A 114739-nucleotide genomic window follows, 5' to 3' on the forward strand; every position below is an offset into this window, starting at 1 on the left:
CGCGGGGTGGAGCAGCCCGGTAGCTCGTCAGGCTCATAACCTGAAGGCCGCAGGTTCAAATCCTGCCCCCGCAACCACCGACACTTGCAAATTCGCCCACTCGGGGTATTTGCGACGAAGCTCCTCCGCATAAGCGTCGAGGAGCTTTTTGCGTTTCTGGACCTCGGAAATTACGATATTCTGTCAAACCGCAATGACCTTGCCCCCAAGTTTTATCCAGTTTTGAGTTCGCTCCAGCGGTTTTGGGTTGCTGTATTCGGGGCGGTAGCGGCGGGGTGCGGTGCGGAGCCATTTCGGCTGCGCAGCACCGCATCACGTCGCGGGTTGATTGTCTGAGCGAACTCGGCGGGTGTCAGCCAGCCGAGGCCAGAGTGTGGGCGGTGATCGTTGTAATCGTAGCGCCAGTTTGAAAGCGCTGATCGAGCATGAGCCAGCGACGAGAAGAGAGTCTCATTCAGGAACTCGTCTCGCAGCCGCCCATTGAAGCTTTCGATGAAGGCGTTCTGGATCGGCTTGCCCGGTGCGATGTAGTGCCATTCCACCTTGGTCCGATCCGTCCATTGCAAGATCGCGTTGCTGGTGAACTCGCTACCATTGTCGCTGACGATCATCTTCGGCTTGCCTCGTCCCTCGATGATCCGGTCCAGCTCACGGGCAACCCGCAGACCGGAAAGCGACGTATCGGCGACGAGAGCCAAGCACTCCCTGGTGCAATCGTCGACCACCGTAAGCACCCGGAACCTGCGACCATCGGTGAGCTGATCCGACACGAAGTCCAATGACCAGCGATCGTTGGCGGCAAGCGGGATCAGCATCGGTGCTCGTGTGCCTATCGCTCGTTTCCGACCGCCGCGCTTGCGCACCGTCAGTTTCTCTTCCCGATAGAGCCGGAAGAGCCGCTTGTGGTTCACAAGGTGACCCTCACGCCTGAGCAGCACATGAAGGCATCGACATCCAAAGCGGCGACGTTCATGCGCCAGCGCCTTCATCCGCTCGCGAAGATCATAGTCATCGCTGCGTCTGGTTTCGTAACGGATCGTCATCCGGCAAAAGCCGATGGCTTTACACGCCCGCCGTTCGCTCATCTGGTGGTGATCCATCAGATGCGCGACAGCTTTTCGCCTTGCTGCGGGCGTCACCACTTCTTTCCCAAAAGGTCTTTCAAAGCCGCATTGTCCAGCATCGCATCTGCCAGGAGCCGTTTCAGCTTCGTGTTCTCGTCTTCCAGCGTCTTCAATCGCTTGGCTTCGGATACGTCCATGCCGCCGAACTTGGCTTTCCACTTATAGATGCTGGCATCGCTGACGCCGTGCTTGCGGCAAAGCTCCGAGACCGGCGTGCCAGCCTCGTGCTCCTTCAGAATGCCGATGATCTGTTCGTCTGTAAAACGATTGCGCTTCATTCCCTGGTCCTCTCAATGGGCCAGAGCTTACTTCAAAATGGATTATTTCAACGGGGCAAGGTCATTCCATGACCAATTCCATCTTCGGGATTGCCATAGACCCCAAAACGGTGATGATGCGCCATCATTCCAGTTCGGATAAAAGCTGCCGTGACCGCTGATCCCTTGCACATCCTCAAGACCGTCTATGGCTACGATGTGTTTCGTGGGCGGCAGGCCGAAATCATCCAGCACGTGGTGGCGGGCAATAATGCTTTCGTTTTGATGCCGACAGGTGGTGGGAAGTCGCTTTGTTACCAGATTCCAGCGCTTGCACGCGACGGTATGGGGCTGATCGTCTCGCCGCTCATCGCGCTGATGGTCGATCAGGTCGCTGCCCTGCGTCAGGCGGGCGTGCGGGCAGAGGCTCTTAATTCCGATCTCTCTCCGGAAGAGCGGCGCGCGCTCTGGCGGGATATGCGGGCCGGTAAAGTCGACATTCTTTATGCCGCACCGGAAACCCTTCTCAAGCCGGATGTCCTGGACGCCCTCCAGCCCATTGCCCTGTCGCTGATCGCTATCGATGAAGCCCATTGCCTGTCTCAATGGGGGCATGATTTCCGGCCACCTTACCGCCAGCTTGATACGCTGATCGAGCGTTTTCCCGACACGCCACGCATGGCGCTGACAGCAACGGCCGATGGGCCTACGCGCACCGAAATTCTCGGTCACCTGGGAATCGAAGAGGATGACGCCTTCATCGCCGGCTTCGATAGGCCCAATATCCGCTATGCGATCATGGAAAAGGATAATCCACGCGCGCAGCTGAAGCGCTTTTTGAAGGACCGCGACAGTGAAAGCGGGATCGTCTATTGCCTTTCCAAACGGAAGGTGGACGAAACGGCCGCATGGCTGCGGGAGGAGGGGCGCGATGCACTGCCCTATCACGCTGGGATGGACAAGGCCGCCCGCGAGGAGAACCAGACCCGTTTCCAGCACGGCGAGGCGGTCATCATTGTCGCGACCGTCGCTTTTGGCATGGGCATAGACAAGCCCGATGTGCGCTTCGTCGTTCATATTGATCTGCCCGGCAGCATCGAAGCCTATTATCAGGAAACGGGCCGAGCCGGCCGCGATGGTCTGCCATCGGACGTACTCATGCTCTACGGTTACGAAGACATCGCCCTGCGCAACCGCTTTATCGAAGAGTCGGATGCTGCGGACCAGCGCAAATATATGGAGCGCCAGAAGCTTGACGCGCTGCTCGGCCTTGCGGAAACCGCGAGCTGCCGCAGGCAGGTTCTGCTGTCCTATTTCGGCGACCGGTGTGAGCCCTGCGGCAATTGCGATACCTGCGCCGAGCCGCCCGACCTGTTTGACGGGGCCATAGCCGCACAGAAGCTTCTGTCCTGCATTTATCGCACGGGTGAACGTTTTGGCCAGGCCTATGTCATCCGCGTGTTGCTGGGTGTCGAGGATGAACGGATTTCCCGCTTCGGACATGATCGCATCACGACATACGGTATAGGCAAGGAACATGACAATCGCACCTGGCGCGCCATTCTGCGTCAACTGGTTGCGTTACGCATGATTGAAGTGGATCTGTCCGGGCATGGTGGACTGTCCATTTCCGAGGACGGACGGCGTTTCCTGCGCGAAAAACCTGCGTTGATGCTGAGGATACCATCTGCTCCGCGTTCCGCCCGGCAACAGACGCCCCGCAACACGGTATCGACGATTTTGCCTGAAGCTGATCGCAGTCTTTTTGAGGCACTGCGTGCGAAGCGCATGGAAATTGCCCGTGCGCAGAACGTTCCGCCCTATGTGATTTTCCACGACAAGACCCTGATAGAAGTTGCCACGGCAAAACCGGTCTCCGCGAAGGAAATGGCTGGGATTCCCGGCGTCGGAGACACCAAGCTGGAGCGCTACGGGCCAGCCTTTCTGGCGGCGATCATGCAGCACGCCGCTGGCGAGTGACCGGCAGAAATCGAATGAAAAGCCGGGTAAGCAAAAATCGGTGGGCTCCGACAAAGGCTCAGCCGGTCGTGTCCTTGAACAGAACGTTCTGATCGATGAGGTAGCGCGAAAACAGCGGTAGGCTAGCACCGCCGATTGCCCGCGCCTGGCTACCCACCGCACCTTCGATGATGTCAGGCAGCGTGACACCCTGCAAATCGTGGTGTTTAAGGGCAAGGCGGGTGGCGGCTACGATCCTTGTTCTGACCCAATCGGGAAAACCGCCGTCGATGATAACGCTCGAAAAATCGATGATGGAGGCGGCGGCAATGACGGCCTGCGCCAGAGCCGCGGCAGTTTTTCGGATCCAGCTTTCCAGCGGCTCGCCGAAATCGATCCACTCGTCTGGAGAAAACCACAGGGGACGCGGATCGATGCCCCTATCCCGCAACATATTTTCCAGAACGAAGATCGACGCGATTTTCAGAAGCTGGACGGTATTGCCGTCCTGCCCCTGCACCGGCAGGGGGCCGATAGCGCCGGCCGTTCCGGTCTTTCCGGAAAACAGCGCCGAATTCAAAACGACGCCGCCACCGATGAAGGAGCCGATGAAGACGTAGAGAAAATCCGGATAATGCTGGCCTGTCCCGAAAACCAGTTCAGCGCCACAGGCACTGGTCGCGTCGTTTTGCAGAAAAACGGGATAGCTGACGCTTTCAGCAATTTCCGACCGGATATCGACGCCCCGCCATCGCTCCATTTCAATCTGCGGAGCGCCCACTTCCTGCGCCCAGTTCCACAATTCGAATGGCGCGGCGATGCCGACGCCGGCAATTTTCTCTCGCTCGGCCGGCGAAAGCTTCGATTCGAGCTCCGTTATGCCGTCGATTACGAATGGCAATATCCATTCCGGCAGGGGATAGGGATAGGTTCTGCGCAGCTTGAGCCTGATCCGGCCGACAAAATCCATCAGCACGAGATCGACGCTGCGCCGGCCGATCTTTACGCCAAAAGAAAAGACGGCGTCAGGATTAAGCCGCATCGGCGTCGAAGGTTGGCCGACTTTGCCGCGCAGTCTTTCACCACGAATGAGAAGCCCGTCCTTTTCAAGCGACCGCATGATGACGGAGACGGTCTGTGCCGAAAGGCCGCAAAGTCTTGATATTTCGGCTTTTGACAGTCCGCCGTGGCGACGAACGAGGGACAGCACGAGCCGCTCATTATAGGCGCGCACCCCGATCTGGTTGGCGCCGCTGCTTATATCCATGGTGGTGGGCGACGCCGGCGGCGTCGTCTCGACAGATTGTCTCATATGTCATCCTCCCGCCCGCAATATCCGTCGCGACCGATACAGCAGGCTTTATGGCAATCTTGCTATCGCAACGTTAAACGACGCGGCGATATTCCTCCCTGCCGCCTATTAGAATGCCATAGAGAATTAATAATTCAATCGGATTTATTTATTGACAGCCGTTTCCTTTGGTGGTTCCATCTGGGTCAACGATCATTGTTCTCGGAGGAGACGGGATCGTCGGGTAACCGTCACGGTGCTCAAATATCCATTGGGAGGATCTCATGAAGACCACTGTTTCCGCTCTTCTGGGCGCGCTTGCGCTTGGCGTTTCTTTCGCGTCCGTTGCGTCTGCGGCCGATACTTCGGTTTGCCTCATCACCAAAACCGATACCAATCCCTTCTTCGTCAAGATGAAAGAAGGCGCGACCGCCAAGGCCAAAGAGCTGGGCGTGACGCTGAAATCCTATGCCGGCAAGATCGACGGCGATTCCGAAAGCCAGGTTGCCGCCATCGAGACCTGCATTGCCGATGGCGCCAAGGGTATCCTGATCACCGCATCGGACACCAAGGGCATCGTTCCGGCCGTGCAGAAGGCGCGTGATGCCGGTCTTCTGGTCATCGCCCTTGATACGCCGCTCGAACCCGTTGATGCCGCCGATTCCACCTTCGCCACCGACAATCTTCTCGCCGGCGAACTGATCGGCAAATGGGCCGCCGGCAGCCTCGGCGACAAGGCCAAGGATGCGAAAATCGCCTTCCTCAACCTCACCCCCTCCCAGCCGACGGTTGATGTGCTGCGCAACCAGGGCTTCATGAAGGGCTTTGGCATCGACGTGAAGGACATCAACAAGATCGGCGACGAGAGCGATCCGCGTATCGTCGGTCACGATGTCACCAATGGTAACGAAGAAGGCGGCCGTGCAGCGATGGAAAATCTGCTGCAGAAGGACCCCACCATCAACGTCGTCCACACCATCAACGAGCCCGCAGCTGCCGGCGCTTATGAGGCGCTGAAGGCGGTCGGCCGCGAAAAGGATGTTCTGATCGTATCCGTCGACGGTGGTTGCCCGGGCGTCAAGAACGTAGCGGAAGGCGTGATCGGCGCGACCTCGCAGCAATATCCGCTGCTGATGGCGGCGCTCGGCGTCGAAGCCGTCAAGAAGTTTGCCGATACGGGCGAAAAGCCGAAGCCGACCGAAGGCAAGAACTTCGTCGATACCGGCGTGACGCTGGTAACCGACAAGCCGGTCAAGGGCCTCGACTCGATCGATACGAAGGAAGGTCTCAACAAGTGCTGGGGCTGATGCCTCACCTTTGAAACCCGCGGGGGCATTCGTGCCCCCGCCCTTGGACCAGAATGAATATCAGGCACGATCCGGGGGATCGGACAAAGGAATAAACGAGCGCGTTGCGCGCCCCTGCGGGGATGACACAGGCCGCTTCACAACACTTTGAAATCTACGCATCATTCTCTTTGGAGATAGACCCAGGTGTCAGGGCTGATGCGATAGAGCGATCGGGAGGAAAATCCAATGAGCGATCAGCCGGTGCGGGCTCAGCCGCATAATGAATTTGAAAAGGTGCTTTCGGGAAGTTCGACGCAGGTCGCCGCTTTCGATACGCACGACAAGAGTGCGCTGGAAAAATTCCAGCATTTTCTCCATTCCAGCCCGGCGGCCGTACCGCTTATCGTTCTGGTGCTGTCGCTGGTTATTTTCGGCCTGCTCCTAGGCGGCAAGTTTTTCTCCGCCTTCTCGCTGACCCTCATCCTGCAGCAGGTTGCGATCGTCGGCATCGTTGGCGCCGCGCAATCGCTTGTCATCCTGACGGCGGGCATCGACCTTTCGGTCGGCGCGATCATGGTTCTGTCCTCCGTCGTCATGGGGCAGTTTACCTTCCGTTACGGTCTTCCGGCGGAGCTTTCCATTCTCTGTGGTCTCGCCGTCGGCGCATTTTGCGGCTTCATCAACGGCGTGCTGGTTTCGCGCATGCGCCTGCCGCCCTTCATCGTCACGCTTGGCATGTGGCAGATCGTGCTTGCGACCAACTTCCTCTATTCCGCGAATGAGACGATCCGGGCCCAGGACATTGCCCAGCAGGCGCCGATCCTGCAGTTCTTCGGCGCCAATATCCGTTTCGGCAACGCGGTCTTCACCTATGGCGTCATCGCCATGGTTCTGCTGGTCGCCCTGCTCTGGTATGTGCTGAACCGCACCGCCTGGGGCCGCCATCTTTATGCCGTGGGTGACGATCCTGATGCTGCGGAACTCGCCGGTGTCAATGTCAAGCGTATGCTGACCACCGTTTATACCCTGTCCGGTCTCATCTGCGCCTTTGCCGGCTGGGCCCTCATTGGCCGTATCGGCTCGGTTTCGCCGACCGCCGGCCAGTTCGCCAACATCGAATCCATCACCGCGGTGGTTATCGGCGGCCTGTCACTGTTCGGCGGACGCGGCTCCATCATGGGCATGATTTTCGGTGCGCTGATCGTCGGCGTCTTTTCACTCGGTCTCCGGCTTATCGGCACAGACCCGCAATGGACCTATCTGTTGATCGGCGTCCTTATCATCTTGGCTGTCGCAATCGACCAGTGGATCAGAAAGGTAGCAGGCTGATGGCAAAAGAACCTATCCTCACAGCACGCAATCTCGTCAAACGCTACGGTCGTGTGACCGCCCTCGACAATGCCGATTTCGACCTTTATCCGGGCGAAATCCTTGCCGTCATCGGTGATAACGGCGCCGGCAAATCCTCTCTCATCAAGGCGATTTCCGGTGCGGTGACACCCGATGAAGGGGAGATCAGGCTGGAAGGCAAGCCGGTGCAGTTCCGCTCGCCGATCGAGGCGCGCAAGGCGGGCATCGAAACCGTCTATCAGAACCTTGCGCTGTCTCCCGCATTGTCCATAGCTGACAATATGTTTCTCGGCCGTGAAATCCGCAAGCCCGGCATTCAGGGCAGCCTGTTCCGGGCGCTCGACCGCCCGGCCATGGAAAAATTCGCCCGCGAAAAACTGTCGGAACTCGGCCTGATGACGATCCAGAACATCAATCAGGCGGTGGAAACCCTCTCCGGCGGTCAGCGCCAGGGCGTGGCGGTGGCGCGTGCGGCAGCCTTTGGCTCCAAGGTCGTCATCCTCGACGAGCCGACGGCGGCACTCGGCGTCAAGGAAAGCCGTCGCGTTCTCGAGCTTATTCTGGATGTGCGCTCCCGCGGTCTGCCGATTGTCCTGATCTCGCATAACATGCCACATGTTTTCGAGGTTGCGGATCGCATCCATATCCACCGGCTCGGTAAGCGCCTGTGCGTCATCAATCCGAAGGACTATTCCATGTCCGACGCCGTCGCCTTCATGACCGGCGCCAAGGAAGCGCCGAAGGAAACGCTTGCCGCATGACGCTGAAGCTTGAGACGATCGTCGAAGACGTTCTTCGGCGGGCAGAGGGTCAATCCCGTTTCATCATAGCCATTGCCGGTCCCCCTGGGGCCGGCAAATCCACGCTGGCGGATGCTCTTTGCGAGGCCTTGTGCGCGCGAGGCGAAACGGCTGCCGTCCTGCCCATGGATGGCTTCCATATGGACAATGGCATTCTTGAGGAACGGGGCCTGCTGCCGCGAAAAGGCGCACCTGAAACTTTCGATGTGCGCGGCTTCCTTGATATCGTGTCCGCTGTCCGCAAGGGCGGGCAGGAGGTGCTTGTTCCGGTTTTCGACCGCTCCCGGGAGATTGCCATTGCGTCCGCCCGGGCGATCGCGCCGGAAACACGCCTTATCCTTGCCGAAGGCAACTATCTGCTGCTGAGTGAAGCGCCCTGGACAAACCTTTCCGAGAGCTTTGACCTCACCATCTTCGTGGGCCCGTCCGTCGCAGTGCTGGAAGAGAGGCTGCGGAACAGATGGCAGGGTTATGGTCTCGATGCCGCTCAGATCCATGCCAAGCTTTTCGAAAACGATCTTCCCAACGGAAAAAGGGTGATCGAAAACGCCCGTCCAGCCGATATTCATATCGATATCTGGGAATAGATTAACGCTTTCCAGTTCTTTACCGGCAAAGCGCGTTTGCCGTTAAGCCTTTGTTGACCATGTGTTGAATCTTTTTGATCCACAGGGTGGGGCTTTTGTGTGTCTATTCATTGACGTAAAAATTTCCTCATATACTATATGTGGTGTTCAAGGTTCTTCCGATTCGCAAGGGTTGGGAGCTAAGACGGGAATTCGGTGCGTAACGCCATCATGGCGGAACAAGGCCGAAACTGCCCCCGCAACTGTAAGCGGCGAGCATCGTTCCGATTTGGGTCACTGGAGCCAAAAGCTCCGGGAAGGCCGGAATAGATGTTGTGACCCGCAAGTCAGGAGACCTGCCTTGAGCGCAAACGTCCACGGGCGGGGTGTCCGGAGGAAGGTGTTGACGCAAATGATTTGCGTGCGCCCTTTTCTGCCCCCTCCAGAACAAGCTTCGGGGTGAAGTCATGCCAGTGCATTTCTTTAAGTTGCTGCGCTCGTCGGCGTAGAGAGTGATTTTGTGCGGCTTGCAACATTTTGGGAAAACCGGAGCCCGGTTTCCATCCGAAAATGCGAAGAGTTGCCTGGGCTACGCGCCTCACCTGAATGACAGATCCACCGCCACCCGATTGCGATTGTAATCGGCAATGTTGAGCCGTGTCCGAAATCGGCTTCGAGAGAGGAAATCATGACCGTCACCGTTTACAGCAAACCCGCCTGCGTCCAGTGCACCGCCACCTATCGTGCGCTCGACCGCATCGGTGTTCCCTATGAGATCATCGATATCTCCGAAGATGCGGATGCACTCGATCACGTGCGGGGTCTCGGTTACATGCAGGTTCCCGTGGTCGTCGCCGGCGAACGCCATTGGGCGGGTTTCCGGCCGGATATGATCGGCTCGATCAGCTGAGGCGGTAAGGCGATGGGCCTGATCGTCTATTATTCCAGCCGCTCTGAAAACACCCATCGTTTCCTTCTGAAACTGGGGCGGCGTTTGTTTCGCCTGCCGCTCGGCGCTGAGGACGACGTGCCTCATGTGTCGGAACCCTATGTGCTGGTCACCCCCACCTATGGGGGCGGCGGCACCAAAGGGGCCGTGCCTAAGCCGGTCATCCGGTTTTTGAACGAGCCCTCCAACCGAAATCTCATTCGCGGCGTCATCGCGGCGGGAAACACGAATTTTGGCGCCGCTTTCGCATCCGCCGGAGATATCGTCTCGCGCAAATGCGCGGTGCCGTTTCTCTATCGCTTCGAGCTTCTCGGCACGGAAGAAGACGTCGCCAACGTCAAACATGGATTGGAACGATTTTGGACACGCTGACCTCGAGCGCGCTGCGCAAGGACGCCAAACAGCCGGCAGCCGCAAGCCAGAAACCGCTTGATGCGGGGCTGGACTATCACGCGCTGAACGCGATGCTGAACCTTTACGACGAGAACGGGAAGATCCAGCTCGACAAGGATCGGCTGGCCGCCCGGCAATATTTCCTCCAGCACGTCAACCAGAACACGGTATTTTTCCATAACCTCAGGGAAAAGCTCGATTATCTGGTGACGGAGGGATATTACGAGCAGGAGGTGCTGGACCAGTATTCCTTCAATTTTGTTCGTGACCTCTATGACGAGGCCTATGCCCGGAAATTCCGCTTCCCGACCTTTCTCGGCGCCTTCAAATATTACACCTCCTATACGCTGAAGACCTTCGACGGAAAACGTTATCTGGAGCGTTATGAGGATCGCGTCTGCATGGTGGCGCTGGCCCTTGCGCGTGGTGATGAGCAGCTTGCCCGCAATCTGGTCGATGAAATCATTTCAGGCCGCTTCCAGCCGGCAACCCCGACATTCCTCAATGCCGGCAAAAAGAGCCGCGGCGAGCTGGTCTCGTGTTTTCTGCTGCGGGTGGAAGACAATATGGAAAGCATCGGCCGCTCCATCAATTCGGCCTTGCAGCTTTCCAAGCGCGGCGGCGGCGTGGCGCTGTCCTTGACCAATATTCGCGAATTCGGAGCGCCGATCAAACAGATCGAAAACCAGTCTTCCGGCGTTATTCCCGTGATGAAGCTGCTGGAAGATTCTTTTTCCTATGCCAACCAGCTTGGCGCACGCCAGGGTGCTGGCGCGGTCTATCTGCATGCCCATCACCCTGACATCATGCGCTTCCTTGATACCAAGCGCGAAAACGCCGACGAAAAAATTCGCATCAAGACGCTGTCGCTCGGCGTGGTGATCCCCGACATCACCTTCGAACTCGCCCGCAACAACGAGGACATGTATCTGTTTTCGCCCTATGATGTGGAGCGGGTCTATGGCGTGCCGTTGACCGAGATTTCGGTCAGCGAAAAATATCACGAAATGGTCGCCGACAGCCGCATCCGCAAGAAGAAGATCAAGGCGCGCGAATTCTTTCAGGTGATCGCCGAAATCCAGTTCGAGAGCGGTTACCCCTACATCATGTTCGAGGACACGGTGAACCGCGCCAATCAGATCGCCGGCCGCATCAGCATGAGCAATCTCTGCTCGGAAATCCTGCAGGTCAGCGAAGCGAGCGAATTCAATGCCGATCTGTCCTACAGCCATATGGGCAAGGATATTTCCTGCAATCTCGGTTCGCTCAACATTGCCGCTGCAATGGATTCGGACGATTTCGGCAAGACCATCGAGACCTCCATCCGGGCGCTGACAGCAGTGTCTGATATGAGCCACATTTCCTCCGTCCCCTCGGTGGAAAAGGGCAATGATGCGAGCCACGCCATCGGGCTCGGCCAGATGAACCTGCACGGCTATCTGGCGCGCGAACGCATCTTCTACGGTTCCGAAGAGGGCGTCGATTTCACCAATATCTATTTCTACACCGTGACCTATCATGCCATCCGCGCTAGCAACCGGCTGGCGGTGGAAAGAGGCCAGAGCTTCAAGGGCTTTGAAAATTCGAAATATGCCTCGGGCGACTATTTCGACAAATATACCGACCGGGAATGGTTGCCCGCGACCGAAAAGGTGAAGGAACTGTTCGAAAAGGCCGGCATTGCCATTCCGACGCAGGAGGACTGGAAGGCGCTGAGGCAGGACGTCATGGCATCAGGTCTTTATAACCAGAACCTACAAGCTGTGCCGCCGACAGGTTCGATCTCCTATATCAACCACTCGACGTCTTCCATTCATCCAATCGTCTCGAAGATCGAAATCCGCAAGGAAGGCAAGATCGGCCGCGTTTATTACCCGGCTTCCTATCTCTCGAACGACAATCTCGAATATTATCAGGATGCCTATGAGATCGGTCCTGAGAAGATCATCGACACCTATGCGGCGGCCACCCAGCATGTCGATCAGGGCCTGTCTCTGACGCTGTTCTTCCGCGATACGGCAACGACGCGCGATATCAACCGGGCGCAGATCTACGCCTGGAAGAAGGGCATCAAGACGATCTACTACATCCGTTTGCGCCAGATGGCGCTGGAAGGCACGCAGGTTCAGGGCTGCGTTTCCTGCACGCTCTGAATTGAGGGACAAGACAATGAACATCGCCGTAAAACCCGCGTCCCGCATTCGCGCGGTCAACTGGAACCGCATCGAGGACGACAAGGATCTCGAAGTCTGGAACCGCCTGACCTCGAATTTCTGGCTTCCGGAAAAAGTGCCGCTCTCCAACGACATTCCCTCCTGGGGAACGCTGAAGCCGGAAGAACAGAAACTGACCATCCGTGTCTTCACCGGGCTGACATTGCTCGACACCATCCAGAACGGCGTCGGCGCCGTGCGGCTGATGGCGGATTCGGCCACGCCGCATGAGGAGGCCGTGCTCTCCAACATTTCCTTCATGGAGGCCGTGCACGCCCGCTCCTATTCCTCGATCTTCTCGACGCTATGCTCCACGCCTGATGTCGACGATGCCTATCGCTGGTCTGAGGAAAACGAGTTCCTGCAACGCAAATCCGCGCTGATCATGCGCGAATATGACAGCGGCGATCCGCTGAAAAAGAAGATCGCCAGCGTTTTCCTGGAAAGCTTTCTGTTCTATTCCGGCTTCTACCTGCCGATGTTCTGGTCAAGCCGCGCCAAGCTTACCAATACGGCGGATTTGATCCGCCTCATCATCCGCGACGAGGCCGTGCATGGCTATTATATCGGCTACAAGTTCCAGCGGGCGGTGGAGCGCCTCGGCGAAAAGGAGAGACAGGAGATCAAGGACTTCGCCTTCGATCTCCTGCTCGAACTTTACGATAACGAGGCGAAATATACCGAAGACCTCTATGACGGCGTTGGCCTGACCGAGGATGTCAAGCAGTTCCTGCACTACAACGCCAACAAGGCCCTTATGAATCTGGGTTACGAGGCGCTGTTTCCCGCCGAGGCCTGCCGGGTCAATCCAGCGATCCTGTCGGCACTCTCACCCAATGCCGACGAGAACCACGACTTTTTCTCCGGTTCCGGCTCGTCCTATGTCATCGGCAAGGCGGTCGCGACTGAAGATGAAGACTGGGATTTCTGAAACCCTGATGTCAGCAGGAACCCGCAAAGCCTATTGCGGGTTCACCACCTGGCTCGCAAGGCGGAAGGGGCTGGAGACCGTTGCGCCGATCGCATCGAATACGAAGGCTCCTGCACTATTGATATCACCGCCGCGCCTGCTTGCCTCCAGTTGCGGAACCATGGAGGCCAGCGCGGCATAACGGTCGTGATTGAGTGGGTCCGACGCCTCCAGATTGGAGATATCGACGAATTGCACGCCCTCTTTCAGGGCCGCTTCCTGAACCTGCGGATCGGTGACGTCAAGCGCACCGATGCGGGTGACATCGGCACCCAGTATGGAGGATGCTTTTAAGGCCCGGTCGTCCTTGGACACCAGCACGGTGAGTGGCGGATTGAGCCGGCCGACGACCTCGATCTGCTTGCGGAAGACATCGGCGTCGATATCGGGCGCAGCCAGCACCACCTGCAGCTTGGCGATGACATCGTTCCTGCCTTCGAAGCGCAATTGCCGCAACGCTTCCATCACCAGCCAGCCGCCCATGCTGTGACCGAATACGACGACGCTTTTTCGTGGTGTCTGCCGGGTGAGGTCGGTCAATAGGGCGGCCAGCGCATCACGCGAATAGGTCGCCGATTCCTTGTCGGCGACGTAGCCGGTGACATTGGCCTGCGAAGGCCAGGCAAAGACTAATGGCACGCCATTCATATTGGCATCGGCAGCCATTTGCGCCGCGCGGAAAAGGGCTTCCTGATAGCTGTAATTATAGCCATGCACAAAAAGTGCGATCTGCTTGCCAGAGCGGGCAATATCGCCGAGATCGGCGTTGAAGGCCGTCTTCGTCAACATATCGGCCTTGGTAACAACGAAGTCCTTCTTCGGGTCCGGCTTGCCGCTGGACCACTCGATTTTTCCGCTTTTATGGGTAGGAGGAATGGAAATATCGAAGCGCGCATAATTCGGCTCGGCCGCCCGTTCCGTCCCGAAGCCCTTTTTTGCGTCCTTGTTTCTCTCGCGTGTACTCGCCACATAGGCGGTTACGATTTTGGTGCCTTTGGCCCTGGTGTCCACAGCCTGCAGCACATCCGCCCCCGGTCTGCCCGCGCAGGATGAAAGAACGCTGAGGGTGAGAAGGAGCGAAAAAATCAGGCGCATGAATGGGCTACCGATGACAAGGAACGGCTGATAAATAACCGGCCGTCAAAAAAGTTGCTACTGGAGAATGAATTGCGCTGCTGCGGTGGTCTTCGATGTGGAGAGGCATTCCCCACCTTGCTATCCGGACATGTTCGTTTTAGGCCGTAAAGATGACGAACAAGGTGTCGCTTTTACGGCTGAAACTCACGGACTTCCGCAATTATGCGGCGGCTGCGCTCACGCTCGATGACCGCCATGTGGTGCTGACGGGCGACAATGGTTCCGGCAAGACCAATCTGCTTGAGGCTGTCTCCTTTCTCTCACCCGGAAGAGGCCTGCGCCGGGCCACTTTATCCGACGTAACACGGGTGGGGGCGGAGGCTGCCGGTTTCTCGATTTTTGCCGATGTCGAAGGCATGGATGGCGAAGTCGCCATCGGCACCGGGATCGAAGGTGACGGAGAGGTGGTGTCGCGTCGCCTGAGACTAAATGGCACGCCCGTCAAATCCGTCGACGAATTGACCGACCATCTGCGGGTGCTGTGGCTGACGCCCGCCATGGATGGCCTCTTTACCGGCTCATCATCGGATCGCCGGCGTTTCCTCGACCGGCTGGTGCTGTCGCTCGATCCAGCTCATGGACGGCGGGCAAGCGATTTTGAAAAGGCCATGCGCGGCCGCAACCGCCTGCTTTCGGAAGGCCGCTTTGATCCGGTCTGGCTGGACGGTATCGAAAAGCAGATGGCCGAACTCGGCATATCCATGGCCGTTGCCCGTTATGAGATGCTCGGCCTTCTGAAGAGCCTGATCGAAGGGCGGGCGGGCAATGCCGCTTTCCCGTCGGCAGCGCTCTCGCTCTCCGGTTTCATGGACGATGGGCTCAACCGCCCTGCCGTCGATCTGGAGGATGAATACAGGCTTATGTTGCGCGATGGCCGGTATCGCGACGCCGCTGCCGGCCGTACGCTGGATGGGCCGCACCGCGTCGATCTCTTCGTGCGTCATGCGGAAAAGGACATGGAGGCCGAACGCTGTTCAACCGGGGAACAGAAGGCGCTGCTGGTGGGGCTGGTGCTTGCCCATGCGCAGCTCACCGCCAATATGACCGGCCATGCGCCGGTCCTGCTGCTGGACGAGATCGCCGCCCATCTGGATGAGGGCAGGCGGGCGGCGCTGTTCGATCTCATCCACGCGCTTGGCGGCCAGAGCTTCATGACGGGAACGGATGCGGCCATGTTCTCGGCCCTTGGTGAAAGGGCGCAGTTCTTCAACGTATCCCACGGGAGCATCACGGCATGACGGCAAAGAGATGGAGTGCGACATGGACCCGCTGAGCCCGGGAGAAATCGAACGCTACAAGCGTCATATCCTGCTGCCGGAAATCGGCGGCGCCGGACAGCAGCGGCTGAAGGCGGCGCGCGTACTGGTGATCGGAGCGGGCGGTCTTGGTGCGCCCGTGCTTCATTATCTTGCCGCCGCCGGTGTCGGCACGCTCGGCATGATCGATGACGATGTGGTTTCCCTCTCCAACCTCCAGCGACAGGTGATCCACGATACTGGCACGATTGGGGAGCTGAAAACGGAAAGCGCCCGCAAGGCCATCGCCCGTCTCAACCCGTATGTCCGTACTCTTGTTTATGAGGAACGCTTTTCGCAGGTCTGGGCGCATGACCATCTGCAACCCTTCGATCTCCTTATCGACGGCTCGGACAATTTCGATACGCGTTATACCGCCGCCGATGCGGCGGAGGCTGCCAGGAGACCGCTGGTAACGGGTGCTGTCGGCCGTTTTGACGGCTCGGTGACGGTGTTGAAACCCTACGAGACAAATGCCGAGGGCATTCTGCTGCCCGGCTATCGTGACCTGTTTCCGGAGCCGCCTCCGCAGGGGCTTATTCCCAATTGCGCGGAAACAGGTATCGTCGGCGCGCTGACCGGGGTTATCGGCACGCTTATGGCCATGGAGGCGATCAAGGTGATCACCGGTGCCGGCGAACCGCTGATTGGCCGCCTGCTCCTTTATGATGCCCTGTCGGCCCGTTTCGAAACCGTGCGATACAGGCGACGGGCAACGGGAGGGAAATCATGACCGAGATTATCGAGATCGGAGAGGACTTCGATCGCTGGCAGGAATTGCTGGCGCTCATCATGTCGTCCTTCGCCTATATGGACGGCGTCATCGATCCACCGTCCTCGGCCCATCGCCTGACGCTGGATAATCTCTCCGAAAAGGCGAGGGCGGAAATTGCTTTCGTTGCGGTGGACGAAGGCGAACTGTTGGGCTGCCTGTTCTGCCGGCCGGAGCCACCCGCCTGTCTTTACGTCGGAAAGCTGTGCGTCTCACCCCAGGCGCAGGGAAAGGGCATAGGCAAGATGCTGCTGCAGAGGTCCGAAGCGTTGGCGCGCGAATTGGCGCTGCCGGCGCTGCGGCTGGAAACCCGCATCGAGCTGATCACCAATCACGCCAGATTCGCCGCCTGGGGTTTCGTCAAGACTGCTGAAAACGCCCATGCCGGTTACGATCGCACGACCTCGATCGAGATGACCAAGGTCCTCGGTTGAAATCGTCTTCAGCCGACCCGGCTGCGTAAAGTCCGGAATTTATCTTCCCTGGCCGATTACAGAGCCTATTGCAAAAGGCCGGATTGCACCATCTGGGAGAGAAATACCGAGGAGACGCGGTCAATGCCGGTCTGCGACTGGTTTTCTGCCGATCCGACCCGCCACACAGCTTTCCCCTGCCCGCTGAAGAGCTGGATTTCCGTGCTGACCTTGTGGGTGAGAGGAGCCGCCTTTGTCGCTTCCACCATCTGATTCATCAGTCTTGCGGACGGCATGCGCGTTCTGTCGCCGATCTCGTCCGCATTTGCACCAGCCTTCAGCCGCTGGAAGGCCGGCGCGACATCCGGCAGAGAGCAGTTCATCTTGATCCGCGCCACAACAACACCCGTGGGCGTTTTTGCACCGATACGTGCGGGTTCCGCCTTGCAACGCACCCGCTCCGTGCTCGCCACCCAGAGCTTTGCGAATTGCTCCGATTGTTCTTTCGTTGTCCCCTTGGGTGAATGCATGCCTCTGTTTTTGCGTTGCCAGGCGACCGGGTCTGCAACCAGTTCCATATCCGTGTAGCGCGGGCTGCTACCCGAGGATCCCCATTCCTTGTTCAAACGAGACATGCTGGCGCGATCAAAATTCAGCCAGGCGCGATAATAGAGTTCCGCAGTCTCTTCAGGGGAGCGCGAAGCGGCCTGGGCCGAACCGCCGACCAGCATGAGCAGGATGGAGATCAACGTTAAGAACTTCGTCTGGATACCCATTGAACTTTCCCTCCCTATGATCGAACGACGGTGGCCTGTGCCGGCTCAGTTCCGCCCCGGCAGCACCCGGTTCGGGGGACGGTGGCCGTCGAACAGCGTGCGGATGTTGATGATGACCTTGTCGCCCATTTCGATGCGGCCTTCGATCGTCGCGGAACCCATATGCGGAAGCAGCACGACCTTGCCTTCCCTGGCGAGCTTGATGAGCTTGGGGTTCACCGCAGGCTCGTTCTCATAGACGTCAAGACCGGCGCCGGCGATCTTGCCTTCGCGCAGGCACTGGATCATCGCCGCCTCATCGATGATATCGCCGCGCGCAGTATTGACGATGTAGCTGGTCGGCTGCATCAGCGCGAGCCGCCGCGCCGAAATCAGATGATAAGTAGCAGGCGTCGAGGGGCAATTGACGGAGACGATGTCCACCCGCGCCAGCATCTGGTCAAGGCTATCCCAATAGGTCGCCTCAAGCTCCGCCTCGGTGGCCGGATTGACGCGCTTGCGGTTATGATAATGAATGGAAAGCCCGAAGGCCTTGGCGCGGCGTGCAACCGCCGTTCCGATGCGGCCCATGCCAACAATACCGATGCGCTTGCCGGAAATACGCCGCCCCAGCATCCAAGTCGGTGACCAGCCAAGCCATTCATCTGCGCCATTGGCGAGCACGCGTGTGCCTTCGATCATGCGGCGCGGCACGGCCAGCACCAGCGCCATGGTGATATCGGCGCTGTCCTCGGTCAGCACATTGGGTGTGTTGGTGACGGTAATCCCCTTGCGGGCCGCGGCATCCACATCCACATGGTCGATACCGTTGGAAAAGCTGGCGATCAGCTTCAGCTGCGGCCCCGCCTGATCGATCATCGCGGCGGTGATGCGGTCAGTGACGGTCGGCACCAGCACATCCACTCGCTGCATGGCGGCGACAAGCTCCGCTTCGCTGCGCGGCGTATCGTCGATATTCAGCTCGGCATCGAAGAGTTCGCGCATTCTGGTTTCGACGACGTCTGGCAATTTGCGGGTGATATAGACTGTCGGTCTCTTCTTGTGGGTCATCGTTTGCCGCTGCCTTGTTCAGAAGTCATTAACCAGAAAGAGCGATAATTTCTTTCAATCAGGGCGTTTCTACCAGACCCACCGGCGAAGACAAATAAAACTCGCTGAAGCTTGAGGCATGTGGAAACAAGCCTCCTTAAATATCATCCGGTTTGCAGAAGGCAGGAAACGGAAATGGGCATACGCAGTGTGGTTTCTATCGTTTGCATTGCATTGTCTCTGGGCCTTCTCGGTGCGGCCGGCGAAGCCATGGCGCAGGGTGCCGCAAAAGGCGCAAGCGGTCTGCCGCTGCCGCGTTTTGTCAGCCTGAAATCAAAGCGCGTCAATATGCGCATCGGCCCGAGCACGGATTATGCCGTGTCATGGATGTATTTGAAATCGGGAATGCCCGTCGAAATCATCCAGGAATATGAAAACTGGCGGCGTATCCGCGATGCCGACGGCACGGAAGGCTGGGTCAATCAGGCCCTGCTGTCAGGTGAGCGCACGGCCGTTGCGGCTCCGTGGATGCGTGGCAAGGGCAAGGAAGTCTTTGTGAACATGCGCCGCGAAGCGCAGTCGGGCGCTTCCGTTGTTGCACGGCTTGAGCCGGGCGTCGTCTTCAGGATCGGCGAATGCAATGGCGACTGGTGCCGCGCCGAGGCCGGTCAGGCCTCGGGCTGGGTTTCGCAGGGCGAAATCTGGGGTGCTTACCCGGGCGAAGCCTTTAAATAAGACCGTGTTTTTCGCCAAGCGCCTTCAACGATGACATGGGGCGCGGGCCGATCTGCTGAATGACGGCGGCAGCCGCAAGGCAGCCGAGCTTGCCGCAATCTTCGAGCGACCGGTCCTGCGTATAACCAAACAGGAATCCGGCAGCGAAAAGATCGCCGGCACCCGTCGTGTCGACCACGTCATGCACCGGATAGGCTTCTACCTTCACACGCTCCGTGCCGCGCAGGATGACGGCGCCTTCTTCACTCATCGTCACCGCCGCGATCTTGCAGTCGGCTGCGATTTTGGTCAGCGCCAGTTCGAAATCGTCGGTTTCGTAGAGCGACAGTGCTTCCTGCTTGTTGGCGAAAACGATGTCCACCGTGCCGGAGCGCATCAGGTCGAGAAACTCTTCGCGGTAGCGGCCGACGCAGAAGCTGTCGGAAAGCGTCATGGAGACTTCGCGGCCGTTTTCATGGGCAATGCGGGCGCATTCGCGGATGGCGTCCTTGGCGCGCGGCGGGTCCCACAGGTAACCCTCGAAGTAGGTGACTTTCGTATCTGCCACCACATCATCTTCGACATCTTCCGGACCGAGATCGACGCAGGCGCCGAGATAGGTGTTCATCGAGCGCTCGCCGTCTTCGGTCACGAAGATCATGGAGCGGGCGGTCGGCGGAAAGGTGCCTTCCGGTTTCGTTTCGAAATAGACACCCTGGGCGCGGATATCGTGCTGGAAGATTTCTCCGAGCTGGTCTTCCGCCACCTTGCCGAAATAGGCGGCCTTACCGCCGAAATTCGCCACGCCTGCCGCCGTGTTGCCAGCGCTGCCGCCGGAGGCTTCAAGAGCCGGCCCCATAAGCGAATAAAGCAGCTCGGCGCGTTCCGCGTCGATGAGGTTCATCGCACCTTTGGTAATGGCATTGTCGTTGAGAAAGCGATCATCGCAGCGGGAGATAATGTCGACGATGGCATTGCCGACAGTCAGTACGTCGAATTTCGTCATAGGCCCTATCCGTTTCGCACGGGGTGTGCATATTTTTCGAAAGGTCTTAAACATTTCTCGCGGCAAGAAAAGCCCAAAGAGAAAATATGCGGTTCTCGGGACGGGGCGAAAACGCGTCATCTGCCTGTAATGTGGTTAGGCTATTCCTTCTACCAGAGCAAAAGGTGTGTGAACGCGTACCGGAATGGAAGACATGATGGTCTTCTGGCTCAACCGTTATCTCCGCCACGGATGTACTGGCGGTATATAACGGACATAAAAGGCGGGGGTGACCCCGCTTTTTCTTTTTGGAGAACGCCGGCCCATGGTACCACGTGGCCACTAAGGGCGTTTCCGCCCAAGCGCCTCACCACGTTCTTCCCCTTCACGGCATACCTCATCGGACGAAAACGCGGAGCGAAAGCGTATTCGTGATTCCATTCCCGCTGAAAAGGCTCTAAAGCGGAGTATCTCCCCGCAAAAGCCGCGAAAGCTTTCCCTCCATGTCTGCCGTTGCCGCGAATGTCGCCCCGATTTTCATTCTCATCCTGATCGGTTGGCTCACCGTCAAGGCCGGTCTGTTCAGGGCCGATGCCGGCGATATCCTCAGCGACTTTGTGTTCAAGATTGCTGTGCCGACCTTGATCTTCCGCACGCTTGCCGAAGCGAATTTTCACGGTGCTTCGCCTTTCCGACTGTGGATCACCTATTTCGCCGGCGTAGCCGTCACCTGGACGGTTGGGCATATCGTCACCCGTTATGTCTTCAAGCAGGATGTCCGCATCGCCGTCATTGCCGGCATTTCCTCGGCCTTTGCGAACAATATCTTCATCGGCCTGCCGCTGGTCGGGCGGTCCGTGGGGGATGAGGGGCTGGTCGCTCTCTCCATCCTGCTCGCCATCCATCTGCCTGTGATGATGATCGCCGGCACGATCCTGATGGAAAATGCCACCCATAAGGCGGTCGGCGGTGAAAAGCGCAGCATGGCTGCGGTGTTCAAGCAGGTAGGCCGCAATCTCATTACCAATCCGCTGGTGATCGGGCTTGTCATCGGGCTTTCGACCAATGTTTCCGGCGTAGCTCTGACGCCCATTTTAAAAACCGTGGTTGATCAGATCGCGTCGATGGCGGGGCCGGCGGCGCTTATTTCGCTCGGCATGGCGCTGACCAAATACACCATCCGCGGCAATATGGGCATTGCCGTCACCATGACGGTGTTCAAACTGCTGCTTCTGCCCGCCTGTGTGTGGGCAATGGGTCATGCGCTCGGTCTCAGCCGGGAATGGACTGCGGCGCTCGTGCTCACCTCCTCGGTGCCCACGGGGGTGAATGCCTGGCTTATCGCCAACCGCTTCGGCATCGGCCACAGCGTTGCCGCCTCCACCATCAGCATTTCCACAGCGACCGGCGTTCTCTCCGTGTCGCTGTGGGCATGGCTGTTGAGCTGATTATTCTGCTGCGTTGATTACTTCTGGGCGCTCAGAATCTTGAAGCGGGCGTTGCGGCATACTTCAGTGCTGGTGCGGAATTCAGCCGCGAGCACCGGCTCATAGGGCATGCCGCGATTGGCGACCATCAGCAGCTTGCCGCCGCTGCGCAGTGCGCCGGCGGCGGCCTTGATGAAGGCCTGACCGAGGGCAGGTTCTGCTGCCTGTCCCGCCGCATGGAAAGGCGGGTTCATGATGATGAGGTCGTATTTTTCCTTCGGCGGCTCGTTTGCCAGATCCTGCCAGAAGAAGCGCGCCGTCAGTCGCGGATTGTTTTCGAGAAGATTGGTCTTTGCAAATTCCAGCGCGTTCCAGTCTGCTTCAAACAGATCGATACGGGCCGTGCGCGGCGATTTCTCGGCCAGCATGACGGAGAGATAACCCCAGCCCGCGCCGAAATCGGCGGCGTTGCCGTCAAAATCGTTCGGTAGGCGCGATGCGAGCAGTTCTGAGCCATCATCCACGCGGTCATGCGAGAACATGCCGGGCAGGGCGGTGAAACGGCCTTCAACCGTCGCCGGTTTCTGGGCGAGTTTCGACACTGCGGATGCGATATCGTCCGGACGTTTGAACCAGAGGGCGACGCCGTGATATTTCGGTGTCGATTCCGCCTCGATGCCAAGCTTCGCCAGCGTCTTGCGCAGCGTCACGATACCGTCTTCCTTCGATCCTGCCGCGACGATCAGGCCGCCGGCCTTCACGCGCGAAAGTGCTTCGGCGACGCGGTTTTCGTTTTCGCCACGGTGCTTGCCGCACAGCAAAAGCGCCGCATCGTAGTCCTCGCCCGAAACATCCGGGGTGACTTCTGCGCCCTGAGCCTGCAAGGCCCGGTAGAGCGGCCGGAGATGTTGAACCGCGACGATCTCGGCGTCGAAACCATCAAGGCGCGGACCGGCCTCAGCTCCCAGAAACAGAACGCGCTCGCCCTCTTTCGGCATAGGAAGCATTTCCGAGGCAAAGGGGTGGAAAAGGGTTTTCACAGCGTCACGGCTCATGGGAGCATCCTCAAGGTAGAATAGAAAAAAGGCGCGGGCAAAACCCGCGCCTCGATAGGGTCTGGCGGCGCTGCCTTATTCGGCAGCGGCTTCGCCGTCTTCTTTCTTCTTGTCGGCAGCGATTTCCTGGCCGGTGGCCTGATCGACAACCTTCATGGACAGGCGAACCTTGCCACGCTCGTCGAAGCCCATCAGCTTGACCCAGACCTTGTCGCCTTCCTTGACGACGTCGGAGGTCTTGGCGACACGCTCTGAAGCGAGCTGCGAGATGTGAACGAGGCCGTCACGGGCGCCGAAGAAGTTGACGAAAGCGCCGAAGTCAGCGGTCTTGACAACAGTACCTTCGTAGATCTGGCCGACTTCCGGTTCCGCAACGATCGAGTGGATCCACTTGCGGGCCGCTTCGATTTCCTTGCCGGACGAGGAGGCGATCTTGACGGTGCCGTCGTCTTCGATGTTGATCTTCGCGCCGGTCTTTTCGACGATTTCGCGAATGACCTTGCCGCCGGAACCGATGACTTCACGGATCTTGTCGACCGGAATGTTCATCACTTCGATGCGCGGTGCGAATTCGCCGAGCTGGCCGCGGCTTTCGGTGATGGCGTTCGCCATTTCGCCGAGGATGTGCTTGCGGCCACCCTGTGCCTGCTCCAGAGCGATCTTCATGATCTCTTCGGTGATACCGGCGATCTTGATGTCCATCTGCAGCGAGGTGATGCCGTCGGCGGTGCCGGCGACCTTGAAGTCCATGTCGCCGAGGTGATCTTCGTCACCCAGGATGTCGGAGAGGACCGCAAAGCGCTCGCCCTCGAGGATCAGGCCCATGGCGATACCGGCAACCGGCTTTGCCAGCGGAACGCCGGCGTCCATCAGTGCAAGCGAGGTGCCGCAGACCGTTGCCATCGACGAGGAGCCGTTGGACTCGGTGATTTCGGAAACGACGCGCAGCGTATAGGGGAACTGTTCCGCAGTCGGCAGCATCGGACGGATAGCGCGCCATGCGAGCTTGCCGTGACCGATTTCGCGACGGCCCGGGGAACCCATGCGACCTGTTTCACCGACCGAGTAGGGCGGGAAGTTGTAATGCAGCAGGAAGCGTTCCTTGTACATGCCGGTGAGGCTATCGACATACTGTTCGTCTTCGCCGGTGCCGAGCGTCGCAACGACGATCGCCTGGGTTTCACCGCGGGTGAACAGCGCCGAACCGTGGGTACGCGGCAGCAGGCCGACTTCCGAAACGATCGGACGAACGGTCGACAGGTCGCGGCCGTCGATGCGGCTCTTGGTGTCGAGAACGTTCCAGCGAACGATCTTCGCCTGAAGGTGCTTGAAGACAGCGCCGATTTCTTCCGGCGTGTACTTGGCTTCGCCTTCTTCCGGCAGGAAGTGCGCCTTGACCTTCGCCTTCACGGCGTCGACGGCGGCGTAACGCGCAGCCTTTTCAGTGATCTTGTAGGCGTCGCGCAGTTCGGCTTCGGCGAGCGCCAGCATTTCGTTTTCGAGCGCGGAGAAGTCTTCCGGTTCGAATTCGCGTGGTTCCTTGGCGGCAACTTCGGCGAGCTTGATGATCGCGTCGATAACCGGCTGGAAGCCGCGATGACCGAACATGACGGCGCCGAGCATGATTTCTTCGTTGAGTTCCTTGGCCTCGGACTCAACCATCAAAACAGCGTCCTGCGTACCGGCAACGACGAGGTCGAGAACAGACTCGTCCATTTCGTCCAGATGCGGGTTAAGAACATACTCACCGTTGATGTAGCCAACGCGCGCGCCGCCAACCGGGCCCATGAAGGGAACGCCAGAGAGCGTAAGCGCTGCGGAAGCCGCAACCATCGACAGAACGTCCGGGTTGTTTTCCAGATCATGCTGGATAACCGTGACGACGACCTGCGTGTCGTTCTTGTAGCCTTCCGGGAAGAGCGGGCGGATCGGACGGTCGATCAGGCGGGAAACGAGAGTTTCGTTTTCGCTCGGACGGCCTTCGCGCTTGAAGTAGCCGCCGGGGATCTTGCCGGCCGCGTAGGTCTTTTCCTGGTAGTTGACGGTCAGCGGAAAGAAGTCCTGGCCGGGCTTCGGAGACTTTGCGGAAACCACTGTCGCGAGAACCATCGTCTCGCCGTAGGTTGCGATGACGGCGCCGTCAGCCTGACGGGCAACCTTGCCGGTCTCGAGCTTCAGCGGGCGGCCTGCCCATTCGATTTCCACGGAGTGTTGATTGAACATATCTTGTCCTTGGTTGTGGTTGCCGCTCCAGCATCGTGCCGGCGGTGGCAACGCGGTGACTCAATCACGGGCAAGACAGCGGGAGGCTTTCGACAAGCAAGCATCCGGCAATCCTGCCCCATGACAGGTCTGCGGTTGAAAAGGCGACACCGGCCCATCCGGGTCTACCTTATCGTCCGGGGGCCACATCTGCGGCAAACGCCCGGAAATTCATATAGCCTTTGAAAGGCCGGATATAAAAACCGGCGGGCATCGTTGCGAAACCCGCCGGAGAAGTTATTAGCGGCGAATGCCGAGAGCACCGATCAGCTTGCTGTAACGGGCTTCGTCCTTCTTCTTCAGATAGTCGAGAAGCGAACGACGGCTCGAAACCAGCGTCAGAAGGCCACGACGGGAGTGGTTGTCCTTCTTGTGGTCCTTGAAGTGACCGGTCAGGTTGTTGATCCGCTCGGTCAGGATAGCGACCTGAACTTCCGGAGAACCGGTGTCGCCTTCCTTCGTGGCATATTCCTTGATGAGGGCGGCTTTGCGCTCTGCAGTAATCGACATCGGACGATCCTTTCTGTTTTAAGGAAAAATGGGACGCCTTGAGCCGGGATGTCGTCCAGCTCAGGCCATTCAGCAGCATAGGCAAAGCCCAAGCTGGCGCTGCCTATAAACTATTCCGGGTGCAATGGAAAGAGGCGATTGATTCCCGCCCGCGCTGCCCGGCTCAGCCGAAAACCCGCTTCGGCCGAAACTCGCCTTCACCGATCTCGCCGATAGCGACAAGCTTGCCATGTGCGGTGGCATAGGCTTCCGGATGGTTGGCCGGTGCATCACGCCCGCGAAGCAGGATGGGGTTGCCCATCTTCAGCCGGTGCGCCTGGTCGTCGTTGATGATGAGGCGGGGAAGGGCGGAAAGCGCCTCGGCCGTATCGATCAGGAAGGCGTCCAGCGCCTCCAGCCGTTCGTCGCGGTCCTCCACGGCCTCCAGTGCCGTCAGGGTTTCGAGCGGCACCATCATGTCTTCGCCGAAGGGAGCGACCATGGTGCGGCGCAGTTCCGAAATATGGCCGAAACAGCCGAGATCACGACCCATATCGCGTGCCAGCGCGCGCACAAAGGTGCCCTTGCCGCATTCCACTTCGAAATGAGCCGTATCGGCGTCCGGGCAGGCAAGCAGCGTCAGGCGATGGATTTCGACCTCGCGTGCGGGAATTTCCACCGTCTCGCCTTCGCGCGCCAGATCATAGGCGCGCTCGCCGGCGATCTTGATGGCGGAAAACTGCGGCGGCGTCTGCATGATCACGCCAGTGTAGTTGGGCAGAATATCGCGGATTGCCTGTTCGTCCGGACGCTCTTCGGAGGAATCGACCACCTCACCTTCCAGATCGTCGGTCGTGCGCTGCTCACCCCAGGTCACAGTAAATTCGTAGATTTTCCGGCCGTCCATGACGTAAGGCACGGTTTTGGTAGCGTCGCCAAGCGCGATCGGCAGCATGCCGGAAGCGAGCGGATCGAGCGTGCCGGCATGGCCCGCCTTCTGGGCATTGAACAGCCACTTGATCTTGGAAACGGCCTCGGTGGAGCCGAAATCGAGCGGTTTGTCGAGGATGAGCCAACCGGAAATCGGGCGGCCCTTGGGTTTGCGGTTCTGCTGTTTGCGTGGTTTGGACATGCTTCAGTTCTGTTCGTCGTCTTTTTCGTTTGAAGGTCCAAGATCGCGCTGCACTTCGGGCGAGCGCAGAAGGGCGTCGATCTTCTGGTAATTGTCGAAACTCGTATCGTCGCGGAAACGCAGTTCCGGGATGTATTTCATCTGCCGCAGCTGCGGGCCGAGGCGGCCGCGCATGAACTTGGCATGGCGGTTGAGCGCCGTGATGATGTCGGTGTGATCGGCAACGCCAAGCGGCGTCACATAGGCGGTCGCGATCTTCAGATCGGGAGACATGCGCACTTCCGAAATGGAAATGACGGTGCCTTCGATCAGATCGTCGCGGACTTCACCGCGCTGGAGAATCTGGGTCAGGGCGGCGCGCACCTGTTCGCCAACACGCAGCATGCGTTGCGAAGGGGCCGATGATGTAGCTTTTGCCATTGGTTATGCCTCAAACGGAGCGAGCGCCGGTAAGCCGGCGCCCGACAGTAAATTCCTGTTTTGCGGCGAGAACGCTTAGAGCGTTCTCGTGATGTGTTCGACGCGGAAGCACTCGATGGTGTCGCCGGCGCGGATGTCTTCGTAGTTTTCGAATGCCATACCGCACTCCTGACCAACAGGCACTTCGTTGACTTCGTCCTTGAAGCGCTTGAGGGTCTTGAGCTTGCCTTCGTGGATAACGACGTTGTCGCGTACCAGACGCACACCCGCACCACGTTCCACCTTGCCCTCGACGACGCGGCAACCCGCGACCTTGCCGACCTTGGTGATGTTGAACACCTCGAGAATTTCGGCATTGCCGAGGAAGGTCTCGCGACGTTCCGGCGAAAGCAGACCCGACATCGCCGCCTTCACGTCATCCACCAGATCGTAGATGATGTTGTAGTAGCGGATTTCTATACCGGCGCGTTCGGACGCCGTACGTGCCTGTGCGTTGGCGCGAACGTTGAAGCCGATGATCGCGGCGTTCGATGCCTCGGCAAGCGAGATATCCGATTCCGTGATGGCACCAGCACCAGAGTGAACGACACGAGCGCGGACTTCGTCTGTGCCGAGCTTGTCGAGCGAAGCGATAATGGCTTCGACCGAACCCTGCACGTCCGCCTTGATGACCAGCGGGAATTCCTTCAATCCCGAAGTCTGCAACTGGCTCATCATCTGTTCCAGCGAACCGCGCTGGCCGGTCTGACGGGCGACAGCCTTGTCGCGGGCCAGACGCTGGCGGTACTCGGAAATCTCGCGGGCGCGGCTTTCGTTTTCGACGACCGCAAAACGGTCACCGGCCGAAGGCGTGCCGGAAAGGCCGAGAATCTCGACCGGCATTGCCGGACCGGCTTCCTTGACGTGTTCGCCCTTGTCGTTGACGAGTGCGCGCACGCGGCCCCACTGGTCGCCGGCAACGATGATCTGGCCGGGCTTCAACGTACCCTTCTGCACGAGAACCGTGGCGACGGCGCCGCGTCCACGGTCCAGCTCGGCTTCGATGACCGTGCCTTCTGCGGTGCGGTTCGGATCCGCCTTCAGATCGAGGATTTCGGCCTGAAGCAGGATCGCCTCGAGCAGCTTGTCGAGGTTGAGCTTGTTCTTGGCCGAAACTTCGACATCAAGAACTTCACCACCCATCGATTCCACGAAAACTTCGTGTTGCAACAGCTGCTGGCGCACCTTTTCCGGGTTTGCCTCGTGCTTGTCGATCTTGTTGATCGCAACGACGATCGGAACACCGGCAGCCTTGGCATGGTTGATGGACTCGATCGTCTGCGGCATCACACTGTCATCAGCGGCGACAACCAGCACTGCAATGTCGGTTGCCTGCGCGCCACGGGCACGCATGGCCGTAAAGGCGGCGTGGCCGGGAGTGTCGATGAAGGTGATCTTCTGACCGTTCTTTTCGACCTGGTAGGCGCCGATATGCTGGGTGATGCCACCGGCTTCGCCAGCAACCACGTTTGCCTGACGAATGGCGTCGAGCAGCGAGGTCTTGCCGTGGTCGACGTGACCCATGATCGTCACGACCGGCGGACGGGAAACCATCTCGCCTGCGTCGTCGGCCTGGTTGAAGATACCTTCCTCAACGTCGGATTCGGAAACGCGCTTGACGGTATGGCCGAATTCGACCGCGATCAGTTCCGCCAGATCGGCGTCGATCACGTCGCCCGGCTTCATCATCTGGCCTTCCTTCATCAGGAACTTGATGACGTCGACGGCGCGTTCGGACATGCGCTGCGACAGTTCCTGAATGGTAATGGTTTCCGGCAGGATCACTTCGCGCATGACCTTTTCACGGGTTTCCTGCATCTGGCTGCGGCGGAATTTTTCCTGGCGGCGGCGCATGGACGCCATGGAGCGGCCACGCGGCGTTCCGTCTTCATCCAGATTGGACGAGGTAACGGTCAGCTTGCCGCGACGGCGTTCTTCTTCCGTCTTCAGGCGGGCAGCGGGCTTGGCCGGAACCGGAGCCACGACCTTGCCGCGAGCCGGAAGGCTGCTACCGCGGCGCGCACTACGATCGTCCTCGTCGTCACCACCGGTACGACGTCCGCGCGGAGCGACGGCGTCAGGCGTGGCAGGAGCAGAACGGGGAGCGGCGGCTGCAGGCTGAGGACGGGCGTCGGCTCGTGGCGCAGGTGCTGCGGCCGCAGCCGGCGTTTCATCGGCCGGTTCGGATTTTGCTTCAGTGGCAGGCTGGCTTGCAGCCACCTTTGCAGCCGCTGCCTCTTCGACGGCGCGGCGTGCCGCCTCTTCCTTTTCGGCTGCGATGCGCTGTTCTTCCTCGACCTTGCGGCGTGCTTCATCTTCCGCGCGCTGCTTGGCTTCCACCACGTCACGAGCCTGCGCTTCCATCAGCGCGCGGCGACGGGCTTCCATCTCGCCTGCTGAAAGGTCGTGCAGAACATTGCCGCGCGGTCGGTCAGGCTGGCGCTGCTGGGGTGCGGACGAGCCTGGACGCTGCTGCGACTGGGAAGAGCCCGGACGCTGCTGCTGGCCGCTTGGCTGGTGAATACGCTGCTGGGGAGCCTGCGGACGCGGTGCCGAAGGCGCAGGGGCTGCTACCACCGGCCTTGGTGCTGCCGCAACAGGCTGAACCGGCTTCTCGTCTTCGGGACGCAGGGGGCGGCGCTTGCGTGTTTCCACGACAACCGCGTTTGTGCGACCTCGACCCATGTCCTGCCGCACGGTGCCCTGATTCATCCCGCCCGGTTTCAGGGTAAGAGTCTTCTTGGCCGGCGCATTGAGTGTCTTGTCGTCGTTGTTGTCGGTCATTCCGTTCCCGTTCCTTCGGACGAGAACCGGATGACGTTCATCAGGTCTCGTCGTTCAATTGCTGCATCGGAACGCGGCGACCGTTCATGTCGGGCAACCGCGTCATTGTTCTGTCCGGGCAGCGTCGCGTTCCGCCTGAGATCGACCGCCAAGGCGGTACTGCTCAAGCATCGTTGCGCGCTTCACTACACCTTCACCCGCCTGCCCTGCAAGCGCGCAGGCATGGATAAAAGCATTCTGGCCCATCAACTCGTCCATTTCGGCTTCGCTAAAGAGCCGGAAGGACGGAATTTCATTGCCGGCATCGCTGCCGAGCGCCCAGGCCTTGCGGGCCTGGTCCAGTTTTCTCACGCCATCGGCCGCAGCATCGGTCGCGTGGAATACGGCGATCGCGTTCCCGGACCGGACGGCGGCATCGACCTTCGTCGCGCCACTGATGAACTGGCCCGCCTTGCGCGCCATGTTCATCATACCAGCCACATGCTGCGCCATCAGCCGGTCGAGAATAGCAAGAAGCTCGGGTCCGGCCTTGACGTCACGTTTGAGCGCCCGCGCGAAGAGCTTCTTCGCGATGGCCTTCTCGATCAGGGCGCGCTCGGGTGTTACCCAGCAACCGCGCCCCGGCAATTGGCGTTTCAGATCCGGCACGACGCTGCCGTCCGGGCCTGCGACGAAGCGGATCAGCTCATCCGGCGATCCGCTTTGCCGTGTCACAATGCACATACGTCCATTGACGTCGCCTTTGAGCCGCCCGTCGTCATCCGTTTCGGGCAGCTCGTCCGGCTCATGCGCCTGCGATGTCATTCCTGTTCGGCGGTATCCGCCTCCTCGGCAGCTTCCGCATCGGCTTCCTCTTCAGAAGCGAGCTCTTCGGCGGTGATCCAGCCTGCCAGAAGGCGGGCCTGCACCACCATGTTCTCGGCTTCGACGCGCGAAACGTCGAGCTTGGAGAAGATGCCTTCGAACTTCTTCGTCTCGCCGTCCTTGCGCTCGCTCCAGCCGACCAGGTCGTCTGCGGCACAGCCGGCAAAGTCCTCGATGTTCTTGATGCCTTCTTCACCGAGGGCGACCATCATCTGCGAGGTCAGGCCGTCGATCTGGCGCAGTTCGTCGGAAACGCCGAGTTCCTTGCGCTTGGCGTCCATTTCGGCTTCCAGGCGCTCCAGATATTCGCGGGCGCGGGTCTGGATTTCATCGGCGGTGTCTTCGTCGAAGCCGTCGATCGACGAAATTTCGTCGAGATCGACATAGGCCAGTTCTTCAACCTGCGCGAAGCCTTCCGAAGCCAGAACCTGACCGACCATTTCGTCGACATCGAGGGCTTCCATGAAGAGGGCCGTACGCTCGTTGAATTCCTTCTGACGGCGCTCGGATTCTTCCTGCTCGGTCATGATGTCGATATCCCAGCCGGTCAGCTGCGATGCCAGACGCACGTTCTGGCCACGGCGGCCGATGGCGAGCGACAGCTGCTCATCCGGAACAACCACTTCGATGCGCTCGGACTCTTCATCCAGAACGACCTTGGCGACTTCTGCCGGCTGCAGGGCGTTGACGATGAAGGATGCCGGCTCCTGGCTCCACGGAATGATGTCGATCTTTTCGCCCTGGAGTTCGCCGACGACGGCCTGAACGCGCGAACCGCGCATACCGACGCAGGCGCCGACGGGATCGATCGACGAGTCGTTCGAAATGACGGCGATCTTGGCGCGCGAACCGGGGTCACGGGCAACCGACTTGATCTGGATGATGCCGTCGTAGATCTCAGGAACTTCCATGGTGAACAGCTTCACCATGAACTGCGGATGGGTACGCGACAGGAAAATCTGCGGGCCGCGCTGTTCGCGGCGAACGTCGTAAACGTAAGCGCGCACGCGATCGCCGTAACGCATGTTTTCACGCGGGATCATCTCGTCACGACGGATGATGCCTTCGCCACGGCCGAGATCGACGATGACATTGCCATATTCGACGCGCTTGACGGTGCCGTTGACGATTTCGCCGATACGGTCCTTGAATTCGTCATACTGGCGGTCACGCTCGGCTTCGCGCACCTTCTGCACAATCACCTGCTTGGCGGACTGGGCGGCGATACGGCCAAAATCCATCGGCGGCAGCGGGTCGGCGATGAAGTCGCCGAGCTTGGCGTCCGGATTGCGGTCGCGGGCCAACTCAAGCGGGATCTGGGTCGAATAGTCCTCGGCCGCTTCGACAACTTCGAGAAGACGCTGCAGGCGAATTTCGCCGGTCTTGGAGTTGATGTCGGCGCGGATGTTGGTTTCCGAACCATAGCGCGAGCGGGCGGCTTTCTGGATAGCGTCGGCCATTGCGGCAAGCACGATTTCGCGGTCGATGACCTTTTCGCGCGCCACAGCATCGGCGATCTGCAGAAGCTCAAGCCGGTTAGCACTCACTGCCATTTTTCTATCTCCGTAAGTCGCATAATTGCGTTGATCGCCCGTTTTTTCGGGCTTTACGTTGGAATTAGTCTTCGTCTGCTTCGTTTTCGTCGTTCTGGTTTGCGGCGGCGGCCTTGGCGGCCTTGTCTGCCCGCAGCGCATCACGAATAAGGTCGTCCGTCAGAATGAGCTTCGCATCGGAAAGCGCGCTGAACGGAATGATGACTGTCGGCTCTTCGCCGTAGGCGATCTGGTCGCGTTCCAGCTTGAAGCCGTCAGCATTAACCTCAACGATCTTGCCGCGAAACCGCTTGCGGTTCTCGACCAGAATGGAGGTCTCGACCTTCACCAGATGGCCCTGCCAGCGGGTGAAATCCGATTTGCGAACCATCGGCCGGTCGATGCCGGGCGAGGAAACTTCGAGATGATACGCTTTATCGACCGGATCTTCCACATCAAGAACCGGTGAAATCGCCATCGAAATGGCTTCGCAGTCCTGAACGGTCATGGTTCCGTCTTCGCGCTCGGCCATCACCTGCAGCGTCATGCCGTTCTGGTTGGAGAGCCGCACGCGCACCAGAAGATAGCCCATGCCCGTCAGAACAGGTTCGATGATCTCGGCAATGCGCTGGTCGATGCCTGTTTCGGTAATCAGTCGCGGTTCTTGTGCGGTCTCTGCCATCTGGCCTTCCGGTCTTTGATTTTCACCGGGCTTTCTGCCCGTGGTTTCCGGTTCGCCTAACGAAAAAGAGCGGAGCCTTGCGGCCCCACTCTTCATCAAGCGATCAAGAATTTCAGGGGTCATATAGACCCATCGGGGCAGGATTGCAAGGTTTTAGCGGGCTCCTCCGCTTCGGTCGCCGCCTTCGCCACATTTTCACCCTTACCTTGTCGGAAAGGCTGGCATGATTACCGGCACTGTCTATAGTTGCCGTTTGACAAATCGCAGTTGCATCAAGTGGACAGAGCGTGCCTGACCGTAAATCGCCACTCGCGCCTTTAAGGCATTTGACTTACAGACGAATCTGGGTCGCGAGCCTTGCCTCGAATTTCGGCGGACTGATCCAGGCGGTGGGCGCCGCATGGATGATGACGTCGCTCTCAAGTTCGGAAAACATGATCGCTCTGGTGCAGGCCTCCACCTCTTTGCCGATCATGCTGTTCTCACTGATTTCAGGCGCGTTGGCCGATAGTTTCGACCGCCGTCGCATCATGATTTCGGCGCAGCTGCTGATGCTGACGGCCTCCGTGCTGCTCACGGTTTTTGCCTGGTCCGGCTGGCTCACGCCCTGGCTTCTGCTCTTCTTCACCTTCATGATCGGCTGCGGCACGGCGCTCAACAATCCGTCCTGGCAGGCATCGGTCGGCGAAATGGTGCCGCGCGAGGACTTGCCCGCCGCCGTGACGCTGAACAGCGTCGGCTTCAACATCACCCGCAGCGTCGGCCCGGCCATCGGTGGTATCATCGTCGCCGCCGCCGGTGCTGCCGCGGCGTTTTTCGTGAATGCGCTGAGCTATTTCACCCTGATCTACGCCCTGTTTCGCTGGCAGCCGCCCAAATATGCCTCGACATTGCCGCGCGAGCAGCTTCTGGCCGCCATTTCGGCCGGCATGCGTTATGTGGCGATGTCGCCCAATATCGGCAAGGTGTTGGTGCGCGGTTTCCTTTTCGGCCTTTCCGCCAGCGCCATCCTGGCGCTGATGCCCATCGTCGCCCGCGATCTCGTCGAGGGCGGTCCGCTGACCTACGGCGTCATGCTCGGCGCATTTGGCGTCGGCGCGATAGCCGGCGCGCTGGTCAGTGCGAGACTGCGTGAGGTCCTGTCCAGCGAATGGATCGTGCGCGTCGCCTTTTTAGGCTTCGCTTTCAGCTCCGGCGTGACGGCGGTGAGCACGAGTGCGATCATCACCTCGCTTGTCCTGACGGTTGCCGGCGCCTGCTGGGTTCTGGCGCTGTCGCTCTTCAACACCATCGTCCAGCTTTCCACGCCGCGCTGGGTGGTGGGTCGGGCACTGTCGCTTTACCAGACGCTGACCTTCGGCGGCATTGCGGTCGGCAGCTGGCTGTGGGGCGAGCTGGCGGAAGATTACGGCATTTCCTATTCGCTGCTCTGTTCATGTGCGCTGATGCTGCTCGGCGTCGTCGTCGGCCTCAAGCTCGCAATGCCGGCCTTCGCCTCGCTCAATCTCGATCCGCTCAACCGTTTCGTGGAACCGCCGCTGAGACTGGACATCAAGCCGCGCAGCGGCCCCATCGCCATTCTCATCGATTATGAAATCCATGACGAGGACCTTGGCGAATTCCTGCCGCTGATGGCCGAGCGTCGCCGCATCCGCCTGCGCGACGGCGCGCGCAACTGGAACCTGATGCGCGATCTCGAAAACCCCGACATCTGGACGGAAAGCTACCATGTGCCGACATGGGTGGAATATGTCCGCCACAACCACCGCCGCACCCAGGCGGATGCGGAAGCCTGGGACCGGCTGCTTGAGCTTCACCGGGGCAAGACGCGGCCGCGGGTACACCGGATGATCGAGCGGCAGACCATCCCGCCGACCGACGATATCTTTCACAAGCCGCATACCGATCAGCATTGAGAGGCTGGGAGATGCAGAAACGGGCCCGGTAAAAGGCTATTGGGTCCTTGCCAGAACCCTCGACGTCATCCTCGGGCTTGTCCCGAGGATCCAACCACGTATCGTTAAATCAATCGGTTGCAGATGCTCGGGACAAGCCCGAGCATGACGACGGAGAGGTTTTCCGACGTCGCCCGTAACGTGCTATTTCAGCTTAGCCTTCAGGCTTGCATCTGGAAAACACGTCGGTGAGAGCCCGTTCTTGGCCTGCCAGTCGCCGAGCGAACGGCGCGTCTTGAAACCGGCCAGCCCATCTGCCTTGCCGACATCATAACCCTTGGCCACCAGCGCCTTCTGCATGGTGAGAACATCGGAGCGCAACATCGATCCGACATTGCCCCATTCACCCTTGAACGGGCCTGCCCCATGGGCGATGCGGTCGGCGAGATTGCCGATGAACAGCGCGTAGAGATCGGAATTGTTATATTCCTTGATGACGTAAAAATTCGGCGTCACCACGAATTCCGGCCCGTGCCGTCCGGCCGGCACCAGCATCATGCCGTCGGCGGATAGGTCATTGGCCGGAAAGGCTTTTCCGGAAATGCGGGTAATGCCCATCTTCGCCCAGTCGGCCACCGGGCGGGCAAGATCAGGTCCTTCCTGCGCGCAGGAGACATTGGCAGGGATCGAGACTTCAAAACCCCAGTCGCGATTGCGCTGCCAGCCGCGCTGGGAAAGATAGTTCGCTATGGATGCCAGCGCGTCCGGCGCGGAATTCCAGATATCGCGATGGCCGTCGCCATCGAAATCCACGGCATATTTGAGATAGCTCGACGGCATGAATTGCGGCTGGCCGAGCGCGCCGGCCCAGGAACCCATCATGCGCGAGGCTGCGATATCGCCGCTTTCGACTATCTTCAGCGCATCGATCAGCTCGGTGCGGAACATCTCCTTGCGGGTGGACATATAGGCTTTCGTGGCCAGCACATCGACCACCGAATGCGGCAGTTTTGCCCGGCCGAAACCGGATTCGCGGCCCCAGATCGCAACGACGATATCACCCGGCACACCGTATTTCGCCTCGATCCTGCGCAGCGTCGCCGCATGGGTGGCTGCTAGCGAACGGCCGGTGCTGGCGAGCCCCTGCAGCCGCTTTTCGGAGAAATAGGCGCCGGGTGAGGAAAATTCCGCTTGGCTCTGGCTCTGCTCCTTTGGCGGCTTCTGGCCGGGAATGACGAGATCGGGCAGGTTCCAGCTGATGGGGAGACCATTGAGTGTGGCTTCAAGCGTCTTTTGCGAAATGCCGGCCTTGCGGGCCTCCGGCCAGATTTCCTTTTTCAGCCAGGCATTAAATTCAGCGTCATATCGGGCTGCCGCTGCTCCTGTCGGTGCCGACTGCGCTAGAGCTGTCGTTGCTGAAAAAACGGAAAGAAGTGCAGCCAGTGCCTTCGGGGCAAAATGGATTCGCATTGGGTCTCCTCTTTGAATGACGGGGAGGGAGGGGGACTTCAGATCGTCGTGCGCGCCCGAAGCGCCGCCGTCAATGTGCCCTCGTCGAGATAATCGAGCTCACCGCCCACCGGCACGCCATGCGCAAGCCGGGTGATCTTGATGTCGAGACCGGAGAGGCGGTCGGTGATGTAATGGGCGGTTGCCTGTCCCTCCACCGTCGCATTGACGGCGATGATAAGCTCGCGAATGCCGCCCGCGCTGACACGGTCGATCAGGCCCTTGATATTCAGGTCCTCCGGCCCGACGCCATCGAGTGGCGAAAGCGTGCCGCCGAGAACGTGGTAGGCGGTGTTCATCGCGCCCGTCCGCTCCAGCGCCCAGAGATCCGATACGTCTTCCACCACGATGATGACCGACTGGTCACGCCGGTCGTCAGCGCAGACGGTGCAGGGATCGATGGTATCGACATTGCCGCAGCAGGAGCAGATCTTCACCTTGTCATAGGCCTCGCCCATGGCATGGCCCAGCGGTCCGAGAAGTTGCTCCTTCTTCTTGATGAGATGCAACGCTGCCCGCCGCGCCGAGCGGGGCCCAAGCCCCGGCACTTTTGCCAGAAGCTGGATGAGTTTTTCAATTTCGGGACCGGTGACTCGTTTTGCCATGAGCGCTTTCTACTGCATAAATCGGGAAACGGGAATCATGAAGCACGAAGGGCAGGCCATGAAAATACAGGCGGTATGCCGGGGCGAGGCAAAAAGCCTGCCGGGAAAGACGACGAAGACGGGCATCTTCAAGCATCCCGTGAAGGGGCCGGTCATGGTGGATGCCGAAGGTATTGTCAGCGATGCCGTCTGCAATCGCAAACATCACGGCGGACCGGATCAGGCAATTTACGTGATGGGCTCCGTTGATCTCGATTTCTGGTCCCGCGCTCTGGGTTTCGTGGTCGAACCCGGATTTTTCGGCGAGAACCTCGTGCTTGATGGTGTCGACAGCGCGAAACTCCATGTGGGTGACAGGTTCTCGGCAAGCGAAGTCTTGCTGGAGGTGACCGCTGCCCGCATTCCCTGCGCCACGCTGTCGGCCCGGATCGGCGATCCCGATTTCGCACCGCGCTTCCGGCAGGCGGGCCATCCGGGTTTTTATTGCCGGGTGTTGAAGGGCGGAATGCTCGCTGCCGGGGAGGATATCGCCTTTGCAGCCTATCAGGGAACGAAGCTGCCGATACCGACTATTCTGCAGCGCTTCCGCCCCATGCAGCTCGACGCAGCCGAACGCAGGACCTATCTCGAAACACCGCTTGCAAGCCGGTTCCGTGCGATGCTGGAAGCCTGAATCTCGCCTCGAGACAGGGACGGCGACCACGCCATGCGTGTCGCCATCCTCTTCGGGTTGATTATATCAGAACGGGAATTTCATGCCGGGCGGCAGCGGCAGACCCGCGGTCAGGCCGGCCATCTTTTCCTGTGCCTGCGCTTCGCCTTTTTCCTTGGCGTCCTTATGGGCAGCCACGATCAGGTCCTCGAGGATTTCCACCTCGTCTTCCTTGAACAGCGAAGGATCGATTTTCAGGCCGCGCATTTCGCCCTTGCCGTTGAGAATGACGGTCACCAGACCGCCGCCGGCCCTGCCTTCGACTTCGAGGGCGGCGATTTCTTCCTGCACCTTCTCCATCTTGGACTGCATTTCCTTGACCTTGCCCATCATGCCCATGATGTCACGCATGTGCCAATCTCCTGTTCTTTTTGTTTAAAACTCGATGTCGTCGCCGGGAAGGATGTCACCTTCGCTCGATTCGGCAACCGATGGCGGCGCGATATCCTCCGCCTCATCCTGTGCGGCGGCACGGATGCGCACGTCGGTGATTTTTGCGCCGGGAAACTGCGCCAGAATGGCGGCAACGTCAGGATCCTGACGCGCATCGACAAGGCGGGCATCCCGGGCATTGCCTTCAGCTTCGACGAGGGTAGGTTCCCCCTGTTCCTTGCTGAGGCTTATGATCCAGTGGATACCGGTCCATTCCTTGAGCTTGACGCCAAGCTCGCCGGGCAGAGAGCCGGGCGCGCCTTCGCCGAGGCGCATATCAAGCCGGCCGGGCTCCAGCCGCACCAGCCGCACAAAGTTTCGCACCTTCGCCCGCATGACGGGATCGCGGTTCTTCTGGCAGAGATCGGCAATATCCTGCACCGAATTGACGGGAACCTTCGGCTCCGGCCGCTCCTCGGTTTTGGGTGCTACGACCTGCATCTCCTGCGGGCGGCTGTCTGGAACGGCGCGCAGCATGGCGGAGGTCTGCGGCGTCGTCTGGCGCTGGGCGGGAAGATCGACAGGTCTTCCCGCGGCCACGGTCTGTCCTGACGAATAGGCGCGCGCACCGCCGCCATTGCCGCCGCCCGAAGGTCCGCCATTGGCGTAACCGCCGCCGTCGCCGCTCGAAAGCTCGAGCAGGCGCCGCGCGGCATCTTCAGGTGCGGGCAGATTGGCGGCGTGCGAAAGCCGGATCAGAACCATTTCGGCAGCACCGGCAGGCCGCGAGGCGTTTTCCGTTTCTGGAATGCCCTTCAGCAGCATCTGCCAAATGCGCGACAGTGCGGTTACCGCAATCGTCTCGGCAAATTCCGCACCACGCACGCGTTCTATTTCCGAAAGCGAGGGGTCTTCCGCCGCATCAGGCACATATTTCATGCGGGTGACGAGATGGGTGAAATCGGCAAGGTCGTTCAATACGACGACAGGGTTCGCGCCCGCCTCATATTGCCCGTTGAATTCCGAAAGGGCGGCCGCGACGTCGCCTTTGACGACGTGCTGGAAGAGATCGACGATGCGCGCACGGTCGGCAAGGCCGAGCATGCCGCGCACCGCTTCGGCCTCCACCCGGCCGCCGCCATGGGCGATCGCCTGGTCGAGCAGGGAAAGGCCGTCACGGGCGGAACCCTCTGCCGCGCGGGCGATCATCGACAGCGCCTGCGGATCGGCCTCGAAACCTTCCTTGCCCGCAATGGCGGTGAACAGGCCGACGAGATCAGCGGCGCTGATGCGGCGCAGGTCGAAGCGTTGGCAGCGCGACAGAACGGTAATTGGAACCTTGCGGATTTCGGTGGTCGCGAAGATGAATTTCACATGTTCCGGCGGCTCTTCCAGCGTCTTCAGAAGACCGTTAAACGCCTGCGTCGACAGCATGTGCACTTCGTCGATGATATAGACCTTGTAGCGCGCCGAGACCGGGCGATAGCGCACCTGTTCGATGATCTCGCGAATATCGTCGATGCCGGTATGGGAGGCGGCGTCCATCTCGATCACGTCGACATGCCGGCCTTCCATGATCGCCTGGCAATGTTCGCCGGGGATCCGAAGGTCGATGGTCGGCTTGTCGATGGTGTCGGTCTTGTAATTCAGCGCGCGGGCGAGAATGCGTGCCGTGGTCGTTTTGCCCACGCCGCGAACGCCGGTCAGCATATAGGCCTGGGCAATGCGGCCGGTCTCAAACGCGTTGGTCAGCGTGCGGACCATCGGCTCCTGGCCGACCATCAGATCGGAAAAATCTTTCGGGCGATATTTGCGTGCCAGTACCCGGTAGCCGGTCCCGACCTGGGATTCGCTTGTTGTGGTGGGTACGGTATCGCTCATTGCCTCGCCAGTTTGTTTTGCCAGTTTGTCTTGGGGCGCTGAACTGGCCCGGCGAAAGCTGAGCACGTCTTCTAAAAAGGTGGGAGGCTGGCACGGCGACCCGTGCCGGGCTCGTTAGGGCTGCTTCCTTCCGGACCTGACCCGGTTGGCGAGTGGCTCGTCCACCACCAACCTCCCGGGGCCACATATCGGCAATATCGACAGCAAATGCAAGCCAAGCCTTCAAAAAACTGCTATCACGATGAAAACAAACATGGAGGACACCTTGGAGACATTCCGGCTGGACGACAGGCTGGCGCGCGACAGTGTGCTTGTGACGCGTTTGGGGCTATGTGAACTGCGTTTGCAAAACGACAGTCGCTGGCCTTGGCTTGTGCTGGTGCCGCAGCGAGACGGCGTCAGCGAATTGTTCGATCTCACCCCGCTTGATCAGGCCGTGCTGACATTCGAGACCAATCTCGTCGCGTCCGCCTTGAAGGAGATCACGGGGGCCACCAAGATAAATGTCGGTGCTTTGGGCAATATCGTCCGGCAATTGCATGTCCATATTATCGCCCGCAATGAAGGCGACACCTGCTGGCCCGGCCCCATCTGGGGTTACGGAACGGCGGTGCCCTATGCTGCGGGCGAAAAGGAAACTTTGATGAAAAAAATCTCCGGCGCGCTCTGATGATTTCCATGAAAATTTTTGAAACCACTGCCCCCCATCCTGAAGCAAGCCTGCTGACGGCCTTTTCCAAAAATGCCCTCGACCGTTTCGCCGAAAAGCGGACGGAGGAGTGTGTTGCCGATGCACTGAAAGTCGATGGCACCCATATTTTTGCCTTCTCGGGCAACCGGCTGGTCCTGAAACATGATGAGCAGGTCATCGATCCTCTGTTTTCCGCCTATGAGCTGGCCGAATTGCAGCCGGATTTCGACAATGCCGTGCTGCTCGGATACCGCGAAACCAGCGAGCCGAGAATTGCGGTGCCGGTCGCCGTGGCCGAGGATCAGCTGGCGAGCCATTACAAGCTGGCCGATGCCCGCACGCTTTATCGCGATCATCTTCTCGACGAGGAACTGCTGAGCGAGGTTGCGCAGGCAGTCAGCCTGACGCACTGGAATGGTGACAATCGCTTTTGCGGTAAGTGCGGCGGAACCATGGAGCTGCGAATCGGCGGCTACAAGCGCATCTGCGGCGCCTGCAGCCACACTATTTTTCCGCGCACCGATCCCGTTGTCATCATGATGACCATCGATATCGAGCGTGATCTCTGCCTGCTTGGCCGCGGTGCGCATTTTGCGCCGGGCATGTATTCCTGCCTTGCCGGCTTCGTGGAGCCGGGCGAAACCATCGAACAGGCCGTCCGCCGCGAAACGCATGAGGAATCCGGCGTTGAAATCGGTCGTGTGCGGTATCACGCCTCCCAGCCCTGGCCGATGCCGCATACGCTGATGATAGGCTGTTATGCCGAGGCGCTCTCTTTTGAGATCGCGCGTGACGAGATCGAGCTTGAGGATTGCCGCTGGTTCACGCGGGAAGAGGTAGCAAAGATGCTGGAGGCCCCGACGGGTGAAGGTTTTTCCGCGCCGCCAATGGGAGCCATCGCGCATCGGCTGATGCGCGACTGGGTGGAATGGCTAAAATAATGGGCTGCGGCAGGCTCAGCTCTGGTTGAGCTTGCCGCGCATCGCGTGACCGTTGTAGACGCCGAGAATGCGGACTTTTTCCGAGAAGAAACGCAACTCGTCCAGCGCATGCCGCACCGGCTCGTCATCGGGGTGGCCTTCAATATCGGCATAAAACTGCGTCGCCACGAATTTGCCGCCGAGCTGGTAGCTTTCGAGCTTCGTCATGTTGATGCCGTTCGTCGCAAAGCCGCCCATGGCCTTGTAAAGTGCTGCCGGAATATTGCGAACGTTGAAAACGAAGGTGGTGACGACGATTTCATCGCTCGACTGGCGCTTGGCCCAGTTTTCATCGCGGGAAAGCACCACGAAGCGCGTGACGTTGTTTTCCGAATCCTCGACATTTTCAGCGAGAATATCGAGACCGTAGAGGCTGGCGGCAAGACGTGGCGCAAGGGCCGCCATGCTGCGGTCGCCCTGTTCGGACACGAGCCTTGCGGAGCCTGCCGTATCGCCGGCGATGACGGGCTTCCAGCCGTTGGAACGAATGATCTTGCGGCATTGGCCAAGCGCGTGAATGTGGCTGTGGACGGTGCGGATCTCGTCCTTCTTCACGCCTGGCATCACCATCAGCTGGAAGCGGATCGGCATGAAATATTCACCGATGATGTGCAGACGCGATTCCGGCAGCAGGTGATGAATATCCGCAACGCGGCCGGCCAGTGTATTTTCAATCGGGATCATACCGAGATCAGCTTCGCCATTTTCAATGGCGTTGAAGGCATCCTCGAAGGTCGGGCAGGGCAAAGGCTCCATATCCGGGAACATGTCGCGGCAGGCCATGTCGGAATTCGCGCCGAATTCGCCCTGGAAGGCAATACGATTTGTGCTCAAGGTCATGGGACTGTCCGTTAGAGGGTTCTGCTTGCGAGAATTTTGCGGGCTTTTTCCAGATCGTGCGGCGTGTCGACGCCGAGCGGCACGGAACGGACGATTTCAGCGTCGATGCGCATCCCCGCTTCCAGTGCGCGCAGCTGTTCCAGCCGTTCGCGTTTTTCAAGCGGCGAGGGCGGCAGGCTCACGAATGTCTCGAGCGCAGAGCGGCGATAGGTATAAAGCCCGATGTGATGATAAAGCGGGCCATCGCCATAGGGTGCGGTGGTGCGGGTAAAATAAAGCGCGCGCAATCGCGTCTCGGAAAGCGGGCTGCCCACCACTTTCACCACGTTCGGATTGGTTTTTTCTTCCTCGTCGGTGATTTCGACCGTCAGTGTCGCAATATCGACCTCTGTATTTTCCAGTGGGCGCAGCGAAGCGCGGATCGTTTCCGCCTCAATGGTCGGCAGGTCGCCCTGAACATTGATGACATATTCCGCCTTTCCATAGGGGTCGGCCTTTTGCAGCGCTTCGAAAATGCGGTCCGAGCCGGACTGGTGGTCGTCGCGGGTCATCATCACGTCGAAACCGGCATTTTGCACGGCCGAAAACACCTGTTCGTCATCAACGGCAACAACGATTCGTTCCGCACCGGCCTCGCGTGCCCGCAGCGCAACCTGCACGATCATCGGCTTGCCGCCTATGTCGGCGAGCGGCTTGCCTGGCAGGCGTGTGGATGCCATCCGCGCCGGTATGAGGACGACAGCTTTCTCGAATTCCCGATTCTTCATCCGACACCCTTCAAATCCCGCCCGAAAAGTGTCAAAACGTCACGGTGTGGGGAGCATTATTCAAGTTGCGCAGGCTGTGCAAAAGCCATAGCTTTCGAGCAATTTCAAGATGCCCGTTATATCAAGCGGATGCGAGGGAGCGCATATAGATGAATTCTTATGTAAATATGGGCGTTGGGGCGTTGCTTGGCACGGTTTTCGTCCTGATGTCGGTGTCGATTGCGTCTGAGGGCATTTTCCATGCGCCTGCGCCCGAAAAGGAAGGTTTCGCCATTGCTGCGGCAGAGAGCGGCGGCGAAGCGGGTGGCGGTGAAGCCGCTGCCGCGGCGACGCCGATCGCGCAATTGCTTGCCAGCGCCGATGCCGCCAAGGGCGAAACAGTCTTCAAGAAGTGTACGAGCTGTCATACCGGAGAGAGTGGTGGTGCAAACAAGGTCGGCCCCAATCTCTTCGATATCGTCAACCGGCCGATCGCCAGCCATGAAGGTTTCAGCTATTCCGCAGGGATGAAGGATTTCTCCAAGGGTGGTTCCGTGCATTGGGATTACGATCATCTCAGCTACTTCCTCGAATCCCCCAAAAAACACGTTCCCGGCACGGCCATGGGCTTTGCGGGTGTGAAGAAGGAAACGGAACGCGCCGATCTCATCGCTTATCTGCGCACGCTTTCGGCAAACCCGGCACCGCTTCCGGATCCGGCAGCGGCTCCCGCGCCGACAAACTGATCGTCATGATGATTTCATGATAAAAGCCCGGCATCGCTGCCGGGCTTTTGTTTTTATAACGGATGGACTGCAGCTGCGGGAATGGCGTCTGAAAAATCAGAAACCCTTGCCGCCGCGCAATTCGGAAATCACCGTTCCGACCATGATCCTGATATCAAGCCAGATCGAAAAATTGTCGACGTAATAAAGATCGGAGACGATTCGGGCGCGCGCCTTGTCGCTGCGATCCGTCGGGCCGCGTAATCCCCGCATCTGTGCGAGGCCGGTAATGCCCGGCCGCACCCGGTGCCGCATATGGTAGTGCGGCACCAGTTCCTCATAAAGACGGCCAGCCGCCAGCATGCCGATGGCATGGCAGCGGGGCCCGACCAGCGACATATCGCCTTTCAGCACATTCAGAAGCTGCGGCAGTTCGTCGATATTCGTGCGGCGAAGAATCGCGCCGATCCGGGTTATTCTGGGATCGTTCTTCACCGTTTGCGCCACACCGGTGGCATCGCAAAGGTCGGTTCTCATGGAGCGGAATTTATAGACACGGATTTTCCGCCCGTTCATACCCCAGCGGACCTGCGAAAACAGGACCGGCCCTTTGCTATCGAGTTTGACCAGAGCCGCGACGGTGAGCAACACCGGCGCGAGCGCGACAAGGGCGATGGACGCCCCTGCAATATCCATCGTTCTTTTGAGCGCGAACTGGCCGCGCAAAAATGCGGAGACGGTTTTTTCCGAAGAGGAAGGTTGCGTTTCCGGCGATTCGAAAGTTGTGGCTGCGGAATAGGAGGCACCGTAAAAAACGGCATGCGATGAGCCTTTAGTACCCAGCATAATATAAAGCCCTGAAAAGTTATTTTGATAGAAGAAAATTAATTTATATGAACGATTAATAATTCATTTACCGTAAAAAGTCATCCGAAATGTAACCGCTCTGGAGCAAATGGCAATCTACGGTTAATGCGACTGCACGCGGATGTTGCAGGGCGAGCATCCTCTCCGCTCGTAGCTGCCGAGACGACCAGTCTCCATGGAGCCAAATCCTGCTAAATCGGGAATTTAGCGCGACAATGACGTCATCGTCACCGCCCGTGAGATCAGCGCCTGCCGGCCACGCTATGCCGTCAGTTTCCCATCAGAATATCGAGCAGGGTCGTCTGCTTTGGTCCGGATGGCGCCTGACCGCCGATATCGGCGGGTGGTACAGGCCCGTTGCCGGCTGAATAGCCGGGCTCGATATCGCGGGAAGGGATATTTGCCGGCGGCATCGGCACATCCGGCTGATTCGGGTTCGGCGCAATGGGGGCTTGGGGATAGGCGCGCGTATCCGGCGTCCCGCCCCCGAGCGCATTGGAAATGATATCGCCGATGGAGGAGGGCGGGTTTTCCGGTGCCGGCTGCTGCATTTCCCCAAGCGGCGGCACGCCGCCTGCGCCAAGCCCGAAGAGCGGCGAGGGTGAAAGCCCCGAATGGGCGGCGGTCATGAAATCTTTCCACGCCTTTGCCGGAAGCCCGCCGCCGGTGACCTTTTTCATTGATGTGCCGTCGTCATTGCCGAACCATACGCCGGTGGTCAGGTTGCTTGTGTAGCCGACAAAAAGTGCATCGCGGAAGGATTGCGTCGTGCCGGATTTTCCAGCCGCCTGCCAGCCCTGCAGCCTTGCCGCCTTGCCGGTGCCTTCGGTGATAACGCGCGACAGCATGCTGTTCATGGTCGCGGCGATCTCTTCGCTCAGAACGCGAGGCGGATTGTCATATTTGTTTTCGTAAAGCACTTTGCCGTCGGCGTCGGTGATGCGTTTGACGATATGCGGCGTCGCCTTGTAGCCGCCATTCATGAAGGGGGCGTAGGAGGCCGTCAGCTCCATCAGCGACACTTCCGAGGTGCCGAGCGCGATGGAGGCATTGTTCTGCAGCTCGGATTCGATGCCCATGCGATGTGCCACCTGGGTCACACGATCAGGACCCACTTCCATCACCAGCTGCGCGGCAATGGTGTTCAGCGAATTGGCGAGCGCGGTGGCGAGTGTCACTTCGCCTCGATATTTCTTCTCGTAATTTTCCGGGGTCCAGTTGCCGATACGAACAGGCGCGTCATTACGGATGGTATAGGGGGTAAGCCCGGATTCGAGCGCGGCGACGTAAACGAAGGGCTTGAATGCGGAGCCGGGTTGCCGTTTTGCCTTGGCGGCGCGGTTGAACTGGCTTTCGGCATAATCAGCCCCGCCTACCACGGCCCGGATTGCACCCGTGCCATCAATGGAAACAAGGGCCGCTTGCGAGGCGCCCTGTTTCTTGCCGTCGCCCTGCAGCACGTGGGTCAGCGCCTTTTCGGCATCGCGCTCGAGATTGGGATCGATCGTCGTGTCGACGACGATATCCTGCTTCACCTCGCCAACCAGGTTGCGCACCTCCTCCAGCACCATGTCGGCGGCGTAATGTTCGGCGCCGGACCAGAAACGTTTCGCCTTGGTTGGCGGCTGCGACATGGCGGTCTTGATTTCGTCGTCCGTGATGAAGCCGACATCGCGCATGGATTGCAGCACGACCTGCGCCCGCTCTTCCGCCGCCTGCGGATCGCGCGCCGGCGAAAGGCGCGAGGGCGCTTTAAGAAGCCCGGCCAGCATTGCCGCTTCGCCCAGATTGACGTCGCGCGCGGATTTGTTGAAGTAGCGCCGCGAGGCCGCCTCGACGCCATAGGCATTGGAGCCGAAATAGACGCGATTGAGATACATCGCGAGAATCTGGTCCTTGGTGAATTCATGCTCCAGCCAGAAAGACAGCAGCACTTCCTGAACCTTGCGCTCCAGCGTGCGATCCGGCGAGAGGAACAGGTTTTTTGCCAGCTGCTGTGTCAGCGTCGAGCCGCCCTGCACCGTTCGCCCCGTCAGGACATTCGTTACGATAGCGCGTCCAAGACCCAGCGGATCGACGCCGAAATGCGAATAGAACCGCCGGTCCTCGATCGCCATCACGGCCTGCGGAATATAGGGTGACATGTCCTCCAGCGCGAGCGCCTCGCCGCCGGTGGTGCCGCGATTGGCAAGCACGCTGCCATTCACCGAAACGATCTTCACATTCGGCGGGCGTTCGGGAATGGACCAGCTGCTGGCGCTCGGCATGCGCGCGCCATAATAAAGGACAAGACCGGCAACGCCGATGCCGCCCCAGATGCCGAGTACGATACACCAATAAACGAGGGAGCGGAGGAAGCCCGTCGCGCCACGGCCGGAACTGCGGGTGCGCTTTTCTTTTTTGCTGGATTTGGTGCGGCCGGATGCCGGCTTCGGTTTCCTGGCCTGCTGCTTTGTGGTTCCGCTGATGCGCTCGCTGGCGTCAAGGCGCAGGTCGTCACCGGACTCATGGAAATCCCCGAAGGAAGGTTCTACCCGTTCGCGTGATTTACCCTTGCCTGCCATCCAGCCGAAGTCGCTCCTATTCGCGAAACCGCGCGCATCCCATTCGGGTTTCAGGCTTCTATGCCTGCGCGATCCTTAATCCAGGATGAAGAGTTTAAATGCGGCAATTTAAGGCGGGGTTAAGTCCCGGCCGCATCAAATCAGCGTCATTGGCAGACGTCGACCCACTCCGCGTCCGTCAGTTCGGCCATCACATCGGGTGAAATCTTCACTGCCGCATTGGTGGCGCCGGCCGCGGGAACCACCTCATGATAGTTTTTCAGCGATATGTCGCAAAACACCGGGAGGGCAGAGGGCAGGCCGAAAGGGCACACCCCGCCGATGGGATGGCTGGTCACCGCAACCACCTCATCCGGTCCAAGCATGCGCGGCTTTGCTCCGAAATGATCGCGGAATTTCCGGTTGTCGAGGCGTTTCGTGCCGGCGACGACGACGAGAAGAATGGTGTCGCCCGCCTTCAGGCAGATCGTTTTCGCAATCTGGTCGGGGTCGACGCCGTGTGCTTCGGCGGCCAGCGCCACCGTCGCTGAACTCGCTTCCGTTTCAATCACGGTCACTTCGGGCGACTTTTCGGTGAAGAAGGCTCTGACGGATTCGATAGACATGCGTATTTATTAGGCGTTACGCGGAGAAGCTTCAAGTCACCCTGAAGTAGCTATGCATTATGCGCAATGCTGCGCTGCGATGAAACGTCTGTTTTTTAAGCTGATATCCTGTATCTTCAAACCATCGAAGCGACGCACTCCTCCTCCCAGCGTCGCCCGATTGGACTGACAATACTCCTCCTCCCAATTGTCAGTCAGTTTCAAGAACCCGGCGCACCTCCTCCCGCGCCGGGTTTTTGCTGTTTAGGGCCCTGTTTCCAACGGATTTGGGTGGCCGGCGGCTCACAAAGATCGCCGCGTTTTTCAAAGAAACTTGACTTTTCGCCCCTGCCAACCTAGGTGTTCGGCCATCGATATTTGTTTGACGACCAGAGCTTCGGCGCCTTTTTGGGTGCACACGACGATCTTTCCTTCAAATTCGACCTAAGTCCGCACTGCTCGCAGTGCAAATACAATTGCCAACGGAAGGAAATCGTTATGGCGACTGGTACAGTAAAGTGGTTCAACGCAACCAAGGGCTACGGCTTCATTCAGCCTGACGACGGTTCGCAGGACGTATTCGTTCACATCTCCGCTGTTGAGCGCGCTGGTCTGACCGCCCTCAACGACGGCCAGAAGCTCTCCTACGAGCTGATGCAGGATCGTCGCTCGGGCAAGATGTCCGCAGGCAACCTCGTTGCTGCCTGATAAGCGCTTTGGCCCGAAAGGGTCATTCGCATGAATGGAAAGGCCGGATTTTTCCGGCCTTTTTCTTTTGCAGGAAGGGACTGGGCCGGCCACTCTTGAAAAAGCCGGACGACATACCAATATAGGGTTCAACAGTGCTCCGGATCGGAACTGCCGGGAATGGCGCTTTTAAAAGTGCCGCTGCTGTTGCGTTAACCAAAGATTAACCAAAGCAGCCGATCCTGAGCCGGAAAGCAGCGTCGATATCTTTGGCGCGCTCTGGAGCATCAGACCGTTTGAACGCTTTGACCACGGATGTACTGGCATTGACGAAAAACGGATGGAAAGGTCGGGCTTGCCCGGCCTTTTTGTTTATGTACCGAGGAGGTGCCGAATATTCGGCGCCTCCTCTTTTTCCGGATTATTTTGCCGCGAGTGCGTCGAGAATGCGGACCCAGGAGCGGATGCCCTTGTGGAACGACTGCAGGTCGTATTTTTCATTCGGCGAATGAATGCGGTCATCGGTAAGTCCGAAGCCCACAAGCAGCGAATCCATTCCCAGCATCTTCTGGAAATCGCCGACGATCGGGATCGAGCCTCCCATGCCGATGACGACGGCGGGCTTTGGCCACTCTTCCGAAAGCGCATTTTTGGCTTTGGTCAGTACGGGCGAGTCGTAGGACAGCTGGATGGCGGGTGAACCGCCATGTTCGTGGAACTCCACGGAGCAGTCGGCGGGTATTTTCGAGCGCACATAGCCCCGGAAGCTTTCGCGAATGGCCGCAGGGTCCTGCTCACCGACGAGACGGAAAGACACCTTGGCGGAGGCTTTCGCGGCGATCACGGTCTTGAAACCATCGCCGGTATAGCCGCCGATAATGCCGTTGACTTCCGCCGTCGGCCGCGCCCAGGTCTGCTCAAGCACGGAGCGACCCTTTTCGCCCGAGGGAACCGAAAGGCCTACTTCGCCGAGAAAGGCTTCGGCCGTGCGGCCCAGCGTCTCCCAGGAGGCCTTGATGTTGGCTGGCGTTTCTTCCACGCCGTCATAAAAGCCTGAAAGAGTTACCCGGCCGGTCTCGTCATGCAGGCCGGCGAGAATATCGGTGAGGATGTGAATGGGGTTTGCGGCAGCACCACCGAACAGACCGGAATGCAGATCGCGGTCGGCTGCTGTGATGACGACTTCTTCGCCGACCAGGCCGCGAAGGGCCGCAGCAATGGCTGGCGTATCCCGGTCCCACATGCCGGTATCGCAGACCAGCGCATAATCGGCCTTCAGTTCTTCCGCATTGGCTTCGAGGAAAGGCTTCAGCGACGGCGAGCCGGATTCCTCTTCGCCTTCAAAAAGAATGGTGACGCGCACCGGCAGGCCGCCATTCACTGCCTTATAGGCGCGGCAGGCTTCGACGAAGGTCATCAGCTGGCCCTTGTCGTCTGCCGTACCACGTCCCGTGATCACCTGGCGGCCGGCGCCGATATCCTTGACGGCGGGTTCGAACGGATCGTTTTCCCAGAGCTCGAGCGGATCAACCGGCTGCACGTCATAATGGCCGTAAAAAAGCACATGCGGCGCGTCCTTGGTGGCCGCATCATGATGCGCCACCACCATGGGGTGACCGGCCGTATCGCGCACGGAGGCCGTAAAGCCGAGCGCTGAAAGCGTCCTGACCAGCCACTCCGCCGCCTTGCGGCATTCCGCCTTGTAGGCGGGGTCCGTCGAAATCGACGGAATGCGTACGAGCTCGAACAGTCGCTCAAGGCTGGAGGTGAGATTGTCGTCGGCGGTGGAAAGAATGGGGGAAACGTCTGTCATCGCTGATCCTGTCATGTCTGTCGTGACCCGGCGATAAGACGAAACATCCGGGCATCGCGCATCGCGGGAAACAAGGGGGCCGGCGCGTCGTGAATCGGCAAACGTGCGGCCGCCGGAACGATAGAGCAGTTCAGGGAAAGTGCGAAGTGGTTTCGGGCTGTAAATGCTATTTCGCTTTTTTGGCGCTTTCGATCGTCCGGCGCATATATTCCAGCAAAAGCTGTCTCTCGAAACGCCGGAAATCCTTGAGCAGTGCATCTTCGGTGGCTTCGGAAGCTGCAATGGCATTGGCTTCCAGATCCCTGCCGCGCTGTGTCAGCTCGATGATCTGGGCACGGCGGTCGCTTGGATGGGATTTGCGGATGATCAGCCCGTCGCGTTCCATGCGTGAGAGCGTATTGGCGAGCGTCGCCTGTTCGACATCGATTCTATCAAGCAATTGTCGCTGCGTCAGGCCGTCCTCATGCCAGAGTTCGATGAGGATGGGGAATTGTCCGGGCGAGAAACCCAGGGCGGCGGCTCTTTTCTGCAGCGCCATGGTGAATTCCCGCGCCATTTTCGAGGCGAGATAGATCGCCGATTCGTCCCGGGAAAAACCCATTTTTCCGCCCATAAAACATCACGGCCGGCTCAGCCCGGCAATTCAATAGCGCGATATATATCGCATGATATGTTTAGGCCAGCCCGCAACGGCGCATAAAATAAAACCGCCATGGCCGGGAGGGGTCGGCCATGGCGGTCATATTGGAGGACAAAGGCCCGGAGAGGGGGAAAGGCCTTTGTCCGGTCTGACGCGGCGGGGGACGAGCCAGCTATCAGACTACGGCGTGATCAGGCGCCGTCCCTTATGAAATGTGTCTGCAAATGCGGCTTTTCAAGGGAAGGGCGGATTACAAATCGGTAACGTTCAGGTGAATTTTGCAGGTCTGTGCTGGAGCCCCATTCCCCGCGCTTTACGGTGCGTTGTGCGAAGTTTCGGTAGACGTCAAAACGGCCCCGCGCTATCCATGCTACCCATGAAAAAAGGCGATCATCTCTTCCTCGTTGACGGTTCCGGTTTCATTTTCCGGGCCTTCCATGCAATCCCGCCGCTGAACCGCAAGTCGGACGGGCTGCCGGTCAACGCCGTTTCCGGCTTCTGCAACATGTTGTGGAAGCTCTTGAGGGATGCGCGCAATACCGATGTCGGCGTGACGCCTACTCATTTCGCGGTGATTTTCGACTATTCATCGAAGACCTTCCGCAACGAGCTTTATGATCTCTACAAGGCCAACCGCACCGCACCGCCGGAAGATCTGGTGCCGCAATTCGGCCTGATCCGCGAAGCGACGCGGGCCTTCAACCTTCCCTGCATCGAGACGGAAGGCTTCGAGGCTGATGATATCATCGCCACCTATGCCCGGCAGGCCGAAGCGATCGGCGCCGATGTCACCATCATCTCCTCCGACAAGGATCTGATGCAGCTCGTCACGGCCAATGTACACATGTACGACGCCATGAAGGACAAGCAGATCGGCATTCCTGATGTCATCGAGAAGTGGGGCGTAGGCCCTGAAAAGATGATCGACCTGCAGGCGATGACCGGCGATTCCACCGACAATGTGCCCGGCATTCCCGGCATCGGCCCGAAGACGGCGGCGCAGTTGCTGGAGGAATATGGCGATCTCGATACCCTCCTGACCCGTGCTGGCGAAATCAAGCAGCAGAAGCGGCGGGAGAATATCATCGCCAATGCGGAACTTGCCCGCCTTTCCAGACAGCTTGTGGCGCTCAGGACTGATGTGCCGCTGGAGCAGTCGCTTGAAGCTCTGGTGCTCGAACCGCAGAACGGGCCGAAACTGATCGCCTTCCTGAAGGCGATGGAGTTCACGACGCTGACACGCCGGGTGGCCGAGGCGACCGAAACCGACGCTTCTGCCATCGACCCTGCCAATGTGCCAGTGCAATGGGGTGCCGATGCCCATGGTCCCGATCTTGATGCGCCAGCCCCTGCCGTTCAGGCTGGTGAAGTGGCCACTAACACCGCTGGCGCCGCGGCTTCGCCCGCCGCTCCGGCAAGAAAAGTAACGGGGGAGGGCAGCGCGCCCGCCGATCTGGCCGCAGCGCGACAGGCGCTTTTTTCCGCCGCCAAGATCGATACGACAGCCTATCTAACGATCAGGGATCTTCCGACGCTCGACCGCTGGATTGCGGCGGCCCGGGAGACGGGCGTTGTCGCCTTCGATACGGAAACGACCTCGCTCGATCCGATGCAGGCCGAACTTGTCGGTTTTTCGCTGGCCATTGCCGATAATGGCAAGGATGCCACGGGCACCGATATCCGGGCCGCTTATGTTCCTTTGACGCACAAGACCGGCTCCGGCGGCGATCTCTTCAGCGATGGCATCAGAATGGCGGAGGGGCAGGTGCCCTTTGCCGAGGCGCTGGCGCGCCTGAAGGACCTGCTCGAAGATGAAGCTGTCCTGAAAGTCGCCCAGAACCTCAAATATGATTATCTGCTGATGAAACGCCACGGCGTCGTCATGCAGAGCTTCGACGACACGATGCTGATTTCCTATGTTCTCGAGGCCGGCAAGGCCACGCACGGCATGGATTCGCTGTCCGAACGCTGGCTTGGCCACACGCCGATCGCCTATAAGGACGTGGCGGGATCGGGCAAGTCGAGCGTCACCTTCGATTTTGTCGATATCGACAAGGCGACAGCCTACGCGGCGGAAGACGCGGATGTCACCTTAAGGCTATGGATGGCGCTGAAGCCGAGGCTTGTGTCGGAACGGCTGACCAAGGTCTATGAGCGGCTGGAGCGCCCCCTCGTGCCGGTTCTGGCGCATATGGAAGAGCGCGGCATCACCATCGACCGGCAGATTCTCTCGCGCCTTTCCGGCGAACTCGCGCAGAAGGCTGCGTCCTTCGAAGAGGAAATCTACGAGCTGGCAGGCGAGCGTTTCAATATCGGATCGCCAAAGCAGCTCGGCGATATCCTTTTTGGCAAGATGGGTCTGCCGGGTGGTTCCAAGACCAAGACCGGTCAATGGTCGACATCGGCACAGGTTCTGGAAGATCTCGCGGCGGAAGGTATCGAACTGCCGCGCAAGATCGTCGACTGGCGGCAGCTGACGAAGCTGAAATCGACCTATACGGATGCACTTCCGGGATATATCCATCCCGAGACAAAGCGGGTGCATACGTCCTATGCGCTCGCCTCCACCACCACGGGACGCCTGTCCTCCTCGGAACCGAACCTTCAGAACATTCCGGTCCGCACGGCGGAAGGGCGCAAGATCCGCACGGCTTTCATCTCCACGCCGGGTCACAAGCTCCTGTCGGCCGACTACAGCCAGATCGAACTGCGCGTGCTGGCGCATGTCGCCGACATTCCGCAGCTTCGCAACGCTTTCGAAAACGGCATCGACATTCATGCGATGACGGCATCGGAAATGTTCGGCGTGCCTGTCGAAGGCATGCCGTCGGAAGTGCGCCGCCGCGCCAAGGCCATCAACTTCGGCATCATCTACGGCATTTCCGCTTTTGGCCTTGCCAATCAGCTCAGCATCGCCCGCTCCGAAGCAGGCGACTATATCAAGAAATATTTCGAGCGTTTTCCCGGTATTCGCGACTACATGGAGGCGACCAAGGCCTTCGCCCGCGAAAACGGTTATGTCGAAACGATTTTCGGCCGCCGCGCGCATTATCCGGAAATTCGCTCTTCCAATCCTTCGGTAAAAGCATTCAACGAGCGCGCGGCCATCAACGCGCCGATCCAGGGCTCGGCTGCCGATATCATCCGCCGTGCCATGGTCCGCATCGAGCCCGCGTTGGAGGCGGAAAAACTTTCCGCCCGCATGCTGTTGCAGGTGCATGACGAACTCATCTTCGAAGTCGAGGAAGCGGAGATCGAAAAGACCTTGCCCGTCGTCGTCTCTGTCATGGAAAACGCGGCCATGCCGGCGATTTCGATGAAGGTGCCACTGAAAGTGGATGCTCGCGCGGCCGACAATTGGGATGAGGCGCACTGATCGGCGAACCGGCTTTCTGTGAATTCCGGGACATGAACCACTTCAAGGAGCGCGTCATTTTCGATAAGACGTGAGCCATGATTTGCGATGCCTGACGATCGCTTGTTGCGCTTATTCCGCTGAATCGGAAAAAATGCGCGTCAGGGCTGGTCAAAGCCCGTTTGGGCATGTATAAGCGCGCCAAATTTCCGATATCGAGACATCCGACATTCGGCCTTTGGTTCTGGCCGGTTCCGTTGTTTCGCCGCTTAAGTGGAGTAACAAAAATGGCTGTACCAAAAAGAAAAACAAGCCCGTCCAAGCGTGGCATGCGCCGCTCGGCTGACGGTCTCAAGTCTGCGACCTACGTTGAAGACAAGAACTCCGGCGAACTGCGCCGTCCGCACCATATCGATCTGAAGACCGGTATGTATCGCGGTCGTCAGGTTCTGACGCCGAAGGAAAGCGCATAAGCTTTTCTGAAATCATCTTTGCAAAAAACCGGTCCTCGTGGCCGGTTTTTTGTTTTTTGGACTGTCTGGCTGCCTTTTCCGCTCACTTGGAAAATTCGGCCGCTCCACCTACACTCTTTTAGGGAGAGCAGGTTTGATGCCTGCAACAGGAGGGGAGCTTCGGTGAAATATCGCTGGATTTTGTTGATGCTTCTCAGCTTCGGTCTCGGTTATGGCGCCGTGACGAGAGGCGGCGGCATCATTGCGGAAAGCTATTTCGGCGAAATGTCCGAGCAGGGCCGCACGACCCTCCGGTTGGCTGTCTCCGCTCTCGGCGGGCTTTTGAACCGTTACGAACCGCTGCCCGCCTTGATCGCCGATCACGACGACATTGAGGAACTGGTCGCACATCCCAAGGATGCCGAACTGCGCCAGCGCGCCAATGTCTACCTCAAATCTATTAACACCCTGCTGGAATCCTCCGATATCTACATCATCACGCTCGACGGGGAGACCATCGCCGCCAGCAACTATGATGGTCCGACGAGTTTCGTTGGTGAGAATTTCAGCTACCGCCCTTATTTTCAGGATGCCGCGAAGGGCTTGCAGTCGCGGTTCTTCGCGCTTGGCACCACCTCCCATAAGCGCGGCTATTATTTTTCCGCGCCCATCCTCTTCAATGAGGAAATCAAGGGCGTCATCGTCTTCAAGGTCGATATTGAAGGCATCGAGGCCTCATTCGGCGATGGTGAGAACCGAATTCTGGTCTCGGACCCTGAGGGCATCATCTTCATGACTGGAACGCCGCAATGGCTTTATTCCGGTCTGATGCCGCTGACGCCCGAACGGCTGGCACGAACGGAGGCTTCCCGCCGGTATGCCAATGCCACCCTCAAGGAACTGCCGTTGAAAAACGGCAATTTCGGTTCGCATCAGCTGATGACGATCGTCCAGGACGACGGCGAGAGGGAATATATGCTCCTGTCACAGCCCATGCCCGATGCCGGTTGGACGGTCAGCGTGCTGATGGATACAGGTTCGCTCAGGACGCAGGTCAAGACCGCGATGATCGCGATAATCCTGTGCCTGTGTCTGGCCGCCGCCGTGATTGCGGCCATGCTGCAAAGACGGCGGCGTCTGCGCGAACGGCTGATCCATCAGGCAGAGGCGCAGGCGGAACTGGAACGCCGGGTGGAGGAGCGCACTGCCGATCTGGCGCGGGTGAACCAGGAGATCGAACACGAAATCGCCGAACGCCGCCAGACGGAAAAACAGCTGCGCAAGATGCAGAACGATCTGGTGCAGGCCGGTAAGCTTGCAGCCCTCGGGCAGATGTCGGCGGCGCTGTCGCATGAGTTCAATCAGCCGCTTGCCGCGGCCAAGAACTATGCCGAAAATGCTTCGCTTCTCGTGGAGCGCGGGCGGCTGGAAGAGGTGACGGAAAACCTCAGGCGTATTTCAGGCCTTATCGACCGCATGGCGTCGATCAGCAAGCATCTCAGGAATTTCGCCCGCAAGCCCAACGAAAAAATGGCAGCGGTGGGTCTGGAGGCGGTGCTTCGGGATACGCTCGAAATTGTCGGTGCGCGGTTGAAGGCCGCCGATGCGGTGCTGGATGTTGATCTCGGGCCGGTGCAGCTTGCGGTGAAAGCCGGCCCGGTGAGATTGCAGCAGGTGCTCGTCAACATCATCTCCAACGCGGCCGATGCTGTGGAAGGGCGCGAGGATCGCCATATTGCGCTGCAAGCCGTCCAGCATGGCCAGATGGTATCGATTTTTATCCGCGATCGTGGTCCCGGCGTGCCGGCGGCGATTTCGGAGCGCATTTTTGATCCCTTCTTCACCACCAAGGGTGTGGGACGCGGCCTCGGTCTGGGCCTGTCCATCTCCTACAACATCATCAAGGATTTTGGCGGTCAGCTGCGGGTGAGAAACCATGAAGAGGGCGGGGCGGAGTTCGAGATCGAATTGCCAGCCGCCGCCTGGCGCGTGGAGGCGGCTGCGGAATGACCATGTCGCGGGTTCTGTTGATTGATGACGAGGAGGAGCTGCGCTTTTCCACCGCGCAGGCGCTGGAGCTTTCCGGCTTTGCCGTCACCATGCTCGCGAGTGCCGAGCATGCGCTCGAACTCATCGGTTACAGCTTTGATGGCGTCGTGGTCAGCGATATCAGGATGCCTGGCATGGATGGCATGACGTTGCTGCAGAAGGTGCGCGAGCTCGATCCGGAAATACCTGTCATCCTGATGACGGGCCATGGTGATGTGCAGCTTGCGGTCAACGCCATGCGCAACGGCGCCTATGATTTCATCGAAAAGCCGTTCACGCCGCAATATCTCGCCGGCATCATCAAAAGGGCGAATGACCGGCGGGCGCTGGTGCTGGAAAACCGCCGCCTCAAGGCGGTGGCGGGCAAGCACGACGATCTCGAAACACGTCTGCCCGGCAGAACCCAGATCATGGTCGATCTGCGATACCGCATCCGCGCGATTGGCGCGACGGACGCCGATACGCTGATCGTTGGCGATACCGGCGCGGGCAAGGAGGTCGTGGCGCGCGCGCTTCACGATATCAGTGCCAGAAGCAACCGGCCCTTCGTTGCGATCAATTGCGCCGCCCTCCCGCAGACGTTGATCGAAAGCGAATTGTTCGGTCATGAGGCGGGTGCGTTTCCGGGCGCGCTGCGCCCGCGCTACGGCAAGTTCGAACATGCCCGCGGCGGCACGATCCTGCTGGACGAGATCGGCTCCATGCCCTTCGAATTGCAGGGCCGGTTTCTGCGTGTCCTGCAGGAACGGGTGATTACCCGTCTGGGCTCGAATGAAACGGTCGAACTCGATGTTCGCTTCATCGCCACAAGCAAGGTGGATCTGGAACAGGAAGTCGCGGCTGGCCGGTTCCGTGCCGATCTTCTTTATCGGCTCAACGTGGCGACACTTCTCGTGCCATCTCTCTCGCAGCGCAGTGCCGACATACCGCTCCTCTTCCTGCATCTCGTGCGGGAAGCTGCTGCGCGCTACGGGCGGGAAGACATGGAGGTGCCGCAAAATCTGCTCTCGGCCATCTCCCTTCGTGAGTGGCCGGGCAACGTGCGTGAATTGCGCAATGCCGCGGACCGTTTCGTTCTCGGCCTGGAAAGCGACGTTTCCGAAGGGTCGTTGCCGTTTCAGGCTGACGGAAAAGCGGCTCTTGCTGCAAGGGTCGCGGCTTATGAAAAGAGCCTGATCGCACATGCAATTGCCGCCCACGGCGGAAATCTGAAATCCGTCTATGAGGCGCTCGGCATTTCGCGCAAAACGCTCTATGAAAAAATGCAGAAATACGGGCTGCACCGGCACATGACCGAGGTGTAGTGGGTGGATTTCCACCCATGAATAGGTGCTTATGGGTCGAAATCCACCCATTGCCTCTCGCGATAGCGATAAAAGCGCATCCCACTGCAAGACCGCCATTGCTGAACGGCAATCCCGGATCGCAAATATGTCACCCCGGTCGCCATGGAGGAGCATGCGCGGCTGAAGTGGCGAACATTTTCATCCGGGAGGAATCGATGAAAATACTGAAGACAGTCACCGGCCTTGCTGCCGCCGCTGCCGTTTCCCTTTTTGCGCTGTCCGCATCCGCTCAGAACTATCCAGAGCGCAACATCACCATGGTCGTGCCCTTTGCAGCCGGCGGCCCAACGGATACGGTCGCGCGTCTTGTTGCTGAATCCATGTCCAAGGATCTCGGTCAGCAGATCATCGTCGAAAATGTCGGCGGCGCAGGCGGCACGCTGGGTGCTGGTCGTGTGGCATCGTCCGATCCGGACGGTTACACCGTCCTTCTCCACCATATCGGCATGGCCACCAGCGCCACGCTCTACCGCAAGCTCGCCTATGACACGCTGAACGCCTTCGAATATGTTGGTCTCGTCACCGAAGTGCCGATGACGATCCTGTCGCGCAAGACCCTTGAGACGAAGGATCTGAAGGGTCTGATCGAATACGCCAAGGCGAACAAGGACAAGGTCACGGTTGCCAATGCCGGCATTGGCGCTGCCTCGCATCTCTGCGGCATGCTGTTCATGAGCGCCATCGAGACGCCACTGGTCACCGTTCCCTATAAGGGGACTGGGCCGGCCATGACCGATCTGCTCGGCGGCCAGGTCGACATCATGTGCGACCAGACCACCAACACCACCAAGCAGATTCAGGGCGGAACCGTGAAAGCCTATGCCGTAACCACGGCCAAGCGGCTGGACGTGCTGCCTGACGTGCCGACGGTCGTCGAGGCGGGCCTGCCGAAGCTTGAGGTTGGCATCTGGCACGGCATCTATACGCCCAAGGGCACGCCGGCTGAAATCAACGAAAAGCTCTCCAAGTCGCTGCAGGTCGCGCTGAAGGACAAGAATGTCGCGGCTCGTTTTGCAGAACTGGGCACCACGCCCTCTTCGGAAAGCGATGCGACGCCGGCGGCACTCAAGGCCAAGCTCGAAAGCGAAATCGCCCGCTGGAAGCCGGTGATCGAAGCTGCCGGCCAATATGCCGACTGATGAACGCGGAAGGACCGGCGGCATCGCCGCCGGTCGACCGTGATCATTTTAACAGGCGGACCGGTGTGATGCCGGCCGCGGTGGAGGGGCATCTTTCATGAAGTCATTATTTAATGACCCTGCCGAGGCAGTCTGCGGGGCAATTTTTATGGGACTTGGCGTCTTTTTCGCCTTGCAGTCCTATGGGCTGGAGATCGGAACCGCCTTTCGTATGGGGCCGGGCTATTTCCCGCTCGTTCTGGCAATTATCCTCATTCTGCTCGGTGGCATCATATTCCTCCGCTCAGCCCGCCCGGCCGGGGAAGGGATCGGAGCGATCGCATGGCGTGGCATATTCTTCATCCTGCCCGCGCCGATCTTCTTCGGTTTTACTGTCCGGGGTCTTGGTTTCGTGCCGGCGCTGTTTTTTAGCGCGCTCATCGCCTCGTTTGCCTCGCACAAGATGAGTCCGATCATGGCGATTATTCTTTCCGCAGCCATCACGGCCTTCTCCGTCGCTGTTTTCAATTACGGTCTCGGCCTGCCGTTCCAGCGCTTCGGCCCCTGGCTTAAATTTTGAGGTGCTGCGATGGATTTGCTTGATAATCTTGCTCTCGGTTTCGTCACCGCCTCATCGCTGGCAAACCTGTTCTTCTGCCTGATCGGCGTGTTGCTCGGCACCCTGATCGGCGTGTTGCCCGGCATCGGCGCGACGGCGACCATTGCCATGCTGCTGCCCATCACCTTTCAGCTCGAGCCCGTCTCGTCGCTGATCATGCTCGCCGGCATTTATTATGGCGCGCAATATGGCGGTTCCACCACGGCCATCCTGATCAACATGCCCGGCGAATCCTCCTCTGCCGTCACCGCCATCGATGGTTATCAGATGGCGCGCAAGGGCAAGGCAGGGGCTGCTCTCGCCATTGCCGCCATCGGTTCGTTCTTTGCCGGCACGGTTTCCACCTTCCTCGTCGCGATCTTTGCGCCGCCTCTGACCGCAATTGCGCTGGAGTTTGGTGCGGCGGAATATTTCTCACTGATGGTCGTCGGCCTCGTTTCGTCCATCGCCCTTGCCCATGGCTCCATCGTCAAGGCGCTGGCCATGGTCGTGCTTGGTCTGCTGCTCGGTCTGGTCGGCACGGATATCTACAGCGGTACGCCGCGCTTCACCCTTGGCATCCGCGAATATGCCGATGGTCTGAACTTCGTCGCCGTGGCTGTGGGTGTCTTCGGTATCGCCGAAATCCTGCGCAACCTCGAAAACGAGCGCACCCGTTCGGTGCTGATCGCCAAGGTCAGCGGGCTGATGCCCACGCGGGAGGATTTCCGGAAAATGGTCGGCCCGGTGCTACGCGGCACGGCCATCGGTTCCGCGCTCGGCATCCTGCCGGGCGGCGGCGCCATCCTCGCGGCCTTTGCGTCCTACACGGTGGAAAAACGCGTCTCCAAGAACCCGGAGGAATTCGGGCATGGCGCGGTGGCCGGTGTGGCCGGTCCGGAATCGGCCAATAATGCCGGCGCCCAGACCTCCTTCATCCCGCTGCTCACGCTCGGCATCCCCGCCAATCCGGTGATGGCGCTGATGATTGGGGCGATGATCATTCAGGGGATCGTGCCGGGTCCAAACGTTGCAATCGAGCAGCCGGCGCTGTTCTGGGGCATCATTGCCTCCATGTGGATCGGTAACCTGATGCTCGTTGTCCTGAACCTGCCCCTGATCGGGCTGTGGGTTAAGCTATTGACGGTGCCCTATTACGTGCTGTTCCCCATCATCATGGCTTTCTGCGCCATCGGGGTTTATAGCGTCAATTCCAACGTCTTTGATCTCTATGCCGTCGCCTTCTTCGGCTTCATCGGCTACGTGCTGGTGAAATTGCGCTGCGAGCCGGCGCCGCTGCTCCTCGGTTTCGTGCTTGGCCCGCTCCTGGAGGAAAACCTGCGTCGCGCGATGATCCTGTCCCGCGGTGATCCAACCACCTTCGTCACCCGGCCGATCAGCGCCACACTGCTTTTCATCGCTTTGGCCGTGCTGATCGTCGTCTTCCTGCCAAGCGTGAAGAAGAAACGAGAAGAGGTTTTCGTAGAAGAAGACTAAGCAATATCAAACTTCCCGACGCCGGCGATGGAAACATCGCCGGCTTTTTCCGTTTCCGGATCACCATGACGAATTCGCTTCACGAAAGCGACATATGGTTGACTCGCAAGCTTTTAGGCCCAAGGAAGGGCTGGAAAGAGAGGTCGATATGACGTCGGAAACCGAAAAACGGATCATCGCGCTCGAGGAGACGGTCGCGCATCAGGTGAAGGTGATAGAGGAACTGTCCGACCAGCTGGCGGAACAGTGGAAGGTGGTGGAGCAGACCCGCGCCAAGCTCGACCGCTTGACGGAGAGGTTCCTGAGCCTTGAGGAGCAATCGCTGGACGCGCCTGCGATCACCCGGCCACCGCATTATTGACAGGGAAGAGCAGATGAAAAACGACACAGCCGCGCTTGCCGCCGATATCGTCGATTTCTGGAAGAAGGCCGGGCCAGACAAGTGGTTCGACAAGGATGCCGCCTTCGACAGTCATTTCCACGACCGTTTCCGCGATACCCATTTCGCGGCAGCACGGCGCGAACTGGATGACTGGCTGGAGGGTGCGGAAAGCAGCCTTGCGCTGATGCTTCTGCTGGATCAGTTTCCGCGCAATTGTTTTCGTGGCACCGCCCACATGTATGCCACAGACCCCCTGGCGCGGCTTTTCGCCGACGAGGCCATTCGCCGTGGCCATGATCAGGCCGTGAGCGAGGATTTGCGCGTCTTCTTCTACCTGCCCTTTTCCCATGCGGAGGATATCGCCGCCCAGCGGCGTGCCTGCGACCTGAACCAGCCGCTCGGCGGGCTTTATCTTCATCATGCCGAAGAGCATCGCGATATCGTTGAACGTTTCGGCCGTTTTCCGCATCGCAACGACATATTGCTGCGGGAAACGACATCAGAAGAACGGCAATATCTGGAAGAAGGCGGCTTTTCCGGCTGAGCCCAAAACGAAAACGCCGCCAGTCTCAAGGGATGGCGGCGTCCTAAAAGCTTGGGACCGGCGGAAATCAGCCGTCGAAGAATTCCTTCATCCGGGCAAAGAAGCCCGTCGATTCCGGATTGTTCTCCTTCGAGGAGAGCTGCTCGAACTCCTGCAACAGCTCGCGCTGACGCTTGCTGAGTTTCTGCGGCGTCTCGATCTGAATCTGGATATAGAGATCGCCCGTCTGCGCCGAACGCAGCACCGGCATGCCCTTGCCCTTCAGACGGAATTGCTTGCCCGGCTGGGTGCCCTCGGGAACCGTGACGCGTGACTTGGTGCCGTCGAGTGTCGTGACATCGAAGGTGCCGCCAAGCGCTGCCGTCGTCATGGAGATCGGTACGGTGCAATAAAGATCGGCACCGTCGCGCTGGAAGAACTCATGCGGACGCACGGACAGGAAGATATAGAGATCGCCCGCCGGACCGCCGCGCATGCCGGCCTCGCCTTCGCCCTGCAGGCGAATGCGGGTGCCGTCTTCGATACCCGAGGGAATGTTGACCGAGAGCGAGCGCTCTTCCGTTACACGGCCCTGACCATGGCACTTGCCGCACGGATCGGAGATCGTCTGCCCGCGGCCATGGCAGGTGGGGCAGGTGCGTTCCACCGAGAAGAAGCCCTGTGCTGCGCGCACGCGGCCGGAACCCTGACAGGTAGCGCAGGTCTTCGGCTGTGTACCTGGTTTGGCGCCAGAGCCCGAACAGACATCACAGGTGATCGAGGTAGGAACCCTGATCTGCGCCGTCTTGCCGGTGAAGGCTTCTTCCAGCGTGATTTCCATGTTGTAGCGAAGATCGGCGCCGCGTTCGCGCCCGCCGGAAGAGCGGCGCGCACGGCCACCACCCATCATCTCGCCGAAGATGTCCTCGAAGATGTCGGAGAAGCCGCCATTGGCGAAACCGCCGCCGCCAAAGCCGCCACCGCCGCCCATGCCGCCATTTTCAAATGCGGCGTGGCCGAAACGGTCATAGGCCGCGCGCTTCTGCGGGTCCTTCAGCGTTTCGTAGGCTTCGTTGATTTCTTTGAATTTCCGTTCGGAATCGGCATCATCAGGATTCTTGTCCGGATGGTACTTCATCGCGAGTTTGCGGAAGGCGCTTTTCAGCTCTTTTTCGTCCGCGGTCTTGCTGACGCCGAGTGTTTCGTAAAAGTCTGCTTTCGCCATTAAGTTAACAAGCCCCGCAAATGGATTTCCGGCTGCACTCGGCAGCCGGATGTCTTGCATATGTTGTCAGGAGACGGGAAGTCACGCGATTATGCGGACTTCTTGTCGTCCTTGATTTCTTCATAGTCGGCGTCGACGACGTCGTCCTTGCCGCCTTCAGAAGCATCACCGGCCTCCGCCTGCTGCGCTTCGTAAATGGCCTGACCAAGCTTCATGGAAACTTCCATGAGGGTCTGGGTCTTCGCCTGAATGTCGTCTGCGTCAGGCTCGGCGGCTTCGACAGCGGTCTTCAGGGCGGCTATGGCGTCTTCGATTGCCTTGCGGTCGGTCTCGGAAACCTTGTCACCATATTCCTTCACCGACTTTTCGGTGGAGTGAATGAGGCTTTCGGCCTGGTTTTTGGCTTCCACACCGGCGCGACGCTTCTTGTCGGCTTCGGCATTGGCTTCGGCGTCCTTGACCATCTTTTCGATGTCGGCGTCGGAAAGACCGCCGGAGGCCTGGATGCGGATCTGCTGTTCCTTGCCGGTGCCCTTGTCTTTCGCCGAAACCTGCACGATGCCGTTGGCGTCGATATCGAAGGTGACTTCGATCTGCGGAACGCCGCGCGGCGACGGTGGCAGGCCGACGAGGTCGAACTGGCCGAGCAGCTTGTTGTCCTGGGCCATTTCACGCTCGCCCTGCGAAACGCGGATGGTCACGGCCGACTGGTTGTCTTCGGCGGTCGAGAAGGTCTGGCTCTTCTTCGTCGGGATCGTCGTGTTGCGATCGATCAGACGGGTGAAGACGCCACCCAGCGTTTCGATGCCGAGCGACAGCGGGGTCACGTCGAGAAGCAGAACGTCCTTGACGTCGCCCTGCAGAACGCCGGCCTGAATGGCGGCGCCCATGGCAACCACTTCATCAGGGTTCACGCCCTTGTGCGGCTCCTTGCCGAACAGCTGCTTGACGACTTCCTGTACCTTCGGCATGCGGCTCATGCCACCAACGAGAACGACTTCATCGATCTCGGCAGCGGTAACGCCGGCATCCTTGAGGGCAGCCTTGCAAGGGGCGACGGTGCGCTGCACCAGATCGTCCACCAGGCTTTCGAACTTGGCGCGGGTCAGCTTCAGCGTCAGGTGCTTCGGACCGGAAGCATCAGCCGTGATGAACGGCAGGTTGATTTCGGTCTGCTGCGAGGACGACAGTTCGATCTTCGCCTTTTCGGCAGCTTCCTTGAGGCGCTGCAGGGCAAGCTTGTCGTTCTTCAGGTCGATGCCCTGATCCTTCTTGAACTCGCCGGCCAGATATTCGACCAGACGCATGTCGAAGTCTTCACCGCCAAGGAAGGTATCACCATTGGTGGACTTCACTTCGAAAACGCCGTCGCCGATTTCCAGAACGGAAATATCGAAGGTGCCGCCGCCAAGGTCGTAAACGGCGATGGTCTTGCCGTCCTTCTTGTCGAGGCCGTAAGCAAGCGCTGCCGCGGTCGGCTCGTTGATGATGCGCAGAACATCCAGACCGGCAATGCGGCCGGCATCCTTGGTTGCCTGACGCTGGGCGTCGTTAAAATAGGCCGGAACGGTGATGACGGCCTTTTCGACCTTTTCACCGAGATAGGATTCAGCCGTTTCCTTCATCTTCTGAAGGATCATCGCGGAAATCTGCGACGGGGAATAATTTTTGTCCTGAGCCTTCACCCATGCGTCGCCATTGTCGCCCTTGACGATTTCAAAGGGGACAAGAGCCTTGTCCTTTTCGACGGTCGGGTCTTCGTAACGGCGGCCGATAAGGCGTTTCACCGCAAACAGGGTATTGGTCGGGTTGGTGACCGCCTGGCGCTTGGCCGGCTGGCCGACAAGGCGTTCGCCATCGTCGGAAAATGCCACCATGGACGGCGTGGTGCGCGCGCCTTCCGCATTTTCAATTACTTTCGTGTCCTTGCCGTCCATCACTGCGACGCAGGAATTGGTCGTGCCAAGGTCGATACCGATTACTTTTGCCATGCTCTTCTCTCCTTGAAGCGAGCCGTCGGAACCCCGTGAGGCATTCCATTGACAACTCCTTGACTTGGATTTGCAGTATTCGCTGCAGTTATGCGGCGTATATAAGGAGCGATTTTTCCTGCTGCAAGGCGCAAGAGAGGGGTAAGAGCAGCAAAAAGCGGATGAATCCCTTGTCTGTGCAGAAGCATAGCCATCAACGCATGCGGAAGCGGAAAAACGCGACTTTGACGCTACGTCCTTGCAACACGGTCGGCAACACCAAGGTTCATATGTAAGTCGGTGAAGATGAGGTGAAATGGCGGACAGGGTGGGATTCGAACCCACGGTACGCTTTCACGCACACACGCGTTCCAGGCGTGCGCCTTAAACCACTCGGCCACCTGTCCTTTTTCAAGTCTGCATGTCATGAAGAATGCAAATCACTGGAACGGCGCGATATATACCGATGAATTCGCAGGGATCAACACGAATCTGACAGTTTTTTGAAATGTCGGCAATTTCCTGTGTTCCGACGCGATTGCAAACCGGTTTTCCCACCTTTATCGATGCATTATAGGTTTCAAAAAGTGGCTGTCTGACCGGCAGATCGTGAGCGAGGTATACCAATGAAAGCTTTTTTGCGGTTTTTGAGCTTTCTTTTCCTCGTTGCGGCGGTTTTTCTGGGCGTGCTCGATTCGATCCGCTCGGTTTCCACATCCTCGGTCGACATCACCGGCATCCTGTCCGTCTGGAACTATCTTCTTCCTGCTTCCCGCACCATGGTGGAAGCGGCCTTGGCTCACTATATTCACCCTGAAGCGTGGCGCTTCATTGAAAATGCCCTGACGGCGGTGCCCGCATTTGCCGTTTCCCTGGCGCTTTCCCTGCTCTGCTGGATGGCGGGGTACAGGAAACACAGGCCGATGAGGCGTTTGTCAGCCTGACTTGTGTCAGCCGAATTGCGCGCGCCCGCAGATGTGAACCATGAAAAGCGGCGGAGCTGGCCGCATGGAGGACCGAATGTTCCTGTTCGATACGCTTTCAAAAAAGACGACGATGCCGACGCAAGAAACCGCCTTGCCTGGCCGTGAAGCGGCGCTTGCGGTTCCGGAGGCCCATTTCGTCAATGGCCGGCCTTTGAAGGGGCCTTATCCCGACGGCCTTGAAACCATCTATCTCGGCATGGGCTGCTTCTGGGGCGCGGAACGGCTGTTCTGGAAAACGCCTGGTGTGTGGGTGACGGCGGTGGGGTATGCCGGCGGTTTCACCCGCAATCCCACCTATCAGGAGACGACGACAGGCCAGACGGGCCACGCCGAAGTGGTCAAGGTTGTCTATGATCCGGCGGTGATCTCGCTCTCGGGCCTCTTGAAGATATTTTTTGAGGAGCACGATCCCACTCAGGGGATGCGTCAGGGCAATGATGTCGGCACGACCTATCGTTCCGCCATCTACGCGACGACGGAAGGCCAGTTGCAGCAGGCGCAGAAGGCCCGCGATGCTTTTCAACAGGCTTTGGAGGAGGCTGGCCATGGCAGTACCATCACCACCGAGATCGGGCCGCTTGAAAAGTTTTATTACGCTGAAGACTATCATCAGCAATATCTTGCCAAGAACCCGGGTGGCTACTGCGGCCTCAGGGGAACGGGCGTAAGCTGCAATATCGACTAGATTTTTTGCAGGTCGCGCGGTGGAAAGACCAAAAAAGCGCCAGAATAAAGTTTTTCCACCGGGTCAAAAAAACCGGATGAATTTTTCATTGAGCCATGCAAGGATATGAGCCAAGCACAGCCGGGATAACGGCTGGCGGTTCCGCAGACATTCCCGGTCAACGGGTTTGCGGGAGGACCCTTAAAATATCAATTGCAACAACAGGGCTGCACAATGAAAAAATCCCTTCTGACGCTTTTTGCGCTTGCCGCCATGTCGGCTTCCGCGCTTGCTGCCGATATCAAGCCGGCATTGGTTTATGGTACGGGCGGCAAGTTCGACAAGTCGTTCAACGAAGCCGCCGCGGCTGGCGCTGAAAAGTTCAAGGCGGAAACGGGCATCGAGTTCCGCGATTTTGAACCGACCAGCGATACGCAGGGTGAGCAGGCTATCCGCAACTTCGCCAGCAAGGGCTTTAACCCGGTTGTTGCCGTGTCCTTCGCCTGGACGTCGGCCATGGAAAAGGTTGCAGCCGAATTCCCCGATACCAAGTTCGTCATCGTTGATTCCGTCGTCGAGCTGCCGAATGTACGCTCCGTTGTCTACAAGGAGCACGAAGGCTCCTATCTCGTTGGTCTGCTGGCTGGCATGGCCTCCAAGACCGGTAAGGTCGGCTTCATCGGCGGCATGGATATTCCGCTGATCCGCAAGTTTGCCTGTGGTTATGCGCAGGGCGCCAAGGCCGCGAACGACAAGATCGAAGTCTTCCAGAACATGACCGGCACCACGGGTGCTGCCTGGAACGATCCGGTGCGCGGTGGTGAACTCACCAAGAACCAGATCGACCAGGGTGCTGACGTGATCTACGCGGCAGCTGGTGCGACCGGTATCGGCGTGTTGCAGACCGCCGCCGACAACAAGAAGTTCTCGATCGGCGTCGATTCCAACCAGAACCATCTGCATCCCGGTTCGGTTCTGACCTCGATGGTCAAGCGCGTCGATCTGGCTGTCTACAATGCCTACAAGGATGCCAAGGACGACAAGTTCACCCCCGGCATCGTTGCGCTGGGCGTCAAGGAAGACGGCGTCGCTTACGCTGTTGACGACAACAACAAGGCCCTGATCACACCGGAAATGACCGCCGCCGTGGACAAGGCAAAGGCCGACATCATTGCCGGCAACGTCAAGGTTCATGACTATATGGCGGACAATTCCTGCCCGAAATGATATGATATGTGACTGGGGCGCATGATGATTTTTCATCTTGCGCCCTTTTCATATCCAGCCTTCGGAGAGGTTTCGGTTTGAGTATGGACCCAGCAATCGAACTCGTGGGCATCGATAAGAAATTCGGTGCCGTTCACGCCAACAAGAATATCAATCTGACCGTTGCCAAGGGAACGATCCACGGCATCATCGGGGAAAACGGCGCCGGAAAATCGACCCTGATGTCGATCCTCTACGGTTTTTACCAGGCCGACGCCGGTGAAATCCGGGTGAATGGCGCGCCGGTCTCGATCCGCGACAGTCAGGCCGCGATCAATTCAGGCATCGGCATGGTGCATCAGCACTTCATGCTGGTGGAAAATTTCACCGTGCTGGAAAACGTCATGCTGGGCGCAGAAGGCGGCGCATCGCTCGCCAAGGGTCGGGCGGCGGCGCGCAAGGAGTTGCAGCGCCTCGAGGACGATTACGGGCTGGAAGTCGATCCCGATGCGGTGATCGAGGAATTGCCCGTTGGCCTGCAGCAGCGCGTCGAAATCCTCAAAGCCATGTATCGTGGCGCCGAAATCCTGATCCTCGACGAGCCGACCGGCGTTCTCACACCGGCTGAGGCCGATCACCTTTTCAAGATTTTGGGTGTCTTGCGAGAGCAGGGCAAGACCGTCATCCTGATAACCCACAAGCTGCGCGAGATCATGGCGATCACGGATTCCGTCTCCGTCATGCGCCGTGGCGAAATGGTGGCGACCCGCAAGACTTCCGAAACCAGCGTCGAGGAACTGGCCGAGCTGATGGTCGGCCGCCGGGTGCTGCTCAGGGTGGAAAAGGGCGAGACGACGCCGGGCGAAGTTCTCCTCTCCATCCGCAATCTCACCGTCAAGGACAGCCGTGGCGTCACCATGGTGGATGATGTCTCTCTCGATGTCCGCGCCGGTGAAATCGTCGGTATCGCCGGTGTGGCCGGCAATGGCCAGTCCGAACTCCTTGAGGCGATCGCCGGCATCCGCAAGCCTTACTCGGGTGAGATATGGGTGGCCGGGCAGAAGGTCGACCGTCCTGATCCGGCCATTTTGCGCGAGCTCGGTCTCGCGCATATTCCGGAAGACCGACACCATATGGGGCTGGTGCTGAAATTCGAGGAATATGAAAACTCCATCCTCGGCTATCACCACGATGAGCGTTACGGCAAGGGACCGTTCCTCAACCCCGAAGCCATCCGCAAGGATGCGGTCGAAAAAATCGAGAAATACGATATCCGTCCGCCGAACCCGCAGCTGAAGACCGCCAATTTTTCCGGCGGCAACCAGCAGAAGATCGTTGTCGCCCGCGAAATCGAACGTGACCCCAAGATGCTGATCATCGGCCAGCCGACCCGCGGCGTGGATATCGGCGCCATCGAATTCATCCATCGCCGCATCATTGAAATGCGCGATGCCGGCAAGGCTATCCTGCTTGTTTCGGTCGAACTCGATGAAATCCGTTCCCTTTCGGACCGGATCATGGTCATGTTCGCCGGGCGTGTCGTTGGAGAAAAAACGGCGGAAGCCGAAGAACAGACGCTGGGCCTGATGATGGCCGGCATCGCCGCATGAGGCATGAATGAGCACCGCTTCCACCCCCCTGCCAAACTGGATCAGCTACGGCCTGCTGCCGCTGCTGAACGTCGTCACCGCCTTTCTGATTTCCGGCCTCGTCGTCTGGTCCATCGGTGAAAATCCGCTGGCGGCACTTCGCCTGCTCGTCGAAGGCGCCCTCGGTCGTGGCGACGCCATCGGCTTCACGCTGTTTTACACGACGAGCTTCATCTTCACCGGCCTCTCCGTTGCGGTCGCTTTCCATGCCGGCCTGTTCAATATCGGCTCCGAAGGTCAGGCCTATATTGGCGGGCTGGGTGCCGCACTGGTGGCGCTTGCGCTCGACCGTTATGTGCCCTGGTATGTGACGATGCCCTTCGCCGTCATCGGTGCTGCACTTTTCGGCGCGGCCTGGGCTTTCATTCCGGCATGGCTGCAGGCAAAACGCGGCAGCCACGTCGTCATCACCACCATCATGTTCAACTTCATCGCCGCGGCCTTGATGGTCTATCTGCTGGTGAATGTGCTGATCGTGCCAGGCAAGATGGCCCCGGAAACGCGCACCTTCTTGGCCGGTGGCCAATTGCCGAAGCTGGACTGGCTGATGGCGCTGTTCGGCCTCAAGCTCGGGCCGGCGCCGTTCAACGTCTCCTTCATCATCGCGCTGGTCATGTGTTTCCTCGTCTGGGTGCTGATCTGGCGCACCAAGCTCGGGTACGAGATGCGCACGCTCGGCGTCAGCCCTTCAGCGGCCGTTTATGCCGGCATTCCCTATGCGCGCACCGTCATCATCGCCATGCTCATTTCTGGTGGTCTGGCGGGAATGATGGCGCTGAACCCTGTCATGGGCGCTTCCGCCCGCCTGCAGGTGGAATTCGTCGGTGGCGCAGGTTTCGTCGGCATCGCCGTGTCGCTGATGGGGCGAAGCCACCCGCTCGGCATCATCTTCGCGGCATTGCTGTTCGGCATTCTCTATCAGGGCGGCGCGGATCTTTCCTTCGAAATGCCTAACATTACCCGCGAAATGATCGTGGTCATTCAGGGTCTGGTGATCCTCTTCGCTGGCGCGCTGGAATATATGTACCGGCCGGCGATCGTCCACATCTACCAGCGCTTGGCAAAGGGGTGAGCTGATATGGATTTCTTCGATATGATGGTCAGCATCCTCGGCTCGACCGTCCGTCTCACCATCCCGCTGCTCTTCACCGCGCTTGCCGGGCTTTTTTCCGAACGCGCCGGCGTGTTCGATATCGGCCTTGAAGGCAAGATGCTGGCGGCGGCCTTCGCGTCCGCCTGTGTTGCCTATATCACCGCAAATCCCTGGGCCGGTCTGCTGGCCGGCATTGCCGTCTCCATCCTGTTCTCGCTGATCCATGGTTTCGCTGTCATCACCAATCGCGGCAACCAGATCGTATCGGGCGTGGCGTTGAACTTCATTGCTGCCGGTCTGACCGTGGTTCTGGGGCAGGCCTGGTTCGGGCAGGGCGGCCGCACGCCGCAATTGCCGGGTGAGGGCCGTTTTGCCCCGATCATCTTGCCCGGTGCGGATACGATGCGGGAGGTGCCTTTCATCGGCCCGCTCTACGCTAACGTAATCTCCGGCAATAACATCCTCACCTATCTCGCCTTTCTGGCGGTGCCGCTGTCCTGGTGGGTGCTTTATCGCACCCGTTTCGGCCTGCGTCTGCGCGCTGTCGGTGAAAATCCGGGTGCCGTCGATACGGCAGGCATTTCGGTGACGTGGATGCGCTACCGCGCCGTTATCGTTGCCGGTTTCCTTTGTGGTTTTTCGGGCGCCTATCTCGCCGTTGCGCAATCGGCGGCCTTCATTGCCAACATGTCGGCGGGCAAGGGCTATATCGCGCTGGCGGCGCTGATCTTTGCAAAATGGAAGCCGGTGCCGGTCATGTTCGCCTGCCTGCTGTTCGGTTTTCTGGATGCCTTTGCCAACTTCATGCAGGGCAAATCCGTGCCCGGCATCGGCGAGGTGCCGGTGCAGATATTCCAGGCCATGCCCTATATTCTGACCTGCATCCTGCTTGCCGGTTTCATCGGCGTCGCCAAGCCACCAAAGGCCGGTGGCGTTGCCTATGCGAAGGAGCGTTAAGCTTATGTCCTCCGATACCCAATCCCATGCCCTGTTCGAGGCAGCGGTGGAGGCAATGGCCTTTGCCCACGCGCCCTATTCGAAATTCCCGGTTGGTGCAGCAATCCGCGCCGAAGACGGCAAGATCTACAAGGGCGCCAATATCGAGAACCTTTCCTTCCCGCAGGGCTGGTGCGCCGAACCTTCCGCCATCAGCGCCATGATCATGGGTGGGGCAAAAAAGATCAGCGAAATCGCCGTCATCGCCGAAAAGCTTGCTCTCTGCCCTCCCTGCGGCGGATGCCGGCAGAAGATCGCCGAATTCGCCACGCCGGAGACGAAAGTCTATCTGTGCGACGAAACCGGCGTCCAGAAGGTCATGACCATGGAAGAGCTTTTGCCCTTCAGCTTCAAGACAGAGCTGCCCTGATGCCGGATATGCTGATCGATATTCTGGTGGAGCGCTTGAACGGCCTGATGCCGCGCGTGGCCATCGTCCTCGGCTCGGGTCTGGGTTCTCTGGTGGAAGAGGTCAGCGATCCGATCCGGGTGCCCTATGCCGAACTCCCTGGTTTTCCCGCAAGTGGCGTCTCTGGCCATGCGGGCGAGCTGGTGGCCGGTTATCTCGGTGGTGAACCGGTCATGATGCTCTCCGGCCGGGTGCATTATTACGAAAAGGGCGATCCCTCCGCCATGCGTGCGATCATCGGGGCGCTGGCTGGTCTCGGCGTGCAGTCACTCATCCTCACCAATTCGGCGGGTTCGGTAAGGCAGGATATGCCGCCCGGCTCGGTCATGCAGATCACCGATCACATCAACTATTCCGGCATGAACCCGTTGATCGGCGAGGAAAGCGACCGACGCTTCGTCGGTATGACGACAGCTTACGATCCTGATCTGATGCTTGCCATGCGCAATGCCGCGATCCGCGCGACGGTGCCTTTGTTCGGTGGTGTCTATATGTGGTTTTCCGGCCCGAGCTTTGAAACGCCCGCGGAAATCCGTATGGCGCGGCTGCTGGGAGCGGATGCCGTCGGCATGTCCACCGTGCCGGAAGTCATCCTTGCTCGCTTTTTCGGGATGCGTGTTGCCGCCGCATCGGTTATTACCAATTACGGTGCCGGCATGACCGGCGCGGAACTGAGCCATGAAGAAACCAAGGATATGGCTCCCGTGGGTGGCAAGAGGCTTGCCGCCATTCTGAAGGAAATGATCGCAGGAGGAGCGTGACCATGGAACTCCAGCGTCCGCGCGAAGCGGCTGCCCTGACACTGTCCTTGCTGGACCTGACAAACCTCAAGGAAGACTGCACGCCTGAGCAGATTGCTGCTTTGTGCCAGAGGGCGCATACGGAATATGGCAATACGGCGGCGATCTGCATCTGGCCCCGCTTCGTCGCTCAGGCGCGTGCGGCGTTCGGAAAGGACCACGCGATCCGCATCGCCACGGTCGTCAACTTTCCTTCGGGTGACCTCGACGTCGCAAACGTGGTCGCGGAAACCGAGGCCGCGATCCGCGACGGCGCCGACGAAATCGATCTGGTCATTCCCTATCGCAAATTCATAGCAGGCGATGAATCGGCGGTTTCCACCATGGTGGCCGCTGTGCGTAAGGCCTGCGCAGCACCCGTGCTTCTCAAGGTCATTCTTGAAACCGGTGAGCTGAAGGACAAGGCGCTGATCCGTCGCGCTTCCGAGATCACCATTGCCGAGGGGGCCGATTTCATCAAGACCTCTACCGGCAAGGTCGCGATCAACGCCACGCTGGAAGCGGCCGACATCATGTTGCAGGCGATCCGCGACAGCAGGCAAAAGGTTGGCTTCAAGCCCGCTGGCGGCATCGGTACGGTGGAAGACGCCACGCTTTATCTGCGGCTGGCGGAAACCATCATGGCGCCCAACTGGGCCATGCCGTCCACCTTCCGTTTCGGCGCTTCCGGCGTCCTCGACGACGTATTGAACGTGCTGGCCGGCGGTGAGCCGGCCAAGGCTGCCAGCGGGTATTGAGCTTGATCCCGCAGGAAATCATCCGCCGCAAACGTGATGGCCTGTCTCTGGAACCGCAGGAGATCGCCGCTTTCATAAGCGCGCTTTCGAAAGACGGCATATCGGAAGGCCAGGCGGCGGCCTTTGCCATGGCTGTGTTTTTCCGCGGCATGAACCGGGACGAGATGGTGGCGCTGACGCTCGCCATGCGCGACAGCGGCGATGTTCTGTCCTGGAGCGATATCGGCAGGCCGGTGGCGGACAAGCACTCGACCGGCGGTGTCGGCGACAATGTCTCCCTGATGCTTGCTCCCATCGTTGCCGCCTGCGGTCTCGCCGTGCCTATGATCTCCGGCAGGGGTCTCGGCCATACCGGCGGCACGCTCGACAAGCTGGAGGCGATCCCCGGTTATAACGTCATGCCGGACGAGGCGCTGTTTCGCCAGACGGTGAAAACGGTCGGCTGCGCCATCATCGGCCAGACGGGCGATCTCGCCCCCGCCGACAAGCGCCTCTATGCCATCCGCGACGTGACCGCGACGGTGGATTCCATACCGCTGATCACCGCCTCCATCCTGTCGAAGAAGCTTGCAGCCGGGCTGCAGACGCTGGTTCTGGATGTGAAGGTCGGTAACGGTGCTTTCATGCAGAGCGTGGAGGATGCCCGCAATCTCGCCCGCACGCTGGTCGATGTGGCGAATGGCGCGGGCCTGCCGACGACGGCTCTGATAACCGACATGAACCAGCCGCTTGGCGATGCCGCGGGTAATGCGGTCGAAATCGTCAATTGCCTGGATTTTCTGGCTGGCCGCAAGGTGGGTACCCGTCTCGAACAGGTCGTGCTCGCCTTCGCTGCTGAAATGCTGGTGCACGCCGGAAGCGCTATTACGCTGGATGAAGGCGAGGCGCTCGCTGTGGCCGCTCTTTCCTCCGGCAGGGCCATGGAGGTCTTTGCGCGGATGGTTTCGGCACTCGGCGGGCCTTCGGATTTCGTTGAACGCCCGTCCCATTACCTGCCATCCGCACCGGCCACTCTCCCTGTTCCGGCTCCGCGCAGCGGCTGGCTCGCATCCTGTGCGACGCGCGATCTCGGTATGGTCGTTGTCGAGCTTGGCGGCGGCAGAAGAAAACCGTCGGATACCATCGACGCTGCGGTCGGTATTTCGGACATCCTGCCGCTCGGCACAAAAGTAGAAAAGGGCGAACCTATCGCCCTCGTCCACGCGGCTTCGAAAGAAGAAGCGGAACGCGCCGCCGAAAGGATTGCGGCCTGTTACGGGATTGGCGACTCTGCGACAGAGACCGGCAACGTGGTTCTTGAGCGGATTATCTGACCAGCCGCATTTCGCCGTTCGACACCTTGAATGACGACAATTGCTTCAAAAAGCTCATGCCGATCAGCATGTTGCTCAGCGCATTGTCTTTGAGCACCATGGCATCGACATTCTGGACACGGATCGTGCCGATTTCCACCCGGTCGAGCTTCACATAGGCCGCCATGGTCTGGCCGTTGGCGGTCGAGATCGGATATTTGAAATCGAGGCTGTTGACGCCGAAACCGAGCCGCCGGGCGATCGTTTCGTTGATGGCGACCGTGGAGGCGCCTGTGTCGACAAGCCCGTCGAAAGATTTGCCGTTGATACGGAAGGTGGCATTGAAATGACCGCGCGCATCCGCCTTCAGACTGACGCTGCCCAGCGACACCGGCTGCGGTTTGGCAAGTTCGGTGGTGGCATCGGATTTTGCCGCGCCGGTTTCCGGGCGTGGCTGAAATTTTTCCATCAGCGCCGGGATCTGCGTGGCGCTGACCGAAAGACCGACAAGCAGAAAAATCGCACGCGCCAGCAAGTGATTGCTCCTAATCGCAAGGTTTATCCACATGCAGCATAGGCGCAAAATATGCTGAAATCTTAAAAGAAAAAGCCATCCGCCGCGTTGCGTGCGGCGAATGGCTCAAGCGGTTAAGCAATGATGAACGGTATTACTTGGTGCCGTACATGCGGTCGCCGGCATCGCCGAGGCCAGGAACGATGTAACCCTTTTCGTTCAGCTGCTTGTCGATTGCGGCGGTGTAGATCGGCACATCGGGATGCGCTTCACGGAAATTCTTGATGCCCTCGGGGGCGGCCAGCAGACACAGGAAGCGAATGTTCTTCGCACCACGTTCCTTCAGCTTTTCCACGGCGGCAATCGAGGAGTTTCCGGTTGCCAGCATCGGATCGACAACGATGATAAGGCGCGCATCGAGACTTTCGGGGGCCTTGAAGTAATATTCGACGGCCTCCAGCGTATCGTGATCGCGATACACACCGATATGGGCAACACGCGCCGAAGGCACGAGTTCCAGCATGCCTTCCAGCAAGCCGTTGCCGGCGCGCAGGATGGAGGCGAAAACCAGCTTCTTGCCCTCCAGCACCGGAGCCTCGATGGTTTCGAGCGGCGTATCGATGGTTTCCATCGTCATTTCAAGGTCGCGCGTCACTTCATAGCAGAGCAGCGTCGAGATTTCCCTGAGCAGGCGGCGGAAGCCGGCCGTCGAGGTTTCTTTCTTGCGCATGATGGTAAGTTTGTGCCGCACCAGCGGATGTTCGATGACTGTGACGCCGTCCATGAAACTGGCCTTCCTTTTTTATCTTGTGTCCTTGTCATTCACCGAAAGTGCGCTTTTCGCAAGCCTTCTTCGCGGTTTTACCCCGCGAACCGCAGCGTCACGCAAAATCGAGTTTTGCGAGCAGCTGGTTGCGCGTTTCCTCGTCCACGAAGGCGCATTCCAGCGCGGTTCGGGTCATGCGGTTGATCTCGGCATCGCTGAAACCGAACTCGTCCGCGGCCAGCGCGTATTCCCGTGCAAGCGAGGTGAAGAAAAATGGCGGATCGTCGGAACTGATGCAGACGCGCACCCCCGCGTCGTGCAACGCCTTGAGTGGATGGCTGCCGAAATCGGGATAAACGTCGAGTGCGATGTTCGATCCGGGGCAGACCTCCAGAACCGTTCCCGTCTCGACCAGCCGGGCGATGAGGCCGGCATCTTCGATGGCGCGCACGCCATGGCCGATGCGGGCTGGTTTGACGAGATCGAGCGCATCGGCAACGCTTTCAGGGCCGCAAACCTCGCCCGCGTGAATGGTCAGCCCGAGACCCGCATCGCGGGCGATATCGAAGGCGCGCGCATAATCGGCGACCCGACCCATGCGCTCCTCGCCCGCCATGTTGAAGCCGGTCACCAGTGGATGCCGGGCGCGTGCTGCATATTCCGCCGCTGCGATCACCCGTTCAGGACCGAAGTGGCGCTCGCCGGTGACGATGATGCGGGTCTCGATGCCGGTCTTTTCTTTGGCGATCCTGATGCCCTCGGCAATGCCGGCGAGATAGGCGTCTGCACCGAGCCCGATGCGGTCACCATGGTCGGGCGAGACGATCAGTTCACTATAGATCGTGTTGGCCTCGGCAAGTTCAGTCAGATAGGTTTCCGTCAGAACCGCGTAGTCTTCGTCCGTCTTGAACACCTGCGCCACCGCATCGTAGCACTGGATAAATTCGGCGAAATCCGACCAGACATATTGGCCATCGCGCAAAAAGCCGCTGGTGTCTATGCCGTATTTCTCCGCCTGTCGTGCGACAAGCGCGGGCGATGCCGCCCCTTCAAGATGGCAGTGGATTTCCGCTTTCAGCAAATGGGATGTCAAATGAAGCTCCTGCCGTGTGAACCGGCCTCGATGCCAAGATGGTGGGCGATGCTTTCGCCGATATCGGCGTAGCTTGAACGGATGCCGACATCACGGGAACGGATACCCGGTCCGAATGCCATGATCGGCACCCTTTCCCGCGTATGGTCGGTGCCCCGCCATGTGGGGTCGCAGCCGTGATCAGCGGTGAGAAGGGCGATATCGCCAGGCGCCATCTTGCGATGGATTTCGGGGATGCGCGCATCGAAGGCCTCAAGCGCCGCCGCATAACCTGCAACGTCGCGACGATGGCCGTAAAGCATGTCGAAATCGACGAAATTGGTGAAGACGAGATCGCCGTTTTCAGCTTCGTCGATGGCCTGCAACGTTGCGTCCATCAGGGCGCTGTTGCCATTTGCCTTGATGACGCGCGAGATACCCTGATGGGCATAGATATCGCCGATCTTGCCGATCGCGTGCACCTTGCGGCCGGCCTCCACAAGCCTGTCGAGCAGGGTCGGTTCCGGTGGCAGAACGGAAAAATCGCGGCGGTTGCCGGTGCGTTCGAAGGTTGCGACCGTTTCGCCGATGAAGGGGCGGGCGATGACGCGGCCGATATTCAGCGGATCTAGCAGCTTGCGCACCGTCTCGCAGAGCGCGATGAGCCGCTGCAACCCGAAATGTGTTTCATGCGCGGCTATCTGGAATACGGAATCGGAAGAGGTGTAGCAGATCGGCTTGCCGCTCCTGATATGCTCCTCGCCGAGCTTCGCGATGATCTCTGTGCCGGAAGCATGACAATTGCCGAGAATGCCGGGAATATCGGCTTGCCCGCAAATGGCCTCCACCAGATCGGGAGAAAAGGCGTCGCCCTCCGTCGGGAAATATCCCCAATCGAACGTTACCGGCGTGCCGGCGATCTCCCAATGGCCGGAAGGCGTATCCTTGCCTTTGGAGATTTCACTGGCGGAACCGTGAAGACCGAAAATACGCTCAGGCGGTTCCATGCCCGCGGGAATGTCGCCGCTTGCCTGTTTCGCGATCTCCAGCAGGCCGAGCGAACACATGTTCGGCAGTTTCAGCGGACCGGAGCGAAGCCCGGCTTTGTCGGCAGCGCCTGCGGCACAGAATTCCGCGATATGGCCAAGCGTGTTCGCGCCAAGATCGCCATAGTGTTCCGCATCGGGTGCACCGCCGACACCGAAGGAATCCAGAACGAGAAGAAATGCTCTTGCCATAACTCACCGAAACAAAATGCGCCGACGGGCAATGTCAGGCCGAACTGTCGTTATAGATCAGCAAAACGTGAAGAAGGAAGTGCTTTTATGAACCATCCGGTAAAACCGGCCGTTCAATCCTCGCCCCGTTTCGGTTTGGGAGCGTTGAGATTGCGCAGGACATACCAGCCCGCGGCCACCACCATGGCCGCCAGAATATACCACGTAACGGCATAGGAGAGGTGGTTGTTGGGGAAGGTGAGCATGGTCTTGCCGCCGACCGGCAGGCCGTCCGGATTGGGTGTTGCGTCGGCGTCGACATAGAACGGCGCGACATCGGAAAGGCCGGATGCCTGCGAAATCTGAGGAATATTGCGGGAATACCAGCGGCCATTTGCCGGATCGTTGGTGCGCAGGAAAAGCCCGCCGGTTTCGGGCGCGCGCATCAGCCCGGTGATCTCGACGTTGCCGGCTGGTTCGCCTTCCCGGCGGGAGGACGGGTCACGCCTGTCGGACGGCACGAAGCCTCGATTGACGATGATGCTGGAGCCATCGTCGCGCTTGAGCGGCGTCATCACCCAATAGCCGGGACCGAGGTCTGTGACCGTATAGACCTGAACCTCCCTGTCATTGAGGAAGGTGCCGGACAGTTTCACACGGCGATATTCGTATCCCGCGGGGTCGTTGAGTGCTGGCCATTCGCCGGCGGCAGGGGCATCGACGGGGTCGGCATCGGCGCGGGCTTCGACGCGCTCGATAAGATCGAGCTTCCAGGAAAGGCGTTTGACCTGCCATGTGCCGAGCACCAGCAGCAGACCCGTCAGGACAACGGTCAGAAACAGAACGATGATCGCGGCGGGGCGGATACGCCGGTTGTGGGGTGTGGTGTCACTCATGTCACGGTCCTTGCGAAGCGCGGCTGGCGGGAAAGGCCATCTGCTTTGGCGTCCACCGGGGGCTTCCTCCAGCAAATAACCCCATAAATCGCACCGGGATTCATGGGGTTATGTGTTGGCGCGGAACGCGGCCCGCCGGAAAACCGGCAGGCCGCTGATATCTGCTGCTCAGGGCAGGTTCTTCACATCCTCGATGTGCAGCGGCATCATGTTCTTGTTCATGTTGTACATGACCCAGAGCGAGCCGGAGAGCGTGATCAGCAGCACCACGACGGTGAAGATCAGCGCCATGAAGGTCCAGCCGCCTTCGGACTTGGTGTCCATGTGCAGGAAGTAGATCATATGCACGAAGATCTGGATGACGCCGAGACCCATGATCGCGATGACCAGCAGCGTCTTGTTTTCAAGAACGTCGCCCATGACCAGCCAGAACGGGATCGCCGTGAGGATGACCGACAGGACGAAGCCGATCATATAGCTTTTGAACGTGCCGTGGCTGGCGCCATCATGGTGATGATGGTCGTCGCCATGCGCGTCGTGGTGTGCGTGTGCTTCGGAACTCATCAAAGAACTCCCATGAGATAAACGAAGGAGAAGACGCCGATCCAGATGACGTCAAGGAAGTGCCAGAACATCGACAGGCACATCAGGCGGCGTTTGTTTGCCGCGATCAGGCCATGCTTGGTAACCTGAACCATCAACGTGACGAGCCAGATGATGCCGAAGGTGACGTGCAGTCCGTGCGTACCGACCAGCGCGAAGAAGGCTGACAGGAACGCCGAGCGCTGCGGGCCGGCGCCTTCCGCGATCAGGTGGTGGAATTCGTAGAGTTCCACGGCAAGGAAGGCGAGGCCGAAGAGACCGGTGACGCCGAGCCAGACCAGCGTGGCCTTCACCTTCTGCTTTTCCATTTCCAGCATGGCGAAGCCATAGGTGATGGAGGAGAAAAGCAGGAAGCCGGTATTGATCGCCACCAGCTTCAGATCGAAAAGGTCGGCGCCCGAAGGACCGGCCGCATAGTTGCGGCCGACAACGGCATAGGTGGCAAACAGCGTTGCGAAGATGAGGCAGTCGCTCATCAGATAGAGCCAGAAGCCCAGCGAGGTGCCGTTCTCCGGGTGGTGGTCTTCCTTCAGGTAGAAGACCGGTTCAGCGCCGTCGACGCTTTGTGCAGGTGTATGAGCCATATTCGTTACGCCTGTTCAGCAAGCAGCTTCGTACGTTCCGCCTCGACCGTCGAAACGTCGGAGGCAGGAATGTAGTAATCGCGATTGTAGTTGAAGGTATGGGCGATGGAGACCGCGATGATGGCGAGCATGGACAGAGCCGCAAGCCACCAGATGTGCCACACCAACGCAAAGCCGAGAACCACGCTGATGGCGCTGATAATAATGCCTGCGCCGGTGTTCTTCGGCATATGGATCGGGATGAAGCCTTCCTTGGGACGGTTGTAACCGCGCTTCTTCATGTCCGCCCAGGCGTCGACGTCATGCACAACCGGCGTGAAGGCGAAGTTGTAGGCCGGCGGCGGCGACGAGGTCGACCATTCCAGCGTACGGCCGTTGTAGGGGTCGCCGGTCACGTCGCGCAGCTTTTCGCGATTGAGGAAGCTGACGATGAGCTGGATGACGAAGGAGGCGATGCCGAGCGCGATCAGGAAGGCGCCGAAGGCGGCGATGAGGAACCAGATCTGCAGGGAATTATCCTCGAACTGGCTGATACGGCGGGTAATGCCCATCAGGCCGAGAATATAGAGCGGCATGAAGGCGAAATAGAAGCCGATGAACCAGAACCAGAAGGACAGCTTGCCCCAGAACGGATCGAGCCGATAACCGAAGGCCTTCGGGAACCAGTAGACGATGCCCGCAAGCACACCGAACACCACGCCACCGATGATGGTGTTGTGGAAGTGGGCGATGAGGAACAGCGAGTTGTGGAGCACGAAGTCCGCAGGCGGAACGGCGAGAAGAACGCCGGTCATGCCGCCGATGACGAAGGTGATCATGAAGCCGATCGTCCACAGCATCGGAACATCGAACTTGATGCGGCCCTTATACATGGTGAAGAGCCAGTTGAAGATCTTCGCACCCGTCGGGATCGAGATGATCATCGTGGTGATGCCGAAGAAAGCGTTGACGCTTGCGCCGGAACCCATGGTGAAGAAGTGGTGCAGCCACACGATATAAGCGAGGATGGTGATGACGCCCGTGGCGTAAACCATCGAGGCATAACCAAAGAGACGCTTGTTGGAGAAGGTCGAAACGATTTCCGAGAAGACGCCGAAAGCCGGCAGCACCAGGATGTAAACTTCGGGATGGCCCCAGATCCAGATGAGGTTAACATACATCATCGGATTGCCGCCGAGATCGTTGGTGAAGAAATTGGTGCCAACGTAACGGTCAAGGGTCAGAAGGGCGAGCGTGCCGGTCAGGATCGGGAACGAAGCCACGATCAGGATGTTCGAACACAGAGACGTCCAGACGAAGATCGGCAGGCGCATCATGGTCATGCCAGGGGCGCGCATCTTGATGATCGTCACGATCAGGTTGATGCCCGATAGCGTCGTTCCCACACCGGCGATCTGCAGACCCCAGATGTAATAGTCCACACCCACACCCGGACTGCCGTCGATACCGGAAAGCGGCGGATAGGCGAGCCAGCCGGTCTGCGCATATTCACCGATGAACAACGAGATCATGGTGATGACCGCGCCGGCCGTGGTCATCCAGAAGGAGAAATTGTTGAGGAAGGGGAACGAAACGTCGCGGGCGCCGATCTGCAGCGGCACGACGAAGTTCATGAGACCCGTGATCATCGGCATGGCCATGAAGAAGATCATGATGACGCCATGGGCCGTGAAAATCTGGTCGTAATGGTGGGGTGGAAGGTAACCTTCCGATCCGCCCGACGCGATCGCCTGCTGAACGCGCATCATGATCGCGTCGGCGAAACCGCGCAAGAGCATGACCAGCGCCAGAATGATGTACATGATACCGATCTTCTTGTGATCGATGCTCGTGAACCATTCGTTCCAGAGATAACCCCACAGGCGGAAATAGGTAAGGGCGCCGACGACGGCGATGCCGCCCAGAGCCACGGCCGCGAAGGTCGCGACAAGAATGGGCTCGTGAAGCGGGATGGACTCCCATGTCAGCTTCCCGAACAGGAACGACGTTTGATCGGAATTGACGATCATTTTAGCCTCTTGCGATTCGAAAACGTAAATTCGGCGCGGACAGGCCGCGCCGCAGAATGCCGGGACGTATCGTCAGCCAGCGACTTGTTTCTTTTCCGGCAGCGCCGCAGGCTCGAAAGTCTGACCTTCGATCGCAGCCGGAGTGGATTGGGGGCCGCTGGCGACGCCGTAAGGCGCAAGCGGTGTGCAGACGACGGAGTTCAGCGCCTTGGCGATGTCGATGCCTTCCTTGCCGCCGCCGCCATTGGCGTCGATATGCATCATGTCGCGCATGCAGAGCTTGTTCGGCTCAACGCAGCGGTTGAGAATGGCGCTGTAGAGCTCCGGATCGACCGAAGCGAAATATTGCACTGGCTCACGCTCGGAAGGCTTGGCGAATTCCAGATATTCCTGCCGGCCAAAGCCCTTGCCGCCTTCCTTCGCCCTGGCAACCCACTGGTCGAAGCCCTGCTGGCTCAGACCATGGAACTTGAAGCGCATGTGGGAGAAGCCTGGACCGGAGAAGTTGGCCGAGAAGCCGTCATAGACGCCTTCCTTGTTGATGACCGCATGCAGCTTGGTCTGCATGCCGCCCATGGCATAGATCTGGCCCGCAAGCGCTGGAACGAAGAAGGAGTTCATCGCGGTCGTGCCGGTGATCTTGAAATTGATCGGAACATCAACCGGAGCGGCGAATTCATTGACGCTGCCAATGCCGAGTTCGGGATAGAAGAACAGCCACTTCCAGTCCATGGCCACCACTTCGACGGTGATCGGCTTGGTCTCGGCGGTCACCTGGCGGTTCTCGTCGATACGCTCCAGCGGGCGATAGGGGTCGAGACGGTGGGTGGAAATCCAGGTTACTGTGCCGAGCATCAGGATGATCGCGACCGGAGCCGACCAGATCACCATTTCAAGGCGCGTGGAGTGGTGCCACTCGGGATCATAATCCTCGGCTTTCCCCGATTCGCGATACTTCCATGCGAAGAACAGCGTCAGGGCAATGACCGGGACGATGATGAGCAGCATCAGAACCGTGGACGTGATGATAAGGTCGCGCTGCTGGATGGCGACGTCGCCCGAAGGGTTCATCACCACGAGGTTACAGCCGCTGAGCAGCAGCAGAGCCGGGATTGCCAGAAGGGCGGATAGGATTTTTTTGATCGTGCGCACGTTCTTTGAACTCGTACAGTTTGGATTATGCCGCGAATAATTGCCGAACATCATTTTTCAAATGAGGTATATTGTCGCGGTGCAGCGAAACCTTCGCGATGCACCATGTCTCGGGCAGAGCTGCGTTTGAAGGCGGAGCGCGTGCATTATCGCATGGTCGACCGACTGGGCAACCCTTTATTGCCAAACTTCAATTGACGTTACGTAGGGTGCGTGTGACAATCCGTCGCATCGTAACGCAACGGAAGAGGAGCCGGCGCGTTACAGGAAATGGTTCGTCCATGACGCAGGAGGGATATTATGAGTTATACGAATGCTGCTCCATCCTTTGGGCAGGCGCCGGAAGCGAACGGACATGGGGCCGGTCCCGTCAAGGTCGATCCGGATCGCATTACGATTGCAGTCATTCTCGCGAGAATGACGGAGTTTTTCGACTTTTTCATCTATGCCATCGCCTCCGCGCTCGTTTTCCCGCATGTCTTCTTTTCTTTCGTCGATCCGCTGACGGCCACGCTCTATTCCTTCGCGGTTTTCTCATTGGCCTTTATCGCAAGGCCGATCGGCTCGCTGATCTTCCTCCAGATCGACCGAAAATTCGGGCGCGCCGTGAAGCTGATGGCCGCCCTCTTCACGCTCTGTGGTTCCACCATGGCGATCAGCTTTCTTCCGTCCTATGCGGAAGCAGGCGTGCTTGCTCCCTGTCTTCTGGCGGTATTCCGCATCGGCCAGGGTCTTGGCCTTGGCGGTGCTTGGGACGGTCTAGTCTCGCTGCTCGCCATGAATGCGCCGCCGAAGCAGCGCGGCTGGTACGCCATGATGCCGCAGATCGGTGCGGCCATGGGCTTTGGCCTCGCCAGCGCCTTCTTCATCGTCTTCGTCACGCAGCTTTCCAATGCGGAATTCCTTGCCTGGGGCTGGCGTTTCCCCTTCTTCGTGGCGCTGGCGCTCAATGTTCTCGCACTGTTTGCCCGTCTTCGCATGATCGTGACGCCGGAATTCCAGGCCATGCTGGAGCAGCATGAGCTGGAACCGCGCCCGATGTTCAAGATGCTGCGTTCGCAGTTTCCGGTGGTCGCCACCGGTGCCTTCGTGCCGCTGGCGAGCTTTGCGCTCTTCCATCTCGTCACGGTCTTTCCGCTGAGCTGGGTTTCGCTCAACACCAGCCAGCGTGTCTCGGACTTCCTGTTCGTGCAATTCGTCAGCGCCATCATCGCTGGCGGCATGATCGTGGTTTCAGGCATACTGGCCGACAGGATCGGCCGGCGGAAGCTTCTGGCTGTCGCGGCGGTGCTGATTGGGCTCTTCAGCCTCGTGGCCCCTGTTCTCCTGAGTTCGGGCGATATCGGTCGCTATCTCTTCGTGCTGATCGGCTTCTCGCTGCTTGGCCTGTCCTTCGGTCAGGCGGGCGGCGCACTCGCCTCCCGCTTCAGTCGGGAATACCGTTATACCGGCGCATCGCTCACCTCGGATATTTCCTGGCTGATCGGGGCCGGTTTCGCACCGCTGGTCGCACTCGGATTTTCGTCCAAATTCGGCCTTTTCGCGGTTGGCATCTATCTGATGTCGGGTGCTCTTTGTACCCTGATTGCCCTCTGGTTCAGCCGTACGCTGGATATGCCGTCGGAGTGATCTCGGCAATTTAAAAATCCCTGCAGCCATCGCGCCGCGGAATCCTGTCGGATTTCGCGGCGTTTTTGTTTTTTTATTGCGCAAGGCCGATTTTAATCTTGACTCGGTCGATCATGAAATATTATGTAAGCACTACTGACATAATTGAGTGTGTCTCATCGCCGGAAAGCCGGCCATCAGGGAACGCGATGCGAACGACGACGATCATTATTTGCGAAAAAGCGGCCATCGCCGCCACGCCGTTTGACGGCCGCAAAACGACCGTTCGCGCCATTAAACGCCGATAAGCAGAAGAAGAGGAGCAGCCAGGTCGCCTGCGGCTCCGCCCGCAGAGTGCCGGTTGCCGCGCCGAATTTCGGGAAAAGAGGGTGATGCCGCGCGAAATGCGCAACGAGAGGAGAGTGCCTTGAGTGTGACGGAGCAAAAATTCGGCCTTTACGATGCCGCTTTTGAAAAAAGCAGCTGTGGCGTCGGTTTCATCACCCGCAAGGATGGCGCGCAGACACATGATGTATTGAAGCGCGGCCACGAGGCGCTCTGTGCTGTGCCGCATCGCGGCGGCATGTCGGCGGAAGGTGTTGGTGACGGTGCCGGCGTGTCGCTCGACATCTCGCTCTCCTTTTTCCAGAAGCTGACGGGCAACGATACCTTGCAGGCCGGCCGGTTTGGCGTCGGCAATTTTTTCCTGCCGCAGAACCCAGCTTTCCATGAACAGGCGGTTGGCATTATCGGCAGCGCGCTGCAGCAGCAGGGGTTTTCGATCCTCATCGTCCGCGACGTGCCGGTGAATGACGCGGCCATCCGCCCGGCTGCCATCCCTTACCAGTTGCCGATCCGGCAATGGGTTTTTTCGGCTCCAGTGGAATGCGCAACTCTCGTCGAATTCGACTGGCGCATCCACAAGGCGCTGCTTGCCATTGAAGCGCTTGCCTATACGGTGCCGGAACTCACCGGTTTTTATCCGCTATCGCTCAGTGCGCGGACGCAGGTGCTCAAAGGGCGTCTGAACTCGCACGAGGTCATGCCCTATTTCTGCGACCTCACCGATCCGCGCCATGAAGTGCATACGATGTATTTCCACACGCGGTTTTCAACCAATACCGATCCACACCCCTCCATGGCGCAGCCTTTCCGCCTGATGGCGCATAATGGTGAGCTCAACACCGACAAGAAGAACCGGTTGTCGGAAGTGGCCGTGGCGCTGGCGAAGAATGCCAGCATCGTCAGGCCCAAGGGCCAGTCGGACAGCTGCCGGCTGGACCAGACCTTGCAGGCGCGGGTGATGGAGGATGGTCTCGACCTCGTCACCGCCGTGGTCTCGATGATGCCGCCGGCATGGGAAAACGACGACACCCTGTCGCCCGGCGTCAAGGCGATGCTGGAATATTTCTCGCTCTATGAGGAGAAGAATGACGGCCCGGCCGCGCTGATTTTCGGCGACGGCACCATCATCGGTGCCCGGCTCGACCGCCTCGGCCTGCGCCCGCTGCGCACCGTCGAGACGGAGGATTATCTCTGTGTCATGTCGGAGGCGGGGCAGATCGCCTTTCCGGCCGAAAGCGTCATCCGTCGCGGCCGCATCGAGGCGGGCGGCATGCTTTATTACGATCACGCCGAACGTCGCGCCTTTTCCACCGTCGAGGCGTTGGAGCTTCTGGCAGCGCGGAGGGACTATCCGGCGCTGCTGTCCGAATCCCGGGTAATGCTTGATGATTTACCAGAAGTGTCCGCCGAAAAGCAGGGCTCGCCGCTTCGTTACAATGGCGATCTGGAACGGCATCAGCGCTACGTCGCCTATTCGCACAATCAGGAAAGCTTCAAGTTCCTGATGGACCCGATGCTGGCGTCGGGCGCGGAAAAAATCTCGGCCATGGGTTATGGCAACGCCATCAACGCGCTCTCCGATCAGGAAGGCGGGGTTGCCAAATATTTCTCGCAACGTTTTGCGCAGGTCACCAACCCGCCGCTCGACAGCATTCGCGAGGCTGACGGCATGACGCTGCGCGTCGCTCTTGGTGCAAAGCCGAACAGCGGCGCGAAGAAGGCTCGCCAGATCGTCGTGCGCTCGCCGATCCTGACCCACCTCGATATGCTGCGCATTCGTGAACAGCCCGAGACGCCGGTTCGCCGTTTCGAGATGCTCTATACGCCAGTCCTCGATGTCGCGGATGCCAACGAAGCGGCCTTGCGGCAGGCGATCGACGGTCTCTGCGACGAGGTCGTGGCTTTCGCGGCGCAGGAAGGCGGGATTGCCGTCATCACCGATCGGCATGTCTCGGCAGGCCGCGCGGCTTTGCCTATGATCATGGTCGTCTCCGCCATCAATCAGCGACTGATCGAGGAAGGTCTGCGGCTGCGTGTTTCGCTGATCGTTGAAAGCGGGCAGTTTTCCTCCTCGCATCACATTGCGGCGAGCCTCGGCTTCGGCGCTTCGGCCGTCTATCCGCTCGGCGTGCAATTCCGCGCCGAGGAGAAATTTGGTGCTGATGCCGACAAGGCCTTCAAGCGTTTCGCTAAGGCGGCTGAAAAGTCGTTGATGAAGACCATGGGCAAGGTCGGGCTGTGCACGGCGGAAAGCTATATCGGCGGCGAGTTCTTCGAACCGAACTTCCTCGACACCAACGATCCGGTGCTGAAGCGTTATTTCCCGAATGTGAAGACCCCGGTCGGCGGCGTCAATTTCGCCGTCATCGCGCAGGCGGTGGCCGATTGGCATCGGAAGGCGCTTTCCGTGAAGGGGGAAAATGACATTCCCCTGCTCGGTCTTTTCAAGGAGCGCGCCGAAGGTGCCGGCCATTCCTATGGCACGACGGCCGTTCGCGGTTTTGTGGACATGACGGAGGAAAAGATCGGTTTCGACAAGGGAACCGACAATGAAGAGGCGCTGCGCCTCCTGCCGCTCAATCGGCTGGAAGACGCTTTCGGTCTCAACGATGCGGCCTATTATCACAACAGCTTCGACCGGCTGACCCCGGAGGCGATCGACGCCTTCGAGGTAACGCCTGGTTACCGTGCCTTCGCCCGCATGATGGCCGAAGAAAGGGCGCGCCGTCCCGCCGCCCTGCGCGATGTTCTGGAATTGCCGGCCGATGTGACATTCGCCGGTTCGGCAGAAGAGTTCCGCCGGGAAATGGGTCGCTTTTCCCGGCATGGCAATAACAGCTTCATGGTGCGCGGATTGCTTTGCGAGAGCGCGGGAGACGGTGCGTTCCGGCTACAATTGACCGGCCCGCAGGGTCATGAACTTGCCCGGCTTGCCGCACTCGGCCAGTCATTGCTCGACCGCTTCGGAACGGATATCCCCGGCCATTGGCTGGAAGGCGGCGCGCTGCTGGTTCAGGCAAAGGGCGAGGCATTCACCTACCTGTCTCTCATCCGTACCGCGCCGGCAGGCATTCCGCTTGATGCCGTGCAGAAGGCCAGCGAGATCACCAAGACCCTAGCATCGGGCGCCATGAGCCATGGCGCGCTGGTCGCGGCTGCCCATGAGGCGGTGGCGCATGGCACCAATATGGTCGGCGGCATGTCCAATTCGGGTGAGGGCGGCGAGCATATTTCCCGTTATGGCACCATCCGCGCCTCCCGCATCAAGCAGTTCGCCTCCGGCCGTTTCGGCGTCTGGGCCGGTTATCTTGCCGATCCGATGCTGGAGGAAATCGAGATCAAGATCGGCCAGGGTGCAAAGCCGGGCGAGGGCGGGCAATTACCGTCTCCCAAGGTGACGGTCGAAATTGCCGCCGCGCGCGGCGGCACGCCGGGCGTCGAGCTTGTCTCGCCGCCACCGCATCACGACACTTATTCGATCGAGGATCTGGCCCAGCTCATCCATGACGCCAAGGCGGCGCGTGTGCGCGTCATCGTCAAGCTCGTCTCGTCGGAAGGTATCGGCACGATCGCGGTCGGCGTCGCCAAGGCTGGGGCGGATGTCATTAACGTTGCCGGCAATACCGGCGGCACGGGTGCAGCCGCCGTGACCAGCCTCAAATATACCGGCCGTGCGGCGGAAATCGGCATTGCCGAGGTGCATCAGGCGCTTTGCGCCACCGGCCTGCGCGCCAAGGTGCTGCTGCGTTGCTCCGGCGCGCACCAGACGGCGAGCGACGTGGTGAAATCAGCACTTCTCGGCGGTGACAGTTTCGAGTTCGGCACCACGGCGCTGATGATGCTGAAATGCGTGATGGCGAAGAACTGCAACATCAAGTGCCCAGCGGGTCTCACTACCAATCAGGAAGCTTTCAACGGTGATCCGCGCGCGCTGGCGCAATATCTCATGAACATCGCCCATGAGACCCGCGAGATCCTGGCCGCACTCGGGCTGCGCTCGCTGCGCGAAGCACGGGGCCGTTCCGATCTTCTTCACCTTCTCGATCATTCGGCCAGCGTCGGCCAGCTTGACCTCCGGGCGATGCTTGCCGTGGTCGAGGAAGTGAAGATCGACAACCCCGTCTATATGGAAAAGGACTTCGCGCTGGACGATGCCTTCATCGAACTCGTCCGCTCGGCACTGATCGACAGCAGACGGGAAAACATCGAGCTTGGCGGCAATCGTTTCCTCAACAATTGCAACAAGAGCGTCGGCGGCCAGCTCGCCGTCGATATCGAGCGCATGCTGAACCACGAGCTTTCCGACGAAGAGGCGGATGCGCTGCCGGCAGTGAAGCAGGACAGCCGTGGCCGCCGGTTCCTCGAGGCTGGGTCGGTGCGCATCGATACTTCAGGGTCGGCCGGGCAGTCCTTCGGCGCTTTCTGCAATGACGGCATGGTCATGGTCCATACCGGCACCTGCAATGACGGCGTTGGCAAAAGCGCCTGCGGGGGCACCATCGTCGTACGCTCTCCGGGCGGGGGTTCGCAAGAGGCTGGCGGCAATGTGCTGGTCGGCAATTTCGCGCTGTTCGGCGCCACTGGCGGCCGCACTTTCGTCGAGGGTCAGGCGGGCGACCGTTTCGCGGTGCGTAACTCCGGCGCGACCGCCGTGGTCGAAGGCGTGGGCGATTTCGCCTGCGAATACATGACCAACGGTGCCGTTCTCAACCTTGGCAGTTTCGGCAAGGGTTTCGGCAACGGCATGAGCGGCGGTTTCGTCTATCAGTATGATCCCTATGGCGATCTGCCGAAGAAGGTCAGCCACGATTCCATCCTGCTCGGTTCGATCACCGGTGAGGACGAACAGGCCGCGATCCACAATCAGGCCGTCCACCAGCTTTTGACCTGGCATGTCGCGGAGACCGGCTCGGCCAAGGCCGCATGGCTTCTGGAAAACTGGGAGAGCGAACAGCACAATTTCGTCTATGGCATGCCGCGCGCCCTGCTGCTTTATCAGGACAGCGATGAAATTCTGAAGGCGAAGCCCCGCAAGGAGCTGCTGGAGGAACTGGCATCTGCGCTTGCCGCCCATCAGGTGCGGAAGTTCAAGCTCGCTTACCGCGATCGTAAGGCCGTTTTGAACGGAACCGTACCGGGTTATGGCGAGACGGACACGGAGGACATGTATGCGCTTCTCAACAACTACACGGTGTTGAGCATGGCGCAGGCAATCGCCCTGCAGCGGCTGCCGATGGCGGCGGGCCCTTCCGATCCCGCAATCGAAAAAGCCGTACGCAATCTCATCCTCACGGAAGACTACGCATTGATGCAGCGTTTGCTGAAATACGCCCGCGAGGCGCTCTCCGATCATAGCGATGAACAGCTTGCGGTGATGATCGCCGCCAAGCGTCTCGACGACTACAAGCAGGCGCTGGCGCGCCGCAACATCTGGTCGGTGGACAGCCCCGGCACCTATGGCTGGATCATTCAGCAGAACCGGAAAAACATCGAGAGGATCGGCCGTCTGCCGGGCTTCGAGGAGCTTTTCGCGGTGCGTGCCATTCCAGATCTCGCCACCGCATCCAGCCACAGGGCAGCATGATGAAGATACCTTATATTCCCGAAGACGCGCCCTTCAATGGTGATCAGCGCGCATGGCTTTCCGGTTTTCTGGCCGGGCTCCATTCCCGCGCCGCCATAGGTATGGAGACTTCTGTTGCCGCCGCCGCCCCAAAGGCGGCGGCCAGTGTGCTGAATATTCTCTTCGGCACACAGACCGGCAATGCCGAGGCCTTAGCCATGGATATCGCCGCCGCCGCCCGTGCGCAGGGCATGCGGCCGGTGGTGGCTGCGCTGGATGATGTCTCGATGGACGGTCTCGGTGCCATGAAGCGGGTCATCGTCGTCACCTCGACTTACGGCGGAGGTGAAATGCCTGACAATGCCCAGCTTTTCTGGGAAGCACTTTCCACCGACGCCGCGCCGCGTCTGGACGAGATGAATTTTGCCGTGCTTGCGCTTGGCGATACCGGTTATGACGGTTTCTGCCAGGCAGGCAAGCTCATCGATACGCGGTTCGAGCAACTTGGCGGCAAGCGGATGAAGACGCGTATCGACTGCGATATCGACTTCGAGGATGCGGCCGCCGCATGGATCGGCGAGACCCTGCCGCTTGCGCTTGCTGTCGACGGCGGCAATGCGGCAGCTGTCATGCCCGATGTCGCCGAACCTACTGTGCCGACAAAGCAGGGCTGGAACCGCAAGAATCCCTATTCGGCTGAGGTGAGCGTCAATCGCCGCCTGTCCGGTCCCGGATCGTCCAAGGAGATTCGTCACTACGAATTCGGTCTCGGCGAAAGCGGGCTCGACTATGAAGCGGGTGATGCTCTTGGCGTCGTGCCCCTGAACGATCCGAGACTGGCGGGCGCGCTGCTGGAACACTTCGGAGCGGCCGCGGACAGCCAAATCAGCGGGCTGGACCGGCCCGTTGGTGATGCGCTTCTCAACATGTTCGAGATATCGACTCCCTCGCGCGAACTCGTCGCCGAAATCGGCAAGCGTGCGGGGCATGAGGAACTCAGCCACATCATCGCAAACGGAGACAAGGAGCAGATGGCCGCCTTTCTCTGGGGCAAGGATATTCTCGACCTCATCAATCTCGGCGGAAAGCCGCTATTTGATGTCGCTGAATTCGTGACATTGCTGAAGCCGCTGCAGCACCGGGCTTATTCCATATCCTCCAGCCCTCTGGTTGCGAAAGACAGCGTACATCTGACGATTGCCAGCGTTCGTTATCGCGCCGAGGGCCGTGAGCGCGGCGGCGTGTGCTCCACCTATCTGGCCGACCGGGTGGAGGCTGGACGGAATGCCGGAATTTTCGTCTCGCCGAACAAGTCATTCCGTGTGCCGCAGGACAATGATGCGCCTGTTATCATGGTGGGACCGGGAACGGGCATCGCGCCCTTCCGGGCATTTTTGCAGGAACGGCAGGCGCGCGGCGCCAAGGGCAAGAACTGGCTGTTTTTCGGTGATCAGCACCGGCAGTCGGACTTCATTTATGAAAACGAACTTGCCGACATGAGCCGCGACGGCGTGCTGACCCGTCTCGACCTCGCCTTTTCACGGGATCAGGCGGAGAAGATCTATGTCCAGACCCGCATGCGGCAGAACGGCAAGGCGCTCTATCAATGGCTTGAAGAGGGCGGTTATTTCTACGTCTGCGGTGATGCGACCCGCATGGCGAAAGATGTCGATGATGCCCTGCATAGTATCGTCAGCGATGAGGTCGGCATTTCTGCCGAAGCGGCAAGCGATTATGTGAACCGGCTGAAGCGCGAAAAACGCTATCTGCGCGATGTCTATTAGAGATTTCCTCTGGATGAAAGATACCGTCTGCGCCCAACTGCGTCAGCAATTGGTGCAGGTGGTCTCCGTATCGCGCTGCTTGAAAAAATAATCACGGCCGATGGTGATCGACTTTACCCCGGATGAGGAAATATCTGTCATGAACATCAGCAATTCATGCGGGATGGAAAGCTCGACATGGATGAGGAAGCTGTTTTCCGCGAGCAGCCGTGTGGGAACCGCGACCGCTGATCCTACCGCGTAGGGTCTCTGGTTTTTCTCATTCCAGGACCAGACAATTTTGGCCTGCTTCTGCGCGTCGATCTTGATGCCGCTGATCTTCAGTTGCAGACCCTTTGTGCTGTAGGGCGCAAAGACGGCGGATGCGACATCTTGCATGCCCGCAAGATAGGTTTTGTCGACGGAACCCGTCTTCGATATCAGGTCGTTGATAGTGGCGGCGGCACTGCTTGCGCGTTTGTAGGTATTATAGCCGATCGTCAACTCGAAAGAGGTCACATAAAGCGCGAGCAATATAGGGAAGAGGATCGCAAACTCCACCGCGCCCACGCCGCGCTTGTCTTTTGCAAAGCTTGAGGCGAGCGCCATCAGGCGTCGTTTGCACTTCGTCGCGACGGACACCATCCCTGCCATCATGAGCCCCCGCTTGTGATGTATTTCTCGTTCATGAAAGCACCGGTCGCGACAATGAGGAAATGCGAGGGCATCGACCCGTCGGCCGGTCGGATCTTGGTCAGATACGGCCGGATGATATCGGCGATCACACGCCAGCGATAATAGACGCGCAACATGTTGATGGTTTCCGGTCCACCCGGCTTGAAGCCGAATTGGGCCGTATCAAGATCGTAATATTCGCCAAAGGCTTTGAGCGGTATCTTGGTCGGAATATCCTTGAAGGCGGTGAAGGAGCGAAGATCGATATAGAGTTTCTGTTCCTTTTTGATCTCATCCGCCGAGCAGGTAATCATCACTGAAACTTCATTACAGAAACTCTTGCGAAAATCCTCTTTCGAAATCGAACTGCTTATCTGCCCGGTCCTCAGACGCCGGGCCATGTTTTCAGTGGCATTGACGACCACCTGTTCTGCCATCATGGCGATGAAGGTTTCGATGATCGCAAAAACAACAAGGAAATAGGGAATGGCGAGGATCGCAAATTCGATGGCTGCGGTCCCGTCGCGCGAGACTCCGAATTTTTCCAGCAATGGCTTCAGTCTGGCCAGTCGCATGAGGTGGTGTCTATCTCTAAGAATATGCGGCAAGCGCAACCGTTGAATTTGTTGCGGACCATAACCACCCGATGTTTAAATTCAGTTACTCCGATGAATTATACTTTAGTGAATTCCGAAATTGATACGACCCGCAATATAAAAGCCCGGCGCACGGCCGGGCTTTTGTCGAAATTGAAATGGGCGATTATTCCGCATCCGCTCTGGAGAGAACCTCCAGCGTCGGCGTGGAGGTGATGTTATAACCGCAGTCCACATAGTGGCACTCGCCGGTAACACCACGCGACAGACTGGACAGCAGGTAAAGTGCCGATCCGCCGATATCATCGATATCCGCCGTCCGCCGAAGCGGCGCGTTTTTCTGGTTCCATGCGTAGATCGCCCGCGCATCCGAGATGCCGGCGCCCGCCAGCGTGCGGACCGGACCGGCCGAGATGGCGTTGACGCGAATATCGCGCGGGCCGTAATCGGCGGCGAGATAGCGAACCGATGCCTCAAGGGCCGCCTTGGCGACGCCCATGACATTGTAGTTCGGAATGACGCGCTGTGAACCATTATAGGTCAGCGTCAGCATGGAGCCGCCGTTTGTCATCAGTTCGGCGGCGCGCTTGGCGATTTCCGTGAAGGAGAAACAGGAAATGACCATGGTGCGGCTGAAATTCTCCCGCGTCGTATCCGCATAGAGACCCTTCAGCTCGTTCTTGTCGGAAAAGCCGATGGCGTGCACGACGAAATCCAGTACACCCCATTTTTCGCGGATCGCCGCAAAAAGCGCGTCGACCGAGGCAACATCCTCGACATCGCACGGCACGATGAAATCGGAACCGAGTTCGGCGGCGAGCGGCTTCACACGCTTGCCGAGCGCCTCTCCCTGATAGGTGAAGGCGAGTTCCGCGCCCTGTGCCGCAAGCGCCTTGGAGATACCCCAGGCGATGGAGTGATTGTTTGCGACGCCCATGATGAGGCCGCGTTTACCCTGCATGATGCCGTTCATTGGCAATTATCCGTTATGACGCTGGAAGACGAGCGTGGCGTTGGTGCCGCCGAAGCCGAAGGAATTGGAAAGGATGGTGTCGATCTTGGCGTTGTCGATGCGGCTGCGAACGATCGGGACGCCTGCAAATTCCGGATCGAGCTCGGAAATATGCGCGCTTTCGCCGATGAAGCGTTCCTGCATCATCAACAGGCCGTAGATCGATTCCTGAACGCCGGCGGCACCCAGAGAATGGCCGGTGAGCGACTTGGTCGACTGGATATGCGGGATCCTGTCGCCGAAGACTTCCCGGATCGCGCCGATTTCCTTGCTGTCGCCAACCGGCGTCGAGGTGCCGTGGGTATTGATGTAGTCGATATCGCCCTTGACGGTGGAAAGCGCCTGCCGCATGCAGCGGATCGCGCCTTCGCCTGAGGGAGCCACCATGTCGTAACCGTCGGAGGTCGCGCCGTAACCGACGATTTCGGCATAAATCTTGGCACCGCGCGCCTTTGCATGTTCCAGCTCTTCGAGAACCAGAACGCCCGCACCGCCGGCAATCACGAAACCGTCGCGATTGACGTCATAGGCGCGCGAGGCAACGTCCGGCGTCTCGTTATATTTGGACGACATGGCGCCCATGGCGTCGAAAAGGTTGGACATGGACCAGTCGAGATCCTCATGGCCGCCTGCGAACATCACGTCCTGCTTGCCCCACTGGATCATTTCAGCCGCGTTGCCGATACAATGCGCCGAGGTGGAGCAGGCCGACGAGATGGAATAGTTGACGCCGTGGATCTTGAACCAGGTGGCGAGCGTGGCCGAAGCGGTGGAGGACATGGCCTTCGGCACGGCAAAGGGGCCGATGCGCTTCGGGCTGTTGTTCTTCAGCGTGATATCGGCGGCTTCGACGATGGTACGGGTGGAAGGACCGCCCGAACCCATGATGATGCCGGTACGCTCATTACCGCTGATATCGCTCTCTTCGAGACCGGAATCGGCGATCGCCTGCTTCATGGCCACATGGTTCCACGCACCGCCCTGCGACAGGAAGCGCATGGCGCGGCGGTCGACCAGATCGGTCGGGTCGAGAGACGGCTTGCCCCAGACCTGGCATTTGAAACCGTGCTCGGCAAAATCCGGCGAAAATGAAATGCCGGATTTGGCATTGCGCAGGGATGCGGTGACTTCAGCGGCATCACCGCCGATGGAAGAAACAATACCGAGGCCGGTGACAACAACTCGTCTCATGAAAGGGACCTTTTCTTAAGATTTCGGCTGGACGACCGAAGCCGCCCGGCGTTTGTCAGGACTATTCCGTCTGCCTCAGGCAGCCTTTTCCTTCGACAGGCCTACGCGCAGGTCCGTCGCCTGATAAATGGTTTCGCCGTCCGCCTTCAGCCAGCCGTCGGCGGTGCCGAGCACCAGACGGCCGCGCATCACGCGCTTGAAATCAATACCATATTGAAGGAGCTTCGTGTGAGGGCGAACCATGCCCTTGAATTTCACTTCGCCGGTGGAAAGCGCCATGCCGCGGCCTTCTTCGCCCAGCCAGCCAAGGAAGAAACCCGTCAGCTGCCACATGCCGTCAAGGCCGAGGCACCCCGGCATGATCGGGTTGCCCTGGAAGTGGCAGGGGAAATACCAGTCGTCGGGGCTGACATCATATTCGGCACGGATGAAACCCTTGTCGAAGGCGCCGCCGGTTTCGGAAATTTCGGTAATGCGATGGACCATGAGCATGGGGGGCAATGGGAGCTGTGCATTTCCCGGGCCGAACAATTCGCCGCGACCGCAGGACAGGATCTCCTCATAATTGTAACTTGATTGCCTCGTTGCCATACCGCTTTCACTTCCCCAGTTACTGGTGTTGATCGACTTCACTAGAGCAAGTTAGGTTCAAAATGAAGCGCTGCAAGGGCAGAGGCCGCTCGGGCGTCATTCTTTGTCTTCGAACCTTCTTTGCAGAAGTCATTACCTCAATATGCCGTCCGCATACAGGAACCATCCGGCTGGAACCAGAGGAAATTTGCAAGAATGGCCGGTTTGCCGCCATTTGCCGCGCCTGACGGCGCTGAAACTATTGAAAGCGCTCGCTGCAAAAGATATATGCTAATGCAATTGATGAGTTTTACTCCTGTGCTCGGAATGGGATTGCATGGCATTTGACGCCACATTGGATATCGGAACGAGGCTGCGGCGCTCGGGGCTGCGCCCCACGCGACAGCGTGTGGCTTTGGGCGATCTTCTCTTCGCAAAGGGCGATCGCCACCTGACGGTCGAGGAACTGCATGATGAGGCGGTCACCGCCGGCGTGCCCGTTTCTCTCGCCACGGTCTACAATACGCTGCACCAGTTCACCGAAGCCGGTCTCATCCGCGTTCTCGCTGTGGAAGGCGCCCGCACCTATTTCGACACCAACGTTTCGGATCACCACCACTTCTTCGTGGAGGGCGAGAACGAGGTTCTCGATATTCCCGTCAATAACCTCCAGATCGACAATCTGCCGGAAGCACCCGAAGGCATGGAAATCGCCCATGTGGACGTGGTCATCCGCCTTCGCCGCAAGCGTGGCTGAAGCCCTTTGTCCGATAACGGATGTGAAAATGGCGCCCATGGGCGCCATTTCTGTTTTCACCGGTCGTTTTATGTCACTTCATGACATCTTCTGGCCGCCTGCCTGGCTTGGCCTTGTAGGGCGGGAAAGTCCAGCCGAAGATCAGCGCTCCGGACCGGATGCCAAATGCCGTCAGAAAACCCGCCGCTGATGCGGCATAAAGCGGTGCGCCGAAAAAATAGACGACAATGAAGGTGGAGGAGCCCAAAAGCGCGCAGGTGATATAGATCTCCGGCCGCAGGAGCACGGAAGGTTCCCCGGCGAGAATATCGCGCAGTACACCACCGAATGTCGCCGTCAGAATGCCGGTGACGATGGCGACGGTTGCGGAGCCGCTGGCGGCAAGACCCTTGGCTGCTCCCATGACGCAATAGGCGGACAGGCCGAGCGCATCGAGCCAGATCAGCACCCGGTAACGGGATTCGAAAAGATGGGCGGTGAAGAACAGCAGCACCGCGACCGAGACGCAGACGAGAATATAGGTGGGGTTTATCACCCAGAACACCGGCGTCCTGCCCAGTACGAGATCACGCACCGTGCCGCCGCCAATGCCGGTCGCGGCTGCGAAAAACAGGAAGCCGATCAGGTCGAGCTGCTTGCGCGAGGCGGCGAGCGCGCCGGTTGCGGCAAAGACGGCGACCCCGGCATAATCGAGAAAACCTAGAAGCGTCATGAAAAGATTCCCCCCCGGAAACACGGGCTGCGAACACGTCAGTGTCGCGCAAGCACTAAACTCTAGGCTGGCCGCCCGGATGATCGCAACATCCATAACCGAAACGGATGCAAAGGAAAATGCCGTGCGAATCGCTCTCGTTGCCGCTCTTCAGGCGCTGGTTCTCTTGATGTTTCCGGTGACACTCTCGGCGCAGCAGCAGCTGGTAAGTGACCCCGAGATTTATGAAAAGGACCATTTCCGCAACGAGTGCAAGGTGGCGGCCTTCGGCGACGATTTCGTCACGCGGCTGGATATCAACAATGACGGGCTGATGGATGCCGTCGTCAATCATGGCGTTCTCGATTGCGATGGCGAAAAAGGCCGTGCCTGCGACGAAGAGGGATGCCCCTATAATTTTTACGTCCAGGTGAAAGAGGGCGGTTATCTGATGATCGCGACGGCCCGGATTTACGGTTATGATTTCATCAAGCGTTTCGGCAACATGGTTTTCGTGCTGAAGATGCACCCGCGTTATTGCGAGCGGACCGACAAGGAGCCCTGCCTGATGACGGTGCGGGTGCGCGGCACGAAATTCGTCACCATCTCGCGAAAGTGACGGCGACGATCTTCACGGCGTAATCCGCCGGATTTTGACCCTTTGATTGTAGCGCTGCCGAAGCGAGCGCGGAATGATGAGGGTGGCGATGGCGACGGCGAAAACCGTGGCCGCAACCACCCACAGGGCATTGGACTGCAGCGTGGCGCCCAGAATGGCGCCGCAGATTGCGCCGCTGATCATGCCGAGCCAGGGCACGATCTGAATACCCCAGTCGAGGCTTCGTTCGCCCAGAAGAAAACGGCCAATGCCGCGGCCGAAGCGGGAAAGAGCGCCTGTCACATAGGTAAGCCCGATCGGTAGCCCCTCTATATGTTCGACGGCGGCGTTGACCATGCCCATGGCGAAAACGACACAATAAAATTGCGCGAGAGCGGAGGCCTCGTCGCCGAGCAGCGCGGCAATGACCACCAGCGATCCCACCGCCATCAGGACGGCAAAGATGCGCCGGTCGAACTTATGCGCCACCACGATGCCGCCGGCATTGCCCGCCACGAAGGCGATGATCGCGAAAAGCAGTTTTGCGGCATGGGAATAGAGGCCGGCCTCCACCGAAACGGCGGCGCGCGTGGTGTTGCCGGTCATGAAGGACACGAAGTCGCCTGAAATATGCAAGCCCACGGCATCCGTCATGCCGGCGATGAAGGAAATGGCGGCAACCAGCGCAATTCCGGTTCCGGTCCGCCTTGCTCTGATGATACTGCGACGTCTTTGTCTGGTCATGGTAAGAGCTCGATATGGAAAAAACAGCATGCCCGTGCAGAGGGCCGTGTTATCCTATGTCTAGAATGCCGGGCGGTGCGTTTGCAATCGTTCTGGAGGCGCTCGGAAGCTTCTATTTTGTCTAGACAAATATAAAATCCCTGCCTACCATGCCTCAAATAAAGCGAAAAACAACATCGCACAAAAATAAATCAAAAGGGGTTCAGATCATGAGAAAAACGTGGGTTCTCGCCACCATTGCAGCGCTCGTCTCATCCGCTTCAGCCTATGCCGAGACGTCGGTAACGATCGGCATGTCCGGCTGGACTGGTTTTGCGCCGCTGACGCTTGCCAAGCAGGCCGGCATTTTCGAAAAGAATGGCCTGAAGGTCGATATCAAGAAGATACCGCAGGCCAGCCGGCATCTGGCCCTTGCTTCTGGTGATATCCAGTGTGCCGCCACCACGGTGGAGACATGGATCGCGTGGAATGCCAATGGTGTGAAATCCACGCAGATTTTCCAGATGGACAAATCGCACGGCGCCGATGGCATTGCGGTGCGCAGCGATGTCTCGAAGATCACGGATCTCAAGGGCAAGACGGTTGCAGCGTCTGCGCCGGGCACGTCCCCTTATTTCTTCCTTGCCTGGATTCTCAAGGAGAATGGTCTGACGCTCAAAGACGTCAAAGTCGTCAACCTTGAGCCGGGACCGGCCGCGCAGGCATTCGTCGCCGGCCAGAACGATGCGGCTATGACCTATGAGCCCTATCTCTCCACCGTGCGCGCCGCGCCCGACAAGGGCAAGATTCTCGCGACGACGCTGGATTACCCTGCCGTTATGGATACGTTCGGCTGCACGCCGGATTTCCTGAAGGCCAATCCGCAGGCGGCGAAAGCCCTGGCGGATAGCTATTTCCAGGCTCTCGACCTCATCAAGTCCGACCCCGAAAAGTCCTATGAGACGATGGGAGCGGATGTGAAGCAGGCGGGCGAGGCCTTTGCCGCTTCGGCAAAGTTCCTCGAATGGCAGGACAAGGCCGCCAACCAGAAGTTTTTCGAGGGTGAATTCAAGACCTTCTCTGAAAAATCGGCCGATCTGCTGCTGGAAATCGGCGTGATAAAGTCGAAACCCGATCTTTCGACACTCGCGGATACCTCCTTCATCAAGTGACAGAAAAAGGCGGCCGCATTCCCTGCGGGGAATATTGCGGCCAAAGATAAGTGAGAGCGTCGATTGTGCGTCACGAAAGGCGCAGGGCGTTCTGATGGCGCGGCGAAAATGCCGCGCCGGTTTTCCGGACAGGCGACAGATGCAACCTCTTCAACCCATCAGGAACAGTACGAGAATTGCTCTCGGCATTCTGTTCTTCGTGCTGTTTTTCTCCGCCTGGGGCTTTGCCACGCTGGGCGGTTTCGTGTCGCCAACCTTTCTGGCCGACCCCATCACCATGCTGAAGGACGGCATCTATCTCCTGACCGATCAAGGTTTTGCCAGCGATATCGGCATGACGATCTGGCGCGTGGTGGGCGGTTTCGTACTGGCATCGGTCGTAGCCGTGCCTGTTGGCATCGCCATGGGAGCTTATAAGCCCATCGAGGCGCTACTTGAGCCCTTCGTCTCCTTCGCGCGCTATCTGCCGGCTTCCGCCTTCGTGCCGCTGCTCATTCTCTGGGCCGGCATCGGCGAGATGCAGAAGCTGCTGGTTATCTTCATAGGTGCGGTGTTCCAGATCATCCTGATGGTGGCCGTAGCGGTTGCCGGCACGCGCCGGGATCTGGTGGAGGCAGCCTATACGCTGGGCGCGAAGGACCGGGGCGTGGTGCGCCGTGTCCTCATTCCCGCCAATGCGCCCGATATTGCCGAAATCCTCCGCCTTGTCCTTGGCTGGGCCTGGACCTATGTCATCGTGGCGGAACTGATCGGCGCTTCCTCGGGGATTGGCTATATGATCATCAACAGCCAGGCGCTGATGGCGACCGGCCAGATCATCTTCGGCATCATCGTCATCGGCATTATCGGCCTCATTTCCGATTTCGCGTTCAAATCGCTGAACCGGAAGCTTTTCGCCTGGAGGATTGCCTGATGAGCGAACTCATTATCAAGGGCGTCAGCCGCACCTTTCCCGGCGTTCAGGGCGGGCAGCCGACGCTGGCCTTGCAGCCGACGAATCTGGAAATCCCCCGCAATGATTTCGTCACCATCCTCGGCCCGTCGGGATGCGGGAAATCAACCCTGCTGCGCATCATCGCCGGTCTCGACCGTCCGACGACGGGCGAGGTATTGTTGTCGGGCAAGGCGGTGACGGGCCCGGGGGCGGATCGCGGCATGGTGTTCCAGTCCTACACGCTGTTTCCCTGGCTGACGATCCGCGAAAACGTTGCTTTCGGCCTTCGCGAGCGCGGCGTGGCCGAGAAGGAGAAGTGGGAGGTCGTCGATAGCTATATCGACAAGGTCGGCCTGCGCGGCTTCGAAAACCATTGGCCGAAACAATTGTCCGGCGGCATGCAGCAGAGAACGGCGATTGCCCGCGCTCTGGCGAACGGCCCGAAAATCCTGCTGCTCGATGAGCCTTTCGGCGCTCTCGACAACCAGACGCGCGGGCTGATGCAGGAATTGTTGCTCGGTATCTGGGAGCGGGAGCAGAAGACGGTCATTTTCGTCACCCATGATATCGAGGAGGCGGTCTTCATGGCGTCGCGTGTGGTGACCATGTCCGCAAGGCCGGGCTGTATCAAGTCCATCACTCCGGTCGACCTGCCGCATCCGCGCCACTACACCGTGAAGGCCAGCCCGGAATTTTCGCAGCTGCGCGCCAAGCTTACGGAGGAAATACGCAGCGAGGCGATTGCCGCCGCTGCCCATGGATAGTTGATCCGGCAAACGGGAGGATGGAAGTATCGGGATGAGGAGCACAGGCGCCGATCTTCAGGAAAAATCGCTGCACGAGCGCATCCGCAATGATGTCGAGCGCCACATCATGTCGGGCGAATGGCCGCCGGGTTATCGTATTCCCTTCGAACACGAAATGACCCGGCAATATGCCTGTTCGCGCATGACGGTGAACAAGGCTCTCAGCGAATTGGTGCAGCGTGGCCTGATTGAAAGACGCCGTCGTCTCGGCACTTTCGTTCGCCAGCCCCATGCGCAATCGGCTGTGCTGGAAATCCACGATATCGAGCGGGAGGTGCAGGCGCTCGGTCTCGTTTACGGTTATCGTCTCGACAAGCGACATCTGCGCCCTGCAGGGGAAAAAGACGGCGCAGCCATGGCCCTTGCGGCCGATGCCCCGGTTCTGGAACTCACCTGCACGCATTTTGCCGGCGGCGTTCCCTTTTGCCTTGAAGAACGCATCATCAATGCCACCGCCGTTCCTGACGCCGAATTTGCGGATTTTTCGCAGGTTGGGCCAGGAACGTGGCTGCTGAAGATGGTGCCCTGGAGCGCTGCCGAACATCGGATCAGCGCCGTTTCCGCCGACCGTAAAAATGCGATGGCGCTGGGTATCGCTTCCGGTGCGGCCTGTCTGGTCATTGATCGGCGGACCTGGCATGGGGCGGATCATATTACCCGCGTCCGGGTCACCTATCCCGGCGATCGACATGCGCTCATTGCGCAGTTTTCACCCTCACAGAACAGCTGAAGACCGTCGATCGGTCAATTTTTTGTAAAGAAGAGTTTACGGGTCGTCTTTTGACAATATAATAGTTGTCAAAAGAACTCAGGTTTACTATCGGAACGTCAAGCTTTCACGACGGCATCCGTTCATGACCCCGGTTTTAAGGAACCGGTCAATCTGCGGATGAGTTCATCGACGGAAATCCGGGATAAAAATTATGTCAGCTGAGACCTCAACTTCCTCCGCATCTTTCAACAGGGCAAATACAACACGGCATCTCTCCCTTGCCATGGCTGTCACCTTGCTGGCCGGCTTAAGCGCCGGCGCGGTTTTCGCTCAGACGGCATCGGAAACCCAGATACAGCCGGCACCGCAAACGCAAGCGGTTCAGCCTGCAACACCGAGTGCTCCGGCCACCGCGCCCGTTCAGCCTTCCGCGACAGCGCCGGAACAGCCGGCCGCTAGCGCACCGTCGCAGCCCTCGTCAACTGAACCCGCACAGGCCCAGCCTGCACCCACACAGCCCGCGACAGATACCGCGCCGCAGCCGACGCAGCCCGTGCAGACGAACCAGACGGCCGCGCCGAATGAAGCCGCGACCCCGATAGAGCCTGTCAGCGCTGTGCCCGCAAGCGCCGAACATCGTGCGGATATCCCGCACAACCTGTCTCCCTGGGGCATGTTCATGGCGGCGGACTGGGTCGTGAAGGGCGTGATGATCGGTCTTGCCTTCGCATCACTGGTCACCTGGACGGTCTGGGTAGCAAAATCAGTTGAGCTTGCGGGTGCGCGGGTGCGCGCTGGCGCGACGCTCAAGGTCATTCGCAGGGCAAAAACCTTGAACGAGGCCACCGAGGCCGTCGAGAAGAAGGGCGGCCCGGCAGCGCTGATGTTGCGTATGGCGACCCATGAAATGCAGCTTTCCGACGCGGTGGTCGAACACACGGATGGCGGCGGCATCAAGGAACGTGTCTCTTCGGCGCTGTCGCGTATCGAAACCCATGCGGGTCGCCGTATGTCGCGCGGAACGGGTGTTCTGGCGACCATCGGTTCCACCGCCCCCTTTGTCGGCCTGTTCGGCACCGTCTGGGGCATCATGAACTCTTTCATCAGCATTTCGGAATCGCAGACCACCAATCTCGCCGTTGTCGCGCCGGGTATTGCCGAGGCGCTGCTCGCTACCGCCATCGGTCTCGTCGCCGCTATTCCGGCCGTTGTAATCTACAACGTCTTCGCCCGCTCCATCACCGGATACCGCCATCTGCTGGCGGATGCCGCAGCCGGCGTGGAACGCCTTGTCAGCCGCGACCTCGATTTCCGCCGCATTCCGCCGGGCAGCGCCAGCAAGCCCGCCGTGTCGCTGGTTGGACGGTGATCGGTCATGGCTGGCGGCATTCGCGAAAATAGCGGAGACGATCTCTCCGAAAACCACGAGATCAACGTCACGCCCTTCATCGACGTGATGCTTGTTCTGCTCATCATCTTCATGGTGGCCGCACCGCTCGCCACCGTTGATGTGAATGTCGATCTGCCGGCATCCACCGCCAAACCGGCGGAGCGCCCGGAAGAGCCGCTCTATCTGACTGTCAAGGACGATCTGTCGCTCAATCTCGGCAATGATGCGGTTGCCCGCGAAGCATTGGCGGCAGCTATCGACCGGCAGACGGGTGGCAAGAAGGATACGCGCATCTTCCTGCGCGCCGATAAAGCGGTTGATTATGGTCACTTCATGGAAATCATGAACCTGCTGAGAGATGCCGGCTATCTGAAGATCGCCCTTGTAGGGCTGGAAAACGCGGCTGCCGCATCGCAGCCCGCTGCCGCTGGCCAACCAGCAGCGCCGGCGGGGCAGGGAACCGCGCCATGAGTGAAAACGGCTATCCGCAGGCCCGGCATTCCCGTCTCGGGGAAGTGACGCTGTGGTCCGCCGCGGCGGTGCTCATGCTGAGCGTTCATGCGGGGTTTGCTTATTATCTGATGCAGGAGCCCGAGGAGCTGGATGCCGGCGGGCCGCCGCCTGCCGCGATCATGATCGAAATGGCGGCGATACCGGAAGCCGTCAACACCGAAGAAACGACGCAGGCGCAGGATGTCGAAGACGCCGAAGAGGTAAAGAGCGACAGCAGCGAACCGGTGGAGGAAGCAGCCCCCGAAGAGCCGCCGCCACCGGAGCCGGTGGCGGAAACGCCGCCGCCAGAGCCCGTGCAGCCACCTGAACCGCCGGTCGAGGAGATCGTCGAACCGCAGGAAATTCCCGAGCCGGTGGAGCCGATCGATCCCGTCCAGGAGCAGATGATGGCGGAACTCGAAAATGTCGAGGTTCCCTTGCCCGTCATACGGCCTCCGCCGCCACCTGTCGAAAAGAAGGTGGAAAAGAAAGAGCCGGAAGAGAAAAAGAAGGTCGAGCGCCAGCGTCCCAAACCGCAACAGGCATCGGAACTGCGTGAAACGGCGAAAGCAGAAGCCCAGCAGTCCGACCGGACGGCGGCATCGCGCAGCAATGCCGGCTTTTTCTCGTCCTCGTCCGCCTCGCCGGCGAAATGGGGATCGAAGGTCCGTTCGCATATTCAACGGCGCAAGCCCCGGTCGCTGCGCAGTGATGCTATGACTGCGACGGTTCGCTTCAGGGTCAATGATGCTGGCGCCATCAGCGGGGTCAGCGTTGTGCAGTCCACAGGCGATTCCTCGATCGACCAGCAGATTACGGCATGGATTCAGAGCGCCTCACCCGTGCCTGCTCCGCCTCCGGACGCAAACAAAACGATCACATTGCCGATCAGCATCCGCTAGGCCGCCCGCTTAAGTCACCCCTTGGGTATGTTCACTATTCCTCGCGCGCGGCCCGGTTTGGGCGTGAATAACATTTCGCGAATGTTTTTGATGGTGTAGGTCTTGTCGACTTCACAAGCAGAGGCATTCCGGAATGAAATTCTCAATCGCAGAGGCGGAGGATCTCGTATCCTCTATCTTTGAGCGCAACGGCGTTCTGCCGCAAAACGCCCGTTCGGTGGCGAAGGCACTTGTCGCCTCCGAGGCGGCTGGCCAGAGCGGACACGGTTTTCGTCGCATCCCCGTCTATGTCCGCCAGGCGCGGGTTGGAAAGGTTGATGGCAAGGCGCGTCCGGTGGCGACGCGCGTGAAGCCGGGTGTGCTCTCCATCGACGCCAATCACGGTTATGCCTATCCGGCGATCGATTGCGCCCTTGGGGAGTTGCCTGAAATGGCCCGGCAGCAGGGCATCGCGCTCGCCGCGATCCACCGCTCCCATCATGCCGGTGTTATGGCGCTGACCGTCGAGCGGCTCGCCGAAATGGGTCTTGTAGCGCTCATGTTCGCCAACGCGCCCGCATCCATGGCGCCCTGGGGCGGCAGTAAACCGCTTTATGGAACCAATCCAATCGCCTTCGCCACCCCCGTCGGCGGCGCCGATCCGCTGGTCATCGATCTCGCGCTCTCAAAGGTCGCGCGCGGGAAGATCATGGCCGCCCGCCAGAAGGGTGAAACGATCCCCGGCGACTGGGCGCTCGACAGAAACGGCCGGCCGACGACCGATCCCGAAGAGGCCATAGAGGGTACTATGGTGCCCGCAGGTGAGGCCAAGGGTGCTGCGCTGGCGTTGATGGTAGAGATCATGGCCGCTGCGATTACCGGCGGGAATTTCGCATTCCAGGCTTCTTCGCTTCTGGACGACAAGGGCGCTCCGCCCTCCCTCGGCCACACGATCATCGCCATTGACCCGGTATCGTCGGGCGGCGCGGCCTTTACCGAGCGGCTGGCGCTTATCGCCGGCGAGATCGAAAAACAGGAAAGTGTGCGTCTGCCCGGTCGTCGCAGTCAGGGTATTCGCAAACAGGCGCTGGAAAGTGGCATCGTGATCGAAAGCGATATTCTGGCCGAAATTCAATCGCTCTAAAGTCCCCACAATAATAAAACCCGGCGGGTCGAATAGGACCCGCCGGGCAAACCGTAAATGGCTGCTTTGCATCTGCGTCGATAGGGCGGGACATCATGTCCAGCCCACCTTTGGTCCGCCATCCCGCCATTGATATGGAAGGATTTTGACGCAGAAAGCCGCTCATTCGGTTTTCAGCTTACGGGAGGGGACGTTCGCGTAAGCTTGGACTTGAGCAGGTGGTGACTACGCTTCCTGTTCGATCAGGCCGCGCAGCAGTGCGATGCTGACGGCATTCAGCAGATTGGCCGCGCCCAGCCTTTGGCGCACGCGTTCAAGAGTATCCTTCACGTCTGCTTCGTCCGCACCTGTAATCAAGGCGACGTGGGAGGGATGCTTGCCTCTCGCCACCAGCCCGAGATATTGCCGCTCACGCTCCGAAAGGATGATTTCGCGTGTCTGGCGATGTTCATGCGGCGTATTTGAAGACATTTCTTTCAGCCTCAAAAGAGATTGACCTTCCCGGGGCACGATCAGGCAATGGTTCATTCCCCGAAACCAGCTCGCTAACCGCTCTGTCTAGACGCGAACAGAAACGTTAATTTCGCCAATAGGTTTCATCTGGCATCGGGAATTATGCAGTAAAAGGTCGCTTTCGCAGCCAGCTGATCCCGGCGTGGACGCTCTATTCCGGGGCATTGGGAGGAACTGCGACAACCGATATCGCCGGAGACCATAATCGGTCCGGCGCGAAGGCAGCTTCCAAGCTCTGGAATGTTTTTTGTCACACCCTAGGGATATGCGGCGTTCTCATAGGCGATGTACTACGCCGATAGAATAACATCTCGCGCCAAGTTTTTCGTTTTATTGTTATGTTTCGGCACATATTGCGATGAGAGGCGACATATTTCTCAAATTGAATGCGTCATTCCGAAATATTGATACCGTAAACATGTATCATCCGGTGGAATGATGCGCGTGTTTCTTGCGAATGTCCGTCGGTGTTGCCCCGAACCAGCGGGAAACGGAACGCGAAAACGCACCTGGCGTCGAATAGCCAAGCCTGTAACTGATGTCGGATACCGGAAGATCGCTTTCCACGAGGAGTTTAAAACCGGCGTTTTTGCGAATGGCATCCTTTATCTCGTTGAGATTGGTGCCGAGCTCAGCGAGCCGCCGTTGAAAACTCCGTTCCGACAGGTTGAAATAGGGAGCGATCTCGCTGAGCGAAAGCTCGGCATCCGAGAGCCGCATCTGCATATACCGCTTCACCTGGTCGATGAAATGGGTCGCATCCGCCGATGTCTCCGGTCGCAACATGCGGCATTGCAGATTCATCAGTTCGAACAGCCGCTCATCCGTATTCGGATTGACCACATCGAGAAGCGATACCGGAAGACGCATGGTATGGATCGGCTGGGAAAAACTGACGCGCCGGGTCATTTTTTCTTTAAATAGCTGAATATTATTCGGTTTCGGCCGCTCCAGACCGATCTCGATCTGGTTGATACGATCTCCGAGAATATCACGGAGGCGCTGTACCAGGACGGCGAGCGACAAATCCACATATTGATCGCGTTTGGCAATCACCGGTGCGAAGGACCATGACAGGGTTACCTGCGTGGCATCCGTTACCATGGTGAAATTGCTGTTGTTGGTGGCGTAATAGACATGGTCCTGAAGAAAGCGCAGGAAGGCCCGTACCGTCGGCGCGCTGATCAGGCCATATCCGAACGCGCCGGATGCGCCCGCTGGAAAGGCGGAGGCGCATTGCAGGCCAAAGGCGTCGTCACCGGAAATCAGTGCGCAGGTTTCGAGCAGACGGGAAAATCTATCGAGGCTGATGCGTTCCGTCAGGCTGCTGAATGTGGCGGGATCAATATCAAGAGCCTTGCAGATGGGAGTGATATCGATGCCCCGTGACCGGGCATAATTGCTGACGCCGGCAGCCAGACCGGCCACCACACTTATCTCGTCACTGACCCTTTTTTCAGGCATCCCTCGCCTTGGCGTACCATGTTTGGAAATTGTCGCCTGATGGTAAGCCCTGAGACAGCGTTTGTCGAGCAGCCCGGCTGCGGGATTCTAAGTACGGCTGGAGCCGACACTCTGCTGCAATAGCCGCAGGATGGTTTTGCCGGCGTCTTCGATTGCGCCGCTATTATCGACGGTCGTCACGTCGAAGTCCCCTACGACCGTCAGGGAACTGCGTTCCAGCCGTCGGAGAATATCTTCCCGGCTTTCCCGTCCGCGCTGCTCCAGCCGCCTTGCCAGCACGTCCGGCTGTGCGACGATGTTCACGACCTTGAGACGGGAAAAGGCGGTGCCGAAATGGGGCAGGGCGGAACGTGATCCGTTGGCGATGACCACGTCTCCCGCGTCGAGATGATGATAGACGGCAGCTGGAATGCCGTATTTCAGCCCATGCGCCTCCCAGGAAACCGCGAAGGCGCCTGCATCTTTCAGGCGGTTGAATTCGTGCATCGAAACGGCATCGTGATTTTCACCGCCCGCGTCGCCGCTGCGGGTAATGACGCGACGCGTGAAGTGGAAACCCGGCCGGCCGGAAAGCTGGGTCGCCGCATAATCCATCAGCGTGTCCTTGCCGGCCCCGCTCGGGCCGACAACCACGATCATCGTACCGGGCGATTGTTCGCGCCGGCTATCATGCCCATCGTCGGTCATGCCACGCGCTTGCCCTGACGCCAGACGGAACGGGCGACCGGCACGCCATCCTCGCGGTGAACCCGGACCAGATCGGCCCGCAATCCCGTCGCAATACGACCGCGATCAAGTAGGCCAACAGTCCGGGCGGGCGTGGCGGTGACCATGCGCAGCGCTTCCGGCAGGGTGATGGCTTCCACCTGGTCGGCAAGCAGGAACGGTGCGAAGAGCAGGCTGAACGGCACGTAGTCGGAAGAAAGAACATCCAGCACGCCGATCTCGGCGAGATCGCGGGCGGCGATATTGCCGGAATGGGACTTGCCGCGAACGATGTTCGGCGCACCCATCAGTACGCTCATGCCGGCGCTGTGTGAGGCTTTTGCGGCTTCGACGCTGGTCGGGAATTCCGCCAGCTTCACGCCGTGGCCGATCGCTTCGCCTACATGTGCTTCGGTGGCGTCGTCATGGCTCGCAACGGTGATGCCGCGTTCGGCGCAGCGGGCGGCCAGATAATCGCGGTGCTTGGTGGAATATTCCGCTGACGCGGCCTGCCGGCGCCGCACGAATTCGGCGAAGGCCTCGTCGCTCAATCCGCGCTTCTTCTGATAATAGAAGATATACTGATCCATGGACTGGAACTGGCGCTGACCCGGGGAGTGGTCCATCAACGAAATCAGCCGTACGCGCGGATCCGTTTCGAAGTCTTCGAAATGGTCCAGTACGTCGGCGGACGCCACTTCGCAGCGCAGATGCAGCAGGTGGTCTGCGCGCAGGCGGTTCTGATCCGCTGCCGCCTCGATGGCGTCAGCCATCTCCCGCATTTCGCCCTTCTCGAAGCCGCCATCCTCATCCGAACCAAGCCGCAGGCAGTCGAACACGGTGGTGATGCCGGAGGCGGCCACCTGCGCGTCATGCGCCTGAATGGCGGCAATCTTGTCCCATATCACGCCGGGACGCGGCGAATAATGCTGTTCCAGATGGTCGGTATGCAGTTCCACCAGACCGGGGATCAGAAAGTCACCTTCAAGGTCTTCGCCGGTTTTGGAAGCGCCCTCGCTGATATCGGCAATCTTGCCGTCACGGATCAGGACGGATCCCAGAATAATATCGTCTTCCAGAACGATACGGGCATTGGAAAGGGCGTGCTCGGTCATGGGTTCGCATCTTTCTTTGGTGGCTGGCCAAGGGGGTGCCAGCTATGAACGGTAAAGGGTGCGCCGCGCGTTTCTTCAATGAACAAAGCGAGGCCGGAAATAGTGAGAGGCTTGTCAACGAATTCGGAAAACCGCGCCGAAAGCACCTCGTGCATGGCGGGCTGTTCGGTTTCATCGATGCGGCCGGTCAGCGTCATGTGAAAACGGAAATCATCCATGACATGCGGATAACCCCAGAGCGACAGATTTTGCCGCTGGCTTTCCGTCAGCATCTGTGGACGCCGACGGGCAATATCGGTCTCGGAGAGGGGTGCGCGAAACCGGTCGAAATGATCGACGATCTCGGCGGCAAAATCCTGCAGCGGCTGATAGGTGCGGTCGGGAACCAGTGCGTAAAAAGGCCCGAGCGCACCGACAACGACGCGCGGAATTTCGAAGGCGGACTGGCGGGCTGCGAAATCTTCGAAGGCCGAGAGCAGCTCCGCTTCGCTGTATTTTTCGGCAAGTTCGAAAGGAGCCTTCAGCGTCGCGTGGAAACCGTAGCGGCGAGGCTCCTCCGTCATCTCGGCATAGTCGTCGTGGTCGTCATGCAATGTGCCGGAAAATGCATTGCGGCCCAGCCATCGTGACGCTGCCTCGGTCAACGGATGATCTTTAGCCGGAGAAAAATAGATGGCGTAGCGCACGGCAAGCACTCTTCAGTGTCATGGGAAACCAGGGATGAGAAGCTATTTGGCGTGACTCGCCCGCTTCCCGCAAGGTCAGGAGTGCGAGGTAATCGGTTTCCGTGACAGAATGATGATGCGGAAGGAAAAAAGCGCATTCGAAATGCGGCAAATCTTCAGAATATGCCGAAGACACAGAAGGACCTGACGAGGCGGTGCGGCTGGCAGAAATAAGGACTGCGCGAGTGTCCTGATGGGATGACGAACGTCGTTGCGACTTTCGTCATCCCACCCCATCAAAGCTCAGTGCTGTGTTTTGCCGATCAGGCGCGAACGCAGTGAGTTAGAGATATGGTCGAACAGGAAAACGACCAGGAGGATAAGCAGAACCATATAGGCGACCTTGTCCCAGTCGGCATTGGTGCCCATCGCTTCCAGTAGTTTAAGACCAATGCCGCCCGCACCCACCGCACCGATGATGGTGGCGGAGCGCGTGTTGCTTTCCCAGAAATAAAGCGATTGCGAAATGAAGACCGGCAGAACCTGCGGCAGCACACCGAAACGATTGACGGCAATCGGGGATGCGCCGACCGATTTGACGCCCTCGCGCTGCTTGTCATCGACATTCTCCAGCGCCTCAGCATAGACCTTGCCCAACGCTCCTGTATCGGTGAAGAAGATCGCGGCAATGCCGGGGATCGGTCCGGGGCCGAAACTGCGAGTGAAGAACAGCGCCCAGATCAGCATGTCGATCGAGCGCAGGAAGTCGAACAGGCGCTTCATGCCCCAGTTTGCGGCCTTGTTGGCGGTAATGTTGCGCGCGGCGATAAAGGCGAGCGGCAGGGCGACGACTGTACCGAACAGCGTGCCGACAAAGGCCATGACCAGCGTCTGCATCAGCTTGGAAAGAATATCGGCATGTTGCCAGACGCTGTTGTCGAGGAAATCATCGACCATGTGGCCGATATTGGAGCGCTCGGGATCGAGCCTCTCTCCCCACAGTGCGAGAGCGGCGAGTTCGCCATAACCCTTGCCCCAGAATTCCGATTTGGTGTCGAACAGGAAGTTCGCCCATCCGAGGAAGCGGCGCTGCACATAGACCTGGCTGGCGCGGATTTCCGCCTGACCAGCAAAACCGTAATGCACGAGGACCTTCTTGCCGTCCTGCTGGATTTCGTCGGGCAGGCCCTGTGGTGCGACCGCTGCATCGTCGTTGATGACAACAGGGTAGCTCTTGCCGTCGACATAAACATCCACCCGTGTCGGCGTCACGTCGAGGCGGTTGTCCGAGCCCGCATAAACGACGCTATAGCCGCCATCCGGCAAAGGCTGCAGCCAGTCGATCTTTGCATTTGTCGGATATTGACCGCGGCTCGACCATTGCGGCTGAACCTTGCCGTCTTCGAAACGAAGGCGTGGCTGGGCGCGCCAGGAGTACCAGTCCTGAATATAGCTCGAGGCGCGATCCCAGCGGCCCTGCATGAAAGCCGGACCGACATTGAAAAAGAAAAAGCAGCCGATGAGATAGGCAGTGACGGCGAGAAGGCCGACGAGCAGACCATATCGCTGCATGAAACTGCGGTTGAACACCTGCGGATGTGCAGCCGTCAATCTTTCGCGGTCGGCGGTGTTGAGAATGAAGCTGGACGACATCAGGCCGCTCCCCGTCCGAATTCGAAGGATTGCTGGCCGATCAGCCTGCGGCGCAGCCAGCTGGAAAACTGGTCTACGGCGATGATGGTGATCAGCAGAAGGATGATGATGGCATAGGTTTTCGACGCATGATCGTTGCCAATCGACAGCCGAAAGACCTCACCGATGCCGCCGCCGCCGACCGCACCGATGATGGTGGAGGCGCGTACGTTGATTTCGGCGCGCAGCAAGGCGTAGGAAACGAAATTGGGCAGAACCTGCGGCACGATGGCGAAACGCACCCGCTCCAGCCAGTTGGCGCCGGCGGCGCGCAGACCTTCATCCGGCTTCATGTCGGCATTTTCCACCACTTCGAAGAAGAGCTTGCCTAGCGCACCGATCGTGTGGACCGAAATCGCGATGATCGCCGCGATCGGACCGATCGACAGGATGGCGGTGAGCAGCCCGGCAACGACGATTTCCGGAAAGGCGCGCAGCACTTCCATCACCCGGCGCACCACCCAGCGCACGAGGCCGGCGCCGACGAGGTTGGTGGAGGCGAAGAAGCAGAGCACGAAGGCGAAGCCTGTACCGATGATGGTCGAGACGAGTGCGATGTTGAGGGTAATGATCAGCTGGTAGATGAAATGCGGTATGTAGAAACTGTCGGTGATGTAAACACGATCCGCAATATAATTATATTTCATCGAGCCGTTGTCATAGGGCGACGGCAGGTCGAACATCGCCCGGACGATTTCCATCGGACTATCGGGCACAAAGGTT

General features: G+C 59.2%; 103 protein-coding genes, 2 tRNA genes, 1 other RNA gene and 1 riboswitch (1 of these 107 cut by a window edge). Of the genes, 53 read left to right on the forward strand and 53 right to left on the reverse strand.

From position 1 onward, the window contains the following. Positions 1 to 77: transfer RNA gene (locus V6S97_RS08535), tRNA-Met, on the forward strand. Between the two features lie 135 nt (positions 78 to 212). Here the strand turns inward: V6S97_RS08535 and V6S97_RS08540 are convergent. After that, a protein-coding gene (locus V6S97_RS08540; RefSeq protein ID WP_085942683.1) for an IS3 family transposase occupies positions 213 to 1402 on the reverse strand; the annotation gives its coding sequence in 2 pieces (ribosomal slippage) (positions 213 to 1153 and positions 1153 to 1402; 1191 coding nt in all). A gap of 150 nt (positions 1403 to 1552) precedes the next feature. Between V6S97_RS08540 and recQ the strand changes: the two genes are divergently transcribed. After that, positions 1553 to 3361: a DNA helicase RecQ gene (gene recQ, locus V6S97_RS08545; protein WP_334426581.1), complete on the forward strand. Its 1809-nt coding sequence runs from the start codon at positions 1553 to 1555 to the stop codon at positions 3359 to 3361. Between the two features lie 58 nt (positions 3362 to 3419). On the opposite strand, the gene V6S97_RS08550 is transcribed toward recQ, so the two are convergent. Next, complete coding sequence (locus V6S97_RS08550) at positions 3420 to 4652, reverse strand: ROK family transcriptional regulator (RefSeq protein WP_003507132.1); 1233 nt, start codon at positions 4650 to 4652, stop codon at positions 3420 to 3422. Between the two features lie 263 nt (positions 4653 to 4915). Here V6S97_RS08550 and V6S97_RS08555 point away from each other — a divergent pair, with 263 nt between their 5' ends. The 8 genes from V6S97_RS08555 to nrdF all read left to right on the forward strand — a co-directional run bounded on the left by V6S97_RS08555 (position 4916) and on the right by nrdF (position 13122). Beyond that, positions 4916 to 5938: a sugar ABC transporter substrate-binding protein gene (locus V6S97_RS08555; protein WP_003507133.1), complete on the forward strand. Its 1023-nt coding sequence runs from the start codon at positions 4916 to 4918 to the stop codon at positions 5936 to 5938. Between the two features lie 228 nt (positions 5939 to 6166). Beyond that, positions 6167 to 7249, forward strand: coding sequence for an ABC transporter permease (locus V6S97_RS08560; protein ID WP_003507134.1), 1083 nt, complete (start codon positions 6167 to 6169; stop codon positions 7247 to 7249). Further along, complete coding sequence (locus tag V6S97_RS08565) at positions 7249 to 8031, forward strand: ATP-binding cassette domain-containing protein (RefSeq protein WP_003507135.1); 783 nt, start codon at positions 7249 to 7251, stop codon at positions 8029 to 8031. The genes V6S97_RS08560 and V6S97_RS08565 overlap by 1 nt, the downstream gene beginning before the upstream one ends. Then, entirely contained in the window at positions 8028 to 8657 is a 630-nt protein-coding gene (locus V6S97_RS08570) for a nucleoside triphosphate hydrolase (RefSeq protein ID WP_003507136.1), read from the forward strand. Before V6S97_RS08565 ends, V6S97_RS08570 begins: the two co-directional genes overlap by 4 nt. A 133-nt stretch (positions 8658 to 8790) precedes the next feature. Further along, positions 8791 to 9014, forward strand: a riboswitch (cobalamin riboswitch). Positions 9015 to 9324: 310 nt separating this feature from the next. Continuing rightward, entirely contained in the window at positions 9325 to 9546 is a 222-nt protein-coding gene (gene nrdH, locus V6S97_RS08575; protein WP_003507138.1) for a glutaredoxin-like protein NrdH, read from the forward strand. A 12-nt stretch (positions 9547 to 9558) separates the two neighbouring features. After that, positions 9559 to 9957, forward strand: a complete 399-nt coding sequence (nrdI, locus tag V6S97_RS08580; RefSeq protein ID WP_003507140.1) for a class Ib ribonucleoside-diphosphate reductase assembly flavoprotein NrdI — start codon at positions 9559 to 9561, stop codon at positions 9955 to 9957. Then, positions 9945 to 12131 carry a class 1b ribonucleoside-diphosphate reductase subunit alpha gene (gene nrdE / locus V6S97_RS08585; protein WP_080570324.1) on the forward strand — a complete coding sequence of 729 codons (2187 nt, stop codon included), beginning with the start codon at positions 9945 to 9947 and terminating at the stop codon, positions 12129 to 12131. Before nrdI ends, nrdE begins: the two co-directional genes overlap by 13 nt. Before the next feature lie 16 nt (positions 12132 to 12147). Beyond that, on the forward strand, positions 12148 to 13122 hold the full coding sequence (nrdF, locus tag V6S97_RS08590; RefSeq protein ID WP_003507143.1) for a class 1b ribonucleoside-diphosphate reductase subunit beta: 975 nt from the start codon (positions 12148 to 12150) through the stop codon (positions 13120 to 13122). 30 nt (positions 13123 to 13152) lie between these two features. Here the strand turns inward: nrdF and V6S97_RS08595 are convergent, their stop codons facing one another. Next, positions 13153 to 14256 carry an alpha/beta hydrolase gene (locus tag V6S97_RS08595; protein ID WP_003507145.1) on the reverse strand — a complete coding sequence of 368 codons (1104 nt, stop codon included), beginning with the start codon at positions 14254 to 14256 and terminating at the stop codon, positions 13153 to 13155. A 152-nt stretch (positions 14257 to 14408) separates the two neighbouring features. Here V6S97_RS08595 and recF point away from each other — a divergent pair, with 152 nt between their 5' ends. The 3 genes from recF to V6S97_RS08610 are packed head-to-tail and all read left to right on the forward strand — an operon-like array spanning position 14409 to position 16799. Further along, a complete protein-coding gene (recF, locus tag V6S97_RS08600; protein ID WP_003507147.1) occupies positions 14409 to 15536 on the forward strand; it encodes a DNA replication/repair protein RecF in 1128 nt (375 codons plus the stop codon). A gap of 22 nt (positions 15537 to 15558) precedes the next feature. Beyond that, the gene (locus V6S97_RS08605) at positions 15559 to 16326 is read left to right on the forward strand and encodes a molybdopterin-synthase adenylyltransferase MoeB (protein ID WP_003507150.1); all 768 of its coding nucleotides are present in this window, start codon (positions 15559 to 15561) and stop codon (positions 16324 to 16326) included. Continuing rightward, entirely contained in the window at positions 16323 to 16799 is a 477-nt protein-coding gene (locus tag V6S97_RS08610; RefSeq protein ID WP_003507152.1) for a GNAT family N-acetyltransferase, read from the forward strand. Before V6S97_RS08605 ends, V6S97_RS08610 begins: the two co-directional genes overlap by 4 nt. A gap of 65 nt (positions 16800 to 16864) precedes the next feature. Here V6S97_RS08610 and V6S97_RS08615 read toward each other — a convergent pair whose 3' ends face one another. Both V6S97_RS08615 and V6S97_RS08620 read right to left on the reverse strand, forming a co-directional pair. Further along, on the reverse strand, positions 16865 to 17554 hold the full coding sequence (locus V6S97_RS08615; RefSeq protein WP_003507153.1) for a hypothetical protein: 690 nt from the start codon (positions 17552 to 17554) through the stop codon (positions 16865 to 16867). Positions 17555 to 17599: 45 nt separating this feature from the next. Then, on the reverse strand, positions 17600 to 18604 hold the full coding sequence (locus V6S97_RS08620) for a 2-hydroxyacid dehydrogenase (protein WP_003507155.1): 1005 nt from the start codon (positions 18602 to 18604) through the stop codon (positions 17600 to 17602). Positions 18605 to 18778: 174 nt separating this feature from the next. On the opposite strand from V6S97_RS08620, the gene V6S97_RS08625 reads away from it, so the two are divergent. Further along, a complete protein-coding gene (locus tag V6S97_RS08625) occupies positions 18779 to 19318 on the forward strand; it encodes an SH3 domain-containing protein (RefSeq protein WP_003507156.1) in 540 nt (179 codons plus the stop codon). Here V6S97_RS08625 and V6S97_RS08630 read toward each other — a convergent pair. Next, positions 19311 to 20303, reverse strand: a complete 993-nt coding sequence (locus V6S97_RS08630; RefSeq protein ID WP_003507158.1) for an adenosine kinase — start codon at positions 20301 to 20303, stop codon at positions 19311 to 19313. The two genes, V6S97_RS08625 and V6S97_RS08630, sit on opposite strands and share 8 nt — an antisense overlap. Before the next feature lie 482 nt (positions 20304 to 20785). On the opposite strand from V6S97_RS08630, the gene V6S97_RS08635 reads away from it, so the two are divergent. Then, positions 20786 to 21730, forward strand: a complete 945-nt coding sequence (locus V6S97_RS08635) for an AEC family transporter (RefSeq protein ID WP_003507159.1) — start codon at positions 20786 to 20788, stop codon at positions 21728 to 21730. Between the two features lie 17 nt (positions 21731 to 21747). Here V6S97_RS08635 and V6S97_RS08640 read toward each other — a convergent pair whose 3' ends face one another. The 9 genes from V6S97_RS08640 to rimP form a co-directional block, all read right to left on the reverse strand. Continuing rightward, positions 21748 to 22764: a class I SAM-dependent methyltransferase gene (locus V6S97_RS08640; protein WP_035213073.1), complete on the reverse strand. Its 1017-nt coding sequence runs from the start codon at positions 22762 to 22764 to the stop codon at positions 21748 to 21750. 75 nt (positions 22765 to 22839) lie between these two features. Continuing rightward, complete coding sequence (pnp, locus tag V6S97_RS08645) at positions 22840 to 24987, reverse strand: polyribonucleotide nucleotidyltransferase (RefSeq protein WP_111781444.1); 2148 nt, start codon at positions 24985 to 24987, stop codon at positions 22840 to 22842. 279 nt (positions 24988 to 25266) lie between these two features. After that, positions 25267 to 25536 (reverse strand): 30S ribosomal protein S15, encoded by a 270-nt coding sequence (rpsO, locus tag V6S97_RS08650; RefSeq protein ID WP_003492949.1) that lies wholly within the window; start codon positions 25534 to 25536, stop codon positions 25267 to 25269. A gap of 163 nt (positions 25537 to 25699) precedes the next feature. Next, entirely contained in the window at positions 25700 to 26647 is a 948-nt protein-coding gene (gene truB, locus V6S97_RS08655) for a tRNA pseudouridine(55) synthase TruB (protein WP_334426591.1), read from the reverse strand. Between the two features lie 3 nt (positions 26648 to 26650). Continuing rightward, complete coding sequence (gene rbfA, locus V6S97_RS08660) at positions 26651 to 27067, reverse strand: 30S ribosome-binding factor RbfA (protein WP_112978288.1); 417 nt, start codon at positions 27065 to 27067, stop codon at positions 26651 to 26653. A gap of 75 nt (positions 27068 to 27142) precedes the next feature. Next, a complete protein-coding gene (infB, locus tag V6S97_RS08665; RefSeq protein WP_334426594.1) occupies positions 27143 to 29890 on the reverse strand; it encodes a translation initiation factor IF-2 in 2748 nt (915 codons plus the stop codon). A gap of 102 nt (positions 29891 to 29992) precedes the next feature. Then, positions 29993 to 30694 carry an RNA-binding protein gene (locus tag V6S97_RS08670; RefSeq protein WP_003507171.1) on the reverse strand — a complete coding sequence of 234 codons (702 nt, stop codon included), beginning with the start codon at positions 30692 to 30694 and terminating at the stop codon, positions 29993 to 29995. Continuing rightward, positions 30691 to 32307, reverse strand: coding sequence for a transcription termination factor NusA (gene nusA / locus V6S97_RS08675; protein ID WP_112277486.1), 1617 nt, complete (start codon positions 32305 to 32307; stop codon positions 30691 to 30693). Before nusA ends, V6S97_RS08670 begins: the two co-directional genes overlap by 4 nt. 64 nt (positions 32308 to 32371) lie before the next feature. Beyond that, positions 32372 to 32968, reverse strand: a complete 597-nt coding sequence (rimP, locus tag V6S97_RS08680) for a ribosome maturation factor RimP (RefSeq protein ID WP_111791706.1) — start codon at positions 32966 to 32968, stop codon at positions 32372 to 32374. A 287-nt stretch (positions 32969 to 33255) separates the two neighbouring features. Here rimP and V6S97_RS08685 point away from each other — a divergent pair, with 287 nt between their 5' ends. Continuing rightward, positions 33256 to 34884 (forward strand): MFS transporter, encoded by a 1629-nt coding sequence (locus tag V6S97_RS08685; protein ID WP_035213075.1) that lies wholly within the window; start codon positions 33256 to 33258, stop codon positions 34882 to 34884. Between the two features lie 183 nt (positions 34885 to 35067). On the opposite strand, the gene V6S97_RS08690 is transcribed toward V6S97_RS08685, so the two are convergent. Both V6S97_RS08690 and recR read right to left on the reverse strand, forming a co-directional pair. Then, positions 35068 to 36333: a lytic murein transglycosylase gene (locus tag V6S97_RS08690; RefSeq protein WP_334426597.1), complete on the reverse strand. Its 1266-nt coding sequence runs from the start codon at positions 36331 to 36333 to the stop codon at positions 35068 to 35070. 38 nt (positions 36334 to 36371) lie between these two features. Next, positions 36372 to 36977 (reverse strand): recombination mediator RecR, encoded by a 606-nt coding sequence (gene recR, locus V6S97_RS08695; RefSeq protein WP_003507177.1) that lies wholly within the window; start codon positions 36975 to 36977, stop codon positions 36372 to 36374. A 37-nt stretch (positions 36978 to 37014) separates the two neighbouring features. Here recR and V6S97_RS08700 point away from each other — a divergent pair, with 37 nt between their 5' ends. Further along, entirely contained in the window at positions 37015 to 37650 is a 636-nt protein-coding gene (locus V6S97_RS08700) for an MOSC domain-containing protein (RefSeq protein WP_003507178.1), read from the forward strand. Between the two features lie 66 nt (positions 37651 to 37716). Here the strand turns inward: V6S97_RS08700 and V6S97_RS08705 are convergent, their stop codons facing one another. The 3 genes from V6S97_RS08705 to ffs form a co-directional block, all read right to left on the reverse strand. After that, complete coding sequence (locus tag V6S97_RS08705) at positions 37717 to 38040, reverse strand: YbaB/EbfC family nucleoid-associated protein (protein WP_003507179.1); 324 nt, start codon at positions 38038 to 38040, stop codon at positions 37717 to 37719. Between the two features lie 24 nt (positions 38041 to 38064). Continuing rightward, positions 38065 to 39942, reverse strand: a complete 1878-nt coding sequence (locus tag V6S97_RS08710; RefSeq protein WP_003507182.1) for a DNA polymerase III subunit gamma/tau — start codon at positions 39940 to 39942, stop codon at positions 38065 to 38067. Between the two features lie 79 nt (positions 39943 to 40021). After that, positions 40022 to 40118, reverse strand: an RNA gene (gene ffs / locus V6S97_RS08715) — signal recognition particle sRNA small type. A 65-nt stretch (positions 40119 to 40183) separates the two neighbouring features. Here ffs and V6S97_RS08720 point away from each other — a divergent pair. Together V6S97_RS08720 and nudC are read left to right on the forward strand one after the other, a co-directional pair. Further along, the gene (locus V6S97_RS08720; protein WP_035213077.1) at positions 40184 to 40612 is read left to right on the forward strand and encodes an HIT domain-containing protein; all 429 of its coding nucleotides are present in this window, start codon (positions 40184 to 40186) and stop codon (positions 40610 to 40612) included. Then, a complete protein-coding gene (gene nudC, locus V6S97_RS08725) occupies positions 40612 to 41574 on the forward strand; it encodes an NAD(+) diphosphatase (protein WP_334426599.1) in 963 nt (320 codons plus the stop codon). The genes V6S97_RS08720 and nudC overlap by 1 nt, the downstream gene beginning before the upstream one ends. A gap of 15 nt (positions 41575 to 41589) precedes the next feature. Here the strand turns inward: nudC and V6S97_RS08730 are convergent, their stop codons facing one another. Both V6S97_RS08730 and V6S97_RS08735 read right to left on the reverse strand, forming a co-directional pair. After that, positions 41590 to 42453, reverse strand: a complete 864-nt coding sequence (locus V6S97_RS08730) for a prephenate dehydratase (RefSeq protein ID WP_003507188.1) — start codon at positions 42451 to 42453, stop codon at positions 41590 to 41592. 11 nt (positions 42454 to 42464) lie between these two features. Further along, positions 42465 to 43220: a 3-deoxy-manno-octulosonate cytidylyltransferase gene (locus tag V6S97_RS08735; protein ID WP_003507189.1), complete on the reverse strand. Its 756-nt coding sequence runs from the start codon at positions 43218 to 43220 to the stop codon at positions 42465 to 42467. Between the two features lie 149 nt (positions 43221 to 43369). Between V6S97_RS08735 and V6S97_RS08740 the strand changes: the two genes are divergently transcribed. Continuing rightward, entirely contained in the window at positions 43370 to 43945 is a 576-nt protein-coding gene (locus V6S97_RS08740; RefSeq protein ID WP_003507191.1) for a c-type cytochrome, read from the forward strand. A gap of 96 nt (positions 43946 to 44041) precedes the next feature. Here the strand turns inward: V6S97_RS08740 and V6S97_RS08745 are convergent, their stop codons facing one another. From V6S97_RS08745 to V6S97_RS08755, 3 genes are all read right to left on the reverse strand, one after another. Next, on the reverse strand, positions 44042 to 44770 hold the full coding sequence (locus V6S97_RS08745) for a sugar transferase (protein ID WP_080865686.1): 729 nt from the start codon (positions 44768 to 44770) through the stop codon (positions 44042 to 44044). Positions 44771 to 45060: 290 nt separating this feature from the next. Beyond that, entirely contained in the window at positions 45061 to 47355 is a 2295-nt protein-coding gene (locus V6S97_RS08750) for a transglycosylase domain-containing protein (protein WP_065694863.1), read from the reverse strand. 146 nt (positions 47356 to 47501) lie between these two features. After that, positions 47502 to 47960, reverse strand: coding sequence for a YbaK/EbsC family protein (locus tag V6S97_RS08755; RefSeq protein ID WP_111794268.1), 459 nt, complete (start codon positions 47958 to 47960; stop codon positions 47502 to 47504). A 477-nt stretch (positions 47961 to 48437) separates the two neighbouring features. On the opposite strand from V6S97_RS08755, the gene V6S97_RS08760 reads away from it, so the two are divergent. After that, the gene (locus V6S97_RS08760) at positions 48438 to 48647 is read left to right on the forward strand and encodes a cold-shock protein (RefSeq protein WP_003492998.1); all 210 of its coding nucleotides are present in this window, start codon (positions 48438 to 48440) and stop codon (positions 48645 to 48647) included. Between the two features lie 400 nt (positions 48648 to 49047). Here V6S97_RS08760 and V6S97_RS08765 read toward each other — a convergent pair whose 3' ends face one another. After that, on the reverse strand, positions 49048 to 50439 hold the full coding sequence (locus V6S97_RS08765; RefSeq protein ID WP_080865688.1) for a dipeptidase: 1392 nt from the start codon (positions 50437 to 50439) through the stop codon (positions 49048 to 49050). Between the two features lie 166 nt (positions 50440 to 50605). Further along, on the reverse strand, positions 50606 to 51040 hold the full coding sequence (locus tag V6S97_RS08770; RefSeq protein ID WP_162694802.1) for a MarR family winged helix-turn-helix transcriptional regulator: 435 nt from the start codon (positions 51038 to 51040) through the stop codon (positions 50606 to 50608). Between the two features lie 415 nt (positions 51041 to 51455). On the opposite strand from V6S97_RS08770, the gene polA reads away from it, so the two are divergent. From polA to V6S97_RS08815, 9 genes are all read left to right on the forward strand, one after another. Then, positions 51456 to 54455, forward strand: coding sequence for a DNA polymerase I (gene polA, locus V6S97_RS08775; RefSeq protein WP_060727128.1), 3000 nt, complete (start codon positions 51456 to 51458; stop codon positions 54453 to 54455). 266 nt (positions 54456 to 54721) lie between these two features. Next, on the forward strand, positions 54722 to 54907 hold the full coding sequence (rpmF, locus tag V6S97_RS08780; protein ID WP_003507205.1) for a 50S ribosomal protein L32: 186 nt from the start codon (positions 54722 to 54724) through the stop codon (positions 54905 to 54907). Between the two features lie 186 nt (positions 54908 to 55093). Next, positions 55094 to 56896, forward strand: a complete 1803-nt coding sequence (locus V6S97_RS08785) for a sensor histidine kinase (RefSeq protein ID WP_060722720.1) — start codon at positions 55094 to 55096, stop codon at positions 56894 to 56896. After that, entirely contained in the window at positions 56893 to 58239 is a 1347-nt protein-coding gene (locus V6S97_RS08790; RefSeq protein WP_080865692.1) for a sigma-54-dependent transcriptional regulator, read from the forward strand. Before V6S97_RS08785 ends, V6S97_RS08790 begins: the two co-directional genes overlap by 4 nt. Before the next feature lie 197 nt (positions 58240 to 58436). Then, positions 58437 to 59420, forward strand: a complete 984-nt coding sequence (locus V6S97_RS08795; protein WP_060723017.1) for a tripartite tricarboxylate transporter substrate-binding protein — start codon at positions 58437 to 58439, stop codon at positions 59418 to 59420. Between the two features lie 97 nt (positions 59421 to 59517). After that, complete coding sequence (locus V6S97_RS08800) at positions 59518 to 59979, forward strand: tripartite tricarboxylate transporter TctB family protein (RefSeq protein ID WP_035213079.1); 462 nt, start codon at positions 59518 to 59520, stop codon at positions 59977 to 59979. Positions 59980 to 59988: 9 nt separating this feature from the next. Further along, the gene (locus V6S97_RS08805; protein ID WP_003507211.1) at positions 59989 to 61494 is read left to right on the forward strand and encodes a tripartite tricarboxylate transporter permease; all 1506 of its coding nucleotides are present in this window, start codon (positions 59989 to 59991) and stop codon (positions 61492 to 61494) included. Positions 61495 to 61642: 148 nt separating this feature from the next. Beyond that, positions 61643 to 61855 carry a SlyX family protein gene (locus V6S97_RS08810; RefSeq protein ID WP_035213112.1) on the forward strand — a complete coding sequence of 71 codons (213 nt, stop codon included), beginning with the start codon at positions 61643 to 61645 and terminating at the stop codon, positions 61853 to 61855. A 13-nt stretch (positions 61856 to 61868) separates the two neighbouring features. Continuing rightward, a complete protein-coding gene (locus tag V6S97_RS08815) occupies positions 61869 to 62420 on the forward strand; it encodes a DUF924 family protein (protein WP_080865694.1) in 552 nt (183 codons plus the stop codon). A gap of 67 nt (positions 62421 to 62487) precedes the next feature. On the opposite strand, the gene dnaJ is transcribed toward V6S97_RS08815, so the two are convergent. The 3 genes from dnaJ to V6S97_RS08830 all read right to left on the reverse strand — a co-directional run bounded on the left by dnaJ (position 62488) and on the right by V6S97_RS08830 (position 66001). Further along, complete coding sequence (gene dnaJ, locus V6S97_RS08820; protein WP_004439156.1) at positions 62488 to 63624, reverse strand: molecular chaperone DnaJ; 1137 nt, start codon at positions 63622 to 63624, stop codon at positions 62488 to 62490. A gap of 89 nt (positions 63625 to 63713) precedes the next feature. Beyond that, positions 63714 to 65615 carry a molecular chaperone DnaK gene (gene dnaK / locus V6S97_RS08825; protein ID WP_080865696.1) on the reverse strand — a complete coding sequence of 634 codons (1902 nt, stop codon included), beginning with the start codon at positions 65613 to 65615 and terminating at the stop codon, positions 63714 to 63716. A 296-nt stretch (positions 65616 to 65911) separates the two neighbouring features. Beyond that, positions 65912 to 66001, reverse strand: a tRNA-Ser gene (locus V6S97_RS08830). A gap of 219 nt (positions 66002 to 66220) precedes the next feature. On the opposite strand from V6S97_RS08830, the gene V6S97_RS08835 reads away from it, so the two are divergent. The 10 genes from V6S97_RS08835 to deoA all read left to right on the forward strand — a co-directional run bounded on the left by V6S97_RS08835 (position 66221) and on the right by deoA (position 75447). Beyond that, complete coding sequence (locus V6S97_RS08835; protein WP_060722723.1) at positions 66221 to 66538, forward strand: hypothetical protein; 318 nt, start codon at positions 66221 to 66223, stop codon at positions 66536 to 66538. Positions 66539 to 66614: 76 nt separating this feature from the next. Then, entirely contained in the window at positions 66615 to 67265 is a 651-nt protein-coding gene (msrA, locus tag V6S97_RS08840) for a peptide-methionine (S)-S-oxide reductase MsrA (protein WP_087743158.1), read from the forward strand. A gap of 213 nt (positions 67266 to 67478) precedes the next feature. After that, positions 67479 to 68471 carry a BMP family lipoprotein gene (locus V6S97_RS08845; RefSeq protein ID WP_099085763.1) on the forward strand — a complete coding sequence of 331 codons (993 nt, stop codon included), beginning with the start codon at positions 67479 to 67481 and terminating at the stop codon, positions 68469 to 68471. An 83-nt stretch (positions 68472 to 68554) separates the two neighbouring features. Further along, positions 68555 to 70060 (forward strand): ABC transporter ATP-binding protein, encoded by a 1506-nt coding sequence (locus tag V6S97_RS08850; protein ID WP_111794266.1) that lies wholly within the window; start codon positions 68555 to 68557, stop codon positions 70058 to 70060. 7 nt (positions 70061 to 70067) lie between these two features. Continuing rightward, a complete protein-coding gene (locus V6S97_RS08855; protein ID WP_003507236.1) occupies positions 70068 to 71171 on the forward strand; it encodes an ABC transporter permease in 1104 nt (367 codons plus the stop codon). A gap of 6 nt (positions 71172 to 71177) precedes the next feature. After that, positions 71178 to 72149 (forward strand): ABC transporter permease, encoded by a 972-nt coding sequence (locus V6S97_RS08860; protein ID WP_003507239.1) that lies wholly within the window; start codon positions 71178 to 71180, stop codon positions 72147 to 72149. A gap of 4 nt (positions 72150 to 72153) precedes the next feature. After that, positions 72154 to 72558: a cytidine deaminase gene (locus V6S97_RS08865; RefSeq protein ID WP_003507241.1), complete on the forward strand. Its 405-nt coding sequence runs from the start codon at positions 72154 to 72156 to the stop codon at positions 72556 to 72558. After that, complete coding sequence (locus V6S97_RS08870; RefSeq protein ID WP_003507243.1) at positions 72558 to 73358, forward strand: purine-nucleoside phosphorylase; 801 nt, start codon at positions 72558 to 72560, stop codon at positions 73356 to 73358. Before V6S97_RS08865 ends, V6S97_RS08870 begins: the two co-directional genes overlap by 1 nt. A 2-nt stretch (positions 73359 to 73360) precedes the next feature. Continuing rightward, positions 73361 to 74134, forward strand: coding sequence for a deoxyribose-phosphate aldolase (gene deoC, locus V6S97_RS08875; protein ID WP_003507245.1), 774 nt, complete (start codon positions 73361 to 73363; stop codon positions 74132 to 74134). Next, positions 74131 to 75447 (forward strand): thymidine phosphorylase, encoded by a 1317-nt coding sequence (gene deoA / locus V6S97_RS08880; protein WP_334426613.1) that lies wholly within the window; start codon positions 74131 to 74133, stop codon positions 75445 to 75447. The genes deoC and deoA overlap by 4 nt, the downstream gene beginning before the upstream one ends. Here deoA and V6S97_RS08885 read toward each other — a convergent pair. The 9 genes from V6S97_RS08885 to cyoA all read right to left on the reverse strand — a co-directional run bounded on the left by V6S97_RS08885 (position 75440) and on the right by cyoA (position 84290). After that, on the reverse strand, positions 75440 to 75961 hold the full coding sequence (locus tag V6S97_RS08885; RefSeq protein WP_162687137.1) for a TIGR02281 family clan AA aspartic protease: 522 nt from the start codon (positions 75959 to 75961) through the stop codon (positions 75440 to 75442). The two genes, deoA and V6S97_RS08885, sit on opposite strands and share 8 nt — an antisense overlap. A gap of 133 nt (positions 75962 to 76094) precedes the next feature. Continuing rightward, positions 76095 to 76724, reverse strand: coding sequence for a uracil phosphoribosyltransferase (gene upp / locus V6S97_RS08890; RefSeq protein ID WP_003493096.1), 630 nt, complete (start codon positions 76722 to 76724; stop codon positions 76095 to 76097). A 97-nt stretch (positions 76725 to 76821) separates the two neighbouring features. Continuing rightward, positions 76822 to 77799, reverse strand: a complete 978-nt coding sequence (locus V6S97_RS08895) for an adenosine deaminase (protein WP_060722730.1) — start codon at positions 77797 to 77799, stop codon at positions 76822 to 76824. Next, positions 77796 to 79016, reverse strand: coding sequence for a phosphopentomutase (locus tag V6S97_RS08900; protein ID WP_099085759.1), 1221 nt, complete (start codon positions 79014 to 79016; stop codon positions 77796 to 77798). Before V6S97_RS08900 ends, V6S97_RS08895 begins: the two co-directional genes overlap by 4 nt. A 113-nt stretch (positions 79017 to 79129) precedes the next feature. Continuing rightward, entirely contained in the window at positions 79130 to 79891 is a 762-nt protein-coding gene (locus V6S97_RS08905; RefSeq protein WP_334426617.1) for an SURF1 family protein, read from the reverse strand. Between the two features lie 168 nt (positions 79892 to 80059). Further along, positions 80060 to 80455, reverse strand: coding sequence for a cytochrome o ubiquinol oxidase subunit IV (cyoD, locus tag V6S97_RS08910; protein ID WP_003514416.1), 396 nt, complete (start codon positions 80453 to 80455; stop codon positions 80060 to 80062). Then, positions 80455 to 81078, reverse strand: a complete 624-nt coding sequence (gene cyoC, locus V6S97_RS08915; RefSeq protein ID WP_060727117.1) for a cytochrome o ubiquinol oxidase subunit III — start codon at positions 81076 to 81078, stop codon at positions 80455 to 80457. The genes cyoD and cyoC overlap by 1 nt, the downstream gene beginning before the upstream one ends. Positions 81079 to 81083: 5 nt before the next feature. Next, positions 81084 to 83087, reverse strand: coding sequence for a cytochrome o ubiquinol oxidase subunit I (gene cyoB / locus V6S97_RS08920; protein WP_060722734.1), 2004 nt, complete (start codon positions 83085 to 83087; stop codon positions 81084 to 81086). A gap of 72 nt (positions 83088 to 83159) precedes the next feature. Next, complete coding sequence (cyoA, locus tag V6S97_RS08925) at positions 83160 to 84290, reverse strand: ubiquinol oxidase subunit II (protein ID WP_060727116.1); 1131 nt, start codon at positions 84288 to 84290, stop codon at positions 83160 to 83162. A 249-nt stretch (positions 84291 to 84539) separates the two neighbouring features. Between cyoA and V6S97_RS08930 the strand changes: the two genes are divergently transcribed. The 3 genes from V6S97_RS08930 to V6S97_RS08940 all read left to right on the forward strand — a co-directional run bounded on the left by V6S97_RS08930 (position 84540) and on the right by V6S97_RS08940 (position 93539). Beyond that, positions 84540 to 85868 carry an MFS transporter gene (locus V6S97_RS08930; protein WP_003507259.1) on the forward strand — a complete coding sequence of 443 codons (1329 nt, stop codon included), beginning with the start codon at positions 84540 to 84542 and terminating at the stop codon, positions 85866 to 85868. Positions 85869 to 86274: 406 nt separating this feature from the next. Then, positions 86275 to 91776 (forward strand): glutamate synthase-related protein, encoded by a 5502-nt coding sequence (locus V6S97_RS08935; protein ID WP_003507265.1) that lies wholly within the window; start codon positions 86275 to 86277, stop codon positions 91774 to 91776. Next, positions 91773 to 93539, forward strand: a complete 1767-nt coding sequence (locus V6S97_RS08940; protein ID WP_334426622.1) for a sulfite reductase subunit alpha — start codon at positions 91773 to 91775, stop codon at positions 93537 to 93539. Before V6S97_RS08935 ends, V6S97_RS08940 begins: the two co-directional genes overlap by 4 nt. 42 nt (positions 93540 to 93581) lie before the next feature. On the opposite strand, the gene V6S97_RS08945 is transcribed toward V6S97_RS08940, so the two are convergent. The 5 genes from V6S97_RS08945 to fabA all read right to left on the reverse strand — a co-directional run bounded on the left by V6S97_RS08945 (position 93582) and on the right by fabA (position 97583). Further along, complete coding sequence (locus V6S97_RS08945) at positions 93582 to 94175, reverse strand: TadE/TadG family type IV pilus assembly protein (protein ID WP_003507268.1); 594 nt, start codon at positions 94173 to 94175, stop codon at positions 93582 to 93584. After that, entirely contained in the window at positions 94172 to 94768 is a 597-nt protein-coding gene (locus V6S97_RS08950) for a TadE/TadG family type IV pilus assembly protein (RefSeq protein WP_003507270.1), read from the reverse strand. The genes V6S97_RS08945 and V6S97_RS08950 overlap by 4 nt, the downstream gene beginning before the upstream one ends. Before the next feature lie 187 nt (positions 94769 to 94955). After that, positions 94956 to 95762 carry an enoyl-ACP reductase FabI gene (gene fabI, locus V6S97_RS08955; RefSeq protein ID WP_003507271.1) on the reverse strand — a complete coding sequence of 269 codons (807 nt, stop codon included), beginning with the start codon at positions 95760 to 95762 and terminating at the stop codon, positions 94956 to 94958. Between the two features lie 6 nt (positions 95763 to 95768). Next, on the reverse strand, positions 95769 to 96992 hold the full coding sequence (gene fabB, locus V6S97_RS08960; protein WP_003507273.1) for a beta-ketoacyl-ACP synthase I: 1224 nt from the start codon (positions 96990 to 96992) through the stop codon (positions 95769 to 95771). A gap of 75 nt (positions 96993 to 97067) precedes the next feature. Then, entirely contained in the window at positions 97068 to 97583 is a 516-nt protein-coding gene (gene fabA / locus V6S97_RS08965; protein WP_003507274.1) for a 3-hydroxyacyl-[acyl-carrier-protein] dehydratase FabA, read from the reverse strand. Positions 97584 to 97899: 316 nt separating this feature from the next. On the opposite strand from fabA, the gene irrA reads away from it, so the two are divergent. Then, positions 97900 to 98319 (forward strand): iron response transcriptional regulator IrrA, encoded by a 420-nt coding sequence (irrA, locus tag V6S97_RS08970; RefSeq protein ID WP_003507276.1) that lies wholly within the window; start codon positions 97900 to 97902, stop codon positions 98317 to 98319. Between the two features lie 73 nt (positions 98320 to 98392). Here irrA and V6S97_RS08975 read toward each other — a convergent pair whose 3' ends face one another. Beyond that, positions 98393 to 99031 (reverse strand): trimeric intracellular cation channel family protein, encoded by a 639-nt coding sequence (locus V6S97_RS08975; RefSeq protein ID WP_099085756.1) that lies wholly within the window; start codon positions 99029 to 99031, stop codon positions 98393 to 98395. Positions 99032 to 99110: 79 nt separating this feature from the next. Here V6S97_RS08975 and V6S97_RS08980 point away from each other — a divergent pair, with 79 nt between their 5' ends. Then, on the forward strand, positions 99111 to 99629 hold the full coding sequence (locus V6S97_RS08980) for a hypothetical protein (protein ID WP_060722742.1): 519 nt from the start codon (positions 99111 to 99113) through the stop codon (positions 99627 to 99629). Positions 99630 to 99641: 12 nt separating this feature from the next. Here the strand turns inward: V6S97_RS08980 and V6S97_RS08985 are convergent, their stop codons facing one another. Next, a complete protein-coding gene (locus V6S97_RS08985) occupies positions 99642 to 100352 on the reverse strand; it encodes a YoaK family protein (protein ID WP_060722743.1) in 711 nt (236 codons plus the stop codon). A gap of 209 nt (positions 100353 to 100561) precedes the next feature. Between V6S97_RS08985 and V6S97_RS08990 the strand changes: the two genes are divergently transcribed. From V6S97_RS08990 to V6S97_RS09025, 8 genes are all read left to right on the forward strand, one after another. Continuing rightward, positions 100562 to 101503, forward strand: a complete 942-nt coding sequence (locus V6S97_RS08990; RefSeq protein ID WP_060722744.1) for an ABC transporter substrate-binding protein — start codon at positions 100562 to 100564, stop codon at positions 101501 to 101503. A 139-nt stretch (positions 101504 to 101642) separates the two neighbouring features. Beyond that, on the forward strand, positions 101643 to 102416 hold the full coding sequence (locus V6S97_RS08995; RefSeq protein ID WP_099085755.1) for an ABC transporter permease: 774 nt from the start codon (positions 101643 to 101645) through the stop codon (positions 102414 to 102416). Further along, positions 102416 to 103201: an ABC transporter ATP-binding protein gene (locus V6S97_RS09000; RefSeq protein WP_334426626.1), complete on the forward strand. Its 786-nt coding sequence runs from the start codon at positions 102416 to 102418 to the stop codon at positions 103199 to 103201. The genes V6S97_RS08995 and V6S97_RS09000 overlap by 1 nt, the downstream gene beginning before the upstream one ends. A 34-nt stretch (positions 103202 to 103235) precedes the next feature. After that, on the forward strand, positions 103236 to 103973 hold the full coding sequence (hutC, locus tag V6S97_RS09005) for a histidine utilization repressor (protein WP_113076037.1): 738 nt from the start codon (positions 103236 to 103238) through the stop codon (positions 103971 to 103973). A 193-nt stretch (positions 103974 to 104166) separates the two neighbouring features. After that, positions 104167 to 105324, forward strand: a complete 1158-nt coding sequence (gene exbB, locus V6S97_RS09010; protein WP_162695470.1) for a tonB-system energizer ExbB — start codon at positions 104167 to 104169, stop codon at positions 105322 to 105324. A 6-nt stretch (positions 105325 to 105330) separates the two neighbouring features. Then, positions 105331 to 105816, forward strand: a complete 486-nt coding sequence (gene exbD, locus V6S97_RS09015) for a TonB system transport protein ExbD (protein WP_003507299.1) — start codon at positions 105331 to 105333, stop codon at positions 105814 to 105816. Further along, a complete protein-coding gene (locus V6S97_RS09020; protein WP_003507301.1) occupies positions 105813 to 106739 on the forward strand; it encodes a TonB family protein in 927 nt (308 codons plus the stop codon). The genes exbD and V6S97_RS09020 overlap by 4 nt, the downstream gene beginning before the upstream one ends. A gap of 133 nt (positions 106740 to 106872) precedes the next feature. Then, positions 106873 to 107862: an Ldh family oxidoreductase gene (locus V6S97_RS09025; protein WP_003507302.1), complete on the forward strand. Its 990-nt coding sequence runs from the start codon at positions 106873 to 106875 to the stop codon at positions 107860 to 107862. Between the two features lie 225 nt (positions 107863 to 108087). Here the strand turns inward: V6S97_RS09025 and V6S97_RS09030 are convergent, their stop codons facing one another. From V6S97_RS09030 to phnE (V6S97_RS09060), 7 genes are all read right to left on the reverse strand, one after another. Beyond that, positions 108088 to 108333: a LuxR C-terminal-related transcriptional regulator gene (locus V6S97_RS09030; protein WP_003507304.1), complete on the reverse strand. Its 246-nt coding sequence runs from the start codon at positions 108331 to 108333 to the stop codon at positions 108088 to 108090. Positions 108334 to 108798: 465 nt separating this feature from the next. Beyond that, positions 108799 to 109839, reverse strand: a complete 1041-nt coding sequence (locus V6S97_RS09035; protein ID WP_035213083.1) for an AraC family transcriptional regulator — start codon at positions 109837 to 109839, stop codon at positions 108799 to 108801. Positions 109840 to 109926: 87 nt separating this feature from the next. Further along, positions 109927 to 110526: a phosphonate metabolism protein/1,5-bisphosphokinase (PRPP-forming) PhnN gene (phnN, locus tag V6S97_RS09040; protein ID WP_003507307.1), complete on the reverse strand. Its 600-nt coding sequence runs from the start codon at positions 110524 to 110526 to the stop codon at positions 109927 to 109929. Then, the gene (locus tag V6S97_RS09045; protein ID WP_003507308.1) at positions 110523 to 111659 is read right to left on the reverse strand and encodes an alpha-D-ribose 1-methylphosphonate 5-triphosphate diphosphatase; all 1137 of its coding nucleotides are present in this window, start codon (positions 111657 to 111659) and stop codon (positions 110523 to 110525) included. The genes phnN and V6S97_RS09045 overlap by 4 nt, the downstream gene beginning before the upstream one ends. Continuing rightward, positions 111656 to 112354 carry a DUF1045 domain-containing protein gene (locus V6S97_RS09050; protein WP_161973972.1) on the reverse strand — a complete coding sequence of 233 codons (699 nt, stop codon included), beginning with the start codon at positions 112352 to 112354 and terminating at the stop codon, positions 111656 to 111658. The genes V6S97_RS09045 and V6S97_RS09050 overlap by 4 nt, the downstream gene beginning before the upstream one ends. Before the next feature lie 273 nt (positions 112355 to 112627). Further along, positions 112628 to 113977, reverse strand: a complete 1350-nt coding sequence (phnE, locus tag V6S97_RS09055; RefSeq protein WP_003507311.1) for a phosphonate ABC transporter, permease protein PhnE — start codon at positions 113975 to 113977, stop codon at positions 112628 to 112630. Further along, positions 113977 to 114739: the 3' portion of a phosphonate ABC transporter, permease protein PhnE gene (gene phnE / locus V6S97_RS09060; RefSeq protein WP_003507313.1), read on the reverse strand. Its footprint extends 224 nt past the window's final position; the window shows 763 of its 987 coding nt (coding positions 225-987); its start codon lies beyond the right edge, outside the window — the gene reads right to left on this strand; it ends in the stop codon at positions 113977 to 113979. Before phnE (V6S97_RS09060) ends, phnE (V6S97_RS09055) begins: the two co-directional genes overlap by 1 nt.

The sequence above is a fragment of the Agrobacterium sp. CCNWLW155 genome (assembly GCF_036888815.1).
GTDB lineage: Bacteria > Pseudomonadota > Alphaproteobacteria > Rhizobiales > Rhizobiaceae > Agrobacterium > Agrobacterium radiobacter.

Excerpts from the sequence above, each read along its gene's own strand:
- V6S97_RS08550 (WP_003507132.1), bottom strand. The coding sequence starts at position 4,652 with ATGAGACAATCTGTCGAGACGACGCCGCCGGCGTCGCCCACCACCATG.
- V6S97_RS08555 (WP_003507133.1), top strand. The coding sequence starts at position 4,916 with ATGAAGACCACTGTTTCCGCTCTTCTGGGCGCGCTTGCGCTTGGCGTT.
- V6S97_RS08560 (WP_003507134.1), top strand. The coding sequence starts at position 6,167 with ATGAGCGATCAGCCGGTGCGGGCTCAGCCGCATAATGAATTTGAAAAG.
- V6S97_RS08565 (WP_003507135.1), top strand. The coding sequence starts at position 7,249 with ATGGCAAAAGAACCTATCCTCACAGCACGCAATCTCGTCAAACGCTAC.
- V6S97_RS08570 (WP_003507136.1), top strand. The coding sequence starts at position 8,028 with ATGACGCTGAAGCTTGAGACGATCGTCGAAGACGTTCTTCGGCGGGCA.
- nrdH (WP_003507138.1), top strand. The coding sequence starts at position 9,325 with ATGACCGTCACCGTTTACAGCAAACCCGCCTGCGTCCAGTGCACCGCC.
- nrdI (WP_003507140.1), top strand. The coding sequence starts at position 9,559 with ATGGGCCTGATCGTCTATTATTCCAGCCGCTCTGAAAACACCCATCGT.
- nrdF (WP_003507143.1), top strand. The coding sequence starts at position 12,148 with ATGAACATCGCCGTAAAACCCGCGTCCCGCATTCGCGCGGTCAACTGG.
- V6S97_RS08595 (WP_003507145.1), bottom strand. The coding sequence starts at position 14,256 with ATGCGCCTGATTTTTTCGCTCCTTCTCACCCTCAGCGTTCTTTCATCC.
- recF (WP_003507147.1), top strand. The coding sequence starts at position 14,409 with ATGACGAACAAGGTGTCGCTTTTACGGCTGAAACTCACGGACTTCCGC.
- V6S97_RS08605 (WP_003507150.1), top strand. The coding sequence starts at position 15,559 with ATGGACCCGCTGAGCCCGGGAGAAATCGAACGCTACAAGCGTCATATC.
- V6S97_RS08610 (WP_003507152.1), top strand. The coding sequence starts at position 16,323 with ATGACCGAGATTATCGAGATCGGAGAGGACTTCGATCGCTGGCAGGAA.
- V6S97_RS08615 (WP_003507153.1), bottom strand. The coding sequence starts at position 17,554 with ATGGGTATCCAGACGAAGTTCTTAACGTTGATCTCCATCCTGCTCATG.
- V6S97_RS08620 (WP_003507155.1), bottom strand. The coding sequence starts at position 18,604 with ATGACCCACAAGAAGAGACCGACAGTCTATATCACCCGCAAATTGCCA.
- V6S97_RS08625 (WP_003507156.1), top strand. The coding sequence starts at position 18,779 with ATGGGCATACGCAGTGTGGTTTCTATCGTTTGCATTGCATTGTCTCTG.
- V6S97_RS08630 (WP_003507158.1), bottom strand. The coding sequence starts at position 20,303 with ATGACGAAATTCGACGTACTGACTGTCGGCAATGCCATCGTCGACATT.
- V6S97_RS08635 (WP_003507159.1), top strand. The coding sequence starts at position 20,786 with ATGTCTGCCGTTGCCGCGAATGTCGCCCCGATTTTCATTCTCATCCTG.
- V6S97_RS08640 (WP_035213073.1), bottom strand. The coding sequence starts at position 22,764 with ATGAGCCGTGACGCTGTGAAAACCCTTTTCCACCCCTTTGCCTCGGAA.
- pnp (WP_111781444.1), bottom strand. The coding sequence starts at position 24,987 with ATGTTCAATCAACACTCCGTGGAAATCGAATGGGCAGGCCGCCCGCTG.
- rpsO (WP_003492949.1), bottom strand. The coding sequence starts at position 25,536 with ATGTCGATTACTGCAGAGCGCAAAGCCGCCCTCATCAAGGAATATGCC.
- truB (WP_334426591.1), bottom strand. The coding sequence starts at position 26,647 with ATGTCCAAACCACGCAAACAGCAGAACCGCAAACCCAAGGGCCGCCCG.
- rbfA (WP_112978288.1), bottom strand. The coding sequence starts at position 27,067 with ATGGCAAAAGCTACATCATCGGCCCCTTCGCAACGCATGCTGCGTGTT.
- infB (WP_334426594.1), bottom strand. The coding sequence starts at position 29,890 with ATGACCGACAACAACGACGACAAGACACTCAATGCGCCGGCCAAGAAG.
- V6S97_RS08670 (WP_003507171.1), bottom strand. The coding sequence starts at position 30,694 with ATGACATCGCAGGCGCATGAGCCGGACGAGCTGCCCGAAACGGATGAC.
- nusA (WP_112277486.1), bottom strand. The coding sequence starts at position 32,307 with ATGGCAGTGAGTGCTAACCGGCTTGAGCTTCTGCAGATCGCCGATGCT.
- rimP (WP_111791706.1), bottom strand. The coding sequence starts at position 32,968 with ATGGCAGAGACCGCACAAGAACCGCGACTGATTACCGAAACAGGCATC.
- V6S97_RS08690 (WP_334426597.1), bottom strand. The coding sequence starts at position 36,333 with ATGCGAATCCATTTTGCCCCGAAGGCACTGGCTGCACTTCTTTCCGTT.
- recR (WP_003507177.1), bottom strand. The coding sequence starts at position 36,977 with ATGGCAAAACGAGTCACCGGTCCCGAAATTGAAAAACTCATCCAGCTT.
- V6S97_RS08700 (WP_003507178.1), top strand. The coding sequence starts at position 37,015 with ATGAAGCACGAAGGGCAGGCCATGAAAATACAGGCGGTATGCCGGGGC.
- V6S97_RS08705 (WP_003507179.1), bottom strand. The coding sequence starts at position 38,040 with ATGCGTGACATCATGGGCATGATGGGCAAGGTCAAGGAAATGCAGTCC.
- V6S97_RS08710 (WP_003507182.1), bottom strand. The coding sequence starts at position 39,942 with ATGAGCGATACCGTACCCACCACAACAAGCGAATCCCAGGTCGGGACC.
- V6S97_RS08720 (WP_035213077.1), top strand. The coding sequence starts at position 40,184 with ATGAAAACAAACATGGAGGACACCTTGGAGACATTCCGGCTGGACGAC.
- nudC (WP_334426599.1), top strand. The coding sequence starts at position 40,612 with ATGATTTCCATGAAAATTTTTGAAACCACTGCCCCCCATCCTGAAGCA.
- V6S97_RS08730 (WP_003507188.1), bottom strand. The coding sequence starts at position 42,453 with ATGACCTTGAGCACAAATCGTATTGCCTTCCAGGGCGAATTCGGCGCG.
- V6S97_RS08735 (WP_003507189.1), bottom strand. The coding sequence starts at position 43,220 with ATGAAGAATCGGGAATTCGAGAAAGCTGTCGTCCTCATACCGGCGCGG.
- V6S97_RS08740 (WP_003507191.1), top strand. The coding sequence starts at position 43,370 with ATGAATTCTTATGTAAATATGGGCGTTGGGGCGTTGCTTGGCACGGTT.
- V6S97_RS08745 (WP_080865686.1), bottom strand. The coding sequence starts at position 44,770 with ATGCTGGGTACTAAAGGCTCATCGCATGCCGTTTTTTACGGTGCCTCC.
- V6S97_RS08750 (WP_065694863.1), bottom strand. The coding sequence starts at position 47,355 with ATGGCAGGCAAGGGTAAATCACGCGAACGGGTAGAACCTTCCTTCGGG.
- V6S97_RS08755 (WP_111794268.1), bottom strand. The coding sequence starts at position 47,960 with ATGTCTATCGAATCCGTCAGAGCCTTCTTCACCGAAAAGTCGCCCGAA.
- V6S97_RS08760 (WP_003492998.1), top strand. The coding sequence starts at position 48,438 with ATGGCGACTGGTACAGTAAAGTGGTTCAACGCAACCAAGGGCTACGGC.
- V6S97_RS08765 (WP_080865688.1), bottom strand. The coding sequence starts at position 50,439 with ATGACAGACGTTTCCCCCATTCTTTCCACCGCCGACGACAATCTCACC.
- V6S97_RS08770 (WP_162694802.1), bottom strand. The coding sequence starts at position 51,040 with ATGGGTTTTTCCCGGGACGAATCGGCGATCTATCTCGCCTCGAAAATG.
- polA (WP_060727128.1), top strand. The coding sequence starts at position 51,456 with ATGAAAAAAGGCGATCATCTCTTCCTCGTTGACGGTTCCGGTTTCATT.
- rpmF (WP_003507205.1), top strand. The coding sequence starts at position 54,722 with ATGGCTGTACCAAAAAGAAAAACAAGCCCGTCCAAGCGTGGCATGCGC.
- V6S97_RS08785 (WP_060722720.1), top strand. The coding sequence starts at position 55,094 with ATGCTTCTCAGCTTCGGTCTCGGTTATGGCGCCGTGACGAGAGGCGGC.
- V6S97_RS08790 (WP_080865692.1), top strand. The coding sequence starts at position 56,893 with ATGACCATGTCGCGGGTTCTGTTGATTGATGACGAGGAGGAGCTGCGC.
- V6S97_RS08795 (WP_060723017.1), top strand. The coding sequence starts at position 58,437 with ATGAAAATACTGAAGACAGTCACCGGCCTTGCTGCCGCCGCTGCCGTT.
- V6S97_RS08800 (WP_035213079.1), top strand. The coding sequence starts at position 59,518 with ATGAAGTCATTATTTAATGACCCTGCCGAGGCAGTCTGCGGGGCAATT.
- V6S97_RS08805 (WP_003507211.1), top strand. The coding sequence starts at position 59,989 with ATGGATTTGCTTGATAATCTTGCTCTCGGTTTCGTCACCGCCTCATCG.
- V6S97_RS08810 (WP_035213112.1), top strand. The coding sequence starts at position 61,643 with ATGACGTCGGAAACCGAAAAACGGATCATCGCGCTCGAGGAGACGGTC.
- V6S97_RS08815 (WP_080865694.1), top strand. The coding sequence starts at position 61,869 with ATGAAAAACGACACAGCCGCGCTTGCCGCCGATATCGTCGATTTCTGG.
- dnaJ (WP_004439156.1), bottom strand. The coding sequence starts at position 63,624 with ATGGCGAAAGCAGACTTTTACGAAACACTCGGCGTCAGCAAGACCGCG.
- dnaK (WP_080865696.1), bottom strand. The coding sequence starts at position 65,615 with ATGGCAAAAGTAATCGGTATCGACCTTGGCACGACCAATTCCTGCGTC.
- V6S97_RS08835 (WP_060722723.1), top strand. The coding sequence starts at position 66,221 with ATGAAAGCTTTTTTGCGGTTTTTGAGCTTTCTTTTCCTCGTTGCGGCG.
- msrA (WP_087743158.1), top strand. The coding sequence starts at position 66,615 with ATGTTCCTGTTCGATACGCTTTCAAAAAAGACGACGATGCCGACGCAA.
- V6S97_RS08845 (WP_099085763.1), top strand. The coding sequence starts at position 67,479 with ATGAAAAAATCCCTTCTGACGCTTTTTGCGCTTGCCGCCATGTCGGCT.
- V6S97_RS08850 (WP_111794266.1), top strand. The coding sequence starts at position 68,555 with ATGGACCCAGCAATCGAACTCGTGGGCATCGATAAGAAATTCGGTGCC.
- V6S97_RS08855 (WP_003507236.1), top strand. The coding sequence starts at position 70,068 with ATGAGCACCGCTTCCACCCCCCTGCCAAACTGGATCAGCTACGGCCTG.
- V6S97_RS08860 (WP_003507239.1), top strand. The coding sequence starts at position 71,178 with ATGGATTTCTTCGATATGATGGTCAGCATCCTCGGCTCGACCGTCCGT.
- V6S97_RS08865 (WP_003507241.1), top strand. The coding sequence starts at position 72,154 with ATGTCCTCCGATACCCAATCCCATGCCCTGTTCGAGGCAGCGGTGGAG.
- V6S97_RS08870 (WP_003507243.1), top strand. The coding sequence starts at position 72,558 with ATGCCGGATATGCTGATCGATATTCTGGTGGAGCGCTTGAACGGCCTG.
- deoC (WP_003507245.1), top strand. The coding sequence starts at position 73,361 with ATGGAACTCCAGCGTCCGCGCGAAGCGGCTGCCCTGACACTGTCCTTG.
- upp (WP_003493096.1), bottom strand. The coding sequence starts at position 76,724 with ATGGACGGCGTCACAGTCATCGAACATCCGCTGGTGCGGCACAAACTT.
- V6S97_RS08900 (WP_099085759.1), bottom strand. The coding sequence starts at position 79,016 with ATGGCAAGAGCATTTCTTCTCGTTCTGGATTCCTTCGGTGTCGGCGGT.
- V6S97_RS08905 (WP_334426617.1), bottom strand. The coding sequence starts at position 79,891 with ATGAGTGACACCACACCCCACAACCGGCGTATCCGCCCCGCCGCGATC.
- cyoD (WP_003514416.1), bottom strand. The coding sequence starts at position 80,455 with ATGAGTTCCGAAGCACACGCACACCACGACGCGCATGGCGACGACCAT.
- cyoC (WP_060727117.1), bottom strand. The coding sequence starts at position 81,078 with ATGGCTCATACACCTGCACAAAGCGTCGACGGCGCTGAACCGGTCTTC.
- cyoB (WP_060722734.1), bottom strand. The coding sequence starts at position 83,087 with ATGATCGTCAATTCCGATCAAACGTCGTTCCTGTTCGGGAAGCTGACA.
- cyoA (WP_060727116.1), bottom strand. The coding sequence starts at position 84,290 with ATGTTCGGCAATTATTCGCGGCATAATCCAAACTGTACGAGTTCAAAG.
- V6S97_RS08930 (WP_003507259.1), top strand. The coding sequence starts at position 84,540 with ATGAGTTATACGAATGCTGCTCCATCCTTTGGGCAGGCGCCGGAAGCG.
- V6S97_RS08940 (WP_334426622.1), top strand. The coding sequence starts at position 91,773 with ATGATGAAGATACCTTATATTCCCGAAGACGCGCCCTTCAATGGTGAT.
- V6S97_RS08945 (WP_003507268.1), bottom strand. The coding sequence starts at position 94,175 with ATGATGGCAGGGATGGTGTCCGTCGCGACGAAGTGCAAACGACGCCTG.
- V6S97_RS08950 (WP_003507270.1), bottom strand. The coding sequence starts at position 94,768 with ATGCGACTGGCCAGACTGAAGCCATTGCTGGAAAAATTCGGAGTCTCG.
- fabI (WP_003507271.1), bottom strand. The coding sequence starts at position 95,762 with ATGAACGGCATCATGCAGGGTAAACGCGGCCTCATCATGGGCGTCGCA.
- fabB (WP_003507273.1), bottom strand. The coding sequence starts at position 96,992 with ATGAGACGAGTTGTTGTCACCGGCCTCGGTATTGTTTCTTCCATCGGC.
- fabA (WP_003507274.1), bottom strand. The coding sequence starts at position 97,583 with ATGGCAACGAGGCAATCAAGTTACAATTATGAGGAGATCCTGTCCTGC.
- irrA (WP_003507276.1), top strand. The coding sequence starts at position 97,900 with ATGGCATTTGACGCCACATTGGATATCGGAACGAGGCTGCGGCGCTCG.
- V6S97_RS08975 (WP_099085756.1), bottom strand. The coding sequence starts at position 99,031 with ATGACGCTTCTAGGTTTTCTCGATTATGCCGGGGTCGCCGTCTTTGCC.
- V6S97_RS08980 (WP_060722742.1), top strand. The coding sequence starts at position 99,111 with ATGATCGCAACATCCATAACCGAAACGGATGCAAAGGAAAATGCCGTG.
- V6S97_RS08985 (WP_060722743.1), bottom strand. The coding sequence starts at position 100,352 with ATGACCAGACAAAGACGTCGCAGTATCATCAGAGCAAGGCGGACCGGA.
- V6S97_RS08990 (WP_060722744.1), top strand. The coding sequence starts at position 100,562 with ATGAGAAAAACGTGGGTTCTCGCCACCATTGCAGCGCTCGTCTCATCC.
- V6S97_RS08995 (WP_099085755.1), top strand. The coding sequence starts at position 101,643 with ATGCAACCTCTTCAACCCATCAGGAACAGTACGAGAATTGCTCTCGGC.
- V6S97_RS09000 (WP_334426626.1), top strand. The coding sequence starts at position 102,416 with ATGAGCGAACTCATTATCAAGGGCGTCAGCCGCACCTTTCCCGGCGTT.
- hutC (WP_113076037.1), top strand. The coding sequence starts at position 103,236 with ATGAGGAGCACAGGCGCCGATCTTCAGGAAAAATCGCTGCACGAGCGC.
- exbB (WP_162695470.1), top strand. The coding sequence starts at position 104,167 with ATGTCAGCTGAGACCTCAACTTCCTCCGCATCTTTCAACAGGGCAAAT.
- exbD (WP_003507299.1), top strand. The coding sequence starts at position 105,331 with ATGGCTGGCGGCATTCGCGAAAATAGCGGAGACGATCTCTCCGAAAAC.
- V6S97_RS09020 (WP_003507301.1), top strand. The coding sequence starts at position 105,813 with ATGAGTGAAAACGGCTATCCGCAGGCCCGGCATTCCCGTCTCGGGGAA.
- V6S97_RS09025 (WP_003507302.1), top strand. The coding sequence starts at position 106,873 with ATGAAATTCTCAATCGCAGAGGCGGAGGATCTCGTATCCTCTATCTTT.
- V6S97_RS09030 (WP_003507304.1), bottom strand. The coding sequence starts at position 108,333 with ATGTCTTCAAATACGCCGCATGAACATCGCCAGACACGCGAAATCATC.
- V6S97_RS09035 (WP_035213083.1), bottom strand. The coding sequence starts at position 109,839 with ATGCCTGAAAAAAGGGTCAGTGACGAGATAAGTGTGGTGGCCGGTCTG.
- phnN (WP_003507307.1), bottom strand. The coding sequence starts at position 110,526 with ATGACCGACGATGGGCATGATAGCCGGCGCGAACAATCGCCCGGTACG.
- V6S97_RS09045 (WP_003507308.1), bottom strand. The coding sequence starts at position 111,659 with ATGACCGAGCACGCCCTTTCCAATGCCCGTATCGTTCTGGAAGACGAT.
- phnE (WP_003507311.1), bottom strand. The coding sequence starts at position 113,977 with ATGTCGTCCAGCTTCATTCTCAACACCGCCGACCGCGAAAGATTGACG.